The sequence below is a fragment of the Actinoallomurus bryophytorum genome, from assembly GCF_006716425.1.
GTDB classification, from domain to species: domain Bacteria; phylum Actinomycetota; class Actinomycetes; order Streptosporangiales; family Streptosporangiaceae; genus Actinoallomurus; species Actinoallomurus bryophytorum.
Genome location: NZ_VFOZ01000001.1, coordinates 1,250,983 through 1,366,325, shown reverse-complemented (window position 1 = coordinate 1,366,325; position 115,343 = coordinate 1,250,983). Strand labels below are relative to the sequence as shown.

General features: G+C 70.5%; 104 protein-coding genes and 2 pseudogenes. 58 read left to right on the top strand and 48 right to left on the bottom strand.

The window, feature by feature from the left end; translation table 11 throughout:
* Positions 1-457: 457 nt before the first annotated feature.
* Positions 458-1,903, bottom strand: a complete 1,446-nt coding sequence (locus FB559_RS06470; protein ID WP_141954316.1) for an efflux RND transporter periplasmic adaptor subunit — start codon at positions 1,901-1,903, stop codon at positions 458-460.
* Positions 1,904-2,071: 168 nt separating this feature from the next.
* On the opposite strand from FB559_RS06470, the gene FB559_RS06465 reads away from it, so the two are divergent.
* From FB559_RS06465 to FB559_RS06450, 4 genes are read left to right on the top strand one after another with little or no spacing between them, the layout of a single operon-like run.
* On the top strand, positions 2,072-3,265 hold the full coding sequence (locus FB559_RS06465; protein ID WP_141954314.1) for an efflux RND transporter periplasmic adaptor subunit: 1,194 nt from the start codon (positions 2,072-2,074) through the stop codon (positions 3,263-3,265).
* Positions 3,265-3,987: an ABC transporter ATP-binding protein gene (locus FB559_RS06460; RefSeq protein WP_141954312.1), complete on the top strand. Its 723-nt coding sequence runs from the start codon at positions 3,265-3,267 to the stop codon at positions 3,985-3,987. Before FB559_RS06465 ends, FB559_RS06460 begins: the two co-directional genes overlap by 1 nt.
* On the top strand, positions 3,984-5,270 hold the full coding sequence (locus tag FB559_RS06455) for an ABC transporter permease (protein WP_141954310.1): 1,287 nt from the start codon (positions 3,984-3,986) through the stop codon (positions 5,268-5,270). Before FB559_RS06460 ends, FB559_RS06455 begins: the two co-directional genes overlap by 4 nt.
* Before the next feature lie 10 nt (positions 5,271-5,280).
* Positions 5,281-5,886 carry a DUF5666 domain-containing protein gene (locus tag FB559_RS06450; protein ID WP_141954308.1) on the top strand — a complete coding sequence of 202 codons (606 nt, stop codon included), beginning with the start codon at positions 5,281-5,283 and terminating at the stop codon, positions 5,884-5,886.
* 889 nt (positions 5,887-6,775) lie between these two features.
* On the opposite strand, the gene FB559_RS06445 is transcribed toward FB559_RS06450, so the two are convergent.
* Positions 6,776-7,327, bottom strand: a complete 552-nt coding sequence (locus tag FB559_RS06445; RefSeq protein WP_141954306.1) for a hypothetical protein — start codon at positions 7,325-7,327, stop codon at positions 6,776-6,778.
* Between the two features lie 156 nt (positions 7,328-7,483).
* Positions 7,484-7,861 carry a hypothetical protein gene (locus tag FB559_RS06440; RefSeq protein ID WP_141954296.1) on the bottom strand — a complete coding sequence of 126 codons (378 nt, stop codon included), beginning with the start codon at positions 7,859-7,861 and terminating at the stop codon, positions 7,484-7,486.
* Between the two features lie 227 nt (positions 7,862-8,088).
* Between FB559_RS06440 and FB559_RS06435 the strand changes: the two genes are divergently transcribed.
* Entirely contained in the window at positions 8,089-10,065 is a 1,977-nt protein-coding gene (locus FB559_RS06435) for a thioredoxin domain-containing protein (protein WP_141954294.1), read from the top strand.
* Positions 10,066-10,314: 249 nt separating this feature from the next.
* Positions 10,315-11,493: a C40 family peptidase gene (locus FB559_RS06430; protein ID WP_141954292.1), complete on the top strand. Its 1,179-nt coding sequence runs from the start codon at positions 10,315-10,317 to the stop codon at positions 11,491-11,493.
* Between the two features lie 3 nt (positions 11,494-11,496).
* Here FB559_RS06430 and FB559_RS06425 read toward each other — a convergent pair whose 3' ends face one another.
* Positions 11,497-12,114 (bottom strand): acyl-CoA-like ligand-binding transcription factor, encoded by a 618-nt coding sequence (locus FB559_RS06425; RefSeq protein ID WP_141954290.1) that lies wholly within the window; start codon positions 12,112-12,114, stop codon positions 11,497-11,499.
* A complete protein-coding gene (locus FB559_RS06420; protein WP_141954289.1) occupies positions 12,095-13,624 on the bottom strand; it encodes an MFS transporter in 1,530 nt (509 codons plus the stop codon). The genes FB559_RS06425 and FB559_RS06420 overlap by 20 nt, the downstream gene beginning before the upstream one ends.
* A 116-nt stretch (positions 13,625-13,740) precedes the next feature.
* On the opposite strand from FB559_RS06420, the gene FB559_RS06415 reads away from it, so the two are divergent.
* From FB559_RS06415 to FB559_RS06390, 6 genes are all read left to right on the top strand, one after another.
* Positions 13,741-14,262 carry a hypothetical protein gene (locus tag FB559_RS06415; RefSeq protein ID WP_141954287.1) on the top strand — a complete coding sequence of 174 codons (522 nt, stop codon included), beginning with the start codon at positions 13,741-13,743 and terminating at the stop codon, positions 14,260-14,262.
* Positions 14,263-14,453: 191 nt separating this feature from the next.
* Positions 14,454-15,989, top strand: coding sequence for a phosphoenolpyruvate carboxykinase (locus tag FB559_RS06410; RefSeq protein WP_185792064.1), 1,536 nt, complete (start codon positions 14,454-14,456; stop codon positions 15,987-15,989).
* A gap of 194 nt (positions 15,990-16,183) precedes the next feature.
* Positions 16,184-16,945, top strand: a complete 762-nt coding sequence (locus FB559_RS06405; protein ID WP_141954283.1) for an isoprenyl transferase — start codon at positions 16,184-16,186, stop codon at positions 16,943-16,945.
* Positions 16,946-17,107: 162 nt separating this feature from the next.
* Positions 17,108-18,415, top strand: a complete 1,308-nt coding sequence (gene phoH2, locus FB559_RS06400; protein ID WP_141954281.1) for an RNA 5'-3' helicase PhoH2 — start codon at positions 17,108-17,110, stop codon at positions 18,413-18,415.
* Between the two features lie 521 nt (positions 18,416-18,936).
* A complete protein-coding gene (locus FB559_RS43675; protein WP_185792063.1) occupies positions 18,937-19,923 on the top strand; it encodes an aggregation-promoting factor C-terminal-like domain-containing protein in 987 nt (328 codons plus the stop codon).
* A gap of 82 nt (positions 19,924-20,005) precedes the next feature.
* Entirely contained in the window at positions 20,006-20,215 is a 210-nt protein-coding gene (locus tag FB559_RS06390) for a hypothetical protein (protein WP_141954278.1), read from the top strand.
* Positions 20,216-20,230: 15 nt separating this feature from the next.
* Here the strand turns inward: FB559_RS06390 and FB559_RS06385 are convergent, their stop codons facing one another.
* From FB559_RS06385 to FB559_RS44515, 3 genes are all read right to left on the bottom strand, one after another.
* Entirely contained in the window at positions 20,231-20,662 is a 432-nt protein-coding gene (locus tag FB559_RS06385) for an aggregation-promoting factor C-terminal-like domain-containing protein (RefSeq protein ID WP_141954276.1), read from the bottom strand.
* Between the two features lie 257 nt (positions 20,663-20,919).
* A complete protein-coding gene (locus FB559_RS06380) occupies positions 20,920-22,320 on the bottom strand; it encodes a class II fumarate hydratase (protein ID WP_141954274.1) in 1,401 nt (466 codons plus the stop codon).
* 91 nt (positions 22,321-22,411) lie between these two features.
* On the bottom strand, positions 22,412-23,836 hold the full coding sequence (locus tag FB559_RS44515) for a serine/threonine-protein kinase (RefSeq protein ID WP_246121386.1): 1,425 nt from the start codon (positions 23,834-23,836) through the stop codon (positions 22,412-22,414).
* 129 nt (positions 23,837-23,965) lie between these two features.
* On the opposite strand from FB559_RS44515, the gene FB559_RS06370 reads away from it, so the two are divergent.
* Positions 23,966-25,204 carry a serine/threonine-protein kinase gene (locus tag FB559_RS06370; protein ID WP_185792062.1) on the top strand — a complete coding sequence of 413 codons (1,239 nt, stop codon included), beginning with the start codon at positions 23,966-23,968 and terminating at the stop codon, positions 25,202-25,204.
* Positions 25,205-25,283: 79 nt separating this feature from the next.
* Here the strand turns inward: FB559_RS06370 and pdxR are convergent, their stop codons facing one another.
* Complete coding sequence (gene pdxR, locus FB559_RS06365; protein WP_141954270.1) at positions 25,284-26,717, bottom strand: MocR-like pyridoxine biosynthesis transcription factor PdxR; 1,434 nt, start codon at positions 26,715-26,717, stop codon at positions 25,284-25,286.
* Positions 26,718-26,791: 74 nt separating this feature from the next.
* On the opposite strand from pdxR, the gene FB559_RS06360 reads away from it, so the two are divergent.
* The gene (locus FB559_RS06360; protein WP_141954268.1) at positions 26,792-27,808 is read left to right on the top strand and encodes a DMT family transporter; all 1,017 of its coding nucleotides are present in this window, start codon (positions 26,792-26,794) and stop codon (positions 27,806-27,808) included.
* Positions 27,809-27,941: 133 nt separating this feature from the next.
* On the top strand, positions 27,942-29,582 hold the full coding sequence (locus tag FB559_RS06355) for a fumarate hydratase (protein WP_141954266.1): 1,641 nt from the start codon (positions 27,942-27,944) through the stop codon (positions 29,580-29,582).
* Positions 29,583-29,639: 57 nt separating this feature from the next.
* Here FB559_RS06355 and FB559_RS45275 read toward each other — a convergent pair whose 3' ends face one another.
* Entirely contained in the window at positions 29,640-29,789 is a 150-nt protein-coding gene (locus FB559_RS45275; RefSeq protein WP_246121385.1) for a hypothetical protein, read from the bottom strand.
* The gene (locus FB559_RS45270; protein ID WP_246122400.1) at positions 29,767-29,949 is read right to left on the bottom strand and encodes a MerR family DNA-binding transcriptional regulator; all 183 of its coding nucleotides are present in this window, start codon (positions 29,947-29,949) and stop codon (positions 29,767-29,769) included. The genes FB559_RS45275 and FB559_RS45270 overlap by 23 nt, the downstream gene beginning before the upstream one ends.
* Positions 29,950-30,069: 120 nt before the next feature.
* Here FB559_RS45270 and FB559_RS46425 point away from each other — a divergent pair.
* Positions 30,070-30,375 (top strand): annotated as a pseudogene (locus FB559_RS46425) (hypothetical protein); the annotation flags it as partial.
* On the opposite strand, the gene FB559_RS06345 reads toward FB559_RS46425, so the two are convergent.
* The gene (locus FB559_RS06345) at positions 30,335-31,489 is read right to left on the bottom strand and encodes an acyl-CoA dehydrogenase family protein (protein ID WP_185792574.1); all 1,155 of its coding nucleotides are present in this window, start codon (positions 31,487-31,489) and stop codon (positions 30,335-30,337) included. The pseudogene FB559_RS46425 and the gene FB559_RS06345 sit on opposite strands and share 41 nt — an antisense overlap.
* A 174-nt stretch (positions 31,490-31,663) precedes the next feature.
* On the opposite strand from FB559_RS06345, the gene FB559_RS06340 reads away from it, so the two are divergent.
* A complete protein-coding gene (locus FB559_RS06340) occupies positions 31,664-31,912 on the top strand; it encodes a hypothetical protein (protein ID WP_141954264.1) in 249 nt (82 codons plus the stop codon).
* 52 nt (positions 31,913-31,964) lie between these two features.
* On the opposite strand, the gene FB559_RS06335 is transcribed toward FB559_RS06340, so the two are convergent.
* The 3 genes from FB559_RS06335 to FB559_RS06325 form a co-directional block, all read right to left on the bottom strand.
* Positions 31,965-33,176 (bottom strand): MFS transporter, encoded by a 1,212-nt coding sequence (locus tag FB559_RS06335; protein WP_246121384.1) that lies wholly within the window; start codon positions 33,174-33,176, stop codon positions 31,965-31,967.
* 92 nt (positions 33,177-33,268) lie between these two features.
* Entirely contained in the window at positions 33,269-34,048 is a 780-nt protein-coding gene (locus tag FB559_RS06330; RefSeq protein ID WP_141954260.1) for an ABC transporter permease, read from the bottom strand.
* Positions 34,041-34,976: an ABC transporter ATP-binding protein gene (locus FB559_RS06325; RefSeq protein ID WP_141954258.1), complete on the bottom strand. Its 936-nt coding sequence runs from the start codon at positions 34,974-34,976 to the stop codon at positions 34,041-34,043. The genes FB559_RS06330 and FB559_RS06325 overlap by 8 nt, the downstream gene beginning before the upstream one ends.
* Before the next feature lie 54 nt (positions 34,977-35,030).
* Here FB559_RS06325 and FB559_RS06320 point away from each other — a divergent pair, with 54 nt between their 5' ends.
* The 4 genes from FB559_RS06320 (at position 35,031) to FB559_RS06305 (ending at position 39,115) form a co-directional block, all read left to right on the top strand.
* A complete protein-coding gene (locus FB559_RS06320) occupies positions 35,031-35,639 on the top strand; it encodes a DUF1707 SHOCT-like domain-containing protein (RefSeq protein ID WP_141954256.1) in 609 nt (202 codons plus the stop codon).
* Positions 35,640-35,989: 350 nt separating this feature from the next.
* Positions 35,990-37,246, top strand: a complete 1,257-nt coding sequence (locus FB559_RS06315; RefSeq protein WP_246121383.1) for an extracellular solute-binding protein — start codon at positions 35,990-35,992, stop codon at positions 37,244-37,246.
* A 10-nt stretch (positions 37,247-37,256) separates the two neighbouring features.
* Positions 37,257-38,210, top strand: coding sequence for a carbohydrate ABC transporter permease (locus FB559_RS06310; RefSeq protein ID WP_246121382.1), 954 nt, complete (start codon positions 37,257-37,259; stop codon positions 38,208-38,210).
* Positions 38,207-39,115, top strand: a complete 909-nt coding sequence (locus FB559_RS06305; RefSeq protein ID WP_141954252.1) for a carbohydrate ABC transporter permease — start codon at positions 38,207-38,209, stop codon at positions 39,113-39,115. The genes FB559_RS06310 and FB559_RS06305 overlap by 4 nt, the downstream gene beginning before the upstream one ends.
* Before the next feature lie 50 nt (positions 39,116-39,165).
* Here the strand turns inward: FB559_RS06305 and glpX are convergent, their stop codons facing one another.
* A complete protein-coding gene (gene glpX, locus FB559_RS06300) occupies positions 39,166-40,203 on the bottom strand; it encodes a class II fructose-bisphosphatase (RefSeq protein WP_141954250.1) in 1,038 nt (345 codons plus the stop codon).
* Positions 40,204-40,613: 410 nt separating this feature from the next.
* Between glpX and FB559_RS06295 the strand changes: the two genes are divergently transcribed.
* Positions 40,614-41,237, top strand: a complete 624-nt coding sequence (locus tag FB559_RS06295; RefSeq protein ID WP_141954248.1) for a TetR/AcrR family transcriptional regulator — start codon at positions 40,614-40,616, stop codon at positions 41,235-41,237.
* A complete protein-coding gene (locus tag FB559_RS06290; protein WP_141954246.1) occupies positions 41,221-41,901 on the top strand; it encodes a DUF4245 domain-containing protein in 681 nt (226 codons plus the stop codon). The genes FB559_RS06295 and FB559_RS06290 overlap by 17 nt, the downstream gene beginning before the upstream one ends.
* 7 nt (positions 41,902-41,908) lie before the next feature.
* On the opposite strand, the gene FB559_RS06285 is transcribed toward FB559_RS06290, so the two are convergent.
* The gene (locus tag FB559_RS06285; protein ID WP_141954244.1) at positions 41,909-42,148 is read right to left on the bottom strand and encodes an exodeoxyribonuclease VII small subunit; all 240 of its coding nucleotides are present in this window, start codon (positions 42,146-42,148) and stop codon (positions 41,909-41,911) included.
* Positions 42,149-42,202: 54 nt separating this feature from the next.
* Here FB559_RS06285 and FB559_RS06280 point away from each other — a divergent pair, with 54 nt between their 5' ends.
* Positions 42,203-42,667, top strand: coding sequence for a GNAT family N-acetyltransferase (locus FB559_RS06280; protein WP_141954243.1), 465 nt, complete (start codon positions 42,203-42,205; stop codon positions 42,665-42,667).
* Here FB559_RS06280 and FB559_RS06275 read toward each other — a convergent pair.
* Both FB559_RS06275 and xseA read right to left on the bottom strand, forming a co-directional pair.
* A complete protein-coding gene (locus FB559_RS06275; protein ID WP_141954242.1) occupies positions 42,651-43,370 on the bottom strand; it encodes a hypothetical protein in 720 nt (239 codons plus the stop codon). The two genes, FB559_RS06280 and FB559_RS06275, sit on opposite strands and share 17 nt — an antisense overlap.
* Positions 43,371-43,530: 160 nt before the next feature.
* On the bottom strand, positions 43,531-44,736 hold the full coding sequence (gene xseA, locus FB559_RS06270) for an exodeoxyribonuclease VII large subunit (RefSeq protein WP_141954241.1): 1,206 nt from the start codon (positions 44,734-44,736) through the stop codon (positions 43,531-43,533).
* Between the two features lie 237 nt (positions 44,737-44,973).
* Here xseA and FB559_RS06265 point away from each other — a divergent pair, with 237 nt between their 5' ends.
* Positions 44,974-45,396: a MarR family winged helix-turn-helix transcriptional regulator gene (locus tag FB559_RS06265; RefSeq protein ID WP_141954240.1), complete on the top strand. Its 423-nt coding sequence runs from the start codon at positions 44,974-44,976 to the stop codon at positions 45,394-45,396.
* A gap of 120 nt (positions 45,397-45,516) precedes the next feature.
* The gene (gene asnB, locus FB559_RS06260) at positions 45,517-47,319 is read left to right on the top strand and encodes an asparagine synthase (glutamine-hydrolyzing) (RefSeq protein WP_141954239.1); all 1,803 of its coding nucleotides are present in this window, start codon (positions 45,517-45,519) and stop codon (positions 47,317-47,319) included.
* Positions 47,320-47,381: 62 nt separating this feature from the next.
* Here asnB and FB559_RS06255 read toward each other — a convergent pair whose 3' ends face one another.
* The gene (locus FB559_RS06255) at positions 47,382-48,293 is read right to left on the bottom strand and encodes a hypothetical protein (protein ID WP_141954238.1); all 912 of its coding nucleotides are present in this window, start codon (positions 48,291-48,293) and stop codon (positions 47,382-47,384) included.
* A 161-nt stretch (positions 48,294-48,454) separates the two neighbouring features.
* On the opposite strand from FB559_RS06255, the gene FB559_RS06250 reads away from it, so the two are divergent.
* Entirely contained in the window at positions 48,455-49,402 is a 948-nt protein-coding gene (locus FB559_RS06250; protein WP_185792061.1) for a 4-hydroxy-3-methylbut-2-enyl diphosphate reductase, read from the top strand.
* A gap of 8 nt (positions 49,403-49,410) precedes the next feature.
* On the opposite strand, the gene FB559_RS06245 is transcribed toward FB559_RS06250, so the two are convergent.
* A complete protein-coding gene (locus FB559_RS06245; protein ID WP_141954234.1) occupies positions 49,411-49,986 on the bottom strand; it encodes a DUF6542 domain-containing protein in 576 nt (191 codons plus the stop codon).
* 82 nt (positions 49,987-50,068) lie between these two features.
* The gene (gene rmuC, locus FB559_RS06240; RefSeq protein WP_141954232.1) at positions 50,069-51,283 is read right to left on the bottom strand and encodes a DNA recombination protein RmuC; all 1,215 of its coding nucleotides are present in this window, start codon (positions 51,281-51,283) and stop codon (positions 50,069-50,071) included.
* 444 nt (positions 51,284-51,727) lie between these two features.
* On the opposite strand from rmuC, the gene ychF reads away from it, so the two are divergent.
* From ychF to FB559_RS46595, 4 genes and pseudogenes are all read left to right on the top strand, one after another.
* Entirely contained in the window at positions 51,728-52,807 is a 1,080-nt protein-coding gene (gene ychF, locus FB559_RS06235) for a redox-regulated ATPase YchF (protein ID WP_141954230.1), read from the top strand.
* Between the two features lie 392 nt (positions 52,808-53,199).
* Positions 53,200-54,009 (top strand): conjugal transfer protein, encoded by an 810-nt coding sequence (locus FB559_RS06230; protein ID WP_185792060.1) that lies wholly within the window; start codon positions 53,200-53,202, stop codon positions 54,007-54,009.
* 73 nt (positions 54,010-54,082) lie between these two features.
* Positions 54,083-54,349, top strand: a complete 267-nt coding sequence (locus FB559_RS06225) for a hypothetical protein (RefSeq protein WP_425455051.1) — start codon at positions 54,083-54,085, stop codon at positions 54,347-54,349.
* 62 nt (positions 54,350-54,411) lie between these two features.
* Positions 54,412-54,705, top strand: a pseudogene (locus FB559_RS46595) (conjugal transfer protein); the annotation flags it as partial.
* A 1,695-nt stretch (positions 54,706-56,400) separates the two neighbouring features.
* Here FB559_RS46595 and FB559_RS45265 read toward each other — a convergent pair.
* Positions 56,401-56,625 (bottom strand): hypothetical protein, encoded by a 225-nt coding sequence (locus tag FB559_RS45265; RefSeq protein ID WP_141954224.1) that lies wholly within the window; start codon positions 56,623-56,625, stop codon positions 56,401-56,403.
* A gap of 168 nt (positions 56,626-56,793) precedes the next feature.
* Here FB559_RS45265 and FB559_RS45260 point away from each other — a divergent pair, with 168 nt between their 5' ends.
* From FB559_RS45260 to FB559_RS06175, 7 genes are all read left to right on the top strand, one after another.
* Positions 56,794-58,371, top strand: coding sequence for a MinD/ParA family ATP-binding protein (locus FB559_RS45260; protein WP_141954222.1), 1,578 nt, complete (start codon positions 56,794-56,796; stop codon positions 58,369-58,371).
* An 88-nt stretch (positions 58,372-58,459) separates the two neighbouring features.
* A complete protein-coding gene (locus FB559_RS06200; protein WP_141954219.1) occupies positions 58,460-60,991 on the top strand; it encodes an ATP-binding protein in 2,532 nt (843 codons plus the stop codon).
* Positions 60,992-61,077: 86 nt separating this feature from the next.
* Positions 61,078-63,375 carry a TrbL/VirB6 family protein gene (locus FB559_RS06195; RefSeq protein ID WP_246121381.1) on the top strand — a complete coding sequence of 766 codons (2,298 nt, stop codon included), beginning with the start codon at positions 61,078-61,080 and terminating at the stop codon, positions 63,373-63,375.
* 7 nt (positions 63,376-63,382) lie between these two features.
* Positions 63,383-64,012, top strand: a complete 630-nt coding sequence (locus tag FB559_RS06190) for a hypothetical protein (RefSeq protein ID WP_141954214.1) — start codon at positions 63,383-63,385, stop codon at positions 64,010-64,012.
* Between the two features lie 157 nt (positions 64,013-64,169).
* On the top strand, positions 64,170-65,156 hold the full coding sequence (locus FB559_RS06185; RefSeq protein WP_425455105.1) for a C40 family peptidase: 987 nt from the start codon (positions 64,170-64,172) through the stop codon (positions 65,154-65,156).
* Between the two features lie 193 nt (positions 65,157-65,349).
* Positions 65,350-65,739: a (deoxy)nucleoside triphosphate pyrophosphohydrolase gene (locus FB559_RS06180; protein ID WP_141954210.1), complete on the top strand. Its 390-nt coding sequence runs from the start codon at positions 65,350-65,352 to the stop codon at positions 65,737-65,739.
* Positions 65,739-66,038, top strand: coding sequence for an MTH1187 family thiamine-binding protein (locus FB559_RS06175; protein WP_141954208.1), 300 nt, complete (start codon positions 65,739-65,741; stop codon positions 66,036-66,038). Before FB559_RS06180 ends, FB559_RS06175 begins: the two co-directional genes overlap by 1 nt.
* On the opposite strand, the gene FB559_RS44510 is transcribed toward FB559_RS06175, so the two are convergent.
* The gene (locus FB559_RS44510; protein ID WP_246121380.1) at positions 66,033-67,871 is read right to left on the bottom strand and encodes a serine/threonine-protein kinase; all 1,839 of its coding nucleotides are present in this window, start codon (positions 67,869-67,871) and stop codon (positions 66,033-66,035) included. The two genes, FB559_RS06175 and FB559_RS44510, sit on opposite strands and share 6 nt — an antisense overlap.
* A gap of 271 nt (positions 67,872-68,142) precedes the next feature.
* Between FB559_RS44510 and typA the strand changes: the two genes are divergently transcribed.
* Positions 68,143-69,999, top strand: a complete 1,857-nt coding sequence (typA, locus tag FB559_RS06165; RefSeq protein ID WP_141954203.1) for a translational GTPase TypA — start codon at positions 68,143-68,145, stop codon at positions 69,997-69,999.
* A gap of 3 nt (positions 70,000-70,002) precedes the next feature.
* On the opposite strand, the gene FB559_RS06160 is transcribed toward typA, so the two are convergent.
* The 7 genes from FB559_RS06160 to FB559_RS06130 form a co-directional block, all read right to left on the bottom strand.
* On the bottom strand, positions 70,003-71,232 hold the full coding sequence (locus FB559_RS06160) for a response regulator receiver protein (RefSeq protein WP_141954201.1): 1,230 nt from the start codon (positions 71,230-71,232) through the stop codon (positions 70,003-70,005).
* A complete protein-coding gene (locus tag FB559_RS06155; protein WP_141954199.1) occupies positions 71,229-73,583 on the bottom strand; it encodes a protein kinase domain-containing protein in 2,355 nt (784 codons plus the stop codon). Before FB559_RS06155 ends, FB559_RS06160 begins: the two co-directional genes overlap by 4 nt.
* Positions 73,584-73,653: 70 nt before the next feature.
* Entirely contained in the window at positions 73,654-73,992 is a 339-nt protein-coding gene (locus FB559_RS06150) for a DUF4282 domain-containing protein (protein WP_141954197.1), read from the bottom strand.
* A 456-nt stretch (positions 73,993-74,448) separates the two neighbouring features.
* Positions 74,449-75,678, bottom strand: a complete 1,230-nt coding sequence (locus FB559_RS06145; RefSeq protein ID WP_141954195.1) for an ABC transporter permease — start codon at positions 75,676-75,678, stop codon at positions 74,449-74,451.
* A complete protein-coding gene (locus tag FB559_RS06140) occupies positions 75,675-76,382 on the bottom strand; it encodes an ABC transporter ATP-binding protein (RefSeq protein ID WP_141954193.1) in 708 nt (235 codons plus the stop codon). Before FB559_RS06140 ends, FB559_RS06145 begins: the two co-directional genes overlap by 4 nt.
* Positions 76,379-77,524, bottom strand: coding sequence for an efflux RND transporter periplasmic adaptor subunit (locus FB559_RS06135; RefSeq protein WP_141954191.1), 1,146 nt, complete (start codon positions 77,522-77,524; stop codon positions 76,379-76,381). Before FB559_RS06135 ends, FB559_RS06140 begins: the two co-directional genes overlap by 4 nt.
* 2 nt (positions 77,525-77,526) lie before the next feature.
* A complete protein-coding gene (locus FB559_RS06130; RefSeq protein WP_141954189.1) occupies positions 77,527-78,015 on the bottom strand; it encodes a hypothetical protein in 489 nt (162 codons plus the stop codon).
* 115 nt (positions 78,016-78,130) lie between these two features.
* Here FB559_RS06130 and FB559_RS06125 point away from each other — a divergent pair, with 115 nt between their 5' ends.
* Complete coding sequence (locus FB559_RS06125; protein WP_141954187.1) at positions 78,131-78,784, top strand: response regulator transcription factor; 654 nt, start codon at positions 78,131-78,133, stop codon at positions 78,782-78,784.
* A gap of 5 nt (positions 78,785-78,789) precedes the next feature.
* The gene (locus tag FB559_RS06120; protein ID WP_141954185.1) at positions 78,790-79,971 is read left to right on the top strand and encodes a sensor histidine kinase; all 1,182 of its coding nucleotides are present in this window, start codon (positions 78,790-78,792) and stop codon (positions 79,969-79,971) included.
* A gap of 49 nt (positions 79,972-80,020) precedes the next feature.
* Here FB559_RS06120 and FB559_RS06115 read toward each other — a convergent pair whose 3' ends face one another.
* The 3 genes from FB559_RS06115 to FB559_RS06105 are packed head-to-tail and all read right to left on the bottom strand — an operon-like array spanning position 80,021 to position 83,522.
* Positions 80,021-80,791 (bottom strand): succinate dehydrogenase/fumarate reductase iron-sulfur subunit, encoded by a 771-nt coding sequence (locus FB559_RS06115; protein WP_141954183.1) that lies wholly within the window; start codon positions 80,789-80,791, stop codon positions 80,021-80,023.
* 1 nt (position 80,792) lies between these two features.
* On the bottom strand, positions 80,793-82,679 hold the full coding sequence (locus FB559_RS06110; RefSeq protein WP_141954180.1) for a fumarate reductase/succinate dehydrogenase flavoprotein subunit: 1,887 nt from the start codon (positions 82,677-82,679) through the stop codon (positions 80,793-80,795).
* Positions 82,680-82,691: 12 nt separating this feature from the next.
* Complete coding sequence (locus FB559_RS06105; protein ID WP_141954178.1) at positions 82,692-83,522, bottom strand: hypothetical protein; 831 nt, start codon at positions 83,520-83,522, stop codon at positions 82,692-82,694.
* Between the two features lie 395 nt (positions 83,523-83,917).
* Between FB559_RS06105 and FB559_RS06100 the strand changes: the two genes are divergently transcribed.
* Entirely contained in the window at positions 83,918-84,430 is a 513-nt protein-coding gene (locus FB559_RS06100; RefSeq protein WP_141954176.1) for a hypothetical protein, read from the top strand.
* Positions 84,431-84,556: 126 nt separating this feature from the next.
* Here FB559_RS06100 and FB559_RS06095 read toward each other — a convergent pair whose 3' ends face one another.
* Positions 84,557-85,498, bottom strand: a complete 942-nt coding sequence (locus FB559_RS06095; protein ID WP_141954173.1) for a LysR family transcriptional regulator — start codon at positions 85,496-85,498, stop codon at positions 84,557-84,559.
* 79 nt (positions 85,499-85,577) lie between these two features.
* Here FB559_RS06095 and FB559_RS06090 point away from each other — a divergent pair, with 79 nt between their 5' ends.
* From FB559_RS06090 to FB559_RS06080, 3 genes are read left to right on the top strand one after another with little or no spacing between them, the layout of a single operon-like run.
* Positions 85,578-86,315, top strand: a complete 738-nt coding sequence (locus tag FB559_RS06090; RefSeq protein ID WP_141954171.1) for a succinate dehydrogenase cytochrome b subunit — start codon at positions 85,578-85,580, stop codon at positions 86,313-86,315.
* Positions 86,312-88,252, top strand: coding sequence for a fumarate reductase/succinate dehydrogenase flavoprotein subunit (locus tag FB559_RS06085; RefSeq protein WP_141954168.1), 1,941 nt, complete (start codon positions 86,312-86,314; stop codon positions 88,250-88,252). Before FB559_RS06090 ends, FB559_RS06085 begins: the two co-directional genes overlap by 4 nt.
* A complete protein-coding gene (locus FB559_RS06080) occupies positions 88,249-88,992 on the top strand; it encodes a succinate dehydrogenase/fumarate reductase iron-sulfur subunit (protein WP_141954166.1) in 744 nt (247 codons plus the stop codon). Before FB559_RS06085 ends, FB559_RS06080 begins: the two co-directional genes overlap by 4 nt.
* Before the next feature lie 72 nt (positions 88,993-89,064).
* On the opposite strand, the gene FB559_RS06075 is transcribed toward FB559_RS06080, so the two are convergent.
* On the bottom strand, positions 89,065-89,406 hold the full coding sequence (locus tag FB559_RS06075) for a YciI family protein (protein ID WP_141954163.1): 342 nt from the start codon (positions 89,404-89,406) through the stop codon (positions 89,065-89,067).
* Positions 89,407-89,597: 191 nt separating this feature from the next.
* Here FB559_RS06075 and FB559_RS06070 point away from each other — a divergent pair, with 191 nt between their 5' ends.
* The 7 genes from FB559_RS06070 to FB559_RS06040 all read left to right on the top strand — a co-directional run bounded on the left by FB559_RS06070 (position 89,598) and on the right by FB559_RS06040 (position 98,693).
* Positions 89,598-91,181: a peptide ABC transporter substrate-binding protein gene (locus FB559_RS06070; RefSeq protein WP_141954161.1), complete on the top strand. Its 1,584-nt coding sequence runs from the start codon at positions 89,598-89,600 to the stop codon at positions 91,179-91,181.
* A 1-nt stretch (position 91,182) separates the two neighbouring features.
* On the top strand, positions 91,183-92,109 hold the full coding sequence (locus FB559_RS06065; protein ID WP_141954159.1) for an ABC transporter permease: 927 nt from the start codon (positions 91,183-91,185) through the stop codon (positions 92,107-92,109).
* A gap of 32 nt (positions 92,110-92,141) precedes the next feature.
* Entirely contained in the window at positions 92,142-93,068 is a 927-nt protein-coding gene (locus FB559_RS06060) for an ABC transporter permease (protein ID WP_141954157.1), read from the top strand.
* Positions 93,065-94,129: an ABC transporter ATP-binding protein gene (locus FB559_RS06055; protein ID WP_221639900.1), complete on the top strand. Its 1,065-nt coding sequence runs from the start codon at positions 93,065-93,067 to the stop codon at positions 94,127-94,129. The genes FB559_RS06060 and FB559_RS06055 overlap by 4 nt, the downstream gene beginning before the upstream one ends.
* Positions 94,119-95,111 carry an ABC transporter ATP-binding protein gene (locus FB559_RS06050; RefSeq protein ID WP_141954155.1) on the top strand — a complete coding sequence of 331 codons (993 nt, stop codon included), beginning with the start codon at positions 94,119-94,121 and terminating at the stop codon, positions 95,109-95,111. The genes FB559_RS06055 and FB559_RS06050 overlap by 11 nt, the downstream gene beginning before the upstream one ends.
* A gap of 76 nt (positions 95,112-95,187) precedes the next feature.
* Positions 95,188-96,867 carry an ABC transporter ATP-binding protein gene (locus FB559_RS06045; RefSeq protein ID WP_141954152.1) on the top strand — a complete coding sequence of 560 codons (1,680 nt, stop codon included), beginning with the start codon at positions 95,188-95,190 and terminating at the stop codon, positions 96,865-96,867.
* Positions 96,864-98,693: an ABC transporter ATP-binding protein gene (locus FB559_RS06040; RefSeq protein WP_141954150.1), complete on the top strand. Its 1,830-nt coding sequence runs from the start codon at positions 96,864-96,866 to the stop codon at positions 98,691-98,693. Before FB559_RS06045 ends, FB559_RS06040 begins: the two co-directional genes overlap by 4 nt.
* Here FB559_RS06040 and FB559_RS06035 read toward each other — a convergent pair.
* Both FB559_RS06035 and FB559_RS06030 read right to left on the bottom strand, forming a co-directional pair.
* A complete protein-coding gene (locus FB559_RS06035; protein ID WP_185792057.1) occupies positions 98,677-99,252 on the bottom strand; it encodes an arsenate reductase/protein-tyrosine-phosphatase family protein in 576 nt (191 codons plus the stop codon). The two genes, FB559_RS06040 and FB559_RS06035, sit on opposite strands and share 17 nt — an antisense overlap.
* A 37-nt stretch (positions 99,253-99,289) precedes the next feature.
* The gene (locus FB559_RS06030) at positions 99,290-101,374 is read right to left on the bottom strand and encodes a S9 family peptidase (protein WP_141954146.1); all 2,085 of its coding nucleotides are present in this window, start codon (positions 101,372-101,374) and stop codon (positions 99,290-99,292) included.
* 105 nt (positions 101,375-101,479) lie between these two features.
* Here FB559_RS06030 and FB559_RS06025 point away from each other — a divergent pair, with 105 nt between their 5' ends.
* The 4 genes from FB559_RS06025 to FB559_RS06010 all read left to right on the top strand — a co-directional run bounded on the left by FB559_RS06025 (position 101,480) and on the right by FB559_RS06010 (position 104,735).
* Entirely contained in the window at positions 101,480-102,874 is a 1,395-nt protein-coding gene (locus tag FB559_RS06025; protein WP_141954143.1) for a serine/threonine-protein kinase, read from the top strand.
* On the top strand, positions 102,871-103,722 hold the full coding sequence (gene mshB / locus FB559_RS06020; protein ID WP_141954141.1) for an N-acetyl-1-D-myo-inositol-2-amino-2-deoxy-alpha-D-glucopyranoside deacetylase: 852 nt from the start codon (positions 102,871-102,873) through the stop codon (positions 103,720-103,722). The genes FB559_RS06025 and mshB overlap by 4 nt, the downstream gene beginning before the upstream one ends.
* Before the next feature lie 39 nt (positions 103,723-103,761).
* On the top strand, positions 103,762-104,166 hold the full coding sequence (locus FB559_RS06015) for a DUF6113 family protein (protein WP_141954139.1): 405 nt from the start codon (positions 103,762-103,764) through the stop codon (positions 104,164-104,166).
* Between the two features lie 62 nt (positions 104,167-104,228).
* Entirely contained in the window at positions 104,229-104,735 is a 507-nt protein-coding gene (locus FB559_RS06010; protein WP_141954137.1) for a flavin reductase family protein, read from the top strand.
* Positions 104,736-104,738: 3 nt separating this feature from the next.
* On the opposite strand, the gene FB559_RS06005 is transcribed toward FB559_RS06010, so the two are convergent.
* From FB559_RS06005 to ddaH, 4 genes are all read right to left on the bottom strand, one after another.
* Entirely contained in the window at positions 104,739-106,349 is a 1,611-nt protein-coding gene (locus FB559_RS06005; RefSeq protein WP_141954135.1) for an MFS transporter, read from the bottom strand.
* Positions 106,349-106,936, bottom strand: coding sequence for a PadR family transcriptional regulator (locus FB559_RS06000; RefSeq protein WP_141954132.1), 588 nt, complete (start codon positions 106,934-106,936; stop codon positions 106,349-106,351). Before FB559_RS06000 ends, FB559_RS06005 begins: the two co-directional genes overlap by 1 nt.
* 128 nt (positions 106,937-107,064) lie before the next feature.
* Positions 107,065-108,258, bottom strand: a complete 1,194-nt coding sequence (rocD, locus tag FB559_RS05995; RefSeq protein WP_141954130.1) for an ornithine--oxo-acid transaminase — start codon at positions 108,256-108,258, stop codon at positions 107,065-107,067.
* 65 nt (positions 108,259-108,323) lie between these two features.
* The gene (gene ddaH / locus FB559_RS05990; RefSeq protein ID WP_246121379.1) at positions 108,324-109,169 is read right to left on the bottom strand and encodes a dimethylargininase; all 846 of its coding nucleotides are present in this window, start codon (positions 109,167-109,169) and stop codon (positions 108,324-108,326) included.
* Positions 109,170-109,308: 139 nt separating this feature from the next.
* Here ddaH and FB559_RS05985 point away from each other — a divergent pair, with 139 nt between their 5' ends.
* Both FB559_RS05985 and rraA read left to right on the top strand, forming a co-directional pair.
* The gene (locus tag FB559_RS05985) at positions 109,309-109,764 is read left to right on the top strand and encodes an Lrp/AsnC family transcriptional regulator (RefSeq protein ID WP_141954128.1); all 456 of its coding nucleotides are present in this window, start codon (positions 109,309-109,311) and stop codon (positions 109,762-109,764) included.
* Positions 109,765-109,779: 15 nt separating this feature from the next.
* A complete protein-coding gene (rraA, locus tag FB559_RS05980) occupies positions 109,780-110,259 on the top strand; it encodes a ribonuclease E activity regulator RraA (RefSeq protein WP_141954126.1) in 480 nt (159 codons plus the stop codon).
* A 542-nt stretch (positions 110,260-110,801) separates the two neighbouring features.
* Here the strand turns inward: rraA and FB559_RS05975 are convergent.
* The 6 genes from FB559_RS05975 to FB559_RS05950 all read right to left on the bottom strand — a co-directional run bounded on the left by FB559_RS05975 (position 110,802) and on the right by FB559_RS05950 (position 114,988).
* Positions 110,802-111,755, bottom strand: a complete 954-nt coding sequence (locus FB559_RS05975) for a serine/threonine-protein kinase (RefSeq protein WP_141954124.1) — start codon at positions 111,753-111,755, stop codon at positions 110,802-110,804.
* Positions 111,752-112,498 carry a hypothetical protein gene (locus FB559_RS05970; RefSeq protein WP_141954122.1) on the bottom strand — a complete coding sequence of 249 codons (747 nt, stop codon included), beginning with the start codon at positions 112,496-112,498 and terminating at the stop codon, positions 111,752-111,754. The genes FB559_RS05975 and FB559_RS05970 overlap by 4 nt, the downstream gene beginning before the upstream one ends.
* Positions 112,492-113,076: a hypothetical protein gene (locus tag FB559_RS05965; RefSeq protein ID WP_141954120.1), complete on the bottom strand. Its 585-nt coding sequence runs from the start codon at positions 113,074-113,076 to the stop codon at positions 112,492-112,494. The genes FB559_RS05970 and FB559_RS05965 overlap by 7 nt, the downstream gene beginning before the upstream one ends.
* 112 nt (positions 113,077-113,188) lie before the next feature.
* Positions 113,189-113,809, bottom strand: coding sequence for a hypothetical protein (locus FB559_RS05960; RefSeq protein ID WP_141954117.1), 621 nt, complete (start codon positions 113,807-113,809; stop codon positions 113,189-113,191).
* A 25-nt stretch (positions 113,810-113,834) separates the two neighbouring features.
* Entirely contained in the window at positions 113,835-114,584 is a 750-nt protein-coding gene (locus FB559_RS05955) for a class I SAM-dependent methyltransferase (RefSeq protein WP_141954115.1), read from the bottom strand.
* 74 nt (positions 114,585-114,658) lie between these two features.
* Positions 114,659-114,988, bottom strand: a complete 330-nt coding sequence (locus tag FB559_RS05950) for a hypothetical protein (RefSeq protein WP_141954113.1) — start codon at positions 114,986-114,988, stop codon at positions 114,659-114,661.
* Positions 114,989-115,343 lie beyond the last annotated feature (355 nt).

Here is a 115,343-nt window from a genome sequence, read left to right as displayed (position 1 = left end):
AGTGACGCGGCCTGTGGTGGCGCCGCACGGGGTTATCCACAGAACCCCGCTCTACTTTCGCCTGAGGCTGTTCCGGCTGGACAATGTGAGTGGGATGGCACCCCCGGGCGGGTGGGTTCCACGACGGGTGGGTTCCACGACGGGTGGGGTTCCACGACGGGTGGGGTTCCACGACGGGTGGGGTTCCACGACGGGTGGGGTTCCACGACGGGTGGGGTTCCACGACGGGTGGGGTTCCACGACGGGTGGGGTTCCACGACGGCGCGGTTCCACGACAGGGCAGCTCCACGACAGGGCAGCTTCAGGACGGAGCGGCTCCACGACGGCGCGGGCCCCGACCGAGGACCTCGAGACAGGTCCCGGGGTCGGCCAGCCTCACCCCCTGTTGCGCCCCAACGCCGCCAGCGCGGTCGGGAGATCTCTCGTGCCGGGGCGCCGCAGGGAGACTTCGCGGTCCTCAGGTGCCGGGGAAGGCGTCGCTCGGGAAGCCGTCCGTACCGGTGCCGGTCGGCAGTACGACGTGGTCGCCGGCGGTCAGGCCGGAGGCGATCGCGATGTACCGGTCGCCGCGTACTCCGGTGCGTACGGTGCGGACCGTCGTCCGGCCGTCGCGGCGGACCAGGACCGTGGCGGTGCCGTCGGACTTCGGGTGGACGGCTCCGACCGGGACGTACAGCGTGCTCTCCGTCTGCGCGGTCACCACCTCGACGGTCGCGCTCATCCCGGTCCGCAGGCCCGCGGGCGGTTCCTCGTCCAGGGAGACCATCACACCGAACAGCGCGCGGCTGCCGCTGGTCGTGGCCGCCGGGTCGATGCGGGCGACCGTGCCGCGGTAGGTGTGGCCGGCGAGCATGCCGAGACCGATCGTGGCAGGTTGGCCGAGTTTCAGCTGGTTGACCTCGCCCAGGGGGAACATCGCCTGGACCTGTAGGTCGTCCAGGTCGCCGAGGGTGATGAACCCTGTCTTGCCCTGGCCCGCCACCTGCCCGCCGACCGTGCCGTCCACGGACAGGATGGTGCCGTCCATCGGCGCGGTGAGCTTGGTCGCGGACAGGGTGCGCTCGGCATCGCGTTCCTTGACCTCGGCCTGGGTCACGCTCGCCGCGGCGAGCGCCACCGAGTTGACCTTGCACGCGCTGCCGCCGCCCCGGCCGCCGCCTCCGCCTCGGCCGCCTCCGCTCCGGCCCGCTCCGCCGCCGGACGCGTGGCCGGAGGATCCGTGGCCCTGTCCGGGCTGCCCGGTCGGTTTCGGGTGGCCCGTCGGTCTCGGATGACCGGTGGGTGAGTGCGTCGGCTTGGAGGTGGGCTTCTTCGTGGGCGTCGGACTGGGGCTGTTGGGCCTCGGCGTGGGCTTCGAGGTCGGCCTCGGCGTCGGCTTCGGGGTGGGGGAGGTCTTCGTGGGGGTGGGCGTCGGGCTCGGAGTCGGCCGGGTGGTCGGCCTACGGCCGCGTACCGGTCCGGACGCGTAAGCGGCGGGCTCGGCACCGGCCGTTCCCCCTGCTCCACCCGCTCCGCCACCGGGGCCGCCGCAGATTCCCTCCTGTGCCTTGCCGTAGGTGTCGTCGGCCGCGGAGAGAGCCGCCTTCGCGACGTCGACCTGTTCCCTGGCGTCGGCGTCGTCCAGGCGTGCGAGGACCGCACCGGCCCGTACCTTGTCGCCGGGTGCGACGTCGATCTTGGTCACCGTCCCGGACGTACCGAAGACCAGGTCGCGCGTGTCGGCGCTCTGTACGGTCCCCGCGGCGCCCGCGGTGGCGGTGACGTCGCCCCGCAGTACGGTCGCCTGCGTCGTCCCGTGCGCGGGCGAGTCGCCCACGGCCACCAGCCCGCTCGCCAGTACGACGACCACGCCAGCGGCCAGCCAGGGGGGTTTGCGGAGATCGCGTAGGGTCGGGCGGTTCACGGGCAGAAATCCTGGTCGCCGAAAGTGACGGTGACCCGAGTCTGGCCTGAGAGTTTCCTGAGGGACGGCTGCCCGGCCGCGAATCGGGCATATGGTCCGCTACGGCACGCAGGAATCTTTCAGGAGTGCATCAGGTTCACCCCAGCCAGGTCCACAACCCTGTAGCGGGTGAAAGCCCTACTCCGTCGCCGGCGCCTGTGGATCAACGGCGCCCTGGCCCTTCTTCTCGTCGCCGGCGTCGGCGTCGCGTACCTGTCGTTGCATGACGACGCGGGCGCGTCCTCGCCCGGTCGCATAGTGCGGGTGAGCCGCGGCAACATCGTGTCGTCGGTCTCGGCCTCCGGCTCGGTGGCCAGCGCGAACTCCCGTGACCTCGCCTTCGGTGCCAGCGGCACCGTCGACACGATCAAAGTCCAGGTCGGCGACAAGGTGAAGAAGGGACGGCTCCTCGCCACGCTCGACGACGCGAGCGCGCAGGACGCCCTTCAATCCGCGCAGGCGGCCCTCAGCGCCGCCGAGGCCGGCGACACCTCGACGCCGTCGGGATACTCCAGCTACGTACAGGCCAAGGCCGCCCGCGACAGCGCGCAGCGTTCGCTGGACGGCACCGAGCTCAAGGCACCCTTCAGCGGCACGATCGTCGCGGTCAACGGTTCGGTCGGCGGCTCGTCCAGCGGATCGGGCGGTTCGAGTACGTCCAGCGGCAGCACCGGTTCCACGGGTACGGGCGGCGCGGCCGGCGGTGGCGGCTCGTCGACGACGTCCTCCAGCGCCTCCAGCGGCAGCACCGGCAGCGGCTTCATCACGATCGCCGACACCACGAAGCTGGCCATCAAGGGCGAGTTCACCGAGTCCGACGTCGCGAAGGTCAAGAAGGGGCAGCAGGCGTCGGTGACCTTCGACGCGATGCAGGGGACCCGGGCCTCGGGCAAGGTCACCGCGATCGACCAGACCTCGACGACCACCAACAACGTGGTGCAGTACGGCGTCACGGTCACGCTCACCGACCCGCCGAAGGGCCTTCGCATCGGCGCCACCGCGACCGTCCAGGTCACCACGGCAAGCGCCGAGAACGTTCTGTACGTGCCGACCGCGGCCGTACGGACGGCCGGGGGGCAGAGCTCCGTGACGGTCCTGTCCGCCGGCAAGCAGGTCACCAAGATCGTGCAGACCGGGACCCAGGGCGACCAGGGCACCGAGATCAAGTCCGGGCTCAACGAGGGCGACCAGGTCCTCATCGCCAGCACGGGCACCGGGACGGGCGGCACCGGCTTCCCGGCCGGCCGGTTCCCCGGTGCCGGCGGCGGTGGCGGTCTCGGCGGCGGCCTAGGCGGCGGCGCCGGTCGTGGCGGAGGCCGCTGATGACCGTCCTCGACGTTCGCGAAGTGACCAAGGTGTACGGCGACGGTGACACCGCGGTCCACGCGCTGCGCGGCGTCTCGATCGCCGTCGAGCAGGGCGACTACGTCGCGATCATGGGAGCCTCCGGTTCGGGCAAGTCGACGCTGATGAACATCCTCGGCTGCCTCGACGTGCCCAGCACCGGCCGGTACCTGCTGGACGGCACCGACGTGGGCACGCTGGACGACCGCCGGCTGGCGATCGTGCGCAACCGCAAGATCGGCTTCGTGTTCCAGTCGTTCAACCTGATCCCCAGGATGAGCGCACTCGCCAACGTGGAGCTCCCGCTGGCGTACGGGGGAGTGAAACCGGCCGAGCGGAGGCGCCGCGCGCTCGCCGCGCTCGACCGGGTGGGGCTGGCCGACCGGGTCGAGCACGAGCCGAACGAGCTGTCCGGCGGTCAGCAGCAACGCGTCGCCGTCGCACGCGCACTCGTCACGGCACCCGCGCTGCTCCTCGCCGACGAGCCCACCGGCAACCTGGACACCCGATCGACCGAGGACGTTCTGGAGGTCCTGGACGGCCTCAGCGCGGCCGGCCGAACGATCGTCCTCATCACCCACGAGAACGACGTGGCACGGCACGCCAAGCGGGTGATCCGCCTCGTCGACGGTCGCATCGTCGACGACCGGCGCCGCTCGCACGTGGACGACCTGCCGCCCGGACTGGTGGGTCTCCGATGAGAACAGAGGTGCTCAGGTTCGCGTTGCGCGGCCTTGCCGCCAACAAGCTTCGCAGCGGTCTGACGACGCTCGGCATCCTGATCGGGGTCGGCGCGGTGATCCTGCTGGTCGCGGTCGGCAACGGCTCGTCCAAGCAGGTGCAGAAGAACATCGAACGGCTCGGCACGAACACCCTGACCGTGACGCCGTCCACGTCGAGAGGCGGAGGACGTGGCGGTGGCGGTGGCGGCTTCGCGCGAGCGTTCGGAGGGGGCGCCGGCGGTGCCGGGGCCCAGCAGCAGACCGGGCCGCGTACGCAGGCACGCGACCTGACCGTCGACGACGCGCGCGCCATGGCCGACGCGGCGGCGGCGCCCTCGGTCAAGAGCGTGTCGCCGGTGGTGAACGCCTCGGCCGCCAACGCGACGTACGCGGGGACGAGTCATGCGATCCAGCAGTTCGTCGGGACGTATCCCACCTACTTCGAGGCGTCCAACGACCCCGTCGAGCACGGCACCTACTTCACCAACGACGACGTGCTGAACGACCGCAAGGTCGTCGTGATCGGGCAGACCGTCAACGAGGACCTGTTCGGCACGGTCGACTCGATCGGCAAGCAGGTCATGGTCAACGGCGTGAACTTCACCGTCGTCGGGGTGCTGAAGACGAAGGGCTCGTCGGGTTTCCAGGACGCCGACGACGTCGCGATCGCGCCCCTGCCGGCCGTACAGGAGAGCCTGACCGGGTACGGGGCGCTCAACCAGATCGTCGTGCAGGCCAAGACGCCCAAGTCCGTCGACGCCGCGCAGTCGGAGGTCACCGACATCCTGAACCAGCGGCACGGCATCACGGGGGGAAACACGGCCGACTTCCAGATTCTCAACCAGGCGACCCTGCAGTCGGCGATCAGCAGTAGCGGCAAGACGTTCACCGTGCTGCTCGGCGCGGTGGCCGCGATCAGCCTGCTGGTCGGCGGCATCGGGATCACCAACATCATGTTGGTGACCGTCACCGAGCGAACCCGCGAGATCGGTATCCGCAAGGCGATCGGAGCGCCGCGAGGCGCCATCCTCGGCCAGTTCCTCGTCGAGGCCACCGTGCTCAGCCTGCTGGGCGGGCTGCTCGGCGTGGCCGCCGGTGTGATCGGCAGCGAGTTCAAGGTCGTGGGAGTGCAGCCGGTCATCGTCCCGAGCTCGATCGCGCTGGCCCTAGGGGTCTCCATCGCGATCGGCCTGTTCTTCGGCAGCTATCCGGCCAACCGCGCGGCCAAGCTCCGGCCCATCGAAGCCCTCCGCCATGAATAGGAGCCGACCGTTGAGTGGAACCCGGCGCAAGACGACTGACGCGCCACGCGAGGACCTCGACACGTCGAGCGAGGACGTGCTGAACTCCTCGCCGTTCGAGGGCGACCTGGCCGAACAGCTCGCGACCGAACCACGGCCACGCCGGCGACCGCCGTCGGTGACGGTCCTGCTCGGCGTGGCGGTACTCCTCGTCGGGGGTTTCGTCGGCGGCGTACAGGCAGACCGGCACTGGGGGAAGACCAAGTCGCCCGACCCGGCCGCCCTGATCAACCAGTTCGCGGCACGACGAGGTGCGCAGGGGGGTGGAGGAGGCTTCGGCGGCGGGCAGGGCGGGGGACAGGGTGCCGGTCAGGCGGCGGGCCGCGGCTCGGGCCAGGGAGGCGGCGCCGGCGGCGGTGGCGGTACGTCGGGCACGGTCAAGCTCGTGGACGGCAGCACGATCTACGTCCAGACCCCCAGCGGGATCGTCCGCGTGAAGACCACCGGATCCACGAAGGTCACCATCGCGAAGAAGTCGACCACCAAGGCGCTCAAGGCCGGCTCACCGGTCACGGTGCAGGGCAGCGCCGGCCAGGACGGCACCGTCACGGCGACCAGCGTGAACCAGGGCGGCTGACCCCGGCCACCGGGCCGCTCCACGACGGGCGGCGGCCGGGCGATGGGGGTGATCCTCCTGGTGACGGGTGGATTTCGGGCGGGTCCGGCGGCGGGAGGGCGGCCGCCGGACCGCGCCGGGTCGACGGCCGCGAGCGGGCCGCGGTGGCCTCTTTTACTGATCGCGGTCGGCTCGCCCGGCCCGATGCGCGGGCGTAGCCGTCGGTGCGGCGGGCCGGCTCGACGACGGCCGGGCCGTGAGCGTCGGCTGATGACGACGCCGTGCGCCGAGGCGATACCCGCACTGCCGGGATCTGGGCTGTTGGTGTCGCTTCCGCGTTCACGCGGTGGTGGCGTCATGGCGGGGGCGGTTCTCCGCAGTGCACGTCGCGCGTGACGTCCCAGCGGTTCCGCTGTGGATCACTGGGCCGGAGGGACGGCCGCACCGCTCGACGGCTACGCCCGGCCGTCCGCCGCGCTCGACGGAGGCTGGTCGAGGCGCGGCCGCAGCGCGAAGTACCGCGTTGGCAGACGGGACGTGGACAGCGCCGCCCGGCTCGGCAGTGGCGATCCGGTGCCGGCTACGCGAGCATCCCCGGACGGCGCGAACGTACCCGCACCATCGGGGCAGGCCCTCCCGGCCGGGCGACGCTGTTCCGTCGGCCTGAGAGACACCTTCCGTGCGCGCGGTCAACCCGCGAGGCGCGTGTCGTCTCGTACGCGCTCGGACATCCGGGCGGCGGGCGGCACCTGCATCCTTCGCGTGTGGCCGTGCCTGGCCCGCGAGCGTGCTGCGCGTCCCGTTCGAGCAGGGCGCGGCGCTGGTGGAGAGCGCCGCGCGGTGAGGGAGGCCGCGCGGCGGAGGGGCCCGCGCGGGGGAGGAGAGCCCGCGCGGGTGTCCTACCGGGTCGTCAGCTAGGCGACGGGCGTGGTGACATCGTCGGCAGCAGTGGCCGGCAGATCTTCATGGCCTTGGCGACCTTCGGATCCGACGTGTCGAAGCGGCCGAACCCTCCCGCGCCCGGGGTGCGGTGGGCGCCCGGAGAACGCTGCGCGCCCGGAGTGCGATTCGCGCCGGGGGTGGGGGTCGGCAGCTTCACGCCGTGGTCGGACAGGCAGCTGCGGAACGCCTGCGTCTCCTGCATCCCGCGGCCGCCGCGGCCGCCCTGCGGCGCCAGCGACTGGCAGGCCTGACGCGCCTGCTGGTTCGCGCCGCCGCCGGCTCCGCCACCGCCACCGAAGAAGCCGCCGCCGGCACCGCCCGACGGGCGCCCGGACGGACGGGCGGTGGGAATGTTCACGCCGTGCTGTCGCAGGCAGGCGGCGTACGCGGCGAAGCCGCCCGACGCGGCCGCCGAGGCGGACGGCGAGCCCGAGGCCTTGCCGCCGGAAGATCCGCAGGCCGCGGAGAAGAGCAGCGCGGTGGCCGATGCCAGCAGCACACCGCCTTGGAGGATTCGCATGGAGCCGGATGCTGTCCCACCATCCTGGGTCCTGCCTCCGACACACCTGAAAGGTTCCGCAACGCTTGGCGTCCGGTGCACCCGAAGGGCGCGCGCGGTGGCCAGGACCACGGGGCCGATGAGAACCCGGAGTGACGGGAGACTCAGAGCCGAACCTCAGAAGGTGATGTTGCCGTGGATGTCGCGCGCCTGGAGGATGTTGCCGCGCACCTCGCCATGGACCGTGTTCGTGACGTGTCCGTTGGTCGCGATGATCTGTTCGGCGCCGGCCAGCCAGTGGCGCAGCTGCGCGGCGGCCTGCGGGTCGCGGGCGGAGTCGTCCACCAGCGCCTGGGCCAGGGCCCTGATCGAGTCGGCGTCACCCGGCCGCTCGCCGAGGCGTTTCACCGCCTCCACGGAAGTGCTCCGGCGGCCGAAGAGGCGCCGCACGACCGAGCTCAGCGACTCCCACAACTGCTCGCCGGCCTTCTCGGTGGTGCTGTTGAAGATCTTCGACAGGAGCGAGACCAACGCCGAGACCGAAATCAGATCCACTATCCACACTCCGACCGTGATGAGTCTTCTGCATAGATTAGTTCGCCGAACCGGCCTGCGCTGCGGAATCGCGGTCGGCAATTGCGCAGGGCCCCGGGCGTGAGGTCCCGCCGAACCGTCCCCGACGCGCACTACGGTGGGAAGTACGGGCGCGCCCGACGCGCGACACCCGACAGGCAAACGCCCGGCACAGCGGCGGACATCCACCGAATCCCCCCGGAGATCCGATGAACCGGTTGAAGGACGCCACCAGTCCGTACCTGCTGCAGCATGCCGGGAACCCGGTGCACTGGTTCCCCTGGGGTGATGACGCCTTCGAGGAGGCCCGTCGCAGGGACGTCCCGATCCTGCTCTCCGTCGGTTACAGCGCCTGCCACTGGTGCCATGTCATGGCCCACGAGTCCTTCGAGGACCAGGAGACCGCGGGGCTGATGAACGACCTGTTCGTCAGCGTCAAGGTGGACCGCGAGGAGCGCCCGGACGTCGACGCGGTCTACATGGAGGCCACCCAGGCGATGACCGGCCAGGGCGGCTGGCCGATGACCGTGTTCATGACCCCGTCCGGCGAGCCGTTCTACTGCGGCACCTACTTCCCGAGGCCGCACTTCCGGCAGCTCCTCCAGGCGATCTCCCAGACCTGGCACGAAAAGCGCGACGACGTCGTCGCCCAGGGACAGAAGGTCGTCGACGCGCTGGGCGGGACGGTCTCCCTCGGCGGCGAGGACGCTCCCACCGCCGACGTCCAGGCCGCGGCCGTACAGGCCCTCGCCGCGACCTACGACCACGAGCGCGGCGGGTTCGGCACCTCGCCGAAGTTCCCGCCGTCGATGGCGCTGGAGTTCCTGCTCCGGTACGCCGCGCGCACGGGCGGCGGAGACGGCTTGAGGATGGCGGAGGGCACACTCGGCGCGATGGCCCGCGGCGGCATCTACGACCAGCTCGGCGGCGGCTTCGCCCGCTACTCCGTCGACGACGGCTGGGTCGTGCCCCACTTTGAGAAGATGCTCTACGACAACGCGCTGCTGGCACGCGCCTATGCCCACTGGTGGCGGCTCACCGGATCGGAGACGGCCCGCCGCGTCGCGCTGGAGACCTGCGACTGGATGCTGGCCGACCTGCGGACCGCGCAGGGCGGCTTCGCGAGCGCCCTCGACGCCGACAGCGAGACGCCCGCCGGAGACCACGAGGAAGGCGCCTACTACGTCTGGACGCCCGACCAGCTCACCGAGGTCCTCGGGGCCGAGGACGGCGCGTACGCCGCGGAGCTGTTCGAGGTCACCGGCACCTTCGAGCACGGCACGTCGGTTCTGCAGCTCCTGCGGCCGCCGGCCGACGAGGGCCGTCACGCGCGGGTGCGCACGGCACTGCTGGAGGCACGTACGCGGCGCGTTCCCCCCGGCCGCGACGACAAGGTTGTCGCCGCCTGGAACGGCCTGGCCATCGCCGCCCTCGCCGAGTGCGGCGCGTACTTCGACCGGCCCGATCTCGTCGCGGCCGCCGATGCCGCGACGGGCCTGCTCCGCGGCATCCACTGGCGCGACGGGCGGCTGCTGCGCACCTCACGCGAGGGTACGGCCGGTGGCAACGCGGGCGTGCTGGAGGACTACGCCGACCTGGCCGAGGGTCTCATCGCGCTCTACGGCGTGACCGGTGAGGCCGCGCACGCGGACTTCGCGGGTGAGCTGCTCGACGTCGTGCTGGAGCGGTTCGCCGACGGCCGGGGCGGGTTCTTCGACACCGCCGACGACGCCGAGCGGCTCTGGAAGCGCCCGCAGGACCCCACCGACAACGCGACGCCGTCCGGGCAGTTCGCCGCGGCCGGCGCCCTGCTGTCCTACGCCGCACTCACCGGGTCGGCGCGGCACCGCGAGGCCGCCGTCGCCGCTCTGCGCCCGGTGGTGCCGCTGGCCGAGCGCCACGCGCGTTTCGCCGGCTGGGGCCTGGCGGTCGCGGAGGCGCGTCTCGCCGGGCCACTGGAGGTGGCCGTGGCCGGACCGGCCGACGACCCCCGCACACGGGAGCTGCATCGCGCCGCGCTGCTGAGCCCGGTGCCCGCCGTCGTGGCGACCGGCACTGGAGTGCCGCTCATGGAGGGGCGCATTCCGGTCGACGGAGTGCCCGCGGCGTACGTCTGCCGCGATTTCGCCTGCCGGATGCCGGTCACCGCCGTCGACGCGCTCAAGGCCGAGCTGACCGCAGGCTGACCTGACGTTTCACGGCCGGTACGCGCACGAGTGTCCCGTACGGGTGCGCGGCTCATTGGAAATTCTGTCAACATTGGGGCAGACCGGCCTTGATCTTTGAGTTATCGCGGTGTTACCTCAAGGACGGGTGCCCGACCGCGTAACGCGGCCGGGCGGTCGTGAATGACCCCTAGGGTGCACGGGTATCTGGACGACCGGTGCGCCGTTGGGCCATAGTCGTACGACGCAGCGGGGACGAGGAGGGGTGCTGTGCGCTGGCCGAGCCGCCGCCGCATGTTGCCGACGGTCATTGGCATTTCGCTGGTCACCACGGTCGTCGCGGATATCGCGGTCGTGATGGTCCGCGACCAGGGCGCGAGCCCGGCGACACAGGGCGCGGAGCGCCTTGTCGCCGCCGCCGAGACGACCGGCTACGCGCCGAGCGCGGTGTCGCCACTGCGCAAGGCGGTCATACCGCACGTCCTCGCGGCTTCGGCACAGACCATTCCCGCGGCCAGCGTCGAGGCGGCCCGGCACGTGAAGGGCGTCAAGTCCGTCGAGGTCGTCGACGCGGCCCGCGCGCTCGTCGCCGGCAAGCGCGTCGGCGTGATGGGTGTCGAGCCGTCCACCTTCCGCGCGTACACGCCCGAGGCCAGCGCCAAGTCCGACGCGCTGTGGCGCAACATCTCCGGCGGCGACGTCGCCATCTCGTTCACCATGGGCAAGGACGGCGGCGTCCCACTGGCGTCGTGGACCCAGATCGGCGGCACGGAGCACAAGACCGCCGTGCGCGTCGGCGCGTACGCCACGATGGGCATCGGCCAGGTCGACGCGGTGGTCTCGCACACCACGGCGCACGCCATCGGCATGCCGTCCGGCAACGCGCTGCTCGTCAGTGCTCCGCACACCAACGTCACCAAGCTGCGCAAGGCGCTCGCCCAGGTCCTGCCACACGGCGTCAAGACCGCGGCGCTGGAGTCGCGTTACGACGGCACGACCACGCCGGGCGGCGCACCCTCCTCGGCCACCGGCAGGGTCATGACCGCGCCCGAGGTCAACACCGCGATACGGGCGGCCGAGTCCAAGATCGGCATGCCGTACGTCTGGGGCGGGGAGTCCGACCGTGAGGGCGGCTACGACTGCTCCGGGCTCGTGCAGTGGGCCTTCGCGCGCGCCGGCATCAAGATGCCGCGCACCGCCGACATCCAGGCGTTCACCGGCTGGCGGCTCCCGTACAGCAAGGCGCAGCCGGGCGACCTGCTGACGTGGAAGAACGACCCGACCTTCAACGGTGTCTCGCACATCGCCATCTACCTGGGCAACAACAAGATGGTGGTCGCTCCGCACACCGGCACCGACGTGCAGATCCAGACGGTCTACATGACCAACTTCTGGGGCGCGATCCGGGTCAACCCGCAGCTTGCCGCCCAGAAGGCCGGCGGCGCCTGAGATTCACAGGGGAAAGCCGGCGGCCAGGGACGCCATGCCCCGGTCGAGCATCTCCAGCAGATCGCCCTTGCCGTCGTCCTCCACCCACGCCATGCCGGCGGTCTCCCAGACCGCCAGGGTCGCGGCCACGAACAACCGGAGCTCCAGGTCCGCCGTCGAGCGCCCCAGCCGTTCGGCGAGGACGTCGATGATCAGGTTCTGCGACTCCCGCATCTGGTCCCACTGCCGGGCCCGCAGCGCGCTCACCCTCAGCAGCAGGCGGCTCCGATCGAGGACGCGCTCTCGGTCGTCGGCGAGCATCGCCCCGATGATCTCGCGGAACGTCTCGCGGATGGCAGCCGCCGGGGAGAGCCCCGGCGGCTGCGCGCGCAACGTGTCCAGGATCAGGGGGTCGTACTCATCGGTGAGGACCGTGTCCTCTTTGGTGGGGTAGTAGCGGAAGAACGTGCTCGGGGACACCTCCGCCGCCTCGGCGATCTGCTCGACCGTCGTGGCGTCGTAGCCCTGCTCGCGGAAGAGCCGGAGCGCGTGCTCCTGGATGGACCGGCGCGTCCTCAGCTTCTTGCGTTCACGCAGGCCGAGCTTTTCCCCGAGCGGGTGGTCAAGCGGAGGCGTACTCATGTGTCGATTGTCCGTCAACGGTGTCCTCCGGCGTACGGTGCCGCGGAAGAAGGATCAGTGCGAGCAGCGCGGCGAGCACCATGATGCCCGCCCCGGTGAAGAGTGTGAGGTCCATGCCGTGCACGAACGCCGAGCGGGCCGACCGCAGCAGGCCGGGATCGTGCAACCGGCCGGCGACCGCGAGACCGCCACCGACCTTGTCGCCGGCCTCGTCGGCCGCCGCCGGGGACAGGCCCGCGACGTCCACATGGCTCCGGTAACCGGAGGAGAGAAGGCTGCCGAGCACGGCCGCGCCGAACGCCCCGCCTACCATGCGTACCGTCATGAGGACGGCGGAGCCCACACCGGCGCGATCGGCGGGCAGGGCGCCCATCGCCGCGGTCATCGAGGAGGGCAGCATGAGCCCCATGCCCAGGCCCGCGATCGTCAGCCAGACCGCGGCCATGGCATAGCCGTTGTCCGCGGTGGTGAAGGCGCCCATGACCATCCCGGCGGCGATGATGATCCCGCCGCCCGCGATCGGGAGGGCCGCGCCGTACCGCGTGACGAGACGCGGGCTGAGCCTGGAGGTGACGAGCAGCCCGCCGATCAGGGGGAGCAGCCGCATGCCGGAGCCGAGCGCGTCGGCGCCGAGGACACCCTGGAAGTACTGCGGGGTAACGAACAGCACGCCGAACAGCGCGAAGGTGAGCAGCGTCGCGGGCACGGCGCCGCCGGTGAAGCGGCGGTCGCGGAAGAGGCTCAGGTCGATCAGTGGCCGTGCGGCGCGCCGGGTCCAGGCGACGAACGCGGCCACCAAGACGGCGCCCGCGGCCATGACACCCCAGACGCGCGCGTCGCCCCAGCCGTACTCCTCCTGCTGGATCGCGCCGTAGACCAGCGCCACCAGACCGAAGGTGGACAGGAGCAGCCCCGCGTAGTCGGGCCGGGGCGCGGCCGCCGAGCGTGACTCCGGGATCAGGACGAGGCCGAGCAGCAGTGCGACGGCCGAGACCGGGATGTTGATGAAGAAGATCGAGCCCCACCAGAAGTGGTCGAGCAGGTAGCCGCCGATGATCGGACCGAGCGGCAGGCCGAGGAAGGACGCCGCGGCCCACGCCGCGAGGGCCTTCGGCTGCTCCTCCTTGGGGAAGACGACCAGCATCACCGACATCGCGAGCGGTGTGATGATCGCCGAGCCGATCCCCATGAGGGTGCGTGCCGCGATGAGTCCGGCCGGGCTCGAGACGTAGGTGGCCAGCACCGACGCGACCAGGAAGATCGTGATGCCGCCGAGCAGCACCTTCTTGCGGCCGTAGCGGTCGCCGAGCAGGCCGGCCGGGATCAGCAGGGTCGCCGAGACGAGCGTGTACGAGGCCACGATCCACTGCAGCGCGCCCGTGCTCGCGTGCAGCTGCGTGGACAGGGTCGGCAGGGCCACGTTGAGGGCGGTCAGGTCGAGGCTGACCGCGAGCAGGATGACGACGAGGGCGCCCAGCACCCACCATCGCCGCGGGCCGAATGACTTCATGACCGTATCTCCTGTTTGAGAGTCGCAACTTTTATGACAGTAACTACCAAAAAGCAGAAGCTGTCAACCCGGAGGGATGTGTGGTCGCAACGGAGATAGTGTGTAATTATGATTACATGACTACGAACGATGGCCTCGAAAAGCTGCGTGGCTGGTTTACCGGCCGGCTCCCCGACTCCTGGTTCGACGGAGCACCCCAGGTCGTGCTCGACCGCGAGGAGGTCAGCGTGATCGGCACGCTCGCCGAGCCCGGAATCGCCGAGGACGCCTCGGCCGCGGAGCGCTCCGGTGCGATCGCCGGACACGTACAGCGGTTCCGTGAGGACACGCGAGAGCAGCGCATCGAGATCGCCCGTGAGGCCGAGCACCGGTTCGGCCGCAAGGTCTCCTGGGGTGTCGAGTGCGGTGGCGAGACGGCGATGTTCACCCAGTTGTCGGTGCCGGTGATGACGCGGCTGCGGCAGTCGGAGCGCAGGGTGCTCGACACGCTCGTCGAGGCGGGTGTGGCGCGCAGCCGCAGCGACGCCCTGGCCTGGTGTGTGCGCCTCGTCGGCAAGAACGCCGACGACTGGCTCGGTGAGCTGCGCGACGCGCTGCAGCACGTGGAGCGGGCACGGGCCGCCGGGCCCCAGGTATGAGTAACACAGACGAGGCAATGGATAATGGCGAAGAGGTCTAATCCAAAGGTCTAATCCAAAGGTCTAAACCAATGACTCGGAAGGGTGCTCGCTATTGCATCCGAGTCATGTTATAAATCGTTCCTCCGGGTACACTCGGAAAAACCCCTGGTTATTCAGCCGAGGGGGTGTCCCTGCTTGAAGGAGCGATCGTGGCGTACGAAGTGAAGGCCGGTTCCGTTGAGTGGAACCCCGGTCCTGAGCGACTACGTGAACTCACCGAGAAGATGCCCAACTCGTCGGTCACGGAGTTCGCCAACGTCGTGGTGAAGGCCAGAGTCGACAGTCGGAGCTCCAAGTCGACCTTCATCGCCGAGGACTCGACCAACACGACCAAGCAGACCATCACGCGTGCGGAGTACGACCGCGTCGCCGACGTGCAGGAGGCCTACCTCGCGCACGAGCACGTGGTCGTCGTCGACGGCTACATCGGAAGCGACCCGGAGTTCCGCACCCGGGCACGGCTCGTCATCGAGGCGTCCAACGCCAACATCGCGGGGATGCAGCAGCAGCTCTACTACCCGGTGGGCGAGGAGTACGACCCGGGCACGTGGGAGCCGGACACCACGGTCGTCTACACGCCGAACCTGCCGATGGAGGGCTACCCGAACGACCGCCTCATCGCGGTCGACCTCAATTCCAACATCACGCGCGTCTTCAATTCGGACTACTTCGGCGAGTCCAAAAAAGGCGGCCTGCGAATGTGGAACAACATCGTTTATGAGCGTGGTGGCCTTTCGCTGCACGCCGGCTGCAAGGTCATTCCGACGGGCGGCGAGAACAAGACCGTGCTGATCGTCGGCCTGTCCGGTACGGGCAAGACCACGACGACTTTCACCACTCAGCTCGGCAGCAAGCCGGTGCAGGACGACTTCATCGCGCTCATGCCCGAGGGGCGGGTCTACAGCACGGAGAACGGCTGCTTCGCCAAGACCTTCGGGCTCGACCCGGAGTTCGAGCCGACGATCTACCGTGCGACGACCAAGCCGGACGCCTACCTGGAGAACGTCTCCGTAGACGAGCACGGGAAGGTCGACTTCTTCGACACCTCCTACACCAAGAACGGCCGCACCACCTGGCCGTTCAAGTACGTCGACCCTTGGCCGGCCGACCAGGTCGAGCCTGCGGAGTTCCTGCTCATCCTCAACCGCAACGAGAACATCGTCCCCGGTGTCGCACGGCTGGACCGGGAGCAGGCCGCGGCGTACTTCATGCTCGGTGAGACCACGGGCACCAGCGCCGGCGGCAAGGACGAGGAGGGCAAGTTCCTCCGCGTACCCGGCACCAACCCGTTCTTCCCGCGCGACATGGCCGACATGGGCAACCGCATGCTCGACCTGCTCGACGGCCACGAGATGAAGGTCTTCGTGCTCAACACCGGCCGCGTCGGTGGCGGGGACGGCGACGAGCGTGGCAAGAAGGTCAAGATCCCGCACTCGTCCGCGATCGTGCAGGCCATCGTCGAGGACACCATCGAGTGGGAGCAGGACCCCGACTTCGGCTACGAGATCGCCTCTTCCCTGCCCGGCGTCGACGACATCGAGATCCTCCAGCCCAAGAGGCTCTATGAGCGTCAGGGCCGGCTCGACGAGTACAAGGCGATGGTCGAGCGGATGAAGACCGAGCGGCGTGAGTACCTCACCTCGTTCCGCGGTCTGGACGACGCGATCGTCAAGTCGATTCGCTGAGGTTTCGCGGCCCACCCGATCGCCTGGGTGGGCCCGCGCATTCTCACTGTCCGGCACCGCTGGTCAGCGGTGCGTCGCGGACAGGAGCCGACCACCTTCGCGTCTTCGCGAGTTCACCCGTACGGACCCCGCATCCATCGACGCGCGCGATAATCGACTACTGACACAGCCGAAAAAGAAGAGGGTGCGGGCAGATGGGCTTGCGGGACCTGGTCTACAAGCTGTACGAACGACGGCTTGAGACGAGGCTGAGTCCCGATGCGAACCCGCGCCATATCGGTGTGATCCTCGACGGCAACCGCCGATGGGCGCGGTCCATGGGGATCGCCGACATCAACAAGGGCCACCAGCGCGGCGCCGACAAGATCTCCGAGCTGCTCCAGTGGTCGCAGGAGACGGGCGTGGAGGTCGTCACGCTGTGGCTGCTGTCCACCGACAACCTCACGCGCCCCGCCGCCGAGCTGGAGCCTCTGCTGGCGATCATCGAGAACACCGTGGAGGACCTCGCCGAGCAGGGATGGTGCGTCAAACCGGTCGGGGCGCTGGACCTTCTGCCCGATAAGACCGCACGTGTGCTGAAGCACGCGGGAGAGAGCACATCTGACTCTCCTGGGCTGATTGTGAACGTCGCGGTTGGGTATGGAGGTAGACGTGAGATCGCTGATGCGGTGCGCTCACTCCTGCACGAGCAAGCCAGCAGGGGCACCAGCATCGAGGAGCTTGCCGAGGTCCTCGACGTTGAGCACATTGCCGAGCATCTCTACACTCGCGGCCAGCCCGACCCGGATCTCGTCATCCGCACGTCGGGGGAGCAACGGCTTTCCGGCTTCATGCTCTGGCAGAGCGCCCACTCGGAGTTCTACTTCTGCGAGGCCTTCTGGCCTGACTTCCGCAAGGTGGACTTCCTGCGGGCGATTCGCGCCTACGCCGCGAGAAATCGCCGCTACGGCTTCTGAACCACCTGAGAGGCTCCGCCGAACGGCCCGTTACGTCCGGGTTACTTATCGGCATGCCTCTGTTCCCGGGCGGGCAGTCGGCCGTAGCGTCGAACCAGGTCCCCCCGAGGAAAGGACGCCTTCTCAGGCGGCCCGCCTGGTCAGGCGTCCGAAGGAGAACGAGTGGCCAGATCAGCCGCCACCCGGCGCACGTACGTCCTCGACACCAGTGTCCTGCTGGCCGACCCGGGTGCGCTGACCCGGTTCGCCGAGCACGAGGTCGTACTCCCGATCGTCGTGATAACCGAGCTCGAGGCCAAGCGTCACCACCCTGAGCTGGGTTATTTCGCCCGCAACGCTCTGCGTACGCTCGATGACCTCCGGGTCGCGCACGGCCGTCTCGACGAGCCGCTGCCCATCGGCGACCAGGGCGGGACGGTCCGGGTCGAGCTCAACCACAGCGATCCGTCCGTGCTCCCCGCCGGGTTCCGGCTCGGCGACAACGACACGCGGATCCTGTCCGTGGCCTTGTCGTTGTCCCAGGAAGGGCATGACGTCGTTCTCGTGTCCAAGGACCTGCCGCTGCGGGTCAAGGCCGCGTCGGTGGGGTTGACCGCGGAGGAATACCGCGCCGAGGGCGTCATCGAGACCGGGCACACCGGGATGACCGAGCTCGAGGTGGGCGCCGAGCGGTTGGAGGAGCTCTACGACTCCGGCCGGCTCGATCTGGAAGAGGCACGGGACCTGCTCACCCATACCGGGCTGCGGCTGCTCTCCTCGGGAGGGTCCGCCCTCGGCAGGGTCCTGCCCGACAAGTCCGTGCGCCTGGTCCGCGGCGACCGTGAGGTGTTCGGTCTCCACGGCCGGTCGGCCGAGCAGCGGATCGCCCTGGACCTGCTGACCGACGAGGACGTCGGCATCGTCTCCCTCGGCGGCCGTGCGGGCACCGGCAAGTCCGCGCTGGCCCTGTGCGCCGGCCTCGAAGCGGTGCTCGAACGCCGCCAGCACCGCAAGGTCGTGGTCTTCCGCCCTCTGTACGCCGTCGGCGGCCAGGAGCTCGGCTACCTGCCCGGTACCGAGAACGAGAAGATGTCTCCGTGGGGGCAGGCCGTCTACGACACGCTGTCCGCGCTCACGACTCCGGACGTCATCGACGAGATCCTCGACCGGGGGATGCTCGAGGTGCTGCCGCTGACCCACATCCGCGGCCGCTCTCTGCACGACTCATTCGTGATCGTCGACGAGGCGCAGTCCCTCGAACGCGGCGTGCTCCTCACCGTGCTGTCCCGGATCGGCTCCGGGTCGCGCGTCGTCCTCACCCACGACATCGCACAGCGTGACAACCTGCGGGTCGGACGGCACGACGGCGTGGTCGCCGTGGTCGAGAAGCTCAAGGGCCATCCTCTGTTCGCGCACGTCACGCTGACCAGGTCCGAACGCTCGCCGATCGCCGCGCTCGTCACGGACACACTCGGCGACGTCGGCGTCTGACCCAACGGCCGGAGCCCCTCGGCGCACCCCGCCGCCGAGGGGTTCTCGTCACGCACCGGAGCCGTGCGACCTTTTCCCGTGACACTGTGACCAAAGTCACAGTGTGAACGCGCAACCTGAGAAACACCTGTTCCCGGGGTGGATTTAGCCCCCTGTTCCCCATGTGGCGCGATTCGACGTGAGATCAGTCACGTCATTCCGGTTGCGGGGTCCCCCCCACCTTCGTGCAGTGTTGGGCGCCGTAAGCACTCCCGTGGGACAGCCCCCAGTCCCGGACGTACGGTCCCCCCTCGTACGCCGTCATACGGAGGGCCTGCCCCACTCAGGAATCGAATCTGCCGCGCCTGCCGTGGCTGTGCTGATGCCGGAGTGAGGACATTCGTACGTGCGTCCATGCGCGTGCGACCGTCGGAAGGACCGCCTTGTACGGAGACCAATTCAGGTCCCCCGGACGAGACGATCGACAAGATGGCGCGGGACCTCTCGGGACTCCCTGGGAGACCGGTCACGTCACGGGTCCGGTGCCGACCGACGACATCAAGGTCGCGGGTACGCCCAACATCGCCCAGCCTGGCGGCCCGTACGCCCCCGGGGGGCAGGAGACGGGTGCGTACGACACGTACGAGACGACCGCGCGCGACGCGGCCTCGTACGACGTGGGCGGGCCTGGCCCCGGCCCGCAGGACGCCGGCGCGACGGCCGCCTACGACCTGGGCGCCGCTCCCGAGCCGGGCCCCGCGTACGGCGCGGGCGGCCCCTACGGCGCCGGTCCGTACGACGCGGACCCGTACGGGATGGGTGCGACCTCGGCCATGCCGCCGGCCGACGGAGTCGACCCCTCCGCGCCCCTGGACTTCGAGGACATCCGCCGCAAGCCGCACACCTCCAACAAGAGGCTGATCCGGTTCGCCGCGGTCGCCGCGGCCGTCGCCGTGGTCGGCGGCGGTGGCGTGGCCTGGGCCGTGACCGGCAGCGGTTCCTCCAGCGACAAGACCGACGCCAGCCGTCCGCTGCAGGCCCAGGTCCAGGCGCCCGCGCCGCTCACCGACGCGCAGCGCAAGGACGCCGAGGACAAGCGCCAGAAGCTGCTGAAGAAGGTCGCCTCCCGCGCGGCGCGCGACCAGGTGTCCCGTCCGAAGCTCATGAGCAAGGGCACACCGCCGCCGACCAAGAAGCCCAGCCCCCCCGGCGCGGGCAACCCCGTTCCGGCCAGTGAGGCACAGCGCATCGCCAAGTCGCTGTTGTCCAGCTATGGGTGGCCGAGCTCGCAGTTCGGCTGCGTGGTCAGCCTGTTCAACCGCGAGAGCGGCTGGAACGTCCACGCTTCGAACCCGTCCGGCGCCTACGGGATCCCGCAGGCCAAGCCGGGCTCGAAGATGGCCAGCGCCGGGCCCGACTGGCAGGACAACGCCACCACGCAGATCAAGTGGGGCTACGGCTACATCAAGGACCGCTACAGCACCCCGTGCGGCGCCTGGGCGCACTCCCAGTCCACGGGCTGGTACTGACGGGCGGCCCGGACCCCGCCGGGCCGCACCTGACAGACCGACCGCCGCGCGCCCCCCGCCTCGGCCGACGAGAAGGTTGATCGTGGTCCGCAACACCACTCGTAGTCTCGCTCTATCCAAGGTGGCCGCCATCGTGGCCGGCCTCGGGGTCGCCGTCGGTCTCGCGGTGGCGGCCCCGGTCCGCGCGGCGTCGCCGAGCACGGCCGCGTCACGGATCGTCCAGGCCCGGCATGACAAGGCCGCCGGGCACCGCTCGCCGCTGCACCGCCTGGCGCGGTACCGCTCACGCTGACCGGCCGGGGCGGGGTCAGTACCAGCCCATCGCCGCCGAGTGGCCCAACGCGGCACAGGGCGTGTGATATCTCCTGCCGATGTAGCCCAGGCCCCACCTGATCTGGGTGGCCGCGCTGGTACGCCAGTCGGTGCCGGCACTGGACATCTTGGAAGCGGGCAGCGCCTGCGGGATCCCGTACGCGCCCGACCAGCGGTTGCGGGCGAGATGGTTCCAGCTGCTCTCGCGCGTCCACAGGCGGTCCAGGCATCTCCACTGCCGGTCCGACCAGCCGTACGCGGTCAGCAGGGCCACCGCGAGCACCTTGTTCCGCACCGTCGCAGTCGGGTCGCGCGGATCCACGGGACCGCGTCCGGCCGACATCGCCTGCGGTCCCAAGCCCATGACGGCGCAGCCGATCACGCCGGCCGTGCCGCACGAGACGATCCCTGCCAGACGCCGATGCACAGCCGCTCTCTCGTCGGCCGGGACGCCGATCCGCCCCCGCGCGGGCCGCCCCGCCTGGACCGCTCTCAGCGCCGGACGATGGCGCGTATGCCGCCATGTGGGGTGACTGCGGCGGGCCGCACCCACCGGCACGACCCGCCGCCACGCCCTGACACGTTCCGTGCCGCGCTCGGGCCGACACCGAACCTACGTGGATCCGTGCCGGCGGCTTACCGTCTCTTTGCCGCCACCCGGTGCTTTCCCGGCCGTCGTGGAGGTCAGGAACCGCCGGGGTGGGCCATGGCCAGGAGGTCGAGCGCCGCGTCGAGCTCGGCGAGCGTCAGCTTCCCGTCGTCGACGTATCCGCGGTCCAGGACGACCTGCCGGATGGTCTTGCGCTCGGCCAGGGACTGCTTGGCGACGGCCGCCGCCTCCTCGTAGCCGATGTAGCGGGTCAGCGGCGTGACGATGGAGGGTGAGGACTCGGCGTACTCCTGGAGACGGCGGACGTTCGCCTCGATCCCGTCGACACAGCGATCGGCGAAGACCCGCGCGACGTTGGACAGCAGCCGCAGCGACTCCAGGAGGTTGCGCGCCATCATCGGCATCATCACGTTGAGCTCGAAGTTGCCCGCCGTGCCGCCGAACGCGATGGCCGCGTCATTGCCGATCACCTGCGCGGCGACCTGGCACACGGCCTCGGGAATGACCGGGTTGACCTTGCCCGGCATGATCGAGGAGCCGGGCTGGAGCTCGGGAAGGCGGATCTCGCTCAGGCCCGCACGCGGGCCGGAGTTCATCAGCCGGAGATCGTTCGCGATCTTGACGAGGCCGGTGGCGATGGTGCGCAGGGCCCCGCTGGTCTCCACGAGGGCGTCGCGCGCGCCCTGGGCCTCGAAGTGGTTACGCGCCTCCCTCAGCGGCAGGCCGGTCTCGCAGCCGAGCTCGGCGATGACGCGTCCGGCGAAGCCCTCGGGCGCGTTGAGGCCGGTGCCCACGGCGGTGCCGCCCAGCGGCAGCTCGCCGAGGCGCGGCAGGACGGAGCTCAGCCGCTCCACCCCGTACTTGACCTGCGCGGCGTAGCCGCCGAACTCCTGGCCGAGCGTGACCGGCGTGGCGTCCATCAGGTGCGTACGCCCCGACTTGACGACGGGTGCGAACTCCACGGCCTTGCGGTTCAGCGCGCCTTCGAGGCGTCGCAGCGCGGGGACCAGCTCGTTGACCACCAGGCCCGTCGCCGCGGTGTGGATGGAGCTGGGGAACACATCATTGGAGGACTGCGAGGCGTTGACGTGGTCGTTCGGGTGGACCGGCCGGCCGAGCCGCTCCTGCGCGAGCGTCGCGATGACCTCGTTGGCGTTCATGTTCGAGGAGGTGCCGGAACCCGTCTGGAACACATCGACCGGGAAGTGCTCGTCGTACTCACCGCCCGCGACGGCCAGCGCGGCCTTCTCGATCGCGTCCGCCATGTCCTTGTCCAGCACGCCGAGCTCCGCGTTGACCCGGGCCGCCACCGCCTTGATGCCGGCGAGGGCGGCGATCTGCGCGCGGTCCAGCCGCTGCCCGGAGATGGGGAAGTTCTCCACCGCCCGCTGCGTCTGTGCCTGCCACTTCGCCCACGACGGGAGACGGACGTCTCCCATGGAGTCATGCTCGACGCGGTGGTTCTGTTCGGACATGCGGCGCCTCCCAGAATGATGAAAGCTCGTGCGCGGACACCTTCGACTGTAGGTGCCGGCAAGATCGCCCCGGAGCCGGGGTGGCGGTGGCCTAGGCGGCGCCGTACACGCCCGCGTACCAGGCGACGGGTCCGCTCCGCGCGTCAGGGCCGGGCCGGACGCGTACGCGGATCCGCGCGGGAGAGCCGCCGGCGGGCAGCCGGAGCGAACGCGTCATCGGGGCGTCGGCGCCGGTCGCGGCGCACGTGCCGCGCACCAGGGACCGGGGGTCACCCACGGCGTACGCGGTGAAGGACAGCCGGCGCGGGCCCGAGGGGCATGTCACGACGACCGAGACCCTCTCGGCGCCGTCCCGCGCGTCCTCGTCGAGCCTCAGCGTGAGCGTCGAGGTGGCGGGCCAGCTGGCGCCGCCCCTGGCCAGCCGTGTCACGGACGGGGCGCCGGCCTCGCCGCCGATGGTCGCGGGCAGCGGGCCGCCGTCCCCGCGCGGTGTCGCCGAGGGCGTGCCGCTGGGGGGCGCGGCAGGGCTGCCCGAGGGGGCGGGATCACCGGAGTACAGAGCGGGTCTGCCCTTGACCCCGGCCAGGACGCCCGCGCCTACGGCGAGGGCCAGCACGCCGACGGTGACGACCGGCACGACCCCGGCGCGTTCGGCGAGCCCCCGGCGTGTCCGCTGCGGCTGCCGGGGCGGCACGGGCGGTGTGGCGGCCAGCGCGAGGAGTTCGGCGGCGTGGCCGGCGCCCAGCCGGCGGGCCGGCTCCTTGGTCAGCAGGCCCTCGAGCACGGGACGCAGCGGGCCCGCGCGCAGCGGAGGGTCGGGCTCGCTGGTCACCAGCGCGCTGAGCGTGGCCATCGCGGTCTCGTGGTCGTACGGGGGACGGCCCTCCACCGCGGCGTACAGCGTCGCGCCGAGCGACCAGAGGTCCGAGGAGGGCGACGCGGGTTCGCCGCGCGCCACCTCGGGCGCCACGTACGCGGGGGAGCCCATGAACGAGCCCGTCTGGGTCAGCGTGGTCGCGCCGTCGTAGGTCGCGATCCCGAAGTCGGTGAGGACGACGCGGCCGGAGGTCTCGAGCAGGACGTTGCTCGGCTTGACGTCGCGGTGGACGATCCCGGCGTCGTGCGCGGCGCTGAGCGCGGCCAGCAGCTGCACACCGATTTCGGCCACCCGCCGCGGGGAGATGGGACCGTCGTCGACGAACACGTCCTCCAGCGAACGCGCCGCGACGTATTCCATGATCAAGTAGGGGCGGGACTCCTCGATCACCATGTCGTATATGGAGATAAGTCCTGGATGGCGCAGCCGGCCGGCGGCGAGGGCCTCGCGGTCGGTACGCCGGAGGAGGTTCATGCGTTCGCGGTGGTCGAGGCTGGGAGGAAGGTGCACTTCCTTGACCGCGACCTCGCGGTCCTCCACCTCGTCATGGGCCCACCAGACCGTTCCCATGCCGCCCCGGCCGATCTGCTCGATGAGCCGATAGCGACCGGCGAGCAAGCGATCCCGCGAATCGGCCACGATGCGCAAGATACCTGGGAGACGTTAACTCCGGTATCTCGATCTTTGCCGTTCACTTGCATGGGGGATATCCGGATTGCAGGATCGAATGCTGGGAAGGCAGCCGAAACCAGAGTCGAAAGAGGCCTTATGAGGACATCTTCGACGTCGGCGGACGGCGAGGACGGAGTGCTGCCTTCCGGCGTACGACATCTCGATCCGGACGATCCGCACGAGATCGGCGGCTACCGGCTCGTCGGCAGGCTCGGAACGGGCGGCATGGGCGTCGTCTATCTGGGCCGTGACCCGCTGGGCGGACCAGTGGCGGTCAAGGCCGCATACGGTGCCATGACCGGCGACGACGAGCTGCGCCGCCGCTTCGAGGCTGAGGCCGCGGCGGTACGGCGGGTCCCCGCCGCCTGCACGGCACGGCTACTGGTCGACGGCGCGGACCGCCTCCGGCCCTACCTCGTCACCGAGTACATCGAGGGACGCTCGCTGGAGCAGATCGTGCGGACGGGCGGGCCGCTCGAACCCGAGCAGCTCCGGGCACTCGCGGCCGGGGTGGGGCGCGCGCTGACCGCCATCCACCGGGCCGGGCTGGTCCACCGTGACCTCAAACCGGCCAACATCCTGCTGACCCTCACCGGCCCGCGCGTCATCGACTTCGGCATCGCCCAGACGGTCGACGCGTCCGGCGGCCCGACCGGTCCCGGCATGGTGGTGGGCAGCCCCGGCTGGATCGCGCCCGAACGCCTCCACCGCCGTCCCGCCATTCCCGCGTCGGACGTCTTCGGCTGGGGCTGTCTCGTCGCGTACGCCGGGACCGGCCGCAACCCGTTCGGCTCGGGAGACGTCGACGAGCTCGCGCAGAGGATCATGTACGCGCCCCCGGACCTGGACGGGCTGGACGATGCTCTCCGCGGACCCGTGGCCGCGGCGCTCGCCAAGGACCCGGCCGAGCGACCGGCGGCCGACGAGTTGCTCGGGCTCCTCGGCTCCACGCCTCCCGGCGGCCGTTCGGGGACGAAGGAGCTGCCCGCGGGCCGTCGACGGCGCTGGGCGACCCTCGTACCGGCGTCGGTGGCGTTGACCACCGCGGCCGTGCTCGCCGCGGTCATCGCGACGACCGCGGCCGACCACGGCTCGCCGCGCGTCCCGCCCGCCGGCGGATCGTCGGCGACCCCTACGGGCAACCAGGCCGCCACTCACGGCGAGGCACCGGTCCGCCCCCGCGCCGCCCACCCCGCCGAGGCCCCGCACGGCCCGGCGGCCACGCATGCGGCCAGGCCCGGTGGGGCGACACCCGTGAACGGCCGCGCCAAGGTCAAGCCGAAGCAGAAAGGCAAGGGGAAGGGAAAGGGCGGTCCAGGACCTCCTCCCGAGTGACGACCGGCGGGAAGATCCAGCCCGATCGGCGGACGGGGGATCCGTTCACGCCGGCAGGAAGGGGCGTGCGGGCATCCGTTCATGGCGGCCCGGCCGTCGTCTCGATGGCGTCGGCCAGGAGGTCGACGGCCTCGGCGAGGCGGTGTTCGGGCAGGCGGGCGTAGCCGACGACGATCGCGGGTGGGCCGGGGCCGCGTACGCGCATCGGGGCGACCCCCTCGACGGCGACGCCGCGTGCCGCGGCCGCCGCGACGACCTTCGCCTCGTCGCACCACTCCGGAAGTTCCGCGTAGGCGTGCAGGCCCGCGGACACGCCGTGCACCTTCACCTGTGGCAGCCGGCCGGCCAGCGCGGCCACGAAGGCGTCGCGCCGGTCCCGGTACCGCCGCCGCATCAGCCGCAGGTGCTGTGAGTGGTCGCCATTGGCGATCATGCGAGCGAGGACGTGCTGGTCGAGGACGGGCGAGCCGAGGTCGTGCAGGGCGCGGGCCGCGCGCAGCCGTACCGCGAGCCAGGGCGGCGCGACCGCCCACCCGAGCCGCAGCGCCGGCGACAGCGCCTTGCTCACCGAACCGGCCAGCACCACCCGTTCGGGTTCGAGCCCCTGCAGGCAGCCGACCGGGTCGCGGTCGTAGCGGAACTCCCCGTCGTAGTCGTCCTCGATGATCAGGGCGTCGACGTCCCGCGCCCACTCGATCAGCGCGGAGCGGCGGCGTGGCGAGAGCACGACCCCGGTCGGGAACTGGTGGGCCGGTGTGACCAGGACCGCCCGTGCTCCCGTACGGGCCAGCGCGGCGACGTCGATGCCCTCCTCGTCGACCGGTACGCCGGCCAGCTCGATGCCGGTGGCCCGGATCATCGGGATCTGGTGGTGGCCCAGCGGGTCCTCGACCGCGAGCAGCCGGTGCCCCTCCTCGATGAGGATCCGCGGCACCACCGCCAGCATCTGGGCCACCCCGGCGGTGATCACGACCGCCTCCGCCCCGGCCACCGCGGCGCGTACCCGTGTCAGGTGACCGGCCAGCTCGGTGCGTAGCGCGAGTACGCCCGCCGGGTCGGGATAGTTCAGCTCGGCGTGCGGCAGCTCGCGGAGCACGTCGCGGAGCGTCGCCGTCCAGCGGCCGCGCGGGAAGGACGCCAGATCCGGTTTGCCCGGCCGCAGGTCGTAGGCGATGCCGGGAGGATCGGCGGGTCCCGCATCGGTGCCGGCGGCGAGCCGCAGCGCGCGGCGGTGCGCCTCGCTGCGGGGCTCCGGCGCCGTGCGGACCGCCGGGACGGGTGCGACGCGGGTGCCGTCACCCTGCCGGGACACGATGAACCCCTCGGCGACGAGCTGCTCGTACGCGGTCACCACGACGCCCCGCGACACGTCGAGATCACCGGCCAGGTCGCGCGTCGAGGGCAGCCGCGTGCCGGGCGCCAGACGTCCCGCGCGTACGGCGTCACGCAGGCCGCCGGCGAGCTGCGCGGCGAGCCGCCCGGCGGCGCGATCCAGCCTCAGGTGCAGGTCCATCGCGAAATGGTCCTCTCAAGCCGACCCGCAATGGTCCAAGTATCAGGGCCATTGGACCCCTAGCGTCTCAGCACATGGGGCAGACCACCAGCATTCAGGGCAACACGCAGGCAGCCGTCGCGATGACCGTCGTCGGCACACTCACCGCCGTGTCCGCGACGATCTCCCACTATCCGGTGTACGGCGGGCAGGCCGTCCGCTACGCCGTGGCGGCGGTGATCCTGCTGTTCGTCGCATGGTTGCGTGACCGGGGGGCGCCGGCCGTCCGCGGCCCTCTCTGGCAGTGGCCGCTGATCGCCTTGCTGGCCGCCACCGGGCTGGCCGGGTTCAACGTCTGCATCGTCGAGGGCACCCGCTACACGAGCCCGGCCACGATCGGCACGGTGGTCGGCTCGGTGCCGATCGTGCTCGCCATCGCCGCGCCGCTGATGGACGGCAGGCGCCCGGCGCGGCGTACCGTGGCGGCCGCCACGGTGGTGACGGCCGGGGCCGGTGTGGCCAACGGGCTGGGCGGTGGCGGCCTGACCGGGCTCCTGCTGGCCCTGGGTGCGCTGGCCGGCGAGGTGTGCTTCTCGCTGCTGGCCATCCCGCTGCTGCCCCGCCTCGGCGCGGTACGGGTCTCGGCGTACTCCGCCGCGGCGGCCGTGCCGATGCTGTTGGCCGCCGGCCTGGTCGCCGACGGCACGGGCGTGGTGCGGCCGCCCACGTGGGGCGAGGCCGCCGGGTTCGCCTACCTGTCGCTGGTCGTCACCGCGGGCGCGTTCATCCTCTGGTACGACGCGCTGGGCCGGATCGGTGCGGACCGCGCGGGGCTGTTCGCCGGGTTGATCCCGGTCAGCGCGGTCGTCACCACCATGGTGCTCGGCCTGCGAACCCCGGGCATGGGAGAACTCGCCGGAGCCCTGCTCGTCGGGCTCGGCGTCGTGCTCGGTCTCACGAGGTCAGCGGATCGGCCACTCGCGGTTGCTGCCGCGGCGCACCATCACGATCCAGCCCACGACGAAGCCGGTAACAAGGATCACACCGACCACGATCATGACCACGTATATCGCCGCGTCATTCCCAAAGATCCCGCTGACCAGCGCATTTGACGTAAACGGCATGTTCTCCCCCTAGCCGTCATACCCGTACAGAGGCCGGAACACGACCCGGGCTCTGTACGGCCTGAGGTTTCGCCGCTCTACCCTGGTGCTCGACTCACACCGTGCCGTCAGCGAGGACGCCATGCCCGAATTCGCCTTCACCGAGCTGCTGCCCCAGGGCCCCGACGAAACCGACTACCGCCTGCTCACCAGTGACGGGATCACCGAGTTCGGCGCGGGGGACCGCACTTTCCTCCAGGTGGAGCCCGAGGTCCTGCGGCTCCTCACCGAGACGGCGATCCACGACATCTCCCACCTGCTGCGCCCGGCGCACCTCGCCCAGCTGCGCCGGATCCTGGACGACCCCGAGTCCTCGCCGAACGACCGGTTCGTCGCCCTCGACCTGCTCAAGAACGCCAACATCGCGGCGGCCGGCGTACTCCCCATGTGCCAGGACACCGGCACGGCGATCGTGATGGGCAAGCGCGGCCAGCACGTCCTCACCGACGGGGACGACGAGCGCCACATCGCCCGTGGCGTCTACGACGCCTACACGCGGCTCAACCTGCGTTACTCCCAGCTGGCTCCGCTGACCATGTGGGAGGAGAAGAACACCGGCAGCAACCTGCCCGCCCAGATCGAGCTGTACGCGGCGCAGGGCGACGCGTACAAGTTCCTGTTCATGGCCAAGGGCGGCGGCAGCGCCAACAAGTCCTTCCTGTACCAGGAGACCAAGGCCGTACTGAACCCCAAGCGGATGCTGAGCTTCCTGGAGGAGAAGATCCGGTCGCTGGGCACCGCGGCCTGCCCGCCGTACCACCTGGCCATCGTGGTCGGCGGCACCAGCGCGGAGTTCGCCCTCAAGACCGCCAAGTACGCCTCGGCGCACTACCTGGACACCCTGCCGTCCACGGGCGGCCCGGCCGGGCACGGCTTCCGCGACCTCGACCTGGAGCAGGAGGTCTTCGAGCTCACCCAGCAGCTCGGCATCGGCGCGCAGTTCGGCGGCAAGTACTTCTGCCATGACGTACGCGTGGTCCGGCTGCCCCGGCACGGCGCGTCCTGCCCGGTGGCGATCGCGGTGTCGTGCAGCGCCGACCGGCAGGCCCTGGCGAAGATCACCCGGGACGGCGTGTTCCTCGAGCAGCTGGAGCCCGACCCCGCGCGGTACCTGCCCGAGACCACCGAGGACGACCTGGAGGGCGATGTCGTACGCGTCGACCTCAACCGGCCGATGGACGAGATCCGGGCCGAGCTGAGCCGGTATCCGGTCAAGACGCGGCTGTCGCTGACGGGCCCGCTCGTCGTCGCCCGCGACATCGCGCACGCCAAGATCAAAGAACGCCTCGACGCGGGCGAGCCGATGCCGTCCTACCTTCGCGACCACGCCGTCTACTACGCGGGCCCGGCCAAGACGCCCGAGGGTTACGCGAGCGGCTCCTTCGGCCCGACGACGGCCGGGCGGATGGACTCCTACGTCGAGCAGTTCCAGGCCGCCGGCGGGTCGTTCGTGATGCTGGCCAAGGGCAACCGCAGCCAGCAGGTCACCGACGCCTGCGAGGCGCATGGCGGGTTCTACCTCGGCTCGATCGGCGGCCCCGCCGCGCGGCTCGCCCAGGACTGCATCAAGAAGGTCGACGTGCTGGAGTACGCCGAGCTCGGCATGGAGGCGGTCTGGAAGATCGAGGTCGAGGACTTCCCGGCCTTCATCGTCGTCGACGACAAGGGCAACGACTTCTTCGCCGACACCACGGGCCCGCTCCTCACGATCGGCCGTCGCTGAGGTTCAGGTAGCCGTGCAAGTGGCCGGCGGCTTCGAGCAGCGCGGCCGCCCGCAGGGTCAGGCGCGAGTGCTGCCCGGCGATGGCGGCGCGGAGAGCGTCACGGCTGCCCGTGCGTCGAGGGAGCGTCGCCGCTCGTGCAGCGCCGCGTGGGCGGCGTCCAGGAGCGCGAGCGCGCCGGGCAGGTCACCGGCGTGGACCGCATGCATGATCGCCCGCGCCTCGCGCGGTCCACAGCCCTTCGCCAGGGCCCGGTACGTCAGCAGCGCGGCGATGGCTGTCGGCGAACCGGCGATAGCCGCCGGCGGTGCGCGGCACCGGAGGCAGGACCCCGGCATCCTCGTAGTTGCGGACCTGCTGGGTCGAGATGCCCGCCAGACGCGCCAGATGGCACGAAGGCCTTTGCCTCCCGCTCCATCCACGAGTTGAAGGTTATCCGCCGAACTCCGCGGGTTTTGGCCTCGAAGTCTCAACAAGGGCCACCCACCCGCCCACTCCGAGAACGCCGACCACACCGCCATCGACACGCTGATCCCGCACCCCGTCTACGCGGCTCAGGCGTGGGTGGATCGTCAACCCCGGTCCGGCGACCGCCGGCCCGGCCCGCTCCCTCCTCACCGACGCCCACGCTCTCGCCGTACGGCGACACCACCGCCGTGCGTCCTGAGCGGCCGGGCGCGCTCCTCGTTCTCGGCCCACCGCCGACAGGATCGCGACGATGACCGAGGGCGATCGACGCCGCTCGGAGCACCGGTCAGCGCAGAGGGTGGCGGCCGATCAGCTGGCGGACGATGACGTTGCGCTGGATCTCGTTGGTGCCCTCGCCGACGATCATCAGGGGCGCGTCGCGGAAGTAGCGCTCCACGTCGAACTCCGTGGAGTAGCCGGACGCGCCGTGGATGCGGACCGCGTTCAGGGCGATGTCCATGGCCGCCTCCGAGGCGTACAGCTTGGCCATGCCGGCCTCCATGTCGCACCGCTCGCCCGCGTCCAGCAGGTCCGCGGCGTCGAGTGTGAGCAGCCGGGCCGCGCGCAGGCGGGTGGCCATGTCGGCCAGGTAGTTGCCGATCGACTGGTGCTGCCAGATCGGCCGGCCGAACGCCTCGCGCTCCTGGGCGTAGCGCAGCGAGTCCTCCAGCGCCGCCCGGCCCACGCCGAGCGCCCGCGCGGCCACCTGGATCCGGCCCACCTCCAGGCCGCGCATCATCTGCGCGAACCCGCGCCCCTCCTCCTCGCCCAAGGCCGCGGATCCCGGTGCCTCGTGGCCGTCGAAGACGATCTCGCAGGTCTCGACGCCCTTGTAGCCGAGCTTGGACAGGTCGCGCGAGACGGTCAGGCCAGGACCCGGCTCCACGAGAAGGACGCTGATGCCCCGGTGACGGGGGCTGGCCTGCGGGTCGGTCTTGCACAGCAGCGCGATCAGCCCGGCGCGCCGGGCATTGGTGATCCACATCTTGGCGCCGTCGACCACGTAGTGGTCGCCCTCGCGCCGGGCCGTCGTCGTGATCGCCTGCAGGTCCGAGCCGCCGGCGGGCTCGGTCAGGGCCATCGCCGCCCGCAGCTCGCCGGTGGCCATCCGGGGGAGATAGCGCTCCTTCTGCGCCTCGGTGCCGAACGTCGCGATCAGGTACGCGACGACGGAGTGGCCACCCATCGCCCCGGCCAGGCTCATCCAGCCGCGCGCCAGTTCCTCCGTGACGAGCGCGTAACAGCGTTTGGAGACGCTCACCTCGCCGTACGGCTCCGGGACGGTGAGCCCGAAGACGCCGAGCTCCTTCATCCGCTCGATGAGTTTCCCGGGGTAGGCGTTCGCGTGCTCCAGTTCGCGCGCGGCCGGCCGGACCTCCCGGTCCACGAACTCGGCCACGACCTCGACGATCGCCTTCTCTTCATCGCTCAACGCCGTCATGGTGACCAGTATGTCCGTGGCCGGAGCGAGGGCCCGGTCCGGCATCCACGCCGCCGGGGAGTAGCTCATCGACTACGCTCCCGGTATCCCTGACCCTGTGTGACCGGCGGCACGTCCCGGTGAGTGTGGGTCGGATGATCGCGGGTAATAGGGCGACGACACTGGAGGAATGTGATGAGTCTGGACGAAGCAGCGCGCCAACTCGAGCTGGCCGCACACGATACTCAAGTCGCCTTCGACTGCATCGGGCTCGGTGAGATCGAACGCGCCCACACCCATACGATCACCGCCAGGGCGGCGGCCGACGCCGCCGAGGTGGCCCTGCGCATCGCGCTGGCCGAGCTGTCTCCCGAAGAGGCCGAGCGCGCGGGGGAGAAGGCCATGGAGCGCATCGTCGAAGAAGAGGAGGGCTCACGCCGCTGAGCCCGCCGGGCCGCCCGCTCCCGGGCTCGCTCGCCGCGGCTTCCCCGGCCGATCAGGCCACGGGACGCTGGGCGACCGGGGTGTCCGGGTTCGCCCCGGCGACGGGGGCGGGTTGAAAGCCCTTCGCCGATGCGAGGATCACGAGCGTCAGCACGGCACCCACCGCGTACGCGATCCACAGCTGTGACGCGGCGGCGCCCGCGACGACCGCTCCGAGGACGAAGCCGAAGTAGTTGAAGACGTTGACCCTGGCCACGGCGATGCCGAGGCCGGTCGGGTCGAGCCGTCCGGCCGCCGAGAACGACGTCGGCACCACCACCGCCAGGCCCAGGCCCGCCAGCGCGAACCCGGCGATGGCCACGGCCGGGCCGGGAGCCGCAGCGGCGATCGCCAGCCCGAGGCCGCCCACGACCGCACCGGCCGCCACGACGCGTGCCGCCCCGTAGGCCCGCACGACGAAGTCGGCGCCGGTACGGCTGAGCATCATCGCGACCTGGTAGACGACGTACGCCAGCGGCGCGACCGTGCCGGAGGCGTTCAGGTCGTCCTTCAGATACTTGGCGCTGTAGCTGGAGGTGGCCGAGTCCGCGATGTACATGCAGGTGACGGCCACGCCGATGATGACGATCGGCTTCCAGGGCACGCGTTTGGCCGCCGCCCGCAGCTGCTCGCCGCTCGGCGCGGTGGTCTCCAGCTCCCGCGCGTACAGCAGCCGCCCGGTCCACAGGGAGACGGCCAGGCCCAGTGCCGCCGGGATCGCGAAGCCCGCACTCAGGCTCATGTCGACCCGGTTGGCCAGCGCGATCCACAGGCCCGCGACGATGCCGGCGGCGCTCCAGACGGCGTGGAAGCCGGTCAGCAGGCTCTTGCCGTAAAGGGTCTCGGCGGTGACCGCCTGGGCGTTCATCGACGCGTCCACCGCCCCGACGAACAGGCCGAACAGCGCCGTGGTCGCGTACAGGGCCAGGTCATCCGGGGCAAGGCCGATGGCGATGATCGACAGCAGCACGAACGGCTGGGCGATCCGCAGCACGGGACCACTGCCGTACCTCGGCATCAGGCTCCCGGCCAGGACACTGCCGACGCCGGCGACCACGGGAACGGCCAGCAGGACGAGGGCGAGAGTGGTGTCGCTGAGGTTGTGCGCCTTCTGGATCTCCGGGATCCGTGTCACCAGAGCGGCGAAGGAGAGTCCCTGCACGCCGAACGCCGCGTACGCCGACCGACGGCCACGCCGCGTCCGTTGATCGATCTCTGCCGCCACGGCGTCCTCCGGAAACATGAAAGAGGTTCGCGTCAGCGTAGAGACCTGGTCGGCGCCGGTCAATATACAGCCGTGATCCCTTGTCCGGACGGTCAGTCGATGAGGCGGCGGCGCATGCCGCGTACGGCGAGTGCCCACATCAGGCCCGAGAACAGGACGAGGGCTCCGGTGTGGGTGAGGTCGGTGAGTGGCCGGAAGCCGAACACGGCATGCCGGACGAGCTCCACGCAGTGGTAGAGCGGATTGAAGTAGGCGACCGTCTGTGCCCAGCCCGGCAGCCCGCCGACCGGAAAGAACGTGCCCGCGACGAGGAACAGCGGTGTGAGCACCCCGCTGATGACGTAGTCGAAGCTGTTGATGGACGGGACGATCGTGGAGGCCCAGATGCCGAACAGCGCGAACCCGCTGGCCGTGAGCATCGTGAAGACCGGTACGACCACCACACCGGGCCCGGGGCGCAGCCCGAACGCCAGCGCCACCAGGATCGGCGCGCAGGAGTAGATCCCGCTCTTCACCGCGATCCACGACGCCTCGCCGGCCACCACCTCGTGCACGTCGACGGGCGCGGCGAGCATCGCGTCGTAGGAATGCTGGTAGGTGCGCCGGATATAGGTGTTGAACATGCCGGGAAAGGCGGAGGTGAACAGCGTCGCCGTGGCCACCACGCCGGTGCCGACGAAGTCGAGGTAGCGGTAGCCGGCGACGTGTCCCACCAGCGCGCCGAAGCCGAAGCCGAACGCCAGCAGGAAGATCGTCGGCTCGATCAGGGCCGCGAACGAGGACGACGGCCAGTAACGGCTGTACAGAGCCAGCTCGCGTCGCCAGACCCCGCGTACCGGGGCCCATTCGAAGGCTCTCAGGTGGTCAGTCAACGGTCTCTCCGGTCAGTACGACGAAGACGTCCTCGAGGTTGGCGGCCCGCCGTACGATCCGGTGGCCGTTGTTCGCGCCGCCGGCGAGCGTGTCCGCCAGCGACGGGGGGATCCGCTCGGCCCGCAGCACCGACACGGTCGGCCCGGTGCGCCGGGTGGGCAGGCCCGCCGTCCTCGCCAGACCCTCGACCTCGGCCAGCCGCTCGGGGGTGCCCTCGTGCTCCTCGACGCGGTCACCCGCGTGGTCGGCGATCAGCTCGGCGGGAGTGCCGTCCGCGATCACCCTGCCGTGCGACATCAGGGCGCACGTGTCGGCGAGGCGCTCGGCCTCCTCGATGTAGTGCGTCGACATCAGCACCGTCACCCCGGCTGCGCGCAGCCCGGCGATCAGCCCCCACAGATCGGCGCGGACCTGCGGGTCCAGCCCGACCGTCGGCTCGTCGAGGAGCACGAGGCGCGGGGAGTGCACGAGCCCCCGTGCGACCAGCAACCGGCGCCGCATGCCGCCCGACAGGTTGACCGCGCGTGCCTCCGCACGCCCGGTCAGGTGAGCGATCTCCAGCGCGCGATCCACGGCCGCGCGCAGCCCGGCGCGTGGCACGCGGTAGAGACGCGCGAAGACCTCGAGGTTCTGGCGTACGGTCAGCTCCTCGTCGAGGTTGTCGATCTGCGGGACCACGCCCATGAGGGCGCGTGCCTGCTTGGCCTGGGCCGGGACGTCGTGGCCGAGAACATTGATCGTGCCCTCGTCGGCGCGGGACTGGGCGGTGAGCAGGCGCATCGTGGTGGACTTGCCCGCGCCGTTCGGCCCGAGCAGCCCCAGGCAGACGCCGTCGGGCACCTCCAGCGTCAGCCCGTCCACCGCCGCGATCGAAGTGCCGTCGGAGTCGGAATACCGTTTGACGACGTCACGCAGCAGGATGGCCATGTGGTTCACCGTAGGTATGGCCTACGACAGAGCGCCAACGAATATCGTCGTGGCGTGGACCTTCCGTGGAAGCCCGGCCGGGATCATCCCTCGCCGCATGAGCTGCGCGCCTCCGACACGGATCGCGAGAACGTCGTCCGGCTGCTCCGAGACGCGCACGGCGACGGCCGCATTACCCTCGACGAGCACGGCGAGAGGGTCGAGCGTGCGTACGCCGCCCGCACGCTCGGTGATCTCGCCGGACTGACCGGCGACCTGCTGCCCGCCGAGGAGCAGCCCATCCGCCTGGATCCCGGCCCGCTCCACGCCCTGTTCGGGACCGTACGGCGCGACGGGCGCTGGGTCGTGCCCGCGAGGTTCCCGGTCTCGGCGGTCTTCGGCACTCTCGAGATCGACCTGCGCGAGGCGCTGCTGCAGCGCAGGCACGTGGTCGTGAACGCCGCCGTGCTCGGCGGCCGGATCCGGCTGGTCGTCCCCGAGGGCGTACGCGTGGAGTTCACCGGCCGGTCCATCGCCGGCTCGCAGGCCCTGCGCATGCGGCAGCCCGAGAGCCGTGAGGCGCCCGTCATCGAGGTGCGCGGGACGGTCGTCCTGGGTTCGGTCGGTGCGCGCACTCCCAGACGGCGGCGGCGGCCCCGTCTGCGTCGCGGGGGTACCGGCTGACGTGGCCGGCCCCGTGATCACGAAAACGGAGCAGCAGGTCACGCAGGGGATTCAATAACAGTTAAGACTCCTCGCTGCGCATCCCCTTGAACTGGTACGGACCAGCTCCTATCGTTCAGTGCCATGCGCGATTCTGCTCGTTGAGCAGGCGAATCGTGCACAACCTTTCATGCCTTGTGAAAGGAGGCGGGCGGCGCAAGCCGCCCACAGCTGTGCCACGCCAAGCGGCCGCCCGGAGGGTGATGAGCCGGGCGCCGGGCCGGGGGTTTGGCAAACCCGAATCAGACAACGACCGGGGACGTCGCGCGCACCCGCGCGCCCCGAAGCCTCAGCAAAGAAGGCGGGGACAGGTGAAACGGCATCTCATCGGCGTTATCGCCGCGGGTCTCACGGTGACCCTCGGCTTGGCCGGATGCAGCAAGGGAAGTTCCTCCGGCGGTGGTGGTGACAGCAAGACCATCAGGTTCGTCGCCGCGATCTACGACGACAAGACCAAGAGCCTCTGGGACAGCCTCATCAAGACGTTCGAGGCGCAGAACAAGGGCTACAAGGTCAACCTGGAGATGGTCGACTGGACCCAGATGGACGCCAAGGTCAAGACCTACGTCCAGACCAAGCAGACGCCCGACATCCTGAACTACAACGCGTTCGCCGACTTCGCACGGGACGGCCTGCTCTTCCCGACCTCGGACGTGCTGTCCTCGCAGTCGTCGGGCGACATCCTCCCGTCCTTCGTGGACGGCGACAAGTACAAGGGCACGCAGTACGGCATGCCGCTGCTGTCCAGCGTCCGGTTGTTCTTCTACAACAAGGACGTCTTCAAGAAGGCCGGCATCGACGCGCCGCCCAAGACCTGGGACGACGTCAAGGCCGACGCCCAGAAGATCAAGGACAAGGACAAGGGCATCTTCCCGCTGGGCCTGCCGCTCGGCGCCGAGGAGTCCCAGGCCGAGTTCTTCATGTGGGCCATGAACAACGGTGGCGGCTACGTCGACCCGTCCGGCAACTGGGCGATCGACAGCCAGGCCAACGTGGACACGGTCAACTACCTCAAGGACCTGACCAAGTCCGGCCTCACGCAGCCGAACCCGGAGACGACCGACCGCAAGGACGTCTTCAACGAGTTCGCGCAGGGCAAGGTCGGGATGCTCAACGGCGCGGTCTTCATGCCGGCCGGGTTCATCAACAAGGTCAACGCCAAGCTGCCGTACGGCATCGCGCCGCTGCCCACCAAGACCGGAGCCGCGCCCAGCACGCTCGGCGTGCAGGACTTCCTGGTGGCCTTCAAGAACGACGGCGGTAAGAAGAAGGACGCGGTCTCGAAGTTCCTGAACTTCTTCTACCAGACCAACAACGTCGCCAACTTCCAGAAGGAAGAGGGCTTCCTTCCGGTGACCAAGTCGGCCGGCGCCGTGATCTCCAGCGCGGTGCCCTACGACAAGCCGTTCGTCGACGCCCTCCCGTCCGCGAAGTTCTACCCCACGGGCAACGCCGCCTGGGGTCCGCTGGCGAACACGGTCAAGGAGAAGATCGGCACGGCCATCACGGCGAAGGACCCGAAGAGCGTCCTGAGCGAGCTCCAGCAGACCGCGCAGAAGAACGGCTGACGGACGGCTCGTGCACAACACCATTGAGGCGCGCGGCGCCGGGGCCAAGGCCCCGGCGCCGTCGTCGAAGAGCGCCCTCCGCCGATTCGGCCGGGCGCTCGCACCGCTGCCGTGGATCGGGCCCGCGGTCATCCTGATCGTGGCCGTGGTCCTGTGGCCGGTCTTCGAGATGGTCCGGACGTCGATACTGAGGATCAGCTCGTCGGGCGCGACGATCGGCACCCGCGGGACCGGCAACTACCGTGACCTGTTCGACGAGACGGACCTCGTCGCCGTGCTGCTGCGCACCGTGGTCTGGGTGGTCGGCGTCGTCCTCGTCACGGTCGTGATCTCACTCGCGCTCGGGCAGCTGCTCAACGCCAGGTTCCCCGGTCGGCGCGTGGTGCGCTGGGCGGTGATCGTGCCCTGGGCCGCGTCGGTGCTGATGACCGCGCTGACGTGGAAGTGGATGCTCAACTACTACTACGGCGTGGTCAACAAGGTCCTCCAGGGCGTGGGCCTGATCGACCACCCCGTGAACTGGCTCTCGAACCCCACCCAGGCGCTGATCTGGATGATGTGGGTGGCCGTCTTCGTCTCGCTGCCGTTCACCTCCTTCGTCATCCTGGCCGGGCTCCAGACCATCCCGGAAGACGTCTACGAGGCCGCACGGGTCGACGGCGCCGGGCGCGCGCGTACCTACTTCCAGATCACGCTGCCGCTGCTGCGGCCGTCCCTGCTGGTCGCGGCGATCATCAACGTGATCAACGTCTTCAACTCCTTCCCGATCATTTACGCGATGACCGGGGGCGGGCCGGGGAGTAAGACCGACACCAGCACGACCTTCATGTACAAGCTCGCCTTCACCGGGTCCGGCGACGTCGGAGAGTCCGCCGCGATGGCGGTCGTGAACTTCGCGCTGATCCTCATCCTGGTCCTGCTCTACCTGCGGGCCGTCGGCTGGCGCGGGGAGACAAAGTCATGAGCACCCAGATCAAGTCGCGCCAGGCCGGCCGGGGCAAGCCGGGAGGCCGGCCGGGCTCGGTCAACCGGGGCAAGCCCGGGTCGGCGGGCCGCGCCAGAGTCGCGATCCTGGCCGGGGTCGGCTACCTGGTCGCGTTCATCTTCATCGCGCCGTACCTGGAGATGGCGCTCACGGCGCTCAAGCCCGACCGAGAGCTGACCGCGTCGCCGACGACGTTCCTGCCCAAGCACTGGGACTTCACCAACTTCGTCGACGTGTGGAAAGCAGCGCCGATCTGGCAGAACATGCAGGTCTCGCTCATCGTGGCCGGCGTGGCCACGTTGATCGCGCTGCTGGTGGCGCTGCCCGCGGCGTACTACACGGCGCGCAACCGGTTCCGCGGGCGCGGTGCGTTCCTGCTACTGGTGCTCGTCACCCAGATGTTCGCGCCCACCGCCCTGGTGATCGGCATCTACCGGGAGATGGTGGCGCTCAACCTGACCGACACGCTGCTCGCGCTGATCCTGGTCAACGCCGCCTTCAACCTGCCGTTCTGCGTGTGGATCCTGCACGGGTACTTCTCCAGCATCCCGAAGGAGCTCGAGGAGGCCGCCTACCTCGACGGCGCGGGCAAGGTCACGGCACTGACCCGGGTGACACTGCCGCTGTCCCTGCCGGGCCTGGTGACCGCGGTGATCTACACGTTCATCGGGGCGTGGAACGAGTACGTCGTCGCCCTGACGATCACCTCGTCGCCCAACCGCCAGCCGCTGACCGTCGCCATCCCGGGCTTCGTCACGTCCTACCAGGCGCACTGGCAGTACCTCTTCGCGACCTCGCTGATCGCGATCGTGCCGGTCGTGATCCTGTTCGTGTGCATCGAGCGCTACCTCGTCGGCGGTCTCACCGCGGGCGGGGTCAAGTAACCGCCCGTTCCGGCGGGTGAGGCGGCGGCCTCACCCGCCGTCCGGCCTGCTCAGCCGGCGCTGTCGAAGTAGTTGATGGCCGAGTAGGCGCGGAGCTTGGCGAGCCGGTGCTCGCTGTCGATCCGGCGGATCGTGCCGCTGCGGGAGCGCATCACCAGGGAGTTGGTGAACGCGATGCCGTGGTTGTAACGCACCCCGCCGACCAGCTCGCCGTCGGTGATGCCGGTCGCGGCGAAGAACACGTCGTCGGAGGTCACCAGGTCATCGGTGGTCAGCACCCGCGTCAGGTCGTGCCCGGCGTCGAGCGCCTTCTGCCGCTCGGCGTCGTCCTTGGGCCACAGCCGTCCCTGCAGCATGCCGCCGAGGGACTTGATCGCGCAGGCCGCGATGATCCCCTCCGGGGTGCCGCCGATGCCGAGCATCAGGTCGATGCCGGTGTTCTCGCGGGCGGCCATGATCGCGCCGGCCACGTCGCCGTCGGTGATGAACTTGATCCGCGCCCCGGCCTCGCGGACCTCCTTGACGATCCGCTCGTGCCGTGGCCGGTCGAGAATGACGACCGTGACGTCTTCGGGGGAGGAACCCTTGGCCCGCGCCACCGCGCGGATGTTGTCCGCGACCGGCGCGTCGATGTTGACCACATCGGCCGCCTCGGGCCCGGTGGCCAGCTTCTCCATGTAGAAGACCGCCGACGGGTCGTACATCGTGCCGCGCGGGCTCACCGCGATCACGGCGATCGCGTTGCTCATGCCGAGGGCGGCGAGCCGCGTGCCGTCGATCGGGTCGACGGCGACGTCGCAGTCGGCGCCCTGACCGTCCCCGACCTCCTCGCCGTTGAACAGCATCGGAGCCTTGTCCTTCTCGCCCTCACCGATCACGACGACGCCGTTCATCGACACCGTGTTGATGAGCTGGCGCATGGCGTTCACCGCGGCGCCGTCGGCCCCGTTCTTGTCGCCGCGGCCCACCCATCGGGCCGCGGCCATCGCCGCGGCCTCGGTCACCCGTACGAGCTCGAGCGCGAGGTTTCGGTCCGGGGCGTCCGCCTCTGTCACCAGCGGGGACGCCGGGGTGGTCTCTTCGGTCATCGGATACGCGGCGCGCCGGCCCGGCGGTGGAGCCGGAGGTACGCCGCTCCCTCCTCGGAATGTCGATAGCGTGTTCGCGCGTCACGCCCGCGGCTGAGGCGGACGCGCTCGCGTTGGTACGGCACTGCAGACATGCCCGTTTTGTAGGGAACATTGCCTGCGAGAAGCGCCACTTTGAGGTTCGGGTCACGGACGGCCGTGACGCACGATACTCAGAGGTGATCTCCAGCTTCGGATGCCGACGGAGGCGTGGAACGTAAATTCACAGCCGACAGGGCGTAATCTAGGGCCGTAATGAGCAGCGATATCGAGCGGCCACCCGGTGGGCGAGCCGACTGCCCGGCCGTTGCCGGCGGGCTGTCCGAGCGGCAGGTGCCGTGTGCGCCTCCGGCACGACGAGGAGCGCGTACTTGAGCATCGAACACCTCCAGCGCACCTCCGACCGGGGCGCCGCCACACGGGGCGCCCTGCTCGCCGCCGCGCGCGAAGTCTTCTCGGTGTCGGGGTTCGCTCAGGCGGCGGTCACCGACATCGTGGCCAAGGCCGGCGCCAGCGTCGGCAGCCTCTACCACCACTTCAGCGGCAAGGCCGATCTTTACCTCACGCTCTTCGAAGAGTTCCAGATCCGCCAGCAGGAGCGGACCCGTGAGGCCGTCCACCTGGCACGCGACCGGGGCGAGACCGACACGATGCGGCTGTTCATCGAGGGCGCGCGCGCCTACCTCGACGGATGCATCGCCGAGCCCGACCTGTCCCGGCTGTTCCTGTCCGGCGACGGCCCGCCCGGATTCGACCGCGCCCTGCGAGACCGCCTGCGCAAGTGGGCGCGGCGTAACGCGGCGCTCTTCCACACCGGCGGCGACGGCGGCGACGGCGTGGTGGACGAGGCGCTCGTGGTCGTGCTGACCGGTGCGATGTCCGGCGCCGTCTCGGAGGTGTCGCTGTCCGAGGACGAGGCGGCCTCGCGAAAGCTCGCCGACGACGTGCTGACCATCATCTCGCGCATGGAGAGCACGCGTGAGCGAAGGCCATGAGCAGGCCCCGGCCGCCGGCGACGAAACGCTGAGCGAGCACGAAGCGGGTACCACCGTCACGGGCACCAGGGCGCCGGAGGAGCCGATCGTGGTCTCCGCCTCGCTCTACCGGCGGCTCAAGTCGGGACTCTTCGGCTTCAGCATGGCGATGCTGTCCTGCCTCGTCGTGGTCGGGCTCGTGATCCTGATCACGCCGCGGCGCAACGAGGGCGCCATCCCACGCGTCGACTTCCACAGCGACCTGTCCGGCCTCATGGCCATCGCGCCGTACCAGGTGCAGGCCCCCGAAGGCCTGCCGGCGCAGTGGTACCCCACCAGCACCCGGCTGAGCGGCCACACGGGCGGCCCGGTCTCCTGGCATCTCGGCTTCTACACGCCGGACAAGGAGTACGCGGCGCTGGAGGAGAGCAACGAGACACCCGCGGGCGCCGGCAACTTCGTCGACCGGATGACGAGCCAGGGACATCCGGACGGCACGTCCCAGATCGCGGGTGCCACCTGGGACCGCACGTTCCGCCCGGACAAGAAGCAGCGGTCGCTGATCCGCCGGCTGCCCGGTCTCACCCTCGTGGTCACCGGCACGGCGTCCTACGACGAGCTCGCGGTCCTGGCCGGCTCGCTCCGGCAGCAGCCGAAGGCCTCGCCCGCCGCCACTCCCACGTAGGCCGGTCTCAGAAAGGCGCGCCGTCGGCGGGCTCGGTGCCCGGCTCGGTGCGTTCGGCCATCGCGGCGGCCAGCCTGGCGCGGGCGCCTTCGAGCCACTCCTCGCAGATCCCGGCGAGCTTCTCGCCGCGCTGCCACAGCGTGAGCGAGTCCTCGAGCGTGAGCCCACCGGCCTCCAGACGCCGTACGACGTCGGTCAGCTCGTCGCGCGCCTGCTCGTAGGAAAGCTCAGGTTTCTCCTCCGTCACGTGCCCAACCCTACGGGTACGGCGGGCCCGCTCACGCTCATTAGGATCGCCGTCATGCCCGTGCGCGATGCCACCGAAGCCGACATCCCCGAGCTCGTACGCCTGCGCGCGCTGTTGTTCACGGACCTCGGCGAGGTGTGGGGCGCGCCACCGGCCGGCGACGAGTGGCGGGACCGGTGCGCGGCCGAGCTGACCTGGCAACTACGCGCCGGCACGATGACGGTCCTCGTCATCGACGGGGACGCGGGGCTGGCCGCCTGTGGCATAGGCGTCATCGACCAGCGGCTGCCCGGCCCGTACAACCCCGGCGGCCGGGTCGGTCACGTGTTCGGCGTCGTCACCGACCCCGCCTGCCGCGGGCGTGGCCACGGTCGGGCGATCATGGAGGGGCTTCTCTCCCGGTTCGACGAGGCCGGCGCCCGCAGGGTCGACCTGAACGCCAGCCCCGACGGGATGTCGCTCTACCGCAGGCTCGGCTTCACCGACCATCCCGACCCGACGCTCAGCCGGAAGCGCTGAGGTTGGACACGATGATGGCGATCACCAGCAGGCCGAACAGGGCCGGGTAGACGTACGCTCCGGGACGCTGGAACACCGGAGGTCCGGGGTCCAGAGGCGCCTGTCCGCGGCCGTCCGCCCGCGGCTGCGGGGCGGGCAGGTTCGCGACCTTGCCACGGGCGACGATGTTCATCAGCAGGAAGATCGGGGTCGCGACGAGCGCCCCGATGCTGCACCAGCCGCCGGCGAGGGTCTTGGTCGTCTGCCTGCGGAACGTGTGCAGGCCGCAGTCCCGGCAGAACGGGCCGTGCGACGTCCAGATCGTGTGCATGAGGACCGCGCCCACGACCCCGCGGAACGTCGCCTGTGCCGCCGGCCCGCTCCCGCAGATCCGGCAGCCGGGCTGTCCCTGCGCCTGATAGGCGGGCTGTCCCTGCGGCGGGTGGCCGGCCTGCTGCTGGGGCGCCTGGTACGGCTGCTGGTAGCCCTGCGGGGCGCCCTGGTACGGCTGCTGGTACTGGCCGGGCTGCTGGTACTGCTGGCCGTACCCCGGCTGGCCGTACTGCTGCGGGCCGGGCTGCTGTTGGTACTGGCCCGGCTGCTGTTGGTACTGGCCGGGCTGCTGGTACTGGGGCTGCTGGTACTGCTGCGGTGCCCCCTGCGGGTACGGCTGCTGCTGGTAGGGGCCCTGGTGGGGGTGCTGGTACTGCGGAGGCTGGGTCACGGGAGAGTCCTTCGGCGGGCCATACGTGTCGAGGGGGCCTCCGGCGACCGCACTGTCGACGGAGTCCGCAAGACCCTATCCGGACGGCCGGATGGGGCGGGGGGTTTATGGCGATTCGCCAAAATGCAGGGATCGCCGTCCCTTCCCTGGTAGGGCGCCCTCAGATCGTGTCCGCGCGTACCGTGATCCGGCCGTCGTGGAAGCGGACCAGGAGCTCGTCGTCCTTCTTGACCTCGACGGCGGAGGCCACGACGGACTCGTCAGGGCGCTGGACGACCGCGTAGCCGCGTTCGAGGGTCGCGGCGGGGGAGAGCGCCACCAGGCGCCCGCGCGTGTGCGAGAGATCGTCTGAGGCCCGGTCCAGGGCCGAGGAGAGGCAACGCCGGGCCCGGTCGCGCAGCGTGCCGATCGCCTCGGCCTGGCGTTCGACCTCGCGTACGGGATCGGCCAGGGCGGGCCGCGACCGGATCCCCGTCAGCCACTGCACCTCGCGCTCCACCCGCCCGGACAGGCACCGCCGTCCGCGATCGCGGAGCTGGCGGACCAGGGTGAGCTGCTCGCGTACGTCGGGAACGGTCTTCTTCGCGGCGTCGGTGGGCGTGGAGGCGCGTACGTCGGCGACGTAGTCGAGCAGCGGCGTGTCCTGCTCGTGCCCGATCGCGGAGACCACCGGCGTACGTGCCGCCGCGACCGCGCGTACGAGGGCCTCGTCGGAGAAGGCCAGCAGGTCCTCCAGCGATCCGCCGCCGCGGGCGATGATGATCACCTCGACGTCGCGGTCGGCGTCGAGCCGGGCGAGTGCGTCGATGACCTCACCCGCCGCGTAGGTCCCCTGTACGGCGGTGTTCTCGACCTTGAAGCGCACGGCGGGCCAGCGGCGGCGCGCGTTGTCCAGCACGTCGCGTTCGGCGGCGGAGTCACGGCCGCAGATCAGCCCGATGGTGCCGGGCAGGAAGGGCAGCGGCCGCTTGCGCTCGACGTTGAACACGCCCTCGGAGGCGAGGAGCTGCTTGAGGCGCTCCAGCCTCGCCAGCAGCTCACCGACGCCGACCGGCCTGATCTCGAACGCCGAAAGAGCGAACGAGCCGCGGTTGATGTAGAAGTCGGGCTTGGCGTGCACGACGACGCGTGCGCCGTCGATCACCGCGGGGCCGCCGGCGTCGCACACGGCACGCGGGCACACGACGCGTACGGAGACGTTCGCCACGGGGTCGCGCAGGGTGAAGTACACCGTGCCCGCACGGCGGTTCAGCTCGGTGATCTGGCCCTCGACCCAGATCCGGCCGAGCTTGGCGACCCAGCCGCCGACGAGCTGCAGAACGGTACGGACCGGGGTCGGCGACTCCGGTGAGGTCTCCAGCGCCATGCGCGCAGCCTAAGGCCTGTCCCCGAGTCCCGCCGTCCTACCGCGCACCGCCCGCCGAGGACGCCGTCCGCCGGACACTCCCTGGCCGGGAGCGGCGTGGCCGGGCGCGAGTGGCAGGTGCGGAAACCCGGCCTGGTGGTTCCGGCGAGCCGCACTGGACGGAGCGTGTGGTGAACCCCACACTCCGTAGTTAGCCCAGCTAAAGGGGGCTCTGCTAGCTTGGAATGAGGAAAGGTCATGTCCGATCCCCGCGTGCTCGCCGAGCGATTCAACCGGCAGATCCGCGACATCGTGCTCATGCTCCGTCGCGCGAGTGCCACCCAGTCCATCACGACACAGCAGATGTTCGTGATGGGCTCGCTGGAGGGCGGCTCGCGCCGGATGTCCGATCTCGCCGCCGAGCATGGTGTCCGGCTGCCGACGATGACACGTCAGATCGGCCGCCTCGCCCGCGACGGGCTCGTCACGCGTGGACGTGACACCGAAGACGCGAGAGTGGTCACCGCCGAACTCACCTCCGTTGGCAGAGAACGCCTCCTCCGGGGTCGTGAGCAGCGGATCAGCTTTCTCGCGGGCCGCATGGCGACGCTCGACGACGCCGAGCGTGCCTCGATCGAGGCCGCGTTGCCCGCGCTGGAAAAGCTGTTCGCGGGTCTGTGACCTTCCCGCCGTCCCGGCCGCCCGTCGGCGACCGGGACGGATGTCCTGAACAAAGGTCGACCAGGGGTCAAGGGTCAAGGGGTCTTGGACCTGACTTCAGCGCACGAGGGGGACGAGTCTGTGTGTGGCATAACCGGCTGGGTGGACTACGAACGCGACCTCACCGCGGAGCGGGAGGCCGCGCTGGCGATGACGCGGACGATGAGTTTCCGCGGACCCGACGACGAGGGGCTCTGGACCGACCCGCACGTGGCGCTCGGGCACCGGCGGCTCGCCGTCATCGACGTCGCGGGCGGCGTGCAGCCCATGAGCGAGGGACCCGCGACCATCGTCTACAGCGGCGAGACCTACAACTTCCGTGAGCTGCGCCGCGACCTCGAGGCCCACGGCCACCGCTTCCGTACCCGTAGCGACACCGAGGTCGTGCTGCAGGCGTACCTGCGCTGGGGCCCGAACCTCGTCGACCGGCTCAACGGCATGTTCGCCTTCGCGATCTGGGACCGGCGTACCGAAGAGCTCCTCCTAGCCCGAGACCGCATGGGCATCAAGCCGCTCTACTACGCACCCACGCCCCACGGCGTGCTGTTCGGCTCGGAGCCCAAGGCGATCCTCGCCAACCCCATGTTCACGGCCCGGATCGACGACGAAGGCCTGTGCGAGGTGCTGACCATGGTGAAGACGCCCGGTCACGCCGTCTTCAGCGGCATGCGGGAGGTCGAACCCGGCCACACCGTACGCGTCTCCCGCGAGGGGCGCACCGACCGCACCTACTGGTCGCTGACCGCACGTGAGCACACCGACGACATCCCGGCGACCGTCCGGCACGTACGCGAGCTGCTCGACGACATCGTCGAGCGTCAGCTCATCTCCGACGTGCCGCTGTGCACGCTGCTGTCCGGCGGCCTCGACTCCAGCGCGCTGACCGCGCTGGCCGACCAGGCACTGGGACCGGAGAGCGTGCGGTCGTTCGCGGTCGACTTCGTCGACGAGACCGGCGGGTTCATCCCGGACGAGCTCCGCGACACCTCCGACACGCCCTACGTCCACGACGTCGCCAAGCACGTCGGCTCGCTGCACAACGACGTCGTCCTGAGCACCGCCCAGCTCGCCTCGTCGCGCGTCATGGACAGGGTGCTGCGCGCACGCGACCTGCCCGGGCTGGGCGACATGGACTCCTCGCTGTTCCTGCTGTTCGAGGAGATCCGGCGGCACTCCACCGTCGCGCTGTCGGGCGAGTCGGCCGACGAGGTCTTCGGCGGCTACCGCTGGTTCCACGACCCGGCCGCGGTGAACGCCGACACGTTCCCGTGGGCCGGCACGTCGTTCAGCAACGGCCGCGACCTGCTCGACACGGACCTGGTCGCGCGGGCGGCGAAATACCAGTCACAGCGGTACCACGAGGCGCTCGACGAGGTCCCTTACCTGCCCGGCGTCTCGGCGTACGAGCGGCGCATGCGGGAGATCTGCTACCTGCACCTCACCCGCATGGTGCGGGTCCTGCTCGACCGTAAGGACCGGCTGAGCATGGCCGTCGGCCTCGAGGTGCGCGTGCCGTACTGCGACCACCGGCTGGTGGAGTACGTCTTCAACACGCCCTGGTCGTACAAGACCTATGACGGACGGGAGAAGAGCCTGTTGCGCGGCGCCGTCGCGGACGCGCTGCCGGAGTCGGTGGTGCAGCGGGTCAAGAGCCCGTACCCGGCGACCCAGAACGCCAGCTACGAAGAGGCCATAAGGAAGCAGCTGGGCGACGTCCTCGCGGACTCCTCGGCACCGATACAGCCGTACCTGAACACCGAGGCCGTGCGCGACGCCCTGCGTCACCCGGTCGGCAACTCCAGCCTTCAGCGGGACCGGATCGCGCTCGAACGCGCGGTCACGCTCAACGACTGGCTGGCCGCCTACCGGCCCGCGCACGTCTGACCCCGGCCGGCGGGCGTACCGCCGTGCCCGCACCTGTCACGCGGCGGGCGCCCGGAGCCGGGTCAGTGATCGCCCTTCAGCTTGGCGATGCGGTTCTCGTACATGCGCAGGAAGTCGGCGCGTGCGGCGTGCGAGCGTTCGTAGTCGCGCAGCTCGCCGACCTGCCGGGCGTCCAGACCACGCAGGCGCGCGCGTACGGAGGCGAGCGTCGCCGCGTCGTAGCCGCTCACGGGCAGGTCCTTGGCCGTCGTGGCCTTGACGCGTGGCTTCGCTGGCTTGTCGGCCGCCTTGGGCTTGGCGGACGCCTTCGCCTGAGGGCTCGCCTTGGCCTGAGCGCTCGCCTTCGCCTGAGGGCTCGCCTTGGCCTGAGCGCTCGTCTTGGTCTGAGGGCTTGTCTTGGTCTGAGCGCTCGTCTTGGCCTGAGGGCCCGCCTTGGTCTGGGGGCTCGTCTTGGCCTGAGTGGCCGGCTTGGGCTTTGCCGGTGGCTTCGGGGCGCTCGCCTTCGGTGCGGCGGCGGGCTTGGACGTGGCGGCCGGCGTCGGGGCGGGCTTCGGTGCGGGAGCGGGCTTGGGTCGCGACGTGGCGGCGGGCCGTGACGTGGCGGCAGGCCGTGACGGGGGTGCGGTGGCCGGTTTGGGGCGTGGTGAGGACGCGGCCGGGCGCGAGGACGCGGCCGGCTTCGGCTTGCCGACGGAGATCTCCGAATCGGTGGCGCTCTTGGCCGCCTCCTCGGCCGTACCGTTGCCGGAGACCTTGCCGACGACATTGCCGGCGATGTTCTCGGCGTCGTTCTTGAGGCGGCCCAGCACGGGTCCCAGCCCGGACTCGCGGGCCTCCCGGTAGTCCTTGCGGACGCGGTCGGTGAGTAGCAGGGCCCGCCCGACACCCATCACTGCCAGCCGGGCAGCGTGGATCGGGAGATCGCTGACGGTATCCCTGACCTGTTCTCTCAGGCGGCGTGGTGATCGTGTCATCGTTTGTTCCTGCTCCCTCCAGCCCATTACAAACGGACTGGTCGGTACCTCACGGTCCTGTCCAGGAACACTCTGCCCTACCGTGGCGTGCCGTTCACGCGCCGTGGCCGGGTTTACGGGCGCGAATCGTTCGCTCCCGGCGCGCGCCTACCATGGGACACATGACTCGTCGCGTTCTCCTGGCCAAGCCGCGTGGGTACTGCGCTGGTGTCGATCGTGCCGTTCAGACGGTGGAGCTGGCGCTGGAGCGGTACGGCGCGCCCATCTACGTTCGCAAGCAGATCGTGCACAACGTCCACGTGGTCAAAAGCCTCGAAGAGCGGGGCGCCGTCTTCGTCGAGGAGACCGAGGAGGTGCCGGAGGGCGCCATCGTGGTCTTCTCCGCCCACGGGGTCGCCCCGGTCGTGCACGAGGAGGCCGCCGGCCTCAACCTCCGTACGATCGACGCGACCTGCCCCCTGGTCACCAAGGTGCACAAGGAGGCCAAACGGTTCGCCGGCGACGACTTCGACATCCTCCTCATCGGCCACGAAGGCCACGAGGAGGTCATCGGCACCAGCGGTGAGGCGCCCGAGCACGTCCAGCTGGTCGACGGACCCGGCGACGTGGCGAACATCACGGTCCGGGACCCGGAGAAGGTCGTGTGGCTGTCCCAGACCACGCTGTCGGTCGACGAGACCACCGCCACGGTCGAGGCGCTGCGCGCCAAGTTCCCCAAGCTGATGGACCCGCCGTCGGATGACATCTGTTACGCCACGCAGAACCGCCAGGTCGCGGTGAAGGAGATCGCCGCCGAGTCGCAGCTGGTGATCGTGGTCGGCTCGGAGAACTCCTCCAACTCCAAGCGTCTCGTCGACGTCGCCAAGAACTACGGCGCCGACGCGTCGTACCTGGTCGACTACGCCGAGCAGATCGACCTGGCCTGGCTGGAGGGCGTCACCACCGTCGGCGTCACCAGCGGCGCCTCGGTCCCGGAAGAGCTGGTCGCGGGCGTCCTGGCACTCCTCGCCGAGCACGGCTTCGGCACGGTCGAAGAGGTCGAGTCAGTACACGAGCGCATGATCTTCGCCCTCCCCCACGAGCTCCGCCGCGACCTGCGCCCGGCCTAGGACTCTCGTCAGGCCTCGTGGGCGCCGCGGCCCGGGGTCTCGTCCCAGCGGACCGGGTCGTCGTCCTGGTCCTTGCGACCGCGCAGTGAGGTGCGCCCGCGGAAGGGGTTGTCGGCGGCGATCCCGGCGCTGAGCTCGCGCAGGTTGCCGGGCAGGCCACGGGGGACGGTGATGACCACCACGAGCACGGCGCCGACGAACAGCCACGGCACGTTCGAGGTCAGCGTCGTGATCAGGGTGAGCAGCACGCTGACCGCGAACGACCGGTCCCCGAGCGAGCCGACCGTCGCCGACAGCAGGGACACGAAGAAGAAGATCAGCGGCGGGCTGACGACCAGCGTGAGCAGGTCCGTACGGCGGGTCGTGCACGCCGCCAGCAGGCAGCCGAGGACGAACAGGAAACCCTGCGCCGCGTGCAGGCCGAACAACGAGCCGCCCAGCGAGCCGACGAGCGTGGCGCTGAGCACGACGACGATGCCGCCACGGCCGGTCAGCGTGACCGCCGAGCCGGCAGGCGGGCGCCGGGCCGCCTTTGCCGCGTGGGCAGATGCCGCCTTACGGCCTCCGCGCGTGTCCGTTGCCACCAGCCGTCCCGTAGTTGAGCGTGCTTGACCGTACGGTAACCCGCTCCGGGGGGTCACGTCCCGCGACACGACGTTACCGGCGTCATGGAAGCAGACGGATCTGGCGGTTCTCCTCGGCGTCGTCGGCGAGTTCGGCCGCGGACAGGGAGCGGGCCGGCTCGCCGATCGGCGCGGGGGCCTCGAGGTCGGCGTCGGTGACGCCCAGCTCGTTCAGCCGCCGTGCGGTGACGAGGACGCGGCTCTCCAGGGAGCCGACGGTGCGGTTGTAGGAGACGACCGCGTTCGTGAGCGACTTGCCGAGCTGGTCCACGTGCCGCCCCAGGGTGCCGAGCCGCTCGTACAGCTCGCGGCCCAGCTCGAACACGGCACGCGCGTTCTGCGACAGCGCCTCCTGCTGCCAGGCGTAACTCGCGGTCCGCAGCATCGTCACGAGCGTCGTGGGCGTGGCGATGTGCACCCGGCGGCGCATCGCGTACTCCAGCAGCGCGGGATCGCGGTCCAGCGCGGGCGCCAGGAACGCCTCACCCGGCACGAACAGCACCACGAACTCCGGCGTCGGGCTGAAGGAGCGCCAGTACTCCTTAGCCGCCAGCCGGTCGACGTGGTCGCGCAGGTGCCGGGCGTGCGCGTCCAGGCGTGTCTTCCACACCCCGGGCTCGTCCGCGCCGGCCGCCTCGAGATAGGCGGCGAGGGAGACCTTGGAGTCGACGATGATGTTCTTGCCGCCCGCCAGGCGTACGACCATGTCGGGGCGCAGGCCGTCCTTGGCGGTGACCTGCTCGTCGAAGTCGCAGTGCCGGGTCATGCCAGAGATCTCCACCACACGCCGCAGCTGCAGCTCACCCCACCGGCCGCGCGCCTCGGGCCGCTGCAGCGCCCGTACGAGCGTCTGGGTCTCCCGGCGCAGCTCGTCGGAGCTCTGCCGGACGAACTCCACCTGCTTGGCAAGCATGGCGTGCGACTCACGCCGTCCGGTCTCCACCTCGCGTAGCTGGTCCTCGACCCGTACGAGCGTGTCCTTGAGCGGCGCGATGCGCTTGTCGAGCTCCCCGGCGGCCTCGGCGTTGGCCGTGGCGAGCCGGGTGCCGGCCAGCTCGAGGAAACGCTGGTTGCTGGCGTCCAGGGCCTGCGCGGAGAGCGCCTGGAAGCGCTCGGTGAGGCGCTCTTCGACGTACGCGACCTTCTCCTCGGCCGCCTTGGCCCGTGCCGTGATCGTCGCCGTACGGCTGCGAGCCCATGCCACCCCCGCGACGGCGCCGACGATGAGACCGACCACGAGGCCAAGAAGAACGTCCATTACCGCATCGTGACAAAGCGAACGCGCCAATGCCGGTGCGACGCGCGGGCCGTGGCCCACCGGATCACGATGGCGTGCTCCCGTGCGCCGACGAGTCGGGAATGAGCACGCCACCGCCGCAGGGGTACGCGGGCCGCGCCGCCCTTCCGCGACGCCGCCTCCTCCGGCCGCGCGTCCGTGGTGATCCTCGTACCGCTGCCAGGCCGTGCCGAGGACGCGAGTGGCACCAGGCCGGCACGGCGATCACGCCGGCCTCCCTCGGAGATGAGTCGTCGGGGGAGTGTCTGGGGCGGACGTCCACGCCCGGGTCCCCGGCGATGGGCGCGAGTCCCGCCGCCTGGCCGCGGACGCTCCCCGGCCCGGCGGTCGAGCTCCTACGGCGGCCGTCCCGAGCCGCTCGCCGGATGACATGCCAGGTGCGGCGGGGCCGTAGACTCGCCGACCGTGAGCTTGTCCATCGGAATCGTCGGTCTGCCCAACGTCGGTAAGTCGACGCTCTTCAACGCGCTGACCAAGAACACCGCTCTCGCGGCGAACTACCCCTTCGCCACGATCGAGCCGAACGTCGGCGTGGTCGGGCTGCCCGATCCGCGCCTCGACGAGCTCGCGCGGCTGTACGACTCCGCCAAGATCGTGCCCGCCACGATGCAGTTCGTCGACATCGCGGGCATCGTGAAGGGCGCCTCGGAGGGGCAGGGGCTCGGCAACCAGTTCCTCGCCAACATCCGTGAGACGGACGCGATCTGCCAGGTCATCCGCGTGTTCGACGATCCGGACGTCACGCATGTCGACGGTGACGTCGCGCCGCTGCGCGACATCGAGACGATCAACACCGAGCTGATCCTCGCGGACCTGCAGACCCTGGAGAAGGCCCTGCCGCGTCTCGACAAGGAGGCGCGGACCACCAAGGACAAGGACCGGCTCGCGGTCCTCGAGGCCGCACAGGCGGCGCAGAAGGTGCTGAACGAGGGCACCACGCTGTACGCCTCCGGCATGGACCTGGGCGTTCTCCGCGAGCTGCACCTGCTCACCGCCAAGCCGTTCCTGTACGTCTTCAACGTCGACGAGGACGAGCTCGGGGACCAGGACCTGCGTGCGCGGCTGCAGGGGCTCGTCGCGCCCGCGGAGGCCATCTTCCTGGACGCCAAGATCGAGTCGGAGCTGATCGAGCTGCCCGACGACGAGGCGCTGGAGCTCCTGCAGTCGACCGGCCAGCAAGAACCCGGTCTGCTGCAGCTCGTACGGGTGGGCTTCGACACCTTGGGGTTGCAGACGTTCCTGACCGCGGGGCCCAAGGAGGCACGCGCCTGGACGATCCGGAAAGGCGCGACCGCTCCCGAGGCCGCCGGCGTGATCCACACCGACTTCCGTACCGGTTTCATCAAGGCCGAGATCGTTTCGTATCACGATCTCATCGACGAACGCTCTGTAACCGCCGCTCGTGCCGCTGGGAAGGCACGGATGGAGGGCAAAGAGTACGTCATGCAGGATGGCGACGTGGTGGAGTTCAGGTTCAACGTGTAGTCGGGCAGGCGAACCTCTCCTTACGGTAATACCGCCCGTGACACGGAGTTATCCACAACCGCGTGCCGGGGCTGTGCATCCCCGTTGAACCCTGGAACAATTGACCGCCGTGGTTAAGGTGGTAAATCGAACACCAGTAGATGGATAAGACGGCGCGCCGATCCGGCTGGGCAGGCGCGAGCGGAGGGATGATGGCTCGCAGGTCGTCCGGCGTCGTAGACGCTGGCACGCCCGGTTACCCACCGGGTGGATTCGCTTCCGCCGACCCCTGGGATCAACCGGACGACAAGGGGCGGCGGAGCAAGGGCCGCCGTGGGTCCGGCGGCGGTGGTGGCGGCGAGCGTGGCGGCTGGGGAGGTTCCGGCGGACGTTGGTGGATCTATGTCGGCCGCGTGATTCTCTGGGCGTTCCTCATCGTTGTGCTGGTCAACGGCATCAGGGCACCGTTCGAGCGTTTCACGGACAAAACAGCGGCACCGACCACGCCGACCGCCGGAAAGCCGACGTTTCCGCAGCAAGCGGCGTCTTCCTATGCGCTCTCGTTCGCCAATGTCTATCTCAACTACGACCCGGCGACGGCGCCGGACCGGCAAAAACTGCTGGCGCAGTTCATCGCACCCGGCGTCGATCCGCAGCTCGGCTGGAGCAGCACCGGAAAGTCCACGCTGAGGTCCGCTCAGGTCGCCTCGGTTGAGGCCAGCGATGTCAATCAGGCGATCGTGACGCTTCTGGTGCAGGCCAACGACAGAATGTTCCAGCTGGCCGTCCCGGTCTACGCGAAGGACGGCGCGCTGGCGATATCGGGCCGCCCGGCCACGCTCCCCGCGCCATCGCGGGCCGCGCTGCCGGCGGCCAATCAAGATCGGGACTCGGCGCTCGAAACCGAGCTGCAGGAGCCCCTCACGGGGTTCTTCAAGGCCTATGCGAGCGGCGACACCGCCTCGCTGCAGCGCTACTCCGACCCGCCCGTCACGGGCCTTGGCAACGCGTTCGTTTTCAGCGCGCTGAAGGAGATCAACGCGCCGAGCGGCGCGGCCGCCACGCGGACGATCAACGCGACCGTGATCTGGCAGGTCTCTCCTGCTCAGGGTAAGAACTCGGGCGGCACGCTCGAGCAGACTTACCAGCTCACCATGCTAAAGAAAGACGGCAATTGGTACGTAACGGACATTCGAGGTTCCACTCTTCCGGCCGCCTCATGAGAAGTGGGCGGGCCTCATCTGAACACCGCAACGCGCTCCCCGACCGAGGAAGGCTAGGTCGATGATTCAGCATATGGTGGCGATGCTTCCGCAGCACGTGAATGCGGCGCCCGCCAATGACCTGAACACCGACGATCTCGCGAAATGGCTTCGTCAGATCTTCGGACCGCTGTTCCTGGTCATCGTCTCGATCGTCGCGATCTTCTTTCTGTTCACCAGAGAGATCACGCGATTTGTTCAGTTCATTGTTCTTGCCATTGGAATCGGAGTCATCTTCTACGTTCCGAATATCATTGAGACGACGGCCAAGGCGATCGCCAAGGCACTTGGAGTCTCCTGATCGGTCGGGAGTCGTTTCCAGTCTGAATACGACCGGTCTCGGTTAAGGGGAGTGGGGCCCGCGTGGATCTGCCCACGTACACCAATATCTGGCGCATCGAGAAGCGGCTCTACAAGCTTTATGATCTTAGGCTGCCGATGCCATTGCCATTGGTGCAGATCGGCGTCTTCGTTGGCATCTTCCTGCCCTGGATCGTTCTGCTCCAGATAGTCCACGTGCCGTTTCACGCGGCCGGCGTGACAGCGTACGTCGTGCCGCCGGGCGTCCTGACATGGCTGGCCACGCGCCCGGTCATCGAGGGCAAGCGGCTCACCGAGCTGATGATCTCCCAGATCCGCTACCTCACCGAGGCCAAGACGTGGGCGCGGCTGACACCGATCCGCGAGCCCGACGAGGTCGCCATTGTCGGGCGGGTGTGGCTGCGGCGCGGTGTGTCCGGCCGCGTGCACGCCGGACGCGAAAGAGCGCGGCAGGCACAGCCCGCCGTGGCCGCCACGACACAGGCGGACCAGAGCGCCCCGCCCCTGCAGGGACACGAGGCCTCGGTCCGGCCCGCGGCCGTCGGCCGTGCCGTCGCGCAGCAGACCGGACGTCTCTCCGAAGGCCAGTCGTGGCGCGACGGTGCCACGGCGCGCGCGCCGCGGCCGAGCCTGCGGCCCACGCCGCAGGAGGGCACCGGGACGGTCTCACCTTCCGGGTCACCCGCCGGTCGCGTACGTCCGGGCGGACGCCGGGGTGCCCGCCCCGGCGCGGACGACCCCTGGGCGACCCGGATCGACGATCCGAACGTGACGCGCACCGACACCCCCCGCATGCCCGCGTCCGGTGACCCGAACGCGACCCGGATCGACTCCGGCGACTCGAGAAGGCCCGGGTCGGACGACCCGAGGATCACACGGCAGGAGCCCGTCCGGCGAGACCAGGCGCCTCCGGCACCCCAGCGCGCGCGTGGCTTCCCCGCCCCGGCGGGCCGCCCCGCCGACGAGAGCCCCTCGGACGCCCGAGAGGGCACGCCACCGCGCCCCGACCGCGCCGCCCCGGAGACCGAGAGGCCCCTTGGCGGCCCGGCCGCCCCGGGCACACCGCACCGCGCCAGTCGGCGACGCAGCGCGTCACACGAGCCGGAGCGCCCGGCCGCCACGACCGGCCCCACGCCCGTCACCCCGACGGCGAAGACCGACCCGACCGGCCGTGGCACGCCTCCGGCTCAGCCCCGGCCCGGCGCCCCCTCCGCGACCCCGGGACGGCCCGGCACGCCTTCGCCGTCCGGCCGGCCCGACGAGCCGTCGGTCCCCGGGCAGCACGGCGCCCCTTCACGAACCGACCAGCCCGTTACGCCCGCGACGGCCGTACCGTCCGGCGAGTCCTCGGACCCGGGATGGCCCGGCGCATCTTCGGGAGCCGGCCGGTCCGTTACGCCCGCCGGGTCGCCCGGCGACGCTTCGGACCCGGGACGGTCCAGCGCACCCTCAGAGGCCGAACGGCCCGGAGCCTCTCCGACGTCCGGGGAGCCCCGTGAGTCCTCGGTGCCGGAGCGGTCCGGTGAAGTTACGGACTCGGGGCGGTTCGCAGCGCCGTCTGGTACGGGTCCGGCCGGTGTTTCTCCCGCGCCGGGGTCTGTTGAGGGTTCGGGTCTCGACCGGTCTCGTGAGTCCTCGGCGCCGGAGCGGTCCGGTGACGTTTCGGACTCGGGGCGGTCCGCAGTGCCGTCTGGTACGGGTCCGGCCGGTGTTTCTCCCGCGCCCGGGTCTGATGAGGATGCGGATCTCGGGCAGGCCCGCGAGCCTGCCGAGCTTGCCGGTGAGGCTTTGGATCCGGAGCGGTCCGGTGCTTCCTCGGTGTCGGCGGAGTCCGGCGAGTCTTCGGCGCCGGAGCGGTCCGGCGCGTCTCCGGCGGGTCCGGGCGAGGCAGATACCCCGCCCCTGACATTTCCGCCTCTCTCCATTGAGTCCGCCATGGCCCTTGGGCGGCACGCGGCGCCTACGCGACGGTCGCCGGATTCCACGGCGGAGGAGTCGCCGGATCCCTCGGACGAAGGCGGACCGGATGCCTCACGGTCCGGCGAGGACATCACGCGCTCGCCGGACGTCGAGCGGCCGGACGTCGAGCGGCCGGGCGTCGAGCGGCCGGGCGCCGAGCAGGCGGACGTCGAGCAGGCGGACGTCGGGCGGCCGGACGCCGAGGAGACGGACGAGAGCACGCCGACGGCGCCGGTGATCCGGCTCGTGCCGGGGGGAAGGCACGCGAAGCCCGGCGGCCGGGGCTCCGTCGCCCACGAACCTCCTACGTCATCGGAGCGCTCAGGATCGGACCGGCCGGATTCGGCGCGGCCGGGTTCTGAGCGACCCGGATCTGAGCGGCCTGGTTCGGCGCGGCCGGGATCTGAGCGGCCCGGATCTGAGCGGCCCGGATCTGAGCGGCCCGGATCTGAGCGGCCGGGTTCGGTGCGATCGGGTTCTGAGCGGCCAGGTGAAGAGCAGGAGCAGGGCGAGTCGCGATCGGCCGCTGGTTCCGCGACCGAGGGCGGCGCGGCGGCCCGCGACGACGAGGACGCGATCGCCGAGGCACGGACCGACCAGATCGTCTGGCCGGCGAGAGGACCGCGCCCGGTCGCGCCGCGGCCTGACTCCGACGCGCCGCAGGGCGCGCCGGCGCGGCCGTCGCAGGGTCCGCCGCCTGGCCCGTTCGCCCGGCCCGGCGGCCCGGTGCGCGGCCGGTCGCATGGCGAGGACTCACCCGCCCAGGGGCCGGTCCGGCCTCCGGTGCGCCCGTCGGCGCCCGCGGCGAGTGCCTCACCCGCCCCGCCGGCACAGAAACCGGCACAGGAGCCGCCGCGGCGGCCCGTGCAGAATCCCGCGCAGGGGCCCGCCGCGGATCCGTCGAAGACGACGGGGCCGGTGCAACGGCCCGTCCCGCCACGGACCGGCGTCTCGCCGAAGGCCCCGGCGGCCGGCTTCACGCCGCCCGCGCAGGCCCCGCCTCCGCCTCCGTCGGCGGCGCCGCAGCGGGGAGCGGCGGTACGCCCGCCCGCACGTCCTGGCGCACCGCAGGGATGGGACCCGGGCGCCACGCCGTCCGAGTCGCCCGCCCGCGGTGTCCGGTCGGGACCGGCCTCACCCATACGGCCCGGGCCGATGCCCCAGAGCGGCAACGAGCCTGAGGGCCGTGACGACGACGGCCGCGGGCTGCGCCGGATCTTCTCCGGCGGCGGCCACGGCGACGGCGACTACGAGCAGCGGGTCCGTACGGCGTTCGAGGGGGCACGGCGCGTCGTCGTGCTGGGCTGCACCGGCGGCGCCGGGCAGACGGTGACGGGGCTCATGCTCGGCCACACGTTCGCCCAGCACCGCGGGGACCGGATCGTCGCGGTCGACGTCAACCCCGGCCCCGGTGCCATGGCGCGGCGTACCCGCACCGAGACGCGCGAGACGCTCACCTCGCTGATCACGCACGCCGAGCAGGTCACCGGCTACCAGATGATGCGCCGCTACACCTCCGTCTCCAAGTCCGGGCTGGAGGTCGTCGCCGCGGGAAAGAACCCCGTCCAGGCCCTCGACGACCGCGACTACGCGCTCGCGATGCGTACGCTCGACCGCTTCTACGCGATCACGCTGCTGGACGCCGCCGCGGCGGTGGTGGCGCGGGTTCTTCCGTACGCCGACCAGATCGTCCTGGTCGCCCCGGCCAGCTCCGACGCCCCCAGAGCGGTGGCGATGACGTTCGAGTGGCTCGACGGTCACGGGTATGAGGAGCTCCGTACGAAGGCCGTCACGGTGATCAACGGAGTGAGCCGCCGCAGCATGGACGACGTCGAGCAGGCCGAGTCGGTGGCGCGTGGCCGGTGCCGGGCCCTCGTACGTATCCCGTGGGATGACCATCTCAGCCTGGACCGGGCACCGCGCAATGAGCTGCGCACACTGCGCTCGTCCACCCGAAAGGCCTACATTGCGCTCGGCGGTGTCGTCGCCGGCGGCCTCGTCCAAGTACCCGATCGCTACCCACGGCAGGAGGTCTCCCGATGACCCGGGAGCGAGTCCCACTGAGCGAGTGCGGTGGGCGCGCGAGGCACGACTGTGCCCGCGGAGTGTGTGAGGAGCGGGGGGCCACCGAATGAGCAGGACGTCCAAGGTCCGCAGCAGGCTGGCCGTGCGTTACTTCGACGACCGGATCCTGCTCACCGACAACGCGGCGTGGGCGTACTTCCGGCTGCCGACGGTGTCGTACGAGTTCACCACGGGTGAGGAGCGCGAGGCGCTCGCCACCAACATCACGATCGCGATGGCCGGCATCCGCATGCAGGACGCCGAGATCCATCTGCGCATCGCGCACCGCACGTACCCGGCGGCCGAGTGGGCGCTGGCGCTGGACCAGACCTCCGACGGCGGTCCCGGCTGGCGTGACTACCTCGAGGAGATGTACGCCCACGTCTGGTCGAAGGACTTCTGGACGAAGGAGGTCTACCTCGGGGTGCGCCTCGGCCCTCGTGGGGTCGGCGCTCAGCTGTCCGGGGGCGCCTTCCGCCAGCTCTTCGGCCTCTACAAGCGCAGCGAGGAGGCGCTCGGGCTGCACGACGACGCGATCCCGGAAAAGGAGATCGCGCGCTGGACCGAGCAGGCCGAACGACTCGGCCGCGCGCTCAGCGGCAGTGCCCTGTACGCGCGGCACGCGACCTCGACCGAGGTCGCGTGGCTGTTCCAGCACGCGGCCAGCGGAGCGCTGACCGACCCGCCGCCGTCCGCGACGCCCCGCCGCACCTGGGGAGCGGGCGAGATCGAGACCCTCGTCGAGGGCTCGATCGTCAACGGCCGTTCGAACCTCCGGATGGAACAGCCGGACGGGTCCTCCTACGCCGCCTACCTGTCGTTCGCCCGCTTCCCGGACCTGATGGCGTTCCCGGACGGCGAGCCGTGGCTGCACTTCGCCGACGCGCTGCCGTTCCCGGTCGAGGTCTCGGCCCGGATGAAGCTCGTCCCCCCTGCCAAGGCGTCCAAGGACGTCTCGCGCAAGCTCGCGCACGCGCGCGACATGGACCAGCACATCCGTGAGGCCGGCGCCGAGGCGCCGATCGCGCTGGCCGAGCAGATCGACGCCGCCCGCATGCTCGAACACGGCATCACGAAGGAACGCCTGCCGTTCGTGTACGGCTGGCACCGGCTGATCGTGTCCGCGCCGACCGAGGAACTCCTCCAGCAGCGCGTCGACGCCGTGGTGGAGCACTACCGCGACCTGGGCATCGACATCGTCTGCTCGACGGGTGACCAGTTCTCCCTGTTCTGCGAGTCGCTGCCGGGCGACCGGATCCGGGTCAACGCGTACGCCCAGCGTCAGCCGCTGCGTACGATCGCCGGCGGCATGCCCACCGCGACGGTCGACCTCGGGGACCGGCTCGACGACACGGCCTCGGGCTGGGTCGGCCCGTACATCGGTGAGACCCTCGGCCGGGCACGCTCGGTCGTGCATTTCGACCCGCTGGTCGCCGCCGCCCGCAACCGCCCCACCGCGGTCGCGATCACCGGCGAGCCCGGCGGCGGAAAGACCACGCTGGCGCTGCTGCTGATCTACCAGATGGCGCTGCGCGGCGTGACGATCGCCGCGATCGACCCGAAGGGCGACGCGGAGTCGCTGGTCGAGCTGTTGCGCAGGCGCGGACGCCGCGCACGGGTCCTGCCCCTCGGCTCGGCCGCGCCGGGCCTGCTGGATCCGTTCAGCTTCGGCGACGACCTGGCGACCAAGAAGACCATGGCCACCGAGACCCTCCGGCTGCTGCTCCCGCGGATGTCGGAGGAGCGCGAGTCGGCGATGATCCAGGCCGTGGGGGCCGTCGCCAACCAGCCGCAACCCTCGCTCGGCAAGGTCGTCAACCACCTGGACGCCTCCTACGACGCCGCGTCGAAGAACCTCGGCGCGGTCCTGCGCTCGATGTCGGAGATGAGCCTGGCCCGGCTCTGCTTCGACCCGTCCGGCGGCGAGCGCATCGACACCGCGGGCTGGACCACGGTGTTCACCCTCGGCGGCCTGACCCTGCCCGACGTCGCCATCCCCCGCGAGGACTACTCCTACGAGCAGCGCCTGTCGGTGGCGTTGATGTACCTGGTGTCCCAGTTCGCGCGCCGGCTGATGCACGGGCTCGACCGGCACCTGCCGAAGGCCATCTTCCTGGACGAGGCATGGGCGATCACCCAGACGCCAGAGGGCGCGAAGCTCGTGCCCGAGGTCTCGCGCATGGGCCGGTCGAGGAACACCGCGCTGATCCTCGTCTCCCAGAACGCCGGTGACCTCCTGAACGAACAGGTGACCAACTGCCTGTCGTCCGTCTACTCGTTCCGCTCCACGGAGCGCAACGAGGTCGGCAACGTGATGGCACTGCTCGGCGTGGAGAACTCCGACGAGCACAAGGCCGTACTGAGAAACCTGGGCAACGGCGAGTGCATCTTCCGCGACCTCGACGGGCGCGCGGGCCGCATCGGTGTCGACCTGGTCTCCGACGAGCTGCACCGCTGGCTCGACACCAACCCGACGCGGTCCAAGCCCGGAGAGACCGCAGGCGCGGCCCAGGGCACCCGTGTCGACGGGCCCCCGCCCGGACCCCCCAACGCCCCGCAAGACCCGGCGACCGAAGTCACCCAGGAGGTCCCGCGATGAGGGTGCCCCCCACCCGCCGCCGGCGAAAGGTCGCGGTTCAGAAGAAACCCCGGGGGAAGCGCAGGTCGCTTCTCATTCTTCTGTTGATGGCCGTTGTCATCCTCAGCCCCTTCGGGGTCGCGAGCGCCGATCCCATCGGACCCAACCCCAACGACACCTGTTCACCGGCCGACCACCCCTCACCTGAGGAGTACGGCTCCGGTATCGACGGCATGGTCAAGCCGCCGGACTACCCGAGCCAGCAGTTGCAGAAGGCGCCGGCGGACAGGCTCACCTACTACGACCGCTACGGCACCGAGGGCCAGTCGTGGCACGCCGTCGACATGGGCTGCTCGGACGCCATGGCCATGGTCGGCAACTCGATCTCCAACGTGGTCTTCACGCTGGCGAAGGCCTTCGACCGGACGACGATCACGATCTACCAGGCGGCGGCGTCGGAGTCGCTTCTCGGCTGGCTGAAGAAGACCGTCGACGGCGTCATCAAGGGCATGGGTAACACCTTCGGCGCGAAGTACTGGTCGTGGGTGGTCATCCTGGGTGCGCTGTGGCTGGCCTGGTGGGGTCTGATCCGGCGACGAGCGAGCAGGGTGGCCGAAGGGACCATCTGGATGGTCATGGCGATGGTCGCCCTCGTCTGGTTGATCGGCAGACCCAGCGACTTCACGACCCTGGGGACGAAAGTCTCCAACGGCGCGACGGCCGCCTTCAACGCCGCGCTACCCCAGAGCAACGCCAGCGCCTCGGCGTGCATCCCGGGTGGACCGGGCGCACAGCAGGCGGTGGAGAACGACTCGGTGACCCGTAACGCCAACGGGCTGTGGGTGACGCTGGTCTGCAAACCGTGGCTGATGGGGGAGTTCGGCACCGACGACGCGAAGAGCAAGGTCGTCCAGGACAACGGCGCGAAGCTGTTGTCGGCGCAGGCGGTCGATCTCACCGAGAGCTATTCGGGCAAGAAACCCGACATCGACAAGAAGGCGGACGACTACAAGGCGGTCGCCAAGAACGTCAAGAACAACTATCCCGGCGTCTACCCCCTGTTCCAGGGCAAGAACTGGACGTCACGGCTGGCCGTCTCCTTCGGGGCGTTGATCGCCGCACTGGTCGCCGGCCTGCTCGTCCTGATCATCGCGGTCATGTTGATGGTCTTGAAGATCTCATTCCTGCTGCTACTGGTGGCGGGACCGATCTTCCTGGGCATCGGCATCCATCCCGGCATCGGGCGTGTCATCGCGGTGCGGTGGTTCGAGCTACTGCTGTCCACCCTGCTGAAACAGGCGGCCCTCATCGGCGTGCTCGCGATGCTGTTGTGGGCGTACGGGCTGGTCATGGCCGAGAGCCTGCCGTGGGGGCTGCAGATTCTGCTCATCTCGCTGGTCACGCTCGCCGCGTTCATCTATCGCAAGCCGTTCCAGCATCTCTTCGCCGCGGTCGGGTACTCGGCGGTCGGGTCCCGTAAGAGCGAGGAACATCTCGAACAGGCGGTGCGGGAGACGCGCAGGCGCAGTACGGCCGTCGCCACCGCGGCGGTGCCCGGGGCCGCGGGCTACCGGTTCGGCCGGTGGGCCAAGCGTGAGCCCGGCCCCACGGCGACCGCTCCGAGCCTCATCGTCGACGACCTGCGCGACCACGACCTCGCCGGGCGCGAGCATGCGGGGTCCGGCGGTGCGGGGGGCGCGGCCAATACCGGGTCCGAGCGCCGTGGGCGTGCCTCGCAGCTCGCCGCCAAGGCGGTCGGCGGCCCGCGTGGGAGCGCGCCTCCGCTCAACCTGTCACCGCGGGCACAGCCTCCGGCGTCGCCCTCCGGCGGCAAGGTCAACGGCGGGACGCTCTTCGGTCCGCGTCCCGGCGGGGCCGGTGGCTCTTCACGGCCTCCCGCGAGCGGTTCGCCGCCCCGTGAGGAGCGCCGTCCGGCCACCCCCAGCGGTGGTAGCAGCCGTCCGCCCGCGTCCTCCGTCGGCCCCAGCTGGGGTGCCGGAGGCCGCAGTGCCGGAAGCGGCGGTCAGGCGTCCGGCGGCGGCACCCCGCCACGGCGCCAGGGCGGCGAGAACGGCGGTCGTGGCTGGTTCGGCGGCGGCGGTGACACGGACGGCGCGTCGACCGGGGGCGGCTCCGGCGGCGGGCGTACCTGGTTCGGCGGCGGGTCCGGCGGCCGTACGACTCCGCGTCGCGACTCGGACGGGCCCAGCGCGCCGCCGAAGAGCGGATCGGGACGCGGTTCCGGCGGAGGCCGGGGCTCCGCGTCCGATGCCAAGGGCAGCGACGGCAACGCGTCCGGCGGCGGCCGTCAGGCACCGCCACTGTGGTCCGGCAAGTCCCGTGAGGAAGCCCCGGAGATGCCGTTCTGGCTGCGTCCGGTGAAACGCGACGACGGCGAAGAGTGAGTCACCGATGGATCTGACCGACCGCCAGCGCAAGCTCCTGTTCGCGGGGCTGGTCGTCGTGCTGGCAGCCGCCGGGGTGTTCCTCACCATCGGCGGCGGAAGCCACCGGCACGCCGGCGCGGGCCGTACGGGCACGCCGACACCGACCGCGACCGCGTCACAGGCGGGAGCGAGCGCGCCACCGGCGGCCGGTTCCACGCCATCGCCGGGCTCGGTCGACATCTACTCGCTGCTGCCGTTCTCCCAGAAGGACTTCAGCACCGCGGCCGACGTCGCACGGCGTTTCACCGCCGCGTACGGCACGTACCGCTACGACGAGGATCCGGCGACCTACGTCGCCCGGCTGGGCGGCATGGCCACCCCTGACGTCGCGACCCAGATCCAGCAGGGTGCCGTGGCGCCGGGTGTGCTGGCGCAGCGGAAGCAGGACCAGGAGGTCTCCACGTCCGACGCCACACTGGACTCGCTCCGTGACATGGCGAAGGACCAGTTCATCTTTCTCGTGACCGGCAGGCAGCACATCACCAAGGGAGGAAAGACCAGCGACGCCACCCAGCAGTACGCCGTCACCATGACCAGGTCCGGCGGCGGGTGGGTGGTCTTCGCGTTCGCACCGGCAGACGTAGGTGATAAGTGAGAGGCATGAGATGAAGCTTCGCCGGCACCTCGGCATCGGCTTCGGGGGGCATAACAGTGGCCGTCGAATTATCTCTCTCGACCGTTTCGCGCGATCGGATCATGGCGCGGTCCGGCTACCGATCATCATCGTCGGGGGCGCCGTCTCGCTCTTCATGATGAGCCTTGTGGCGATCCCGCTGTTCTTCGGCGCCAACCAGCTCTACAACGGAGCAGCGAGTGGCGGGGACTGCACCGACACCTCCAACGCGTCCACGCAGCCCCAGGAGTCGGGCAACGCCAACGCCATCCCGGCGAACTACCTCGCGCTCTACAAGAAGGCCGGCCAGCAGTACGGCATCCCCTGGAACGTCCTGGCCGGCGTCGGATGGATCGAGACCCACCACGGGCAGCTCAAGGCCCCCGGCGTGACCAGTGGTGAGAACTCCATGCACGCCGGTGGGCCGATGCAGTTCATCCCGGACACCTGGAAGGCCTTCGGCGTCGACGGCAACGGTGACGGGAAGAAGGACCGCTACGACCCCGCGGACGCGATTCCCGCCGCCGCCCGCTACCTCAAGCACAACGGCGCGCCGACCCGGATGCGCTCGGCCATCTTCCGGTACAACCATCTGGTGTCGTACGTGAACAGCGTCCTGGCGGCGGCGCAGAACTACGCGAGCGGTTCGTTCGACGTGGTGCAGGCCACCGGTCCGACATGTGCCGACATGAACGGCGCCCCCGTCGCCCCGAACGCGGTCTCCGCGCAGGTGATCACCTTCGCGAAGGCGCAGCTCAACAAGCCGTACGTCTACGGCGCCGTCGGCCCGAACAGCTTCGACTGCTCCGGCCTGACGAGCGCGGCTTACCACAGTGCCGGTGTCACCATCCCTCGCCTGTCGGACGCTCAGTACTGGTGGGGTGCCAGGGTGCCCAGCGGACAGGAACAGCCCGGCGACCTGGTCTACTTCGACTACCGCCACGGCCACAGCGGGCCGGGCCACGTCGGCATCGTCTACAACCCCAAGGCCGGCACCATGATCGTCGCGCCGCACACCGGCGACGTGGTGAAGATCCAGGGCTACAAGTCCTATCCCGGCGGGCCGGTCGGCTTCACCCGGCCGACCGCGCACAACGGCCACAACGGGCCGACCAAGAGGCTGTGAGAGGCGCGAAGGTCTCCGTGCTCCTGTGACGTCGCCGGGGTACGGTCTTGTCCGCCAGGTGCCAGGTGCCAGGTGCCAGGTGCCAGGTGCCAGGTGCCAGGTGCCAGGTGCCAGGCCGGTCCCGGGCAGCGGGTTCCGGGTTCCGGCCCGCACCTGTGGATCGGGTGGCGGCGGATGAGAGGGACGGTGTGCCATGCCCAGCCTTGTCGTAGGTGCGGCGATCATTGCCGACGGTCGGCTTCTCGCGGCGCAGCGTGCGGCGCCGCCCGAGCTGGCCGGTGGCTGGGAGTTTCCGGGCGGCAAGGTCGAACCCGGCGAGACGGACGAGCAGGCGCTCGCGCGTGAGTGCCGTGAGGAGCTGGGGATCGACGTCGCCGTCGGACGCCGGATCGGGGACGACTGGCCGCTCCACAACGGCTACGTCATGCACGTATGGACCGCCACGATCGCGAGTGGTGAGCCGGCGGCCCTCGAGCACTCCGACCTACGCTGGCTGAGCGAGGCAGAGCTCTTCGACGTGCCGTGGCTGCCCGCCGACCTGCGCGTACTCGAAGCGGTACGCGTTCATCTCAAGGAGTCCTGATGATCGTTTCCTTCTCCGTGACGCCGCTGGGCGTCGGTGAGTCGGTGGGGGAGTACGTCGCCGACGCCGTGCGTGTCGTGCGGGAGAGCGGGCTGCCCAACCGCACCGACGCGATGTTCACCAGCGTCGAGGGCGGGTGGGACGAGGTGATGGACGTCGTGCGCCGCGCGGTGGACGTGGTCGCCGCCCGTGCGCCACGGGTCAGCCTGGTGCTCAAGGCCGACGTCCGCGCCGGCGTCGCCGACGGGCTGACCTCCAAGGTGGAGACCATCGAGCGGCACCTCGACGCCGGGTCATGACGGTGCCGGTGACGGATCCGGCGACGACGCCTTGACCAGCGCGAGTACGTCCGGCCGTACGAGGTCGGAGATCTGGGCGTACGGCACGGTCACCACGGTCTCGCTGCAGGCGAACGCGTAACCGAGCACGGGTGGCATCACGTCGAACTGGACACCCGTGCCGGTCGGCATGAGATCGAGGGCGCGGGTCTCCTTGTCGTCGTTGTCGACGGTCTTGGGCCTCAGCTCATCGGGAAAGGTCTTCTCGACCCCGTCACAGAGGGCGCCACCCGGTGCCGCGTGGCCGATCCGCCGCTCGAGGTCGGACAGGCCGGAACGCGTGAGCACCTGGTCGCGGAGGATGTCGGCGGCCCTGAGGCGCCGCCCGGTGGCGAGGTCGACGATGACCGCGCGGCTGGCCGCGAGGTCGTAGGGCGTCAACGGCGCGTTGTGGGACGTGAAGAGATACCGGGCCGCGATCAGCCGGGGGCCACGTAGCCCCAGTTCGATGCCGGTCGTGATCCGGGGGTCTTTTCCAACGGAGTTGCCCGGCGGCAGGCGTGCGGTCCGATACCGCTTCAGTTGCTCCTCGATCGGTGCTCGTAGCGCCTCGTTGACGCGCTGGGCGATGGCCGGGTCGGGCAGCCCGTCGATGCGCACGTACCGTCCGTCGAAGGTGAGTGCCGGCCTCGTGTACCGCTCGGTCAGCGAGGCGAACGCGATACTCAGCCCCTTCGGCGACGCGGACGGCCGTGGTGGTGGGCGGTGCTCGCCGCCGCCGTGGTGCACGGCGGTGAGAGTGGCCGTGGCTCCGACGACGATCGCACCCGTGATGGCCGCTCCCGCCTTCGTGCCCGCGTGGCGGAGCAGGGTCTTCGTGGCCTCGTTGCCGGTCGGGCCCGTACCGCCCGTACCGCCGCTCGTACCGCCACCGGCACCGCCAGGGCCGCCCGCGCCGCCGCCGCCCGGTCCGGTGCCGAGCGCCGCCGCCAGCGGAGACAGTCCGGCCAGTACCGCGCTGACCTGGGCCAGGCGCCGCCAGCCGCTCCGCTCCCAGTCGCTGCCATAGGCCGCGGCGGCGATCCGCTCCAGCTCGCCGACGAAGTCGAGCGCCGACGCCGGCCGGCCCGACGGGTCCTTCGCCATGCCGCGAGTGACCAGGTCACGTACGGGCTCGGGAACCTCGGCGACCGGTACCGGCGCGCTCAGATGCCGCAGTTCGAGGGTGGCACGGTCCGCGCTCCCGAAGGGCCGGTGGCCGCTGAGGCACTCGAAGAAGACACACGTCGCGGCGTAGACGTCCGTCGCGGGACCGGCCGGTGCGCCCGTCCACTGCTCGGGGGCCATGTACGCGGGGCTTCCGGCCGGTACGTCCGCGTGGCCCGACCGGACCGCGATGCCGAAGTCGGCGATCTTGCTCTGCCCGTTCTCCTGCACGAGGACGTTCTCAGGCTTGTAGTCACGGTGCACGATCCCGGCGGCATGGGCGGCGCCGAGCCCGAGCAGCGAGCCCTTGAGCACGGCCAGGGCCGCCTCGGGGCCGGTCGGACCGTGCGCGTCCAGTACCGCCCGGAGCGACGCTCCGGAGACCGCCTCCATCACGATCGCCGCGCGGTCTCCCGCCTCGGCGTACTCGTACAGCCAGGTGACATGCGGGCCGCGCAGCGTGGCCAGGGTCCGTGCCTCCTCGCGGAAGCGAGTCAGGAACCATGTGCCGCCGAGACGTTCCACGGACAGATACTTGATCGCGACGAGGGTGCCGGACCCGTCATGACGTGCCAGGACGACCCGCCCGAACGAACCCGTGCCGAGCTCGCGCAGCTCCGAATAACCCGGAAGTGCCCAGCCGGCCACGCCTGCTCCTCGGTCACTCGACGCCATCGAGACAGGGGACGCGGGACGCCCCGTTGAATGCTCCGGCCAGGATCGGGGCGCCCCGCACACTCGTTCGACGCAAGGAGGGCCCGATCGGTTGCCGTAGATTCGCGATAGTTCCCACCACTTGTCCCGTACCGGCCGTCGCGGAGCATGAGCCGACCAAGGGGCCCTGGTGGGCCAAGTAGACTTGTCCCTGCCGCGCGGATTCCGCGGTGACTCCCAAAACCACGAAGCGAGACCCGCACGCATGCCCATCGCCACTCGGGACGATCTCCGCAACGTCGCCATCGTCGCCCACGTCGACCACGGAAAGACGACCCTCGTCGACGCCATGCTCTGGCAGTCCGGTGCGTTCCGCGAAAACCAGGACGTCAACGAGCGGGTGATGGACTCCAACGACCTGGAGCGTGAGAAGGGCATCACGATCCTCGCGAAGAACACCGCGGTCCTGCACGGTGGCATGACGATCAACATCATCGACACCCCGGGCCACGCCGACTTCGGCGGCGAGGTCGAGCGCGGCCTGTCGATGGTCGACGGAGTGGTGCTCCTCGTCGACGCCTCCGAGGGCCCGCTGCCGCAGACGCGCTTCGTGCTCCGCAAGGCGCTCGCCGCGAAGCTGCCGGTCATCCTCGTCGTCAACAAGGTCGACCGGCCCGACGCGCGCATCGCCGAGGTCGTCGACGAGACGTACGAGCTGTTCCTGGACCTCGACGCCTCCGAGGAGCAGATCGACTTCCCGATCGTGTTCGCCTCCGCGCGGGCCGGGCGGGCGAGCCTGAACAAGCCCGACAACGGCGGCATGCCGGACAGCGAGGACCTCGAGCCGCTGTTCGAGGTGATCAGGGAGACCGTCCCCGCGCCCGAGTACGACCCGGACACCCCGCTGCAGGCACATGTCACCAATCTGGACGCGAGCTCCTACCTCGGCCGGATCGCGCTGTGCCGCGTGCACTCCGGCGTCATCAAGAAGGGCCAGCAGGTCGCGTGGTGCAAGCACGACGGCACCATCGACCGGGTCAAGATCACCGAGCTGATGATGACCGAGGCGCTGGAGCGCAAGTCCGCGGAGCAGGCCGGGCCGGGCGACATCATCGCCATCGCCGGCATCCCGGACATCATGATCGGTGACACCCTCGCCGACGCCGAAGACCCGCGCCCCCTTCCCTTCATCACCGTCGACGAGCCGGCCATCTCGATGACCATCGGTACCAACACCGGTCCGCTCTCGGGCCGGGAAAAGGGCACGAAGGTCACCGCCCGCCTGGTCAAGGAGCGGCTGGACCGCGAGCTCATCGGCAACGTGTCGATCCGCGTGCTGCCGACCGAACGGCCCGACTCCTGGGAGGTCCAGGGGCGTGGCGAGCTGGCGCTGGCCATCCTCGTCGAGACCATGCGCCGTGAGGGCTACGAGCTGACCATCGGCAAGCCGCGGGTGGTCACCAAGGAGATCGACGGCAAGGTGCACGAGCCGGTGGAGCGCCTGACGGTCGACGCACCCGAGGAGTACCTCGGCGCGATCACCCAGCTGCTGGCGGTGCGCAAGGGGCGCATGGAGCAGATGACGAACCACGGCACGGGCTGGATCCGGATGGAGTTCCTGGTCCCGGCCCGCGGCCTGATCGGCTTCCGCACCGAGTTCCTCACCGAGACCCGCGGCACCGGCATCGCGCACCAGGTGTTCGAGGGGTACGAGCCGTGGTTCGGCGAGCTGCGCACCCGGCCGACCGGCTCACTGGTCTCCGACCGGACCGGCGCCGCCACCGCGTACGCGATGTTCAACCTGCAGGAGCGCGGCACGATGTTCGTCGCGCCGACCACCGAGGTGTACGAAGGCATGATCATCGGCGAGAACTCCCGCGCCGACGACATGGACGTCAACATCACCAAGGAGAAGCAGAAGACGAACGTGCGCTCCTCCACCGCCGAGGCGTTCGAGCGGCTGACCCCGCCGCGTGCCCTCAGCCTGGAGGCGGCGCTGGAGTTCGTCGCCGACGACGAGTGCGTCGAGCTGACTCCGGCGGCGATCCGCCTGCGCAAGGTGATCCTGAACTCCAAGGACCGCGAGCGCACCCGCGCCCGTGGCAAGCGCGGACAGAGCTGACGCCTACCGGTCGCGTTCGCGCTGCCGTGCGCGCGGCTGCTGGCGTGAGCGTCGCTGCCGCACGACGGGCAGCCGCTGCTCGCCGGGTTCGATCCGCCAGCGTACGTCGGCGTGGATCCCGGCGTCGTCCAGGCGTTCACGTGCGGCCTCGAACGACGCGCACCACTGCTCTTCGCGCTCGACGTCGAGGCGCCGCTGCTCGGCGCCCTCGCCGGGTTCGGTGCGCAGGAGCGCCATGCGTACCTGCCGTGCGTCGTCGACGCGTACCTTGACCGCGTGCTGTGCCCAGTCGCCCCGGGTGAGCACGGCCTCGCCGGCGTCGGCGGTGAGGGTCTCGAAGCCCTCGGCCACCTCGTAGCCCAGCTCCTCGAACGCCTCCCGCAGCGTGGCGGCGACGTACTCGTGCTCGGCCTGGCGCTGCAGGTCGCCGACGAGGCGTACGGCCTCGGCGCGCAAGCCCTCGTCGAAGGGACGGCCGCCGCCGGCGACCTCGGCGAGCCGCGCGGGCACGTCCCCTGCCCCGGGATGGGTCTCGAGCTCACGGAGGAACCGCGCCGCCGCCGCCCGGTCGTCGCGCCTTCTGCGGGCCTGCTCGTTGGCCTGCTGGATGCGGATGCGCACCTCGGTGAGGCGGCTCTCTGCCTCGCCCTGCGTGGACGCGGCGGCGGCCTGCTCGGCCGCCTCGGTGACGGACCGCAGATCGTCGTCGGTCGTGTCGGGCAGCAGCCGGGCGAGGACACGGGCCATCGTGGTGGCGAGGGCGTCCGGCGAGACGGCGACCGGACGGTCGGCGGGCCCGGCGGCGGTGGCCTTCAGAGCCTCGGCGGCGAAGATGCGGCCGGTGGCGGCCGAGGCGATGCCGGTGGCGAGGGACTCCTCGGCCGCGGCCAGCACGGTGTCCGCCTCGGTGCACCAGGCGACGAGCTCGTCCGCGGTCATCTGCGCGGGTTCGAGCGGAGCGGGGAGCACGAGGTCGGCGTCGTTGCGCTCGGCCGAGGACGCCAGCGCGGTGATGCGGGCGTTCCGGTCGAGCACCTCGGCGATCGCCTGTTCGTGGTGCTGGATCTCCCGTAGGCGGCGAGCGCGGACCTCGGCGCGCGCCTCGGCCAGCCCCGCGAGCATCCCGGTGCCGGCGGCGGCGAGGCCGGCCGCGCCGCCGAGGACGCGGATGAGCCCCAGGCTGGCGATGACCGCCGCGTCCAGGGCGATGTCGGCTTCGACGCCGCTGCTCACTGTCGTCCTCCCATGGCGTGTTCTTTCGCCCGTACGCGTTCCTGCCGCCACCGCTGCATCCGCACCCCGGTCACCACCACGTGCGCGATCGAGGCCGCCACCATGACCGCCAGCCACATCAGCCAGGCGATCGAGATCAGCACCGCCACGACGACCAGGAGCACGATCAGCGGCACCAGCGCCACGACCAGCAGCACGCCGCAGCCGCCCGGTCCCCGGCGCCGGGTGGTGCCCGACACGGTCCTGGTCACGCTCGAGAAGCCCCGCTTGGCCCCGCCCAGACCCTTGGCCAGCCAGGACCAGGGCCCGAGCGGAAGGTAGTCCGTGCCCTGACGGGACGCGAGGAAGACCTCACAGGCGACGGCGACGAGCCAGGCCGCCACGGCGAAGGTCACCAGCAGCGTCGTCGGGGCGCCCACCGCGCCGACGCCGCCGTAGCTGTCGTTCTTGGCGGCGTTGCGCAGCTGACCGAGCAGCCAGCCGCCGCCGGTCCAGACGACCAGCAGGGGCAGCGTCCACAGAACGGCGCGGACCATCGCCGTCGTACGGCCGGCGAGGCGCTGCTTCTCCCGCTCCTCCCAGTGGCGCAGACCCTCGGCGGCGCGCCGCTCGGTCTCCTGCCGGTGGCGGGCCGCGCCCTCGATCTCCAGTACGGCGTCGGGCGCGGCGCGTACGAGCGCGAGGCGGCGCAGCGGATCGTCGCCCGTCTGGTCGGACAGCCAGCCGAACCAGGGGACGGGTTCGCGTACGCCCTCGCGGGCGTGCGCGGCGGCCGACCGCAGCGCGTCCTCCGTCTCGGCGGGACGTCCCGCCAGGGCGAGCAGGGTCGCGAGGATGACGGGAGGCTCGTCCAGGCCGGGCGCGCCCGCGTCGGGGAGCCGGTTCGCCGTACGCGGTAGTTGTGATCTCAGCCAGTTCGCGAGGCGGTTCCACGACGAGGCGAGTCCGTGCCAGCGGTCGTTGACCGTCGGCAGCTCCTCCCCACCGCTGAACCCGGCGAACTCCGGGAGCAGGTGGAACTCCCACAGCTCACGTACGGCGCGAGCCGCCGTGGTGCGGTCGGGATGGCGCGGGTCGTCGATCACGCCGGCGAGGCCGGGGAGGTCCTCGGGGAGCACCCGAAGCCCGAGGTAGTGCGGCTCCAGCGTGGGATCGAGCCACCGCAGCAGGTGCAGGAGCTTCACGTTGGGCGGGCGGTCGCCGGTCAGTGACTGGTCGATCAGCCGGATGCGGCCTTCGGAGTCCTCGTCGAAGCCGGTGAGCCACTCGCGCAGCGCCTGCCATGCCTCGCTCGGCCCGACCGGGGTGAACATGGTGCCGAAGAAGTAGCGGGCCGCCGACTCCCAGTCCGCCACCAGGGCACGGGCCAGCTCACCGCGGTCGGTGTAGCTGTGGCCGCCGAACCCCAGGGCGCCGCGCGCCACACCGGTGGCGAAGGCGGATGTACGGGGCGGCTCCGGCTCGGCGACGGCCGGGCTCTCACCGGCGAGCCAGCGTTCGACCTCGCCGCCGGTCCAGCGGCGACGCGGGTCGCGGGTGAGCAGGCCGCGGCAGAGCATCCGCATCCGCAGGTCGGGGATGTCGTCGCAGTCGATGGTGCGGGTGGCGAGGTGGTCGACGACGGCCGTCTCGCTCATGCCCGCGAACGGCGTACGGCCGGTCAGCAGCTCGCGGACGATGATCCCGAGCGACCACCAGTCGCGGGCGGGGGAGACCTGGCCGGAGAGCGACTCCGGCGCGGCGTACGCGAGTGTCCGCGACGACGAGGCGAACACCACGCTCTGCTCGATCACCCGGCTGAGGCCGAAGTCGGTGATGGCGAGCCGGATCGGCGTCGTACTGCGGACGAGGACGTTCTCGGGCTTGAGGTCGCGGTGCACGATGCCCGCCTCGTGCAGGCGGTCGAGCCCCGCGGCGAGCTGGGCGAGCACCTCGGCGACCAGCGCGGGCGGGAGCTGCGCCCCGACCACGCGCAGGTTGCCGGCGGGGATGTACTCGATGACCTCGTAGTCGCGGCCCTCGGCGTGGCCGGTCTCCAGGATGCGTACGACGTGGGGCGAGTCGAGGGTCGGCAGCTTCTGCCACACCTCGCGGTCGGCGGTGAAGCCGCGCCGGAAGAGCTTGACCACGAGCTCGGTCCCGGCCGCGTCGCGAACGTGCAGCAGGTCGGACTCCGCGCCCTGCGTGGGGAGCTCGCCGAGCAGGTCGAACCGCTCGGCGAGTTCGGCGGGGAGGCGTACGAGTGAGGGCGCGGCCGGCCCGGAGTCGCGCCGGGTCGCGTCCGTGCCCGTGTCGCGGCGCGTCCCGAACTCGTCACGCCGCGTCTGCGACGGCCGCTCGATGTCCGCCACTACCCGTCCCCCGCCACGTCCGCCGTTGCCTCCGCGAGCCTAACGCCCACGCGCGCGCCCCGGACAGGGATCAGCGCAGCCCCTCCCGCTCCCGCATCGCCTTGAGATGCTCCGTGATCTTGAACTGGTTGATCACGAACTCCAGGACCATCCGGACGACGACGAGTTCGAACAGCCACAGGAGAGGCGCTGCGGGGACGAGGAAGATGCCGAAGTAACGGCCCCAGCCGAACTGGAGAGCCCACAGTCCGACCAGGAGGATGAACAGCGAGGTCAGACTGATCAGGAGTATGGCCAGCACATAGAAAGCCTTGATCAGCCGGGTGCTGACCATTTCGTCGAAGTTGATGTCGAAAAGGGCGCCGAGCAGTCCTTTGCCCCTGGCGGACGGATAACCGGGCGGACCCACCGGGTGCTGCGGTGGGGGCCCGCCCTGCCAGGGGGCGCCAGGCTGTTGCGGGGGACCTGGGTACGGCCCATGCTCGCCTGGGTGAGACTGATGGCCTGGATAGGGCTGCGGCTCGCCTTCGTACGGCGGCCCGCCTGGGTACGACGAGTAGGGCTCGCCCTGGCGCGGTGGTGGGGGGCGACGCCCTGATTCGTCGTGGGGGTTGGACATCTCGGTCTCCTCGGCTGCCACCGTCAAAGGCTAGACCGCTGGGGGCCTCAGTTCACATGACCATGCCGTGCCGGTTCGGTATCAGTGGCCACCAGGCCGGCCTGGCCCTGCGCGGATCGCCGCTCCCCCGTGGGGCGACAGGGACGAATCCGGCAGGCAGGCGGCTACGCCGGCGACCGGTTCCTGGACCGGCTGAATCGCTCAAGGGCGGTTCGGGAAGGTCCATCACTGCACGCCGTCCCCTGGTCAGGACGTCGCCAGCGCCTGGGTCGGGGTGAGGCGGGCGGCGCGGCGGGCCGGGTAGAGGCCGGCGGCGGCGCCGACCACCACCGCCGCCGCCACACCCCCCGCGATGGCCTCGGCCGGTAGTACCAGGGGCCAGCCTCGATGCATGGCGTAGACCAAGGCGGTCGTCACGCCGAGGAGGACACCGGCCACCCCGCCCAGCAGGGAGAGGCTGACCGACTCGGTGAGGAATTGCAGGCGGATCTGGCGGCGGGTGGCGCCCAGAGCGCGGCGGAGGCCGATCTCCTGGCGGCGTTCCAGGACCGAGATGACCATGATGTTGGCCACCCCGACGCCGCCGACCAGGAGTGCCACGGCGCCCAGGCCCAGGAAGAGGGCGTTGAACGCGGACTTGGCGGCCAGCTGTGCCGTCAGCGCGTCCGACGGGCGGCTCACCTCCACCTGGTCGGGGTGTTCCGGGTCGACGGTGGCCGCCAGCAGATCGTGGACGGAAGAGACGGCGGCGTCCGTCGAACGCTCGTAGACCGTCGTCGGGTGGCCGTCGAATCCCAGCTTCGCGGCCATGTCCCAGCCGATCAGCGCCGAGCGGTCGATCTCCGGTGCCAGGCGGAGTGAGTTCAGCACCCCCACGACCGTGAACCAGCGGCCCGCGATGTAGACGCGCTGCCCGGCACGGTCGATCCCCAGGCGTTCGGCCGCGACCGCGCCGAGCACCACGGACGGATATCGAGAGGTCGCGCTGTTCAGGTACGCCCCGGACCGCGCCGAGCCGTCCAGCGTCGACAGCAGGTCCAGGCGCGCGGCGCTCACCGCGATGCCGCCGGTCTCCTCCGGGTCGATCTTGTCGGTCCGCCGTGCGGTGGCGTGCGGCACCGTGCCGACGGCGGAGGCCGACCTCACCCCGGCGATGCGGCTCGTCATCGCGACGGACTCGACGGGCAGCGTGGCGTTGTCGCCGAACATCGTCTGCCCCGGGGCGGCGGTCAACAGGTTCGTGCCCAGCCGGTTGATCTGCGCCAGCAGGCCGGCACGGCTGACCGCGCTGATGCCGAGCACGGACACCATCGCGGCGATGCCGATGGCGATTCCCAGCGCGGACAGGCCGGCGCGCAGCGGCCGCGCCCGCAGACCGCTGAGCCCCGCCTTGGCCAGGTCGCCGGAGCGCGATCGCGACGGATCCGGCAGCCGGGTCTCCGCGGACTCCGGCGAGGGAAGGACGGCGTGCGTCATGGTGCTACCTCCGAGGTACGCACCGGGGTGCCGGTGTCGCTGAGGACCTGGCCGTCGAGGATCTCGACGCGTCGCGGCATCGCGTCGGCCAGCTCCGTGTTGTGGGTGATCATCGCGATGGTGCTGCCCTCGCGGTGCAGGTCGGTGAGGATGTCGACGATTCCGGCGCTGGCGGTCGAGTCCAGGTTGCCGGTCGGCTCGTCGGCCAGCAGCAGTGCCGGGCGGCCGGCGATGGCGCGGGCGATCGCGACGCGCTGGCACTCACCGCCCGACAGCTCGTGCGGGCGGTGGGTCAGCCGGTGGCCCAGTCCCACGCGCTCCAGTGCCGTACGCGCGAGGCGACGACGCCGCCGAGGCGGGGTCCCGTCGTACAGCAGTGCGGTCGCCACGTTGTCCAGCGCCGACAGGTGAGCCGTCAGGTAGAACCGCTGGAACACGAAGCCGATCCAGTGCGCGCGTACCGCGGACAGCCCCTGGTCGGGAAGCGTCGCGACGTCGTGGCCGAGCAGCCGTACCCGCCCCGAGGTGGGCCGGTCGAGCGTGCCCATCAGGTGCATCAGCGTCGACTTGCCCGAGCCCGACGGCCCGACGATGGCCACCATCTCGCCGCGCCGGATGGTCAGCGACACCTCGCGAAGCGCGTGGACGCCGCCCGGGTAGACCTTCGTGGTGGCCTCCAGCGCCACCACGGCGGGGTCGCTCATGAGCGGGGCACCTCCACCTTCATGCCCGCGGTGAGGCCCGAGCCGGACACCTCGACCTTGCCGTCGGCGAAGATGCCGAGCTCGACCGGGACCGTGTGCCGCCCGGCGGAGTCGACCACCTCCACCGCGTACGTGCCGGCGGCCTGGGCGAGCAGCGCCTGTACCGGCACGGCCAGGACGCCCTTGTGCGTGCTGCTGGTGAAGCCGACCGTGACCGGCGCCCCGTCCAGGTGGCCGGCCGAGGAGCCGTGGTCGAGCGTGATGTACACCGGAACCGTGGCGGTCTCGGTGTCCTGGCCCGCCTGGTTCTGGTCGTCCGAGTCGGACGACGCGGTCGCCACCGTGCCGACCGAGGAGATGTGGCCGGTCGTCGTCCTGCCGCCCGGCAGCTCCACTCCCACTTTGGCGCCGTCGACGGCGAGCTCCTGCTGGTTGACCGGCAGCTGGACGGTGATCTGGTGTGCCGTGCCGTTCGCCGTCAAAATCTGTCCGCCGGCCGGCCCGCCGAGAGAGGCCCCGACCTTCTTGATCCGGACGGCGCCGGGTTCGATGACGACGTCACCGGGGGCGACCGCGCCGGTCCGGCTGACGCCCAGGTCGTCCTGCCAGTCCCGTACGGCCGCGGCGGTGGCGGCGGTGAACGAGTCGTCCACCGTGACGTCGTCGCCGTAGCCGAGAGCCGTGAGATTGCTCTCCAGCTCACGTACGTCCCGTCCGCCGGACACGCCGGAGCGGAGCGTACGCCAGAACGGGACGGCGCCGTAGAACAGCGGCACCTTGCGCGAGTCCACCTCGTAGACGCGCCTGCCCCGCCGGATCGTGCGGCCCTCGTCCGGCAGCCACGTCAGGCGGCCACGCCCGCTGCCGGACACGGTGTAGGAGTCGGCGAAGCCGAGCGTGCCATCGACCTGGGTCTGGTCGGTGAGGTCGGTGCGCACGATGTCGGCGGTGGCCGGCGCAGCGCCGCTCGGCGGTTTCCTGCTCGACCCGCCGGTGAGCGCGACCGCGGTCCCGGCGGCGGCGACCGCCGCGACGGCGATCCCGCAAATCACCAGGCGCCGCTTCCCGGCCCGTCGTGCCGTGCTCTTCGCCGGGTCGTCCTCGCCGCCGATCGTGATCTGGCTCTCCTCGCGAACGCTCATCGCTAGTTGCCCCCGGTCGGCTTCGGGCTGGCGCCGCGCGGCGGGTACAACTTGCGGCAGGTCTCCATCGCCTGCTGCGTCTTCGTGTCGCCCTTCTTCACCTGGATCTGGACGCCATGGCCGGGCTGCGGGTCGGCGATCTGCACGCCGTGCGCGCGCAGGCACCGGGCCATCTTGAGCATCTGGTCGCGTGCCCGGGGGTCGTTCGGATCCATCGGTTTCATCGGGTTGTACTTGCGGCACGCCTGCATCGCGGTGTCCATCTGCTGCTTGCCCTGCGTGCTGTGGACCCGCATCCGTACACCGGGCTGGCCCGGCTCGGGATCCTCGACCTGCACACCGTGCTGCCGCATGCACTGGGCGAACTTCACCTGCGAGTCCTCCGCGTTCGCCGAGCTGGACGGCGCGGCGCCGCCTCCGCCTCCGCCGCAGCCGCTCAGCGCGAACAGGGCGAGGGGGATGAGAAGGGCCGTCTGCCTGAATCGGATCACTGTCCACTCCCTTGGGTCGGTTACCGCCGACTCAGGTGTACGGATCGGGGGGTTTCGCGGGAGTGACCGCAATCGTTAACCCTCCTCTTATGGCGCGTCCGTACTAAATGAGTCCATGCGGGTACTGGTCGCCGAGGACGAGCGGGCACTGGCCGAGCTGGTCGCCGAGGGCCTGCGCCGGCATGCGATGGCGGTGGACGTCGTTCACGACGGCACGTCCGCCTTAGAACGCGCGTCCGTGAACGACTACGACGTCCTGGTCCTGGACCGCGACCTGCCCGGGCTGCACGGCGACGACGTGTGCCGGGAACTGTCCGAGGGCGGCGCACGGGTGCGGATCCTCATGCTCACCGCGTCCGGCGCCGTGCACGAGCGCGTCCGCGGCCTGGACATCGGCGCCGACGACTACCTGCCCAAACCCTTCGAGTACGCCGAACTGCTCGCCCGGGTGCGCGCCCTCGGGCGGCGCAGCCAGCCCTCGCTCCCGCCGGTGCTGCGCCGGGCCGGCATCGTGGTCGACGCGCCGCGCCGCCAGGCCTCGCGCGACGGCCGCTACCTTCCGCTGTCCCGTAAGGAGTACGCCGTGCTCGAGGTGCTCATGCGCGCCCAGGGATCCACCGTCAGCGCCGAGGAGCTCCTCGAACGCGCGTGGGACGAGAACACCGACCCGTTCACCACCGTGGTCAAGGTCACCATCAGCAAGCTGCGTGCCAAGCTCGGCGAACCGCCGGTCATCGTGACCGTGCCCGGCAGCGGGTACCGGCTGTGAGGCGCATGCGCCCGCCGGCGACGGTACGGGTGCGGCTGACCGCCCTGTACGGCGGGCTGTTCCTCCTCACCGCGACCCTCCTGCTCGTCGTCGTGAACCTGCTGCTCGGACGGGCGTTGAACCACAAGGTGACGATGATCGCGGTCTCCGCCAGGGACGTGCGGCCGCCGTGGGGCGTGGCGGCGCCGCCGCCACCCGGCGATGTGCTCTACGGGCGGCAGCCGGAGGAGTTCCCCCCGGGTTCGCCCGGGCGGACGGCCGCCATCCTGCGGGACTCGGCGCTGTCCTACCAGTGGGGCGTGACCATCATCGCGATCGTCGTGCTGGCCGCCATCGCGGTGGTCGCCGGCTGGTGGCTGTCCGGGCGGGTGCTGCGACCGCTGCACCACATCACCGCCACCGCGCGGCGGCTGTCGCTGTCCAACCTGGACGAGCGGATCGCCCTGGAGGGGCCGCGCGACGAGCTCAAGGAGCTGGCCGACACCTTCGATGCCATGCTCGCCCGGCTGGAACGCGCGGTGGAGAGCCAGCGCCGGTTCATCGCCAACGCCTCGCACGAGTTGCGGACCCCGCTCGCGATCCAGCGGGCGGCCATCCAGATCGGTCTCGCGGACGCCTCGCCGGAGCAGGTCGAACGGATGCGCGGAGAACTGCTCGAGGCCAACCGGCGCTCCGAACGACTGATCGACGGGCTCCTCACGCTGGCGCGCGGCGAACGCGGCCTGGACGCGCGCGAGCCGGTACGGCTCGACGAGATCGTGGGGGAGGCGGCCGACCGGCTACGGGCGGCCGCGGAAGAGGGCGGGATCGCGATCCGGCTGGAGACCCGCCCGCTGACCGTCGTCGGCGACGGGGTGCTGCTGACCCAGCTCGTCACGAACCTGCTGAGCAACGCGGTGCGCTACAACCATCCGGGCGGCGAGGTGCGGGTGGAGATGTCGCCGGAGCAGGGGCTGACCGTGCGCAACACCGGCCCGGTCGTGCCCGCCGAGCGGGTGCCGGAGCTGTTCGAGCCGTTCCGCCGCCTGCACGCGCCGCGCACGGGAACGGCCGACGGCGCCGGCTTGGGCCTGTCGATCGTCGCCTCGATCGCGCAGGCGCACGAGGCGACGCTGAGCGCGTGCCCCAACCCGGGAGGTGGACTGGACATCACGGTACGGCCCCGTGTCGTGGTCCTGACCGGATAGCAGAACGCCCGGCCGGAACGGGTCCGGCCGGGCGTCTTACGCGGAACCGTCAGGCCTTCGGCGTCTCCTGGCCGCGCTTGACGATGCCGATCTTGGAACCGAGCCAGACCAGCGGGTCGTAACGCCGGCCGACCACGCGCTCCTTCATCGGGATCAGCGCGTTGTCGGTGATCTTGATGTGCTCCGGGCAGACCTCGGTGCAGCATTTGGTGATGTTGCAGTACCCGAGCCCGAACTCCTCCTGGGCGATCTCCCGGCGGTCGGCCACGTCCGCGGGGTGCATCTCCAGCTCGGCCACCCGCATGAGGAAACGCGGACCGGCGAAGTGTTCCTTGTTCTCCTCGTGGTCACGGATGACGTGGCACGTGTTGTTGCACAAGAAGCACTCGATGCACTTGCGGAACTCCTGGCTGCGCTCCACGTCGACCTGCTGCATGCGGAACTCGCCGGGCTTGACGTCGCCGCCGTCGAAGGACGGGACCTCACGCGCCTTCTCGTAGTTGTACGAGACGTCGGTGACCAGGTCGCGGATCACCGGGAAGGTGCGCATCGGCGTGACGGTGACCGTCTCCTCCTCGGTGAACGTCGACATCCGCGTCATGCACATCAGGCGCGGGCGGCCGTTGACCTCGGCCGAACACGAACCGCACTTGCCAGCCTTGCAGTTCCAGCGGACGGCCAGGTCCGGCGCCTCGGTGGCCTGCAGACGGTGGATGGCGTCGAGGACGACCTCGCCCTCGTTGACCTCGACGTCGTAGTCCTTGAGCTCGCCCTCGCCGCCGTCGCCGCGCCAGACCTTGAACTTCGCCTTGTAGCCCATGTCAGTTCTCCTCAGAGGGGAGCTCACCCTCGGTCAGGTACTTCTTCAGCTCGTCGACTTCGAAGAGTCCGATGAGGTCCTCGCGCATCGGCTCCATGTCCTGGTGCTTGAGGTCGACGAAGCCGTTCGAGCCGTCGCCGAGCCGGCACACGAGGTTGAGCTTGCGCCACTCGGGCGACATCGCGGGGTAGTCGTCGCGGGTGTGACCGCCACGGCTCTCCTGGCGCTCCAGCGCCGCCTTCGCGACGCACTCGGACACGAGCACCATGTTGCGCAGGTCGAGGGCCAGGTGCCAGCCCGGGTGGTAGCCCCGGCCGCCCTCGACGGAGACTGATCCGACCCGCTCGCGCAGCTTGCCGAGCGCCTCGATCGCCTGCTCCAGCTCTCCCTCGCGCCGGATGATGCCGACGAGGTCGTTCATCGTCTGCTGGAGCTCCTGGTGGACGGCGTAGGGGTTCTCCCCGCCGTCACGGCCGTACGGCTCCAGGGCCTCGGCCATCGCCGCCTCGACCTCGGCCTCGGGCACCTCGACGGTGACCGACGAGGCGTACTCCGACGCGCCCTGACCGGCCCGGCGGCCGAAGACCAGCAGGTCGGACAGGGAGTTGCCGCCGAGACGGTTGGAGCCGTGCATGCCGCCGGACACCTCGCCCGCGGCGAACAGGCCGGGGACGAGCGCCGCGGCCGTGTCCGGGTCGACCTCCACGCCGCCCATGACGTAGTGGCAGGTCGGGCCGACCTCCATGGGCTCGGCGGTGATGTCGACGTCGGCCAGCTCCTTGAACTGGTGGTGCATCGACGGCAGCCGCTTGATGATCTGCTCGGGCTTGAGCCGGGAGGCGATGTCGAGGAAGACGCCGCCGTGCGGAGAGCCGCGGCCCGCCTTGACCTCGGAGTTGATCGCGCGGGCGACCTCGTCACGCGGCAGCAGCTCGGGTGGGCGCCGGTTGTTGTCGGCGTCCTCGTACCAGCGGTCGGCCTCGTCCTCGGTCGTCGCGTACTTGTCCTTGAAGACGTCCGGGATGTAGTCGAACATGAACCGCTTGCCCTCGGAGTTGCGCAGCACGCCACCGTCACCGCGTACGGACTCGGTGACGAGGATGCCCTTCACCGACGGCGGCCAGACCATGCCGGTCGGGTGGAACTGCACGAACTCCATGTTGATCAGCGAGGCGCCGGCGAGCAGCGCGAGCGCGTGGCCGTCGCCGGTGTACTCCCAGGAGTTGGAGGTCACCTTGAAGGACTTGCCGATGCCGCCGGTGGCCAGCACGACGGCGGGCGCCTCGAAGACCACGAACTTGCCGGTCTCACGGATGTAGCCGAATGCCCCGCAGATCTTGCCGTCGGCGTCCTTCAGCAACCGGGTGACCGTGGTCTCGGAGAAGACCCGCAGCCGCGCGTCGTAGTCGCCGAACTCCTTGTGGTCCTCCTGCTGGAGGGAGACGATCTTCTGCTGGCAGGTGCGGATCAGCTCCAGGCCGGTACGGTCGCCGACGTGCGCCAGGCGGGGGTACTCGTGACCGCCGAAGTTGCGCTGGCTGATCTTGCCTTCCTTGGTGCGGTCGAAGAGCGCACCCCAGGCCTCCAGCTCCCAGACGCGGTCCGGCGCCTCCTTGGCGTGCAGCTCCGCCATGCGCCAGTTGTTGAGGAACTTGCCGCCGCGCATCGTGTCGCGGAAGTGGACCTGCCAGTTGTCGTTGGGGTTCGCGTTGCCCATCGCCGCGGCGGCGCCGCCCTCGGCCATGACCGTGTGGGCCTTGCCGAACAGCGACTTGGAGATGATCGCGGTCTTCTTGCCCTGCAGCCGGGCCTCGATCGCGGCGCGCAGGCCGGCGCCACCGGCGCCGATGACCACGACGTCGAACTGCAGCCTTTCGATTTCAGTCACTTGAGGTGGTCCTTAGTTGAAGATCCGCAGGTCGGAGAAGGCCCCGTGCGCGAGGAGCGCGACGTACGCGTCGGTCAGCGCGAGCGTGCCGAGCGTGATCAGCGCGAACTGTCCGTGCCGGGTGTTGAGCTTGCTGACCTGCGTCCACATCCAGTAGCGGACGGGAGCCTTGGAGAAGGTCTTGAGCCGCCCGCCCATGACGTGCCGGCACGAGTGGCAGGACAGGGTGTAGCCCCACAGCATGATGACGTTCACCCAGAGGATGAGCGTGCCGAGCCCGATGCCGAACCCACCGTCCTTGCCGTGGAAGGCGTTGATCGCGTCCCAGGTGTTGACGAGGGAGATCAGGCCGGCGATCACCCAGAAGTAGCGGTGGACGTTCTGCAGGATCAGCGGAAGACGGGTCTCACCGGTGTACTTGCCGGGGGTCTTGTGCGCCGGGCTCTTGTCCGGCACCGCGCAGGCCGACGGCGTCAGCCAGAACGCCCGGTAGTAGGACTTCCGGTAGTAGTAGCAGGTCAGCCGGAATCCCAGCAGGAACGGCAGGGAGATCAGCGCGTACGGAATGAAAAACGGCAGGTGCGCCGGGACGAACCTGCCGAAGTCCGCCGCTCCGGGCGGGCACGCCTTGCTGACGCACGGAGAGTAGAAGGGCGTCAGATAGTGATACTTCTCCACCCAGAAGCTACTGCCCATCATCGACCGCACCGTCGCGTACACGACCCAGGCCGTGAAGAACGCGAACGTCGTGAGCGGACTGAGCCAGTAGCGGTCCTTGCGTAGGGTGCGCGCCGGGATCTGGGCCCGATCCTTGGACGGCGCGTCCACCGTTGTCTGCGTCATGCGGGAATCTCCATCGAAGGCACACCACCTGGGAGGGCTGCCTGGTGCTCGAGCCTCTCCTCTGTTCAGGGGCGCTCATACGTTATTAGGGAGTTGTCACGGCCGCGATACGAGTCGCGGTCACCGAATGTGAAACTCCCCACTAACCCGCGGGCAGGCAGCACCGTTTGCGATCAGTCGGACCTGGATCTCCTTATGTGAATTATCACCCTGGACGTGATGGTTTCACGGCAGGTGTCCGGTTGTGTAGGCGGGGTGGTGAGGCCGGCCACCCCTTCGCGGGAACGCCACACGAGACGCTTCCGCCTCACTACGATGCGGGGCCAGAGACCGAGACGTCTGTGACGGGAGTGTCGATGCGGGGCCGGAGTGCCTTCGGGCCGGGAGCCTATGTCGTGCGTCATGCCTGGTGGGGGCCTGTCATCCCGGCCGTACTCGGCGTGGCGCTCATCGTCGGGTTCGTGATCGGCGTGACCGGGCGTCCGGCCCGGCTGAACTGGCGTCCCGGGCCGCACCTGAACCCCTGGGACTGGGTCGTGTACGGCGCGCAGTGGCTGATGCCGCTCGCGGGCCTGGGTCTGCTCGTCTTCGCCGCCGTGGCCGTGCGCCGCGTGGTCCGCGGGGCAGTCGCCTTCGCGGTCGCCGAGCGGGGCGTGTACTGGTGCCCGTCGGGCCGGCGCGCCAAGGGTGAGTGGTTCGACTGGGCGGAGGTCACCGCGATCGAGTTCCACTCGGCCGAGGGTGGCTCCGCCGGCCGGGGCGCGGTGGCGCTGCGCGGCTGGGCGCCCGAGCGCGAGGACCGCCCGCGACTGGTCTCGACCCGGCTCGGCGGCTGGCGGATCGCCCCTCACCGGCTGGGCCGGGCACTGCGGGAGTTCGCCCCCGACGTGGAGGTCATCTCCGGCTGATGCCGGGGGACCCGCGTGACCGCCCGCCATGCGGGTCCTCGCAGGCGTTCCGCGTACACCGATCGTGACCCTCGACCGCGGGTGCGGGAGCCGTACGGGAGGGCGCTCGGCAGCGATCCCTTCGCCTCAGCCGGTTCCGGCCGGACCGGTGCGGTGGACGCCCGGCGGGAGTTCGCCGCGCGTCTCGGCGTCGGTGAGGAACCCGAGCAGCGTCTCGCGGAACGCCCGCGCGGCGTGCGTCGGATGGACGTCCTTGCGGTGCGCCAGCGCGATCGTGCGCTGCAGGCCCGGTGGTGCCAGCGGCGTGCCGGCCAGGCCCGGCCGGCCCGACAGGACCATCGAGGGCACCACGGCCAGCCCGAGTCCCGCCTCGACGAAGCGCAGGACGGCGTCCATCTCACCGCCCTCCACCGCGAACGTCGGCTCGAAGCCGGCCTGCCGGCAGGCCGCCTGGGTCGCTTCGCGCAGGTCATATCCCTGCCGGAACATCACCAGCGGCTGCCCGCGCAGGTCCTCGATACGCAGGTGTGAATGCCTCGGCGCGTCCGCGGCAGGGGAGACGACGACCAGGTTCTCGCGCAGGATCGGCGTGGTCTCCAGCGCCGGGTCCGTGCTCTGCAGCGGCAGGATGATCAACGCCAGGTCGAGGTGCCCGCGCGCCAGGTCGCGTACGAGGTCGCGTGAGCCGCCCTCGTCCACGCGCAGCTCGATGCCGGGATACCGGCCGCGGAAGCGGGCCAGCGCGTCGGCGAGCAGGCCCGCGAACAGCGAGGGGGTGGCGCCGAGACGTACCCGCCCGCGGCGCAGGCCGGTGAGGTCCTGTACCTCGCGCCGGGCCGTCTCCACGTCGGCGAGGATGCGCCGCGCCAGCGGGAGCAGCGCGTCACCGGCGGGCGTCAGCGCGATGTTGCCCCGTGCGCGGCTGAACAGCGGCGCGCCGAGCTCGGCCTCCAGCGTCCTGATCTGCTTGGACAGCGACGGCTGCGCCACCCGCAGCGTCTCCGCCGCGCGTGTGAAGTGCCTCACCTCCGCGACCGCGACGAAGTAGGCGAGTTGCTGTAGCTGCACGCTTCATAGCCTACGGCTATCGAATCGAGCGGAATCATGTCTTGGACGCACCGACGGATCCAGGCATAGCTTCCGAGACGTGTCGACCAGATCCAGCACGGTGCCCCCTCCTCCGCGGGTGACGCCTCCCCGGGCGCTTCCGCGGAGGCTGTACGGCTCGTCCGTCGGCAAGAAGGCCGTCATGGCGGTGACCGGGGCGATCCTCGTGCTGTACCTCGTCGCCCACATGGCCGGCAACCTCAAGATCTTCCTGGGGCGCGACGCGTTCGACCACTACGCACACTGGCTGCGCACGATCGGCGAACCGGCCCTCCCGCACCGCGTCTTCCTGACCGTCACCGAGGTGGTGCTCACCGCCGCGGTGATCCTGCACATGTGGTCGGCGGTCTCGCTCGCCCGCCGGGCACGCAAGGCACGACCGGTCCGGTACGCGGCGCGCCCCGCGGCGCACGAGCACCGGTACGCCACGCACGTCATGCGCTACGGCGGTGTCGTCATCCTGCTGTTCGTCATCTGGCACCTGCTGGACCTGACGTTCGGCGCGGTCAACCCGAAGGGCGGCGGCGCGGAGCCGTACGACAAGGTCGTCGCCGACTTCGCCCCCTCCCACTGGTACGTCACGGTCTTCTATGTCGTCGCCGTGGTCATGGTCGGGCTGCACCTGCGGCACGGCCTGTGGAGCGCCTTCCAGACGCTCGGCTGGGGACGGCAGGGCCGCTACCGCGGCCTGCGGCTGCTCGCGGACACGGTGGCGGCCCTGCTCGTGATCGGCTTCGTGTCCGTGCCGGTCTTCGTCACGATCGGAGTGGTGTCATGACCGAGTTGTTCACCGAGGGCGCGCCGATCCGCGACGAAAGGGCGCCGGACGGGCCGATCGAGGAGCGCTGGGACAGGCGGCGTTTCGGCGGAAAGCTGGTCAACCCGGCGAACCGCCGGAAGCTGTCGGTCATCGTGGTCGGCACCGGCCTGGCCGGCGGCTCGGCCGCCGCGACACTGGGCGAGCTGGGCTACCAGGTCAAGTCCTTCTGCTACCAGGACAGCCCGCGACGTGCGCACAGCATCGCCGCGCAGGGCGGCATCAACGCCGCCAAGAACTACCGGAACGACGGCGACAGCGTCCAGCGGCTCTTCTACGACACCGTCAAGGGCGGCGACTACCGGTCACGTGAGTCGAACGTCTACCGCCTCGCGCAGGTCAGCGTCGAGATCATCGACCAGTGCGTGGCGCAGGGCGTGCCGTTCGCCCGTGAGTACGGAGGACTCCTGGACACCCGCTCCTTCGGCGGCGTGCAGGTGTCCCGGACCTTCTACGCTCGCGGGCAGACGGGCCAGCAACTGCTGCTCGGCGCGTACCAGGCGCTGGAGCGGCAGGTCGCGGCCGGCACCGTGGAGATGTTCACCCGCCACGAGATGCTCGAGCTGATCACCGTCGACGGCGTGGCACGCGGCATCGTCGCGCGCGACATGGTCACCGGCGAGATCGAGACGCACACCGCCGACGCCGTCGTGCTGGCCTCGGGCGGATACGGCAACGTCTTCTTCCTGTCCACCAACGCCAAGGGCTGCAACGTCACCGCGACCTGGCGGGCCCACCGCAAGGGCGCGTTGTTCGCCAACCCCTGCTACACCCAGATCCACCCGACCTGCATCCCGCAGAGCGGCGAGCACCAGTCGAAGCTGACGCTGATGTCAGAATCGCTGCGCAACGACGGCCGCGTCTGGGTGCCCCTGCGCGGTGGCGACACCCGTGCGCCCGGCGACATCCCCGAGGACGAACGGGACTACTACCTTGAGCGGTTGTACCCGTCGTTCGGCAACCTCGTGCCGCGCGACATCGCCTCCCGCGCCGCCAAGAACGTCTGCGACGAGGGCCGCGGCGTGGGCCCCGGTGGCCTCGGGGTCTACCTCGACTTCGCCGAGGCGATCGGGCGGCTCGGCCGCGACGCCGTCGCCGAGAAGTACGGGAACCTGTTCGAGATGTACGAGCGCATCACCGGCGAGGACCCCTTCGAGGTGCCGATGCGCATTTACCCGGCCGTGCACTACACGATGGGCGGGCTGTGGGTCGACTACGACCTGGAGTCCACCATCCCGGGCCTGTTCGTCATCGGCGAGGCGAACTTCTCCGACCACGGCGCCAACCGGCTCGGCGCGTCCGCGCTGATGCAGGGCCTGGCCGACGGCTACTTCGTACTGCCGAACACCATCAGCGACTACCTCGCGCGCGGGCCGCTGCCGAAGGTCGGCGACGACCACGAGGCGGTCGTCGCGGCCCGTTCGGCGGTCACCGACCGCATCGAACGGCTCCTGTCGGTCGACGGCGACCGTACGCCGGACTCCTTCCATCGCGAGCTCGGCGCGCTCATGTGGGAGTACTGCGGCATGGAACGCAGCGACGAGGGCCTGCGCAAGGCCATCGACCGGATCCGCGAGCTGCGCGCGGAGTTCTGGAACGGCGTCAAGGTGCCGGGGGAGAACGAGGAGCTCAACCAGGCGCTGGAGAAGGCGGGCAGGATCGCGGACTTCTTCGAGCTGGCCGAGCTGATGTGCGTCGACGCGCTGCACCGCACGGAGTCCTGCGGCGGCCACTTCCGCGCCGAGTCCCAGACGCCGGAGGGCGAGGCCCTGCGCGACGACGACAACTTCGCCTACGTGGCGGCCTGGGAGTACACCGGCGCCGGGGAGCCCCCGGTCCTCCACAAGGAGAACCTGGAGTACGAGAACGTGAAGATGGTCCAGAGGTCGTACAGGTGAAGCTCACACTGAAGGTCTGGCGGCAGAAGGACGCGGCCGACAAGGGGCGGATGGTTCCGTACGAACTGGACGACGTCTCGCCGGACATGTCCTTCCTGGAGATGCTCGACGTCCTCAACGAGAGACTGATCCTCGACGGGGAGGATCCGGTCGCGTTCGACCACGACTGCCGTGAGGGCATCTGCGGCATGTGCTCGCTCGTCATCGACGGTACGCCGCACGGCCCGCAGCAGGCGACGACCACCTGTCAGCTGCACATGCGCCATTTCGAGGACGGCGACGTCATCACGATCGAGCCCTGGCGCGCGGCGGCGTTCCCGGTCATCAAGGACCTGGTCGTGGACCGCTCGTCGTTCGACCGGATCATCCAGGCCGGCGGCTATGTCAGCGCCCCGACGGGTTCGGCGCCCGACGCAGCGGCCCTCCCGGTGCCGAGGGCCGACGCGCACGACGCCTTCGACGCCGCCACCTGCATCGGCTGCGGCGCCTGCGTCGCGGCCTGCCCGAACGCCTCGGCGATGCTCTTCACCGCCGCGAAGGTCACCCACCTGGGCCTGCTGCCGCAGGGCCAGCCCGAACGCCATGACCGCGTCACCTCGATGGTCGCCCAGATGGACGCCGAAGGGTTCGGCGGCTGCACCAACACCGGCGAGTGCACGGCGGTCTGCCCGAAGGGCATCCCGCTGGAGACCATCTCCCGCCTCAACGCCGACCTGCTCAGGGCGGCCACCCGGGGCTGAGAGCCGAAGGGCTCCAGAGAGCTCACGGCCCGGGAGGCGGGAACGTCCCCCTTTCCTCCCGGGCCGTGTACGTCACTCGCCCCAGAACGGCCGGATCTCGACCGAGCCGAACCGGGCGACCGGGTGCTTGGACGCGATCTCGATCGCCTCGTCGAGGTCCTTGCACTCGATCAGGTCGTAGCCGCCCATCTGTTCCTTCGTCTCCGCGAACGGCCCGTCGGAGACCATCACCTGCTCGTCGCGTACACGGATGGTCGTGGCCTCGCTCACCGGCCGCAGCCGCGAGCCCTGGAGGCGGACTCCGCGTCCGTCCATCTCCTCGACCCACGAGATCGCCGAGGTACGCATGTCCTCACTCTCCTCGTTGGTCGGCACCACGGACTCGTCACCGCAGATCAAGAGCATGTAACGCATGACTTCCTCCTTTGTGTCGGCAACCGACCGACGAACGGGGACCCGCGCGACGGACATCTTCGGTACGTTTTTGTTCGCCGCCCACCACTGGTAGGAATATTTCAATCTCGAAACATTTTCGGCAAAGATCTTCCGCCTGTTGCCGCACCTTGGCCAAGGTAACTCCCACCTGCGGCGCACATGGAGGCTTGATGAAGGTCAAGGGGATGCTGGTCGGCTTCGTCGCGGTCGCGCTGGCGGCGTCGGCCTGCGGTGGTGGCGGGGGCGGGTCGGGCGACAAGCCCAAGACCTTCACGTTCGCGAACATCGAGCCGGAACACCTGATCCCCGGCAACACGAACGACTCCTACGGCCTGAGCGTCGAGACCGCGCTGTTCGACACGCTGATGACGCTCGACTCGACCGGCAAGCCGGTGCCGCAGGACGCCGAGTCGGTGACCTCGACCGACCAGAAGGTCTGGACGATCAAGATCAAGCCGGGTCTGACCTTCCACAACGGCGAGCCGGTGACCGCGCAGAGCTTCGCCGACGCCTGGAACGCCACGGCCGACGCGACGAACGCCTGGGGCGGCAACTACTACCTGTCGACGATCGACGGCTACGACGACCTCAACCCCGACAGCGGCAAGCCCAAGACGCACACGCTCAAGGGCCTCAAGGTCGTCGACCCGCAGACCCTGCAGGTGACGCTGAAGCAGCCGTTCAGCCAGTTCCCCTACATCTTGTCCTACATCGGCACCGCGCCGATGCCCAAGGCCGCCTTCACCGACCTCAAGGCGTACGAGCAGAAGCCCATCGGCAACGGGCCGTTCATGATGGACGGCTCCTGGGAGCACAACCGCCAGATCAAGACCAAGAGGTACGACGGCTACAAGGGTCCCCGCCCGGCCAAGTCCGCGGGCGTGATCTTCAAGACCTACGCCAGCCGCGACGCCGCGTACACCGACCTGCGGGCCGGCAACGTCGACTTCGACACCCAGATCCCGGCGGCCAAGGTGCCCGAGGCCAAGCGTCTCCTCGGCGACCGCTTCCTGAGCGTGCCGAGCGGCACCATGGACTTCCTGGAGTTCCCGCTCTACGACCCGGCCTTCAAGAACCCGGACCTGCGCAAGGCGATCTCCATGGCGATCGACCGGCAGGCCATCGTGAATGCGGTCTACAACGGGACCTTCAAGCCGAGCGGCTCCCTGCTCGCGCCGATCGTGCCCGGCTACCGCGCCAACGCGTGCGGCGACACGTGCACCTACAACCCCCAGGCGGCCAAGCAGCTCTACGACCAGGCCGGCGGCTACAAGGGCACGCTGCACCTGATGTTCTCCAACGCCGACCCGACGTACGAGCAGTGGATGACCGACGTCGCCAACCAGCTCAAGCAGAACCTCGGCATCAAGGACATCACCTTCGACAAGGTCCAGGCGTCGGACTACATCAGCAAGCTGGTCGACCACAAGGGCACCGGGCCGTACCGCAGCAACTGGACGATGGACTACCCGAGCCCGGAGGACTACCTGACGCCGCGCTGCAGCAAGCCGAGCCGCAGCGGGTACGACGGCACGGCGTGCGAAGCTCTGATCATGAAGGCCAACGCCGCCAAGACCCCGCAGGAAGCCCAGCAGTACTACCAGCAGGCCGAGGACCTGGTGCTGAAGGACCTGCCGACCACTCCGCTGTGGAACTGGCAGGACCAGGCCGGTCGCTCCAGCCACATCGGCGACGTGCACGTCGACCCGTACGTGACCACGCTCGTTCACCTTGACCAGGTGACGGTCAAGTAGCGTGTGGCGCTACGTCGTACGGCGCCTGCTGCAGATGGTGCCGGTCCTGATCGGCACCACTCTGCTGATCTACCTCGCGGTGTTCGCGCTGCCCGGTGACCCGATCCGGGTCCTGGGCGGCGACAAGCCGATGCCGCCCTCGGTGTACGAGGCCCTGCGCCACCACTACCACCTGGACCAGCCGCTGATCGTCCAGTACGGGCAGTACCTGTGGGGCCTGGTGCACGGAGACTTCGGGGAGACCCTCACCGGCCAGCCCGTGTCCGACGTGATGAAGGCGGACTGGGCGGTCACCGCCCGGCTCGCCGTCACGGCGTGGATCTTCGAGCTGGTCATCGGCATCGCCCTCGGCGTCTGGGCCGGGCGCCGCAAGGGCGGCATCGCCGACACCGTGGTGCTGAGCGGCACGACGCTCATCATCGCGATCCCGGTCTTCGTGCTGGCCTACTCCGCGCAGCTGCTGTTCGGCCTGAAGCTCGGGTGGTTCCCGACCGCCGGGATCGACGACGGCTGGCCGTACAGCTATCTGCTGCCCGGGATCGTGCTCGGCTCGACCAGCCTCGCCTACATCGCGCGGCTGACCCGGACCAGCCTGGTGGAGAACTCCCGCGCGGACTACGTGCGCACGGCGGTCGCCAAGGGACTGACCCGCCGGCGCGTCCTGATCCGGCACACGCTGCGCAACTCACTCATCCCGGTGATCACCTTTCTCGGCGTCGACCTCGGCTCGCTGATGGCGGGGGCGATCGTCATCGAGGGGATCTTCAACCTGCCCGGGATCGGGGGACAGATCTACACCGCCATCCAGATCAAGGACGGGCCCACGGTCGTGGGCATCGCCACGCTTCTCGTACTCGTCTACCTGTTCGCCAACCTCGCGGTGGACGTTCTGTACGGCGTCCTCGACCCGAGGATCCGCTATGAGTGAGAGCAGGTCACCCCTCCGGCTAAGGAGGGCCCATGAGTGACACGACCGAGATCGCCGCCACCGCGCAGACCGGGGCGGTGGTCGACGGCGCGTCCGCGTCGCTGTGGAGCGACGCCTGGCGCGAGCTGTGCCGCCGGGTGACGTTCTGGGTCGCGGTCGTGATCCTGACCTTCATGGGGCTGCTCGCGGCGTTCCCGTCGCTGTTCACGGGCCTCGGTGCGAACGACAAGTGCGACGTCCGGCAGGCCAAGCTGCGGCCCGCCTCGTGGAACCCCTTCTCGGGCGGCGCCCACCCGTTCGGCACCGACAGCCACGGTTGCGACTACTGGGCGCAGATCGTGCACGGGACCCGCGCGCCGATCGTCGTCGGCTTCCTGGTGACCGGCATCGCGATCGCCCTCGCCATCGTGCTGGGCTCCCTTTCCGGCTACTACGGACGGATCCTCGACGCGGTGCTGTCCAGGATCACCGACATCTTCTTCGGCCTGCCGCTGCTGCTCGGCGCGGTGGTCATCCTGACCGCGTTCCCCTCGCACGGGATGTTCTCCGAGTCGTTCGTGCTCGGCCTGCTGTGGTGGCCGACGATGACGCGGCTGATGCGCGGCCAGGTGCTGTCGGTGCGCGACGCCGACTACGTGCAGGCCGCGCGGATGCTCGGCGCACGCGATGCCCGCATCATGGCCCGCCACATCCTGCCGAACGCCGTCGCGCCCGTTTTCGTCTACGCGATGCTCAACGTCGGCGTGGTGATCGGCTACGAGGCCACGCTCGACTATCTCGGCGTCGGCCTGCAGTACCCGACGGTGTCGTGGGGACTGCAGCTCAGCCAGGCGCAGGAGATCTTCACCGACTACCCCTACCTGCTCATCTATCCCGCCGTGTTCCTGACCGCGACCGTGCTGAGCTTCCTCCTGCTCGGCGACGCCGTACGGGACGCGCTGGACCCGAAGCTGCGATGAGCGACGACGAGGGGAACGCCATCATGAGCCCGCTCCTGGAGGTCGAGGACCTGCACGTGGAGTTCCGCTCGCGCGGTGCGTCCGTGCCGGCGGTCAACGGGCTCTCCTACACGCTCCACGAGGGCGAGACGCTCGCCATCCTGGGGGAGTCCGGGTCCGGCAAGAGCGTGAGCGCTCAGGCCGTGATGGGCATCCTCGACACGCCGCCCGCCCACATCACGAAGGGCTCGGTACGGTTCCGCGGCACCGAGCTGCTGGGCCTGCCCGAGAAGAAGCGCCGCGCCTACCGGGGCGCGCAGATCGCGATGATCTTCCAGGACGCGCTGTCGGCGCTGAACCCCGTGCACCGGGTCGGCGACCAGATCGCCGAGATGCTGATCGTGCACCGCAAGGTGTCGCGTACGGAGGCGCGGAAGCGCGCGGTCGACCTGATGGACCGGGTGCGGATCCCGTCGGCGGCCGAGCGGGCGGGTGACTTCCCCCATCAGTTCTCCGGCGGCATGCGGCAGCGCGTGATGATCGCGATGGCGCTCGCCCTGGAGCCGGACGTGCTGATCGCCGACGAGCCCACGACGGCGCTCGACGTCACCGTGCAGGCCCAGATCATGAAGCTGCTCGCCGAGCTGCAGAGCGAGATGGCGATGGGCCTCATCCTGATCACCCACGACCTCGGTGTGGTGGCCAGCGTGGCCGACCGCATCGCCCTGATGTACGCCGGCCGCGTCGTGGAGGAGGCCGACGTGAACGACCTGTACGCCCGGCCCGCACACCCCTACGCGGAGGGCCTCCTCGCGTCCGTGCCGCGCATCGACGTGCGCGACCGTCAGCTGACGCCGATCAAGGGCGCCCCGCCGAACCTCGTCGCCATTCCCGCAGGCTGTCCCTTCCATCCCCGTTGCCCCCGTGCGAGAGAGCGCTGTTCGGGTGAGATTCCCGAACTCCGTCTCGTACGGGACGGTGAGGGCGCCCCTGACCGGTCCGGAGCCCGGTCCGGGGCGCCCCCACGGGGGCCGCACCGAAGTGCGTGCCATTACGCGGAGGAGGTCTCCGATGGCCGATGAGATCCTTTCCGTCCAGGCGGTGACCAAGCACTTCCCGCTGACCCAGGGCGTGGTCTTCCAGCGCCAGGTCGGGCAGGTCAAGGCGGTCGACGGGGTCTCCTTCGAGCTGCGCCGAGGCGAGACGCTCGGCCTGGTCGGCGAGTCGGGCTGCGGCAAGAGCACGCTGGCCAGGCTTCTGATGGGAGTGGAGCGGCCGACCTCCGGCAGCGTGCACTTCGAGGACCGCGACATCTTCGCCCTCTCCCGTTCGGAGCTGCGCCGGCTGCGCCGCCGCATGCAGATGGTCATGCAGGACCCATACACCTCGCTCAACCCGCGGATGACGGTGGGCGACATCGTCGGCGAGCCGTTCGCGATCCACGGCGACCCCGAGGGCGGCCGGTCGACCCGGGTACGCGAGCTGCTGGAGATCGTCGGACTCGAACCCGACCACGTGAACCGCTACCCGCACCAGTTCTCCGGCGGACAGCGGCAGCGGATCGGCATCGCACGCGCCCTCGCGCTGCGCCCCGACGTGATCATCTGCGACGAACCGGTGTCCGCGCTCGACGTCTCGGTCCAGGCCCAGGTCATGAACCTCCTCGCCGACCTGCAGCGGGAGTTCGGGCTGTCCTACGTCTTCATCGCCCACGACCTCGCCGTCGTCCGGCACATCTCCGACCGCGTCGCGGTGATGTACCTGGGCAAGATCGTCGAGATCGGCGACGAGGAGCAGATCTACGACCACCCCACGCACCCGTACACCCAGGCGCTGCTGTCCGCCGTCCCGGTGCCGGACCCCACGCGGCCCAGCGGGCAGATCGTCCTGGAGGGCGACGTGCCGAGCCCGACGAACCCTCCGTCCGGCTGCCGGTTCCGCACACGCTGCTGGAAGGCCGAGGATCTCTGCGCCCGCGAGGAGCCCGCGCTGGAGCCGCGTACCGGCAGCGGCTCACCGCACCCGAGCGCGTGCCACTTCGCCACCGAGGCGGCCCGCTCCTGAGAAAAAGGGTTCGCGGCTGATCAAAGCCCATGGGTAACGTCGGGAGGCCCACTCCTTCCCGGTCATGGGATTCGCCATGCGCTCTTTGCCAGTACCCGACCCCGGCACGCCCGATCGCCGATCGCCGGCGCGCTATCTGCTGTGGGCGGCCCGTGCCCAGACCGCCTCGATGGTGGGCGGCGCCGCCTGGGGCGTCCTGTGGATGGTCACGCAGGCGCTGATGCCGGCGACGATCGGCCGGGCCATCGACGAGGGCGTCACTCCGAAGAACACCGACGCGCTGCTCGCCTGGTCCGGCGTGCTGTTGCTGCTCGGCCTGGTCCAGGCCGTCGCGGGCGTCATGCGGCACCGGTTCGCGGTCACCAACTGGCTGGGCGGGGCGTTCCGCACGGTCCAGGTGACGAGCCGTCACGCCGTACGCCTCGGCGCGACGCTGCCCAAGCGCCTGGCCACCGGTGAGGTGGTCAGCGTCGGCATCGCGGACGTCTCCCACATCGGCGGCGCGATGGAGATCACGGCGCGCGGCACCGGCGCGATCGTGGCGATCATCCTGGTCGGCGCGATCCTGCTGTTCACCTCGCTGCCCCTCGGCCTGATCGTCCTGATCGGCGTCCCGTTGATGGCCGCCATCGTCGCCCCGATGCTCCGGCCGCTGCACCACAGCCAGCGGCACCAGCGGGACCTGCAGGGCGAGCTGACGAGCAGGTCCACCGACATCGTCTCCGGCCTGCGCGTCCTGCGCGGCATCGGTGGCGAGCAGGTCTTCGCCGGCCGCTACCGCGAGGAGTCGCAGGCGGTGCGCGCCGCCGGGGTGCGGGTCGCGCACGCCGAGTCGCTCCTGGAGGGAGCGCAGGTCGTGCTGCCGGGCCTGCTGGTGGCCCTGGTCACCTGGATCGGCGCGAGGTTCGCCCTGTCGGGCCAGATCACGATCGGCCAGCTCGTGTCCTTCTACGGATACTCGGTGTTCCTGGTGGAGCCGATGCGGACCCTCACCGAGGCCGCCGACCGGATCATCAAGGCCCATGTCGCCGCACGCCGCGTGATCCGCATCCTGAACACCGAGCCGGAGCTGGCCGACGAGGGCACGGCCACGAGGGCCTCCGGTGACCTGGTCGACGAGGCGTCCGGGCTGACCGTGCGCCAGGGACGGCTGACCGCCGTCGCGGCGGCCTCACCGGAGGACGCCCAGGCGATCGCCGACCGGCTCGGCCGGTTCAGCGACGGAGTGGTCACCTGGGGCGGTGTGCCGCTGCGCGACCTGACGCTGCCCGCCGTACGCGAGGCCGTCCTGGTCGCCGATCCCGGCGCGCGGCTGTTCTCCGGGCCGCTCCGGACCGAGCTCGGTACGGCCGACCCCGAGGACGCGCTGTACGCGGCGTGTGCCACCGACATCGTCGAGGAACTCCCCGACGGCCTGGCGGCCGAGATCGCCGAGGGCGGCCGGGAGTTCTCCGGCGGCCAGCAGCAGCGGCTCAAGCTCGCCCGCGCCCTCGTCGCCGACCCGGAGGTGCTCATCCTGGTCGAACCCACCTCCGCGGTGGACGCCCACACCGAGGCTCGTATCGCGGGACGGCTGGCCGGCATCCGCAGCGGGCGTACGACGGTCGTCTGCACGACCAGCCCGCTCGTCCTCGACTGGGCCGATGAGGTGGCGTTCGTGGAGTCGGGCCGGGTCAGCGCGGCGGGCTCACACCGCGAGCTCCTCGCCACCGCCCCCCGCTACGCCGCGACCGTGACAAGAGAGGACGAGGGATGACCGACATCCGCGAGGAGCCGTCCGGTGAGCGTGCCGCCGGGCGGCCACCGGATCCGCAGGAGCACATTCTGCCCGTCGCGACGGCCGCCCAGGTGCGGGCGTACGCGCGGCGGCTGACGCTCGCCTACCCACGTCAGCTCGGCCTCGCGCTGGGCCTGCACGGGCTCTCCGCCGTCGCGGGGCTGGCCGCTCCGCGCCTGCTCGGCGACCTCGTCGAGGACGTGCGCGGTGGGTCCTCCCCCTGGACCGTCGACCGGATCGCGATCGCCATCGCGGTCTTCGTCGTCGCGCAGGGGGTGCTGCTGCGGTTCGCGGTGTACGCCTCGGCGCGGCTGGGGGAGAAGGTCCTCGCCCGGCTGCGCGAGGAGTTCGTCGACCGCGTCCTGGAGCTCCCGCTGTCCACCGTGGAGCGTGCCGGGACCGGCGACCTGGTCACCCGCACCTCCCGTGACGTCGACATCCTGTCCCGTAGCGTGCGGCACGCGGTGCCGGAGACACTGATCGCCATCGTGACCGGGGTGTTCGCGATCGGCGCGCTGGTCCTCGTCGGGCCGCTGACCGCGCTGCCCTGCCTGATCGGGGTGCCGCTGCTGTGGTTCGGCACCAAGTGGTACCTGCGGCGGGCCCGCGACGGCTATCTCTGGGAGAACGCCGCGTGGGGCTCGGTCACCGCCGGGCTCACCGAGACGGTCGAGGGCGCGCGTACGGTCGAGGCGCTGCGGCTGGAGCGCCGCCGCGTCGCCCGTACGGACGCCGACATCGCCGGTGCCTGGGCGGCCGAGCGTTACACGCTCAGCCTGCGGACCCGGTGGTTCCCGATGGTCGAGATCGGTTACGTCCTTCCGGTGGTGGCGACGCTGCTGGCGGGCGGCCTGCTCTACGCCCACGGCCTCGCCTCGCTGGCGCAGGTCACGGCGGCGACGCTGTACGTCCAGCAGCTCATCGACCCCCTCGACCGGCTGCTGTCGTGGATCGACGAGCTCCAGGTCGGCGGAGCGTCGCTGTCGCGGCTGCTGGGCATCTCGGCGGTGCGCGCGGAACCCGCGCTCGCCGCCGGGCGGCCCGCGGACGAGCGGATCACCCTCGACGACGTGCGGTACGCCTACCGCGAGGGCCACGACGTGCTGCACGGCGTGGATCTGCGGCTGCGGCCGGGGGAGCGGCTCGCCATGGTCGGCCCGAGCGGCGCGGGCAAGTCGACGCTGGGCCGCCTGATCGCCGGGATCCTCCGGCCGCGCACCGGCACGCTGGCGCTCGGCGGCGTACCGCTGGCGGACCTGCCGCTGGAGGAGCTGCGCGGGCACGTCGCACTCGTCACCCAGGAGCACCACGTGTTCAAGGGCACGGTCCGCGACAACCTGGTGATGGCCAGCCCGGACGCCTCATCCGCCGAGGTGGAGACGGCCCTGAGCGCGGTCGAGGCGGACTGGGTCAGGGAGCTGCCGGACGGCCTGGACACCCAGGTCGGCACCGGGGGCGTGGAGCTGTCGCCGGCCCAGGCCCAGCAGCTCGCCCTGGCGCGGCTGGTCCTCGCCGACCCGCACACGCTCGTCCTGGACGAGGCGACGTCGCTGCTCGACCCGCGCGCGGCGCGGCACCTCGAACGCACGCTGTCCGCCGTGCTCGACGGGCGTACGGTCGTCGCGATCGCGCACCGCCTGCACACGGCGCACGACGCGGACCGGGTCGCGGTGGTCGAGGACGGCCGGATCGCCGAGCTGGGCGGCCACGACGAGCTCATCGCCGAGGACGGCTCGTACGCCGCGCTCTGGCGGTCCTGGCACGGGGTGCCCGCGGAGAAGAGCGCGGTCAGGAACGAGGCGTGAGGAGCGGCCGCAGCAGCGTGCCGACCTCACCGAGGAGGAGTGCCGCACAGGCGTGGTAGCCCTCATCCGGGCCGCCGTACGGATCCGGCACGTCGTCCACGCCCGCCCAGGGCAGGACGGTCCGCCGCCGGCCTGCGGCGGCCACGAGCGCGCGGGCGCGGGCGGCGACGCCGGCGTCCGCGGGCGGCGCCTCGCCTCCGGCCAGCCGCGCGAACTCCCGCAGCGCGAACGTCTTGTCGCGTGCCTCGGGGCTGCCCGCCAGGATCGCGTCGCGGTGCCCCTCCTCCATGGTGAGCACGAGGTCGGCGGCGCCGACGATCGCGGGGGTCAGCCGCCGGCCGCGGTGGCCGTCGTCCTCGATGCCCAGGGCGTTCAGCGCCGCGGCCGACCCCGGAGCGATCGGGCTGCCCTCGTGCCCGTACACACCGGCGCTCTCGACGGTGATGGAGGCGGCGCCGGGCCCGTACGCGCGCAGGGCCTGCCGGATCATCGCCTCGGCCATCGGCGAGCGGCAGATGTTGGCCGTGCAGACGATGACGATCCGGAACTCATCCCCCATGCCCGGCATCCTAGGTGGACACCGGGCATGGGGCGCTTTACAGGGCGTTCTTCAGGAAGTCGACCTGCAGGAGCATGAGGTTCTCCGCGACGACCTCCTGCGGGGTCATGTGCGTGACACCGGACAGCGGCAGCACGCTGTGCGGCAGGCCGGCGGCGAGCAGCGCCGAGGAGAACCTCAGCGTGTGGGCGACGACGACGTTGTCGTCGGCCAGCCCATGGATCACCAGCAGCGGGCGCATGGTCCGTACGCCCTCGCTGTCGGTCACGGCGCGGATCAGGCTCGCCCGGTCGTACGGCTCCGGGTCCTCGGCCGGGTTGCCGAGGTAGCGCTCGGTGTAGTGGGTGTCGTACAGCGTCCAGTCCGTGACCGGGGCGCCCGCCACCGCGGCGTGGAACACGTCGGGACGGTGCAGCACCGCCAGGGCGGCGAGGTAGCCGCCGAACGACCAGCCGCGGATCGCCACCCGCGACAGGTCCAGCGGGAAGTGCTCGGCGGCCGCGTGCAGGGCCGCCACCTGGTCCTCCAGCACCGGTCCGACCACGTCGCGGTGGATCGCGCGCTCCCACGCCGGCCCGCGAGCCGGTGTGCCGCGCCCGTCGGCGACGACCACGGCGAACCCCTGGTCGGCGAGCCACTGCGACTCGGCGAAGGCGCGCCGCGTCGCGAGCACACGCTGGGCGTGCGGCCCGCCGTACGGGTCCATGAGCACCGGCAGCGGCTCGTCACCGGTGTAGCCCGACGGCAGCAGCACCGCGGTGCGGATCTCCCGCTCGCCCGCGCGGATCAGGTTGACGTTCACCTCGATGCCGGGCGTCTCGGCATGAGAGGCGATCTCACCGAGGGACCGCCCGGCGCGCATGACCGTCGTCTGGACGCCGAACCGGTCGAGCAGGCCGCCGGTGATCACGGTCGTGCCGCCCTTGCGGCGGCCGCCGAAAATGCCGCTGCCGGCGCTCAGCCGGGTGAGCCCGCTCCCGTCGTAGGCCCATACGTGGATCTCGGTGGGTTCGTCGGAGGCGGTGAACAGCACCGTGTCGCCGTCCACGCCGAGCACGGAACGCACCTGCAGGCCACCGGGCGTCACGGGCTCGCCGTCGACGAGCAGCCGGCGGGCGGTGTCGTCCTCGGAGACCCACACGAGGCCGCCGCTCGCGGTGCGTGCCGGCACGCCGGGCACGATGTCCAGCCAGACCGGGTCGGTGTCCTCGCGTACGAGCGTCGTCCGCCCGGTCGCGGGGTCCGCGGACAGGATCCGCATCACCTTCTGGTCGCGGGTCTGCACGACGAGAAGCACGCCTGTGCCGTCCCAGCTCGCGTCGACGAGGTAGGGGTAGGCCTCACGGTCCCACTCGACCGGCTGCCGGCCGCCGTCGAGGCGCAGTACCACCAGGGAGACGTCGGCGTTGGGCGTGCCGGCGGCCGGGTAGGCGACCTCCACCGGCGTGCGGCCGGGGTTGGCCGGGTCGGCGATGTGCCAGCGCTGTACGGGGGACTCGTCGACGCGGGCCGCGAGCACGGCCTCGCCGTCCGGCGCCCACCAAAAGCCCCGCATGCGCTGCATCTCCTCGGCGGCGACGAACTCCGCCAGGCCGTAGGAGATCTGCTCGTCCTCGGGCTCGGCCAGCGCACGGTCCGCGCCGGACGCCACCTCGATCACCCGCAGCGCGCGACCGGAGACGTACGCGACGCGGCGGCCGGTGGGGTCGGGACGTGGGCCGAAGACGGGCGTGGCGGCGTCGAGCGCGCGCACGTCCTTGTCCAGGTCGGTGACGAACAGCCGCCCGGACAGCGCGAAGGCGGCCATCGTCGGCGCCGCGTCGGTGGCGAACGCGGTGACACCGCCCGCCTGCTCGCGGGCGCGTTCGCGCCGGGCGCGTTCCTCGTCCGGCAGGTCCTCCTCGCCGGGCAGGTCGAGCGCGCGGGGGTCGACGACGAGACGCTCCTCGCCGATGCCCTCGTCGCCGACCTCGACCGTCCACAGGCATGTGACGGGATCGGTACCATGCCGAGACCGCAGAAAGACGACGCGCGAGCCGTCGGACGACACGAGGAAGCCGCGCGGAGCGCCGAGAGTGAATCGCCTGGTTCGAGCGCTCTGCCGTGGGAAGCTGATCGTCATGCCTCCGATCCTGCCAGCCGCACGCCGGTGTCGCGTAGCGGGCCTTCACTCCGCACGAACGGCTACGGTGACAGTGAACCGCCGACTTCCAATACAGGAGCTTTGATGCCGGAGGGCCGTCCACTCAAGCCGGGCGACCCGGCGCGGCTGGGTTCCTACACTCTGACCGCGCGTCTGGGGGAGGGCGGCCAAGGAGTCGTCTACCTCGGAGAGTCCGAATCGGGCGATCAGGTGGCCGTCAAGCTGCTCCGCGCGGACCTCGCCGACGACGACACCGCGCGCACCCGCTTCCTGCGCGAACTCGAGGCCGTCAAACGGGTCGCGCGGTTCTGCACGGCGCAGGTCCTGGACGCCGACGTCGAGGGCGACCGGCCCTACATCGTCAGTGAGTACGTCCCGGGCCCGTCACTGGCCCAGCTCGTCTCGTCCGACTCGCCGCGCTCCGGCGCCGACCTCGAACGCCTGGCCATCGGGACCGTCACCGCACTGGTCGCCATCCACCAGGCGGGCATCGTGCACCGCGACTTCAAGCCGCAGAACGTCCTCATCGGGGCCGACGGCCCGCGCGTGATCGACTTCGGCATCGCGCGGGCGCTGGACGCCGCCGCCACGATGACCAACTCGGCCATCGGGACGCCGGCGTACATGGCGCCCGAGCAGCTGCTGGCGCAGGAGATCACGCCCGCGGCCGACCTGTTCTCCTGGGCCTCGACAATGGTGTACGCCGCCACCGGCCAGTCGCCGTTCGGGCAGGACACGGTCATGGCGGTGATCCACAGGATCGTCAACGAGCCGCCCGACCTCGGCACGATGGAGGAGCCCCTGCGCGGCATCGTCGCCGACTGCCTCGCCAAGGATCCCGCGGAGCGCCCGCCGACCCAGACGCTGCTGATGCGGCTGCTCGGCGAGGAGGGCGTCACACCCGCCGTACCCGTGGCCGCCGACCCGGAGACCGCGATCATGGGTCAGGGCGCGGCCTTCGCCGGCACGATGCCCCGGGCGGGCATGCTCCCGCCGGCGCCGACCGGTCCGACCAAGATCGCCGGCGCCGCACGCACGCCCTCCACGCGCGCGGCCATGGCGGCGCTCGCCGGCCTGCTGCTCGCCGTGGTCGTGGTCGCCGTGGTCTGGGCCGCCTCACGCGGTGGCGACCACCCGTCGGGCGGCGGGGGGCAGACGCCGGGCCCGTCGAGCGCGCCGGCGTCGTCCGCCAAGCCCGAGCAGCCGATCCTGCCGACGCCACGGCAACACTCCAGCCTGCCCCCCACGGACAGCGGTGAGCCCGAGCCCTCGTCGTCGCCGTCGAAGACGCGTCCCGGCGGTGGCAGCACCCGGCCCGGTGGCGGCACCAGCTCCGAGCCGGGCGATGGCGACACGACGGGTCCGGGTGACGGCGGCGGGAGCGAGGACCCCGGTGACGGCGGCGGCGGTGGTGGTGGAGGTGGCGGCGCCGGCGGTGGCGGCAAGGCGACCCAGCCCGCGGTGGAGGCCACCCGATGAGCGCCGACCGGCGGATCCTGTTCGTGCACGCGCATCCGGACGACGAGTCGATCGAGACCGGCGCGACGATGGCCAAGTACGCCGCCGAGGGCGCCCACGTCTGCCTGGTGACGTGCACCCGCGGCGAGGAGGGCGAGGTGATCCCCGAGGATCTGCGCCATCTGTCCGGGGACGCGCTCGGCGAATACCGCACCGGTGAGCTGGCGCGGGCCTGCGCCGCCCTCGGCGTCGAGGACCACCGCTACCTCGGCGGCGAGGGGCGCTGGCGCGACTCCGGGATGATGGGCACCCCGTCCAACAACGACCCCCGGTGCTTCTGGCGTGCCAACGTCGAGGAGGTCACCGCCGAGCTGGTCCGGGTCGTACGCGAGGTGCGCCCGCAGGTCATCGTGACCTACGACGACAACGGGTTCTACGGCCATCCCGACCACATCCAGGCCTATCGCGTGGCCTGGCGCGCCTTCGAGCGGGCGGCGGACGCGTCCTACGGCGAGGGGGAGCCGTGGGCGCCTTCCCGTTTCTACGCCACCGCGATTCCGATCACCTCGCTGGAGGCGGGGGTGGGCCGTGGCCCGTTCAAACGGGTCGGTTCGGTGCGGGAGTTCGGTTTCGGGGTGCCCGATGCTCAGGTGACGACGCGGATCGAGGCCGGCGCCTCACTGCCCGCCAAGGTGGAGGCGATGCGCTCGCACGCCACCCAGATCACGATGGCGCCGCCGTACTACGCGCTGTCCAACGACGTGGGAGTGCCCATCCTCGACGCGGAGTACTACACCCTCCTGGCCGGGGAGTCCGGCATACCGGGAGAGGACGGGCGCGAAACCGGTCTCTTCCACCCGGTAACCTGACGCGCTGTGGAACAGACGATGGGTCCCTACCCTCCGCCCGTGCCCACCCCGGAGTCGGCGTTCCTGGTCGGGATCGCCTACGGGGTGCTCGCCGTGCTCGGGGTCCTGCTGGGGGTGATCGGCTCGTTCGAGTTCTCCTGGCAGGCCGGGAGCGTCCCCGTCGCGGCGATCGCGCTGTCCGTGCTGAACCTCGCGGTCTTCCGCGCGGCGGGCTGGGCGATGGAGAGCAGGCTCGGCGCCGTCGTCCCGGCCGCTCCCTGGATGATCATCCTGGTCGTGCTGTCGAGCCGCCGGCCCGAGGGCGACCTCGTCGTGACCGGCACGGCTCCGGGCTATGTCTACATGTTCGGCGGCGCGGCCGCGGCTCTGGTCGCCATCGTCTGGACCCGCTCGTCGCGGTCGTGGTTGCTCAACGGTGCGCCGCAACCCCCGGGGATCCGATAGCCGACTGGCCGGTAACATCCCATGAGGGCCGTTGCCCGGAGCCGCTTGAGGAGTACGCCACCATGCCGATGTCCGCGGGAGTCGATCCCGAGGAGTATCGCCGCGTGGTCGGCCGTTTCGCCACCGGCATCACGGTCGTGACGACGGTCCTGGACGGGGCGGCCCACGCGATGACCGTGAACGCCTTCACGTCCGTCTCGCTCGAACCGACCCTCGTGCTCTTCTGCGCCGAGAAGATCGCGCGCTTTCACGACCTCGTCTCCGGCGCGGACACCTGGGCCGTCTCGGTGCTGGGCGAGGACGCGGAGGAGGCGTCGCGCTGGTTCGCGACGCGGGGGCGGGAGATCGAGGGGCAGCTGAACGGCTGGGCGTCCCATCCCGGCCCGCACACCGGCGCCCCCATCTTCGAGGGCGCCATCGCCGCGCTCGAGTGCCGTACGCATGGCGTCCACGACGGCGGGGACCACAGCATCGTCGTCGGCGAGGTGCTCGGTGTCAGCCTGCCGAACCCCGATGGCAGCCCCCTGCTGTACTACGACGGGAGCTACCACCGGGTCCATCCGCGCTGAGCCTCAGGCGCCGGCCTCCACGGTCTCGGTGGGCTGCGCCTCGGGCTGCCTCACGTACCGCTTCATGACGAGGCACGACAGTGCGGCGACCAGGACGACCACGATCGGCAGGGCCATGGTGGGCTTCATCGCCGTGACGAAGCCATGGTCGAACACCGCCTTGGACGCGCGGGCGATCTGGCCGGCGACCTCCTGCGGCAGGTTCTTGGGCACGCTCTTGTCCGCGCCGCTCTGCCCGGCCCCGACCTCGATGCCGCCCTTGGCGGCGTTCTTGACACCCGCCAGGAACGGCCCGCGCGCCTGCGCCGGAAGCTGCCCGGCCCGTACGTTCGCCTCGTGCTGGAGCGAGCTCGCCAGCTGGTTCTGCAGGATGGCGCCCATCGCGGCGCTGCCGACCACCGAACCGATCTGGCGGATCGTGTTGTAGACGCCGGAGGCGGCCCCGGCCATCCGCGGCTCGATGCCGCGCATCGCCTCGGTGGCCATCGGCGCGAACACGCAGCCGACGCCGAGGCCGGAAATGATCAGTGCGGGCCAGAAGGCGGGCCAGTTCGTCGTCGGCTCGGCGATCAGCACGATCCAGGCCATGCCGATGCCGTACAGCGTCAGCCCGCCCATGAGGATGAACTTGCCGCCGATCCGGTCGGAGAGCCGCCCGGCGAACGGGGCGACGAACATCGAGATCACCGACATCGGCGCCATGACCAGGCCGGACTTCAGAGCGCTGTAGCCGAGCACCGACTGCAGGTAGATCGTCAGCGGCAGGAACATGCCGATCATGCCGACGGACACGGCGGCGGCGATGAAGTTGAGGATCGTGTAGTTGCGGTCGCGGAACAGGGAGAAGGGCACGAGCGGCTCGTTCTCCTGCTGGGTCCGCTGCTGGAGGAGGAAGACCACCAGGAGCAGGATCGACGCCGCGCCCAGCAGCCAGATCCAGATGTTCCAGTCGTACCGCTGGCCCTCGGTCAGGGCGAAGCTGAGGCAGAACAGCGCGGCCGTGGCGATGAGCACCCCGCCGAGGTCCAGGCGGTGCGAGCGTTCCTGCTTCACGGAGGGGATGATCGTGAACGCGGCGATGAGAACGACCACGCCGACCGGAAGGTTGACGAAGAAGATCCATCGCCAGTCGAACGCGCTGACCAGGAAGCCGCCGAGCGTCGGCCCGGCGATCGCGGCCACGCCCGCGACCGCTCCCCAGACGCCGAGCGCGGCGCCGCGCCGCTGCGGGGGGAAGGTCGCGACGATGATGGCCATGGTCTGCGGTAGCAGCATGGCCGCGCCCAGGCCCTGCAGGCACCGTGCGGCGATCAGCTCGGTGGGGTTCTGGGAGATCCCGCACAGCAGGCTCGCGACGGTGAAGGTCGCCACACCGAAGATGAAGATCGTGCGCTGACCGCGTACGTCACCCAGGCGGCCTGCGGTGATGAGGAGCACGGCGAGGATGAGCACGTAGGCGTTGATCACCCAGAGGATCTCGTCCAGCGAGGCGTGCAGTTGTTCGATCATGCTGGGCATCGCGATGTTGACGATGGTCAGGTCCAGCAGGGTCATGAAGAACCCGAGACTGAGCGTGATCAGAATCGCCCACGGATTGCCATGCCACTTTCTCATTACTTCTCCCCGTCTCCGCCGTTCGGCGGCCGCCAGTCCAGCCGGCGTGACTTGATGTCCTCACCCAGCGCCCTCACGAAGTCCAGCTCGGAACGCAGGCGGGAGTTCAGGAACTCCACCTCGATGACGTGGATCCGTGGGTGTCCCCGCTTGATCAGGCTCTCCACGACCGTGTCGTGGGCGGCCAGCTTGGCCTCCAGGTCCACCGTGCGCCGGTCGAGCAGCGACGTGGCCTCGTCCGGTGGCAGCATCGAGACGAACGCCAGCGCCATACCGAAGCAGGGGTACTCCTGCATCGGGCGCATCATGAACTCCCGCAGCCGCGAACGCGCCTCGTCCCGGCCCGCCTCGGTGATCGCGTAGACCGTACGCTCCGGACGGCGCCCCTCGCGGCTGGTCTCCACGGGCTCGATGAGTCCCTGCTCGGCCAGCCGCGCGACGGCATGGTAGAGCGATCCGTGCGCGACCTTGACGACCTGGTCGATGGCGCGTTCACGGATCCGCTGCTGCATCTCGTACGGATGCATCTGCTCGTCGGCGAGCAGCCGCAGCACCGCCAGTTGCAGCGGTGTGAGGGGTCGTGACATGAGGTGTTCTTCTAGTCGATGCTCAATAATCCAAGTGGACTATAGGCCCTCGGTCATTCCCCGGCAATTCAGATATTCGCAGCTGGTGAAGGCCTGGGCCGGTGGGCCCAGGCCTTCGGGCCGGATGCTCAGAGCTCGGCGAGGACGGCCTCCAGGTGATCGAGCGCCCAGTCGAGGTCGGACTTGTCGATCATCAGCGGCGGGGCGAGCCGGAGTGTCGTCTCGTGGGTCTCCTTGGCGAGCACGCCGCGTTCCATCAGCCGTTCGCTGACCGGCCGTGCCTTGCCGTTGAGCTCGACGCCGGCCCACAGCCCACGCCCGCGTACCTCACGCACCCGCTCGGCCGGCAGTGCGCCGAGGCGTTCGTGCAGGTGAGCGCCCAGCGTACGGGACCGCTCCTGGAACTCTCCGGTCTTCAAGATCGCGATCACCTCCCGCGCGATCGCGCAGGCGAGCGGGTTGCCGCCGAACGTGGAGCCGTGCTGGCCCGGCTTGAAGACGCCGAGGACCTCCTGGTCCGCGACGACGGCCGAGATCGGCATGATGCCGCCGCCGAGCGCCTTGCCCAGGATGTAGACGTCGGGCACGACGTTCTCGTGCTCGACCGCGAACGTCGTGCCGGTACGGCCCAGGCCCGACTGGATCTCGTCGGCGAGCATGAGCGCGCCGGCCTCGGTGCAGATCTCGCGTACTGCGGTGAGGAACCCGCTGGGCGGCACGTTGACGCCCGCCTCACCCTGGATCGGCTCGATCAGCACGCCCACGGTGTTCTCGTCCACCGCGGCGCGCAGCGCCTCGGCGTCGCCGTACGGGACGGTGCGGAAGCCCGGGGTGAACGGCCCGTAGGAGTTACGCGCGTCCGGGTCGGTGGAGAAGCTGACGATGGTGGTCGTCCGGCCGTGGAAGTTGCCCTCGAACGTGATGATGTTCGCCTGCTCGGCCGGTACGCCCTTGACCTCGTACCCCCACTTGCGGGCGGTCTTGAGCGCGGTCTCGACTGCCTCGGCACCGCTGTTCATGGGCAGCACCATGTCCTTGCCCGCCAGCTCGGCCAGCTCGGTGACGAAGAGCCCGAACTGGTCGTGGTCGAACGCCCGGCTGACCAGCGTGACCCGGTCGAGCTGGCGCTTGGCCGCCTCGACGAGGCGCGGATGGCGGTGCCCGAAGTTGACCGCGGAGTACGCGGCGAGCATGTCGAGGTACCGCCGGCCCTCCACGTCGATCACCCAGGCGCCCTCGGCCTCGGCGATGACGATCGGCAACGGATGGTAGTTGTGGGCGCTGTGCAGCTCCGACAACTCGCGAAGATCATTCGTGTTCAACGGCGGCTCCTTCGTCGTCTCGCGGGACCTCCGCGAGTATCCCGTTTATCCAGGTTAGAGGCATTTCAGGGCCGTAGTTCAAGGGTGCAGCACTTGGGGCCGCCTCCGGCCTTGCGCAGCTCGGTCATCTCGACCGGTACGACGTCGTAGCCACGCTCCGTGAGCTTCCTCTCGAGGTCCACGGCGTCATGCGGGATCACGACGTGGCGCCCGTCGCTGACCGCGTTGAGGCCGAAGGCCAGCGCGTCCCGCTCGGTGGCCTCGATCAGCTCGGGGAACAGCGTCTTGATCTTGAGCAGCCCGTCCTCGCCGAACGCGCCCGGGTAGTACGCGGCGGTGAACGGATCGATCACGCACAGGGCCGTGTCGAGGTGGTAGAAGCGCGGATCGACCAGCTCGACGCTGACCACGGGCAGCCCGAAGGCGTCGTGCAGCTCGTTGTGCGCGCGCGGGTCGGTACGGAAGCCGTGCCCGGCCACCATCGCCCGGTAGGCGAAGACGTAGTCGCCCTCGCCCTCGTTGACATGCGTCGCTCGCCGGAAGCGCCGGTAGCCGTGGCGTGCGAACCACTCCTGGTGGGCGCCGGCCTCTTCGCCGCGTTCCGGGTGCCGGAACCGCGCGCCCATCACCATCCCGCCCACCACGGTCGCGCCGTTGGCGGCGAAGACCATGTCGGGCAGGTTCTCCATCGGGTCGAGCAGGTGGACGGTGTGACCGAGCCCGACGTACGTCGCGCGCAGCCGTTCCCATTCGGCGATGGCGCGGTCGCGGTCGACCGGCGCCGCCGGGTCCATCCACGCGTTGATCGTGTACTTGATGTCGAAGTAGGTCGGCGGGCACATCAGGTAGGTGCGTGCCGGCCGGCCTGACGCAATGCCCGCTCCGTCGCGGGCAAGGGTCTGCATCGTCATATGTGCTGCTCCTGGCAATGCGTCGTGCCTGGTGGGGGCCCTGGAGGGCCGTGGGGAGGTTGGTGAGGCACCACGTGAAGCGTAAGGTCGGGCTCAACGCCAAACCAATGATGTTTTCGCGCTTAGGAGGGGCTGATCATTGCGTCTTGACGACCTGGATCGGCGAATCGTTGCGTGCCTGCTCGAAGACGCACGCCTTTCCTTCTCCCAGATCGGCGGCCAGGTGGGCCTGTCGGCGCCGGCGGTCAAGCGGCGCGTGGACCGGCTGCGCCACGACGGCGTGATCACGGGGTACGCGGCCGTCGTGGACCCGGCCGCCCTGGGCTGGACGACGGAGGCGTTCGTGGAGCTGTTCTGCGCGGGCCGTACGTCCCCTGCGGAGATCTACGCGAGCATCCGGCGCCACCCCGAGGTCGTCGCCGCGTACACGGTCACGGGCGAGGCCAACGCCCTCGTCCACCTGCGGGCGCACGACATCCAGGGGCTCGAGGAGGCCCTCGAACGCCTGCGCAACGAACCGAACATCGTGCAGACGAAGACGGCGATCGTGCTGTCACGTCTGCTGGGGCGGCCGACGGACGGTCCGACGGAGTGATCTAGCCTTCGTCCCGTGGACTTCGCGACGGCTGACCTCATGGACTCCTTCACCGGCGAACTCGTGTCGTGCGAGACGCAGTTCCGCTCGTACGGCGGGGTGACCCGCTTCGCCGGTCCGGTCGAGACCATCCGCTGCCACGAGGACAACGCCCTGCTGCGGAGCACGGCGGGCACCCCGGGCGAGGGCCGCGTCCTGGTGGTGGACGGCGGCGGGTCGCTACGGTCCGCGCTGCTGGGCGACATGATCGGCGCGTCGGCACTCGCGTCGGGCTGGTCGGGCGTGGTCATCTACGGCGCGGTACGCGACGTGGTGGCGCTGGGCGGGCTTTCCCTGGGCGTGAAGGCGCTGGGCTCGAACCCGCGCAGGAGCGCCAAGGAGGGCGCGGGCTCGGTGGGAGTGCCGGTGTCCTTCGGCGCGGCGGAGTTCCGCCCCGGCATGTGGCTCTACAGCGACGAGGACGGCATCGTTCTCGCCACCCGCGACCTGCTCTAGAAGATCGTCAGCTTGGGCAACCTGTCCTCGGCCCGGGCCCCGGCGGCCTCCGGGTCGACGAATGTGTTCAGCTTGGGACCGGTCATGATCCGCGTAATACGCGGGCGCCCGATGGGCGATACGAAGTACGACCCGTGACTGAGGGTTCTCGGAACGGTGAACGTGAGCGCATCGGTACTCATGCCGACGTACACACACCTCGTCGAGTCATAGCTGCGGCCCCGTTTCCCGGGGTCGTCCGTCAGGGCCACGACGAACGGCTTGGTGGTGGGTAGACGCCCTGTGCCCGCATCCGGGTAGAGGAAAAGACGTCGTAATCCACCTCCCCGGTCAGGCGTGCGGTTACTCGGTCATGGCACGCAGGCGCCGTCTTCCGCTTGTCAGGTGTGGTGGGTGACAGACCCACGAAGCGTGACGTCACGCGGACCTTCGTACCGGACCGTACGTTCGCCGGCGAGGCGGTGAAGTCGAAGTCCAGGACCGGACTGTCGGCAACGGTGGGATCTCGATAGCGGACCACCTTGCCAGGCCGCCTCCCACCTTCAGCCCGGTCGCCTTCCCGAAGAGGCCTTTCGCGCCGACCTTCCCGCGGCGCCGTGCGCGAGACCCGTGGCGCCCGTCGTCATACCGAGCGCGGCGGCAGGGAAGGCGGCCGCGAGCATGGCGGTCGCCGCGCCGAGCGCGATCCGGCCGCGGCGTTCCCAGTCCGGGCCGTAGGCACTGCCGGCGAGCCGTTCGAGGAGGGTGACGAACTGGTGGGCGCCGGGCGGGCGGTGCGCGGGGTTCTTCGCCATGCCATGCGCGACGAGCGGGCGTAGAGCTTCGGGCACCCCCTGAGCCGGGATGGGCGCGGCCTCGTGCATGCGGCGGAGCGTGGTGGTGTCACCCGAGGCGTAGGGCGGGCCACCGGTGACGCATTCGAAGAAGACGCAGGTGGCCGAGTACACGTCGGCGGCCGGGGAGACCGGTGCGCCGTGCCACTGCTCCGGGGCCATGTACGCGGGAGTCCCGGCGACCGTCTCCTCTCCGGAGAGCCCCGCGATCCCGAAGTCGATGAGCTTGCTGTTCCCATCGCGCTCGACCAGGACGTTGGCGGGCTTGTAGTCGCGGTGGACGACGCGGACGGCGTGTGCGGCCGCGAGCCCGAGCAGTGAGCCCTTGAGGACGACCAGGGCCGCCTCCGGCGCCATCGGTCCGTGCCTCAGCACCTCCCGAAGGGGAACCCCGTTGACCGCCTCCATGACGATCGTCGCGCCCTCAGGTGCCTCGACGTACTCGTAGAGCCGGGCGACATGCGGGTCCGCCACCCGAACGAGCATGTTGACCTCGTCGCGGAACATCGCCTTGTGCCGCGGATCGCGCAGGAGCTCGGGCGCCAGGTACTTGATGGCGACCATTTCGCCCGTACCGGCCCGGCGGGCGAGGACGATCCGTCCCTGGGCACCGCTGCCCAGCTCGTACAGCTCCTCGAACCCGGTTGACCGCCAGCCGGTCATCCGGGCCGGGACTCGGTCTGCACCTCACCGACCGCGAGCTCGGCCTGGGCCGCCCGCCACTCGGTCGAGTCCGGGGCCCAGTCACCTCCGGCGGCGTCGCACAGGCCGCCGACGCAGGTCCAGCTGACGTACCAGGTGATCTTCGCCGTGATCTGGTACTTCCCGTTCTGCCGGTGGGCCGAAGACTGTCGGTACGTATAACCGCACGTCTTTCCGCTGCGGCTTCCGGCGGTCTTACAGGTGACGGTGCCGTCGCCCATGGACCAGGTGACGTCCAGGGGCTTGGCGTGCAAGGTGACCGTCGTGCCTCCGAGAGTGACCTCCGGGTCGATCCGGTGGAACCCGCCGACCCACAGTCCGGTTCTGAGCCCTACGTAGGTCCTGTTCGCCGGCGCCGTGTTGATGACGACGGTCGGAAGCAGGATCTCAGCCCGGGCCTGCGCCGCCACCTGGGTGGCCGGGATCATCACTGGCGCGGCCGGGGCGTCTCCCGCCGTGGTCTCGCCGCACACGGCGTCGTCAGGGCAGGGCATCGGCGCCGGTTTTCCGCCACCACCGCCACCACCCCCACCGCCGGACCGCGCGCGGCTCGGCGTCGTCCCGGTGCTGGTGATCCGGGCGGTACCTCTACCCTTGCCACCGCCACCATGGCCGCCCGCGGACGCTGGTGTGGTGTTCAGGGCGACGGCCGCCCCGGCGGTCAGGACGGCGATCGCGATCGCCGAAGAGCGTGTGGTCAGCATTTTCCGCCCTCTGTCGCTTCGGAGATCTTCCAGGTGTCGTCGGAGTAGCGCATGATCGCCTGGTACTGCACGCTCCCCCCGCGCCACAGACCGAGGCGCTTGCCGGTCGTGGCGTCGAACTTGTAGGAACGCAGAGTCAGTACGCAGTCGAGGATCACGACGGACGAGCCGTCGGGCGACGCGCCCTGCACCTTGGGGCTGAGCACATTGTGGAAGTGCCAGGAAAACCCCTGGCTACGGACGTCGTTGATGTCCCGGGTGACCTTCGCCAGCATCGGATCCACGGCGACCGCGTTCAGCACGCTGGGGTCGTTGTTCTTGTACGCGCGCTCATAGGCGAGCTGGTAGGTCCGGTACCCGGCGAGCGCCGACTGCGGCGTCCTGGGCGCCGGAGCGCCCGGCCCCGGCGTCTGCCGGCCGGAGGCGTCGGACGCGCCGCTCGCGTCGGCCGAGGCCGCCGCCGAGCCGCCGGCTCCTGCCTGGCCGCTCGGATGGAAGCCGCCACTGTCGGCACGGCTGCCACAGGCCGCCACCAGGCCCATCAGCATGAGGGGGCCGACGCACTTACGGAATTGCATGGTCAAATTCCCGCGAGCATCGGGGCAAAATTACCTGTTGAGCTTACTGAGACCGTAGGGGTAAGAAAAGACCTTTGGCAGAACAGGTAAAACGGTCGAAACCTATTTTGGATTAGAGGCGTCCGACGAGAGCGACCAGGTCAAGGCCCAAGATCATGTCGAGCTTGATCGCCGTTTCGAACTTGGCGCCTGGGGCCACGCCGGCGTCATCGGCCAGCCGGGAAAGTACGGGAAAGACCCCTGGAGTATCAAGATCGGAATCGAGCGCCGCGACCGCCTCGTCGACGTACTCGCGGTTGAGTGCCTTGCCCGGCGACTCGGCCCAGCCCGCGACCCGCGTACGCCACGAGGTGAGCTCCTCGTCGGCCTTACGCAGGTCCTCGGCGCTCAGGTTCACGTCGGTCCGATAGTGGCGCGTCAGCAGCGCGAGCCGTACGGCCAGGGGGTCTCGGCCGTCGCGCGAGGGCAGGGAGCAGCGCCCGACCGTCTCGCCGACGTGCACGTCGGCCTCGCCGGAGGTGAGCTCGGCGGGCCGTACGTTGAGCTCTTCGGCTTCGGGGGCGGCCGCCCAGATGCCGATCGGGCGGAGCCTGTGGTGCGCGGCGACCCTTCGGATCAGGTCCGCCACCAGCAGCGGCCGGAGCTCGCCTGCCGAGGAGATTCTCACGACATCGGGGCGTGCCAGGGCGAGCTCTTCGACGTTCCCGGTCTTTTCGTCGTACAGGCGCAACACACCACGACCCTACCCAGAACACGACTCAACGTACGGCGGCGAACCTCAGCCGTACGTAGTCCGCCATCCAGCCGGACTCACGGCGCAGCGCCGGCGCGGCCAGTTCGTTGACCTTGTCGAGCACCGGCCCGGCGACCTCGGGGGGCACCTCGGCGATCAGCTCGGGCGCGTACAGCCGCACCCAGTCCGCGGCCCCGTCAGGACATTCGGCCAGTCGTGTGGGCCGATCGAAGAACTCCATGAGCCGTACGGTGAACCCGGCGTCCTCGAGCCGGGCGGCGTACTGGCCGGGCGTGGGGAAGTACCAGGGCAACTCGGGCTCGGGAAGCCCGAAGACGCGCCACGCCGTCTGTACGGCGGTGATCAGGTCGGCGCAGTTGCCCGCCCCACCCATCTCGGCCACGAAGCGCCCACCGGGCCGCAGAGCCTCCCGTACGCGCGAGATCACCGCCGAGGGGTCACGCGTCATCCAGTGCAGGGCGGAGTTGGAGACGACGGCGTCGTACTGATCGCCGGTCGAGAAGTCATGCGCGTCACCGACGGCGAACGAGAGGTTCGGATGCTCCGAACGGGCCGTGTTCACCATCTCGACCGATCCGTCGATACCGAGTACCTCGGCGCCTCGCGAGGCGATCTCGACGGTCATGCCACCGGTGCCACAGCCGAGATCGATGATGCGCTCGTCGGGCCGGGGATCCAGCAAGTCGATCAACGGAGCGCCGTGGGCGGATACGTAGCCGAACGCTGTGTCGTACGTCGCCACGGCCCATTGCATGGCCGAAAGATATCGGACAAAGAGGGCAGGTGCCGTTTACGTCTCGCATCTTGGATCACTGTGGTCACGTGGCGTCACTTCTGTCGCTTTGGGGGCTTGCGCGCGTCCGCACGCTGTCGTCTCCCGGGCCGGGTCCCGGCGTCTTTTCTGATCGCCGTTCGAGCGTTCGGCTCGTGGTCGTGTCGCCCGGCGTGGCCGTGCGGATCTCCTGGGGTGTTGAGTGCGTCCCAGCGTCCGTGGACCGGCTCGCGGTGCGTCGTCAGGCCGGTCTCGGTGCCGGTGCCGGTGCCGGCGTCGCGCGTGCGCCTGCGGACGTGCCTTATGGGCGCCGGGTAGGCGCTGGTGGCGACCTGGTGCTCGACGAAACGCAGGCACCATCCCCCTGTCGGAGTCGGGTGGCGCACTTATCCGAGGAGGTACGCCGCGCGTGGCGTCGCCCGCCCTTCAGGCTTACTCGCGCCTAGCGTGCCCCGACCGGGCGGTCCCGAAAGGCCTTCGAACTACGTCCCGATCCCGGCTCCGTCCCGATCCCCGTCTCGCCATGCCCCTCGGCCAGTCCGGGGGCGGCGGTCCCGCTGCCATCGGGCCGTAGGCGTTGTCGCCAGGCTCCCCTCCTTGGCCGCGAAGACGATCAGAATCTCCGTCCCGATCCCGGCCTTCGCCTGCCCGGCCTTCGCCTGCCCGGCCTTCGCCTGCCCGGCCTTCGCCTGCCCGGCCTTCGCCTGCCGGGCCTTCGCCTGCCGGGCCTTCGCCTGCCGG

Coding starts and splice junctions, on each gene's coding strand:
- FB559_RS06180 (WP_141954210.1), top strand. CDS start 65,350: ATGCCCAGCCTTGTCGTAGGTGCGGCGATCATTGCCGACGGTCGGCTT.
- FB559_RS06190 (WP_141954214.1), top strand. CDS start 63,383: ATGGATCTGACCGACCGCCAGCGCAAGCTCCTGTTCGCGGGGCTGGTC.
- FB559_RS06125 (WP_141954187.1), top strand. CDS start 78,131: ATGCGGGTACTGGTCGCCGAGGACGAGCGGGCACTGGCCGAGCTGGTC.
- xseA (WP_141954241.1), bottom strand. CDS start 44,736: ATGGCGCTGGAGACCTCACCGGAGTCGCCGACCCCGGTCCGTACCGTT.
- FB559_RS06200 (WP_141954219.1), top strand. CDS start 58,460: ATGAGCAGGACGTCCAAGGTCCGCAGCAGGCTGGCCGTGCGTTACTTC.
- FB559_RS06055 (WP_221639900.1), top strand. CDS start 93,065: ATGAGCGACGACGAGGGGAACGCCATCATGAGCCCGCTCCTGGAGGTC.
- FB559_RS06045 (WP_141954152.1), top strand. CDS start 95,188: ATGCGCTCTTTGCCAGTACCCGACCCCGGCACGCCCGATCGCCGATCG.
- FB559_RS06355 (WP_141954266.1), top strand. CDS start 27,942: ATGCCCGAATTCGCCTTCACCGAGCTGCTGCCCCAGGGCCCCGACGAA.
- FB559_RS06360 (WP_141954268.1), top strand. CDS start 26,792: ATGGGGCAGACCACCAGCATTCAGGGCAACACGCAGGCAGCCGTCGCG.
- FB559_RS06105 (WP_141954178.1), bottom strand. CDS start 83,522: ATGACGCAGACAACGGTGGACGCGCCGTCCAAGGATCGGGCCCAGATC.
- FB559_RS06030 (WP_141954146.1), bottom strand. CDS start 101,374: ATGACGATCAGCTTCCCACGGCAGAGCGCTCGAACCAGGCGATTCACT.
- FB559_RS06265 (WP_141954240.1), top strand. CDS start 44,974: ATGTCCGATCCCCGCGTGCTCGCCGAGCGATTCAACCGGCAGATCCGC.
- FB559_RS06250 (WP_185792061.1), top strand. CDS start 48,455: ATGACTCGTCGCGTTCTCCTGGCCAAGCCGCGTGGGTACTGCGCTGGT.
- FB559_RS06085 (WP_141954168.1), top strand. CDS start 86,312: ATGACCGAGTTGTTCACCGAGGGCGCGCCGATCCGCGACGAAAGGGCG.
- FB559_RS06305 (WP_141954252.1), top strand. CDS start 38,207: ATGAGCACCCAGATCAAGTCGCGCCAGGCCGGCCGGGGCAAGCCGGGA.
- FB559_RS06325 (WP_141954258.1), bottom strand. CDS start 34,976: ATGGCCATCCTGCTGCGTGACGTCGTCAAACGGTATTCCGACTCCGAC.
- FB559_RS06405 (WP_141954283.1), top strand. CDS start 16,184: ATGGGCTTGCGGGACCTGGTCTACAAGCTGTACGAACGACGGCTTGAG.
- pdxR (WP_141954270.1), bottom strand. CDS start 26,717: ATGGACCTGCACCTGAGGCTGGATCGCGCCGCCGGGCGGCTCGCCGCG.
- FB559_RS06060 (WP_141954157.1), top strand. CDS start 92,142: ATGAGTGACACGACCGAGATCGCCGCCACCGCGCAGACCGGGGCGGTG.
- FB559_RS06120 (WP_141954185.1), top strand. CDS start 78,790: ATGCGCCCGCCGGCGACGGTACGGGTGCGGCTGACCGCCCTGTACGGC.
- typA (WP_141954203.1), top strand. CDS start 68,143: ATGCCCATCGCCACTCGGGACGATCTCCGCAACGTCGCCATCGTCGCC.
- FB559_RS06420 (WP_141954289.1), bottom strand. CDS start 13,624: ATGAAGTCATTCGGCCCGCGGCGATGGTGGGTGCTGGGCGCCCTCGTC.
- FB559_RS06425 (WP_141954290.1), bottom strand. CDS start 12,114: ATGAGTACGCCTCCGCTTGACCACCCGCTCGGGGAAAAGCTCGGCCTG.
- FB559_RS06280 (WP_141954243.1), top strand. CDS start 42,203: ATGCCCGTGCGCGATGCCACCGAAGCCGACATCCCCGAGCTCGTACGC.
- FB559_RS06040 (WP_141954150.1), top strand. CDS start 96,864: ATGACCGACATCCGCGAGGAGCCGTCCGGTGAGCGTGCCGCCGGGCGG.
- FB559_RS06035 (WP_185792057.1), bottom strand. CDS start 99,252: ATGGGGGATGAGTTCCGGATCGTCATCGTCTGCACGGCCAACATCTGC.
- FB559_RS06010 (WP_141954137.1), top strand. CDS start 104,229: ATGCCGATGTCCGCGGGAGTCGATCCCGAGGAGTATCGCCGCGTGGTC.
- FB559_RS06145 (WP_141954195.1), bottom strand. CDS start 75,678: ATGACGCACGCCGTCCTTCCCTCGCCGGAGTCCGCGGAGACCCGGCTG.
- FB559_RS06050 (WP_141954155.1), top strand. CDS start 94,119: ATGGCCGATGAGATCCTTTCCGTCCAGGCGGTGACCAAGCACTTCCCG.
- mshB (WP_141954141.1), top strand. CDS start 102,871: ATGAGCGCCGACCGGCGGATCCTGTTCGTGCACGCGCATCCGGACGAC.
- FB559_RS06140 (WP_141954193.1), bottom strand. CDS start 76,382: ATGAGCGACCCCGCCGTGGTGGCGCTGGAGGCCACCACGAAGGTCTAC.
- FB559_RS06255 (WP_141954238.1), bottom strand. CDS start 48,293: ATGACACGATCACCACGCCGCCTGAGAGAACAGGTCAGGGATACCGTC.
- FB559_RS06005 (WP_141954135.1), bottom strand. CDS start 106,349: ATGAGAAAGTGGCATGGCAATCCGTGGGCGATTCTGATCACGCTCAGT.
- glpX (WP_141954250.1), bottom strand. CDS start 40,203: ATGACCGAAGAGACCACCCCGGCGTCCCCGCTGGTGACAGAGGCGGAC.
- FB559_RS06195 (WP_246121381.1), top strand. CDS start 61,078: ATGGCCGTTGTCATCCTCAGCCCCTTCGGGGTCGCGAGCGCCGATCCC.
- FB559_RS05955 (WP_141954115.1), bottom strand. CDS start 114,584: ATGCAATGGGCCGTGGCGACGTACGACACAGCGTTCGGCTACGTATCC.
- FB559_RS06435 (WP_141954294.1), top strand. CDS start 8,089: ATGAACCGGTTGAAGGACGCCACCAGTCCGTACCTGCTGCAGCATGCC.
- FB559_RS06415 (WP_141954287.1), top strand. CDS start 13,741: ATGACTACGAACGATGGCCTCGAAAAGCTGCGTGGCTGGTTTACCGGC.
- FB559_RS06380 (WP_141954274.1), bottom strand. CDS start 22,320: ATGTCCGAACAGAACCACCGCGTCGAGCATGACTCCATGGGAGACGTC.
- FB559_RS06175 (WP_141954208.1), top strand. CDS start 65,739: ATGATCGTTTCCTTCTCCGTGACGCCGCTGGGCGTCGGTGAGTCGGTG.
- FB559_RS05965 (WP_141954120.1), bottom strand. CDS start 113,076: ATGCAATTCCGTAAGTGCGTCGGCCCCCTCATGCTGATGGGCCTGGTG.
- FB559_RS06225 (WP_425455051.1), top strand. CDS start 54,083: ATGGTGGCGATGCTTCCGCAGCACGTGAATGCGGCGCCCGCCAATGAC.
- FB559_RS45275 (WP_246121385.1), bottom strand. CDS start 29,789: ATGCATGCGGTCCACGCCGGTGACCTGCCCGGCGCGCTCGCGCTCCTG.
- FB559_RS06455 (WP_141954310.1), top strand. CDS start 3,984: ATGAGAACAGAGGTGCTCAGGTTCGCGTTGCGCGGCCTTGCCGCCAAC.
- FB559_RS06000 (WP_141954132.1), bottom strand. CDS start 106,936: ATGTCACGACCCCTCACACCGCTGCAACTGGCGGTGCTGCGGCTGCTC.
- FB559_RS06345 (WP_185792574.1), bottom strand. CDS start 31,489: ATGACGGCGTTGAGCGATGAAGAGAAGGCGATCGTCGAGGTCGTGGCC.
- FB559_RS06075 (WP_141954163.1), bottom strand. CDS start 89,406: ATGCGTTACATGCTCTTGATCTGCGGTGACGAGTCCGTGGTGCCGACC.
- ddaH (WP_246121379.1), bottom strand. CDS start 109,169: ATGACGATGCAGACCCTTGCCCGCGACGGAGCGGGCATTGCGTCAGGC.
- FB559_RS06025 (WP_141954143.1), top strand. CDS start 101,480: ATGCCGGAGGGCCGTCCACTCAAGCCGGGCGACCCGGCGCGGCTGGGT.
- FB559_RS06340 (WP_141954264.1), top strand. CDS start 31,664: ATGAGTCTGGACGAAGCAGCGCGCCAACTCGAGCTGGCCGCACACGAT.
- FB559_RS06115 (WP_141954183.1), bottom strand. CDS start 80,791: ATGGGCTACAAGGCGAAGTTCAAGGTCTGGCGCGGCGACGGCGGCGAG.
- FB559_RS06185 (WP_425455105.1), top strand. CDS start 64,170: ATGAGCCTTGTGGCGATCCCGCTGTTCTTCGGCGCCAACCAGCTCTAC.
- FB559_RS06460 (WP_141954312.1), top strand. CDS start 3,265: ATGACCGTCCTCGACGTTCGCGAAGTGACCAAGGTGTACGGCGACGGT.
- FB559_RS06070 (WP_141954161.1), top strand. CDS start 89,598: ATGAAGGTCAAGGGGATGCTGGTCGGCTTCGTCGCGGTCGCGCTGGCG.
- FB559_RS05970 (WP_141954122.1), bottom strand. CDS start 112,498: ATGCTGACCACACGCTCTTCGGCGATCGCGATCGCCGTCCTGACCGCC.
- FB559_RS05975 (WP_141954124.1), bottom strand. CDS start 111,755: ATGACCGGCTGGCGGTCAACCGGGTTCGAGGAGCTGTACGAGCTGGGC.
- FB559_RS06445 (WP_141954306.1), bottom strand. CDS start 7,327: ATGCGAATCCTCCAAGGCGGTGTGCTGCTGGCATCGGCCACCGCGCTG.
- rmuC (WP_141954232.1), bottom strand. CDS start 51,283: ATGGACGTTCTTCTTGGCCTCGTGGTCGGTCTCATCGTCGGCGCCGTC.
- FB559_RS06370 (WP_185792062.1), top strand. CDS start 23,966: ATGAGGACATCTTCGACGTCGGCGGACGGCGAGGACGGAGTGCTGCCT.
- FB559_RS06135 (WP_141954191.1), bottom strand. CDS start 77,524: ATGAGCGTTCGCGAGGAGAGCCAGATCACGATCGGCGGCGAGGACGAC.